The sequence below is a fragment of the Actinoplanes sp. NPDC000266 genome, assembly GCF_042899005.1.
Taxonomy (GTDB): Bacteria; Actinomycetota; Actinomycetes; order Mycobacteriales; family Micromonosporaceae; genus Actinoplanes.
In genome coordinates this window covers 55,838-169,074 of record NZ_JBIAZI010000012.1, presented here as the reverse complement: position 1 = coordinate 169,074, position 113,237 = coordinate 55,838, and the positions used below count along the sequence as shown (strand labels likewise).

Annotated in this window: 100 protein-coding genes and 1 pseudogene (1 of these 101 cut by a window edge); 36 read left to right on the top strand and 65 right to left on the bottom strand. The window is 71.5% G+C overall.

What is annotated here, in order from left to right; genetic code table 11:
* Positions 1-787: the 5' portion of a BTAD domain-containing putative transcriptional regulator gene (locus ACFY36_RS40090; RefSeq protein WP_499751134.1), read on the bottom strand. Its footprint begins 536 nt before the window's first position; 787 of the gene's 1,323 nt are visible here — the first part of the coding sequence; it begins with the start codon at positions 785-787; the stop codon falls past the left edge of the window.
* Between the two features lie 609 nt (positions 788-1,396).
* Between ACFY36_RS40090 and ACFY36_RS40085 the strand changes: the two genes are divergently transcribed.
* From ACFY36_RS40085 to ACFY36_RS40065, 5 genes are all read left to right on the top strand, one after another.
* Complete coding sequence (locus ACFY36_RS40085; RefSeq protein ID WP_499751133.1) at positions 1,397-2,008, top strand: hypothetical protein; 612 nt, start codon at positions 1,397-1,399, stop codon at positions 2,006-2,008.
* 77 nt (positions 2,009-2,085) lie between these two features.
* Positions 2,086-2,901: an SAM-dependent methyltransferase gene (locus ACFY36_RS40080; protein WP_499751132.1), complete on the top strand. Its 816-nt coding sequence runs from the start codon at positions 2,086-2,088 to the stop codon at positions 2,899-2,901.
* The gene (locus ACFY36_RS40075; RefSeq protein WP_499751131.1) at positions 2,898-4,718 is read left to right on the top strand and encodes an EAL domain-containing protein; all 1,821 of its coding nucleotides are present in this window, start codon (positions 2,898-2,900) and stop codon (positions 4,716-4,718) included. The genes ACFY36_RS40080 and ACFY36_RS40075 overlap by 4 nt, the downstream gene beginning before the upstream one ends.
* Positions 4,719-4,849: 131 nt before the next feature.
* Positions 4,850-5,314, top strand: a complete 465-nt coding sequence (locus ACFY36_RS40070; RefSeq protein WP_499751130.1) for an RICIN domain-containing protein — start codon at positions 4,850-4,852, stop codon at positions 5,312-5,314.
* A gap of 71 nt (positions 5,315-5,385) precedes the next feature.
* Positions 5,386-6,225, top strand: a complete 840-nt coding sequence (locus ACFY36_RS40065; RefSeq protein WP_499751129.1) for a hypothetical protein — start codon at positions 5,386-5,388, stop codon at positions 6,223-6,225.
* On the opposite strand, the gene ACFY36_RS40060 is transcribed toward ACFY36_RS40065, so the two are convergent.
* Positions 6,131-6,817, bottom strand: a complete 687-nt coding sequence (locus ACFY36_RS40060; protein ID WP_499751128.1) for a hypothetical protein — start codon at positions 6,815-6,817, stop codon at positions 6,131-6,133. The genes ACFY36_RS40065 and ACFY36_RS40060 overlap by 95 nt on opposite strands.
* 164 nt (positions 6,818-6,981) lie before the next feature.
* On the opposite strand from ACFY36_RS40060, the gene ACFY36_RS40055 reads away from it, so the two are divergent.
* Positions 6,982-7,524 (top strand): GNAT family N-acetyltransferase, encoded by a 543-nt coding sequence (locus tag ACFY36_RS40055; RefSeq protein WP_499751127.1) that lies wholly within the window; start codon positions 6,982-6,984, stop codon positions 7,522-7,524.
* 289 nt (positions 7,525-7,813) lie between these two features.
* On the opposite strand, the gene ACFY36_RS40050 is transcribed toward ACFY36_RS40055, so the two are convergent.
* The 5 genes from ACFY36_RS40050 to ACFY36_RS40030 form a co-directional block, all read right to left on the bottom strand.
* Positions 7,814-10,783 carry an alpha-mannosidase gene (locus ACFY36_RS40050; RefSeq protein ID WP_499751126.1) on the bottom strand — a complete coding sequence of 990 codons (2,970 nt, stop codon included), beginning with the start codon at positions 10,781-10,783 and terminating at the stop codon, positions 7,814-7,816.
* A 1-nt stretch (position 10,784) separates the two neighbouring features.
* On the bottom strand, positions 10,785-12,014 hold the full coding sequence (locus tag ACFY36_RS40045) for a glycoside hydrolase 5 family protein (RefSeq protein ID WP_499751125.1): 1,230 nt from the start codon (positions 12,012-12,014) through the stop codon (positions 10,785-10,787).
* A gap of 38 nt (positions 12,015-12,052) precedes the next feature.
* Positions 12,053-12,892: a carbohydrate ABC transporter permease gene (locus ACFY36_RS40040; RefSeq protein ID WP_499751124.1), complete on the bottom strand. Its 840-nt coding sequence runs from the start codon at positions 12,890-12,892 to the stop codon at positions 12,053-12,055.
* Entirely contained in the window at positions 12,889-13,767 is an 879-nt protein-coding gene (locus tag ACFY36_RS40035; protein WP_499751123.1) for a carbohydrate ABC transporter permease, read from the bottom strand. The genes ACFY36_RS40040 and ACFY36_RS40035 overlap by 4 nt, the downstream gene beginning before the upstream one ends.
* Positions 13,768-13,829: 62 nt before the next feature.
* The gene (locus tag ACFY36_RS40030; protein WP_499751122.1) at positions 13,830-15,092 is read right to left on the bottom strand and encodes an ABC transporter substrate-binding protein; all 1,263 of its coding nucleotides are present in this window, start codon (positions 15,090-15,092) and stop codon (positions 13,830-13,832) included.
* A gap of 160 nt (positions 15,093-15,252) precedes the next feature.
* Between ACFY36_RS40030 and ACFY36_RS40025 the strand changes: the two genes are divergently transcribed.
* The 3 genes from ACFY36_RS40025 (at position 15,253) to ACFY36_RS40015 (ending at position 18,646) form a co-directional block, all read left to right on the top strand.
* Positions 15,253-16,287 (top strand): LacI family DNA-binding transcriptional regulator, encoded by a 1,035-nt coding sequence (locus tag ACFY36_RS40025; protein ID WP_499751121.1) that lies wholly within the window; start codon positions 15,253-15,255, stop codon positions 16,285-16,287.
* Between the two features lie 123 nt (positions 16,288-16,410).
* Positions 16,411-17,568, top strand: a complete 1,158-nt coding sequence (locus ACFY36_RS40020; protein ID WP_499751120.1) for a M50 family metallopeptidase — start codon at positions 16,411-16,413, stop codon at positions 17,566-17,568.
* Between the two features lie 79 nt (positions 17,569-17,647).
* Entirely contained in the window at positions 17,648-18,646 is a 999-nt protein-coding gene (locus tag ACFY36_RS40015; RefSeq protein WP_499751119.1) for a hypothetical protein, read from the top strand.
* Between the two features lie 380 nt (positions 18,647-19,026).
* Here the strand turns inward: ACFY36_RS40015 and ACFY36_RS40010 are convergent, their stop codons facing one another.
* Together ACFY36_RS40010 and ACFY36_RS40005 are read right to left on the bottom strand one after the other, a co-directional pair.
* Positions 19,027-19,677, bottom strand: a complete 651-nt coding sequence (locus tag ACFY36_RS40010; protein WP_499751118.1) for a response regulator transcription factor — start codon at positions 19,675-19,677, stop codon at positions 19,027-19,029.
* Positions 19,674-20,789 (bottom strand): sensor histidine kinase, encoded by a 1,116-nt coding sequence (locus tag ACFY36_RS40005; protein ID WP_499751117.1) that lies wholly within the window; start codon positions 20,787-20,789, stop codon positions 19,674-19,676. The genes ACFY36_RS40010 and ACFY36_RS40005 overlap by 4 nt, the downstream gene beginning before the upstream one ends.
* A gap of 123 nt (positions 20,790-20,912) precedes the next feature.
* On the opposite strand from ACFY36_RS40005, the gene ACFY36_RS40000 reads away from it, so the two are divergent.
* Positions 20,913-21,374: a hypothetical protein gene (locus ACFY36_RS40000; protein WP_499751116.1), complete on the top strand. Its 462-nt coding sequence runs from the start codon at positions 20,913-20,915 to the stop codon at positions 21,372-21,374.
* Here the strand turns inward: ACFY36_RS40000 and ACFY36_RS39995 are convergent.
* On the bottom strand, positions 21,335-22,225 hold the full coding sequence (locus tag ACFY36_RS39995) for a phosphotransferase family protein (RefSeq protein ID WP_499751115.1): 891 nt from the start codon (positions 22,223-22,225) through the stop codon (positions 21,335-21,337). The two genes, ACFY36_RS40000 and ACFY36_RS39995, sit on opposite strands and share 40 nt — an antisense overlap.
* A gap of 17 nt (positions 22,226-22,242) precedes the next feature.
* Here ACFY36_RS39995 and ACFY36_RS39990 point away from each other — a divergent pair, with 17 nt between their 5' ends.
* Positions 22,243-22,806, top strand: coding sequence for an O-methyltransferase (locus ACFY36_RS39990; RefSeq protein WP_499751114.1), 564 nt, complete (start codon positions 22,243-22,245; stop codon positions 22,804-22,806).
* Here ACFY36_RS39990 and ACFY36_RS39985 read toward each other — a convergent pair.
* A complete protein-coding gene (locus tag ACFY36_RS39985) occupies positions 22,736-23,185 on the bottom strand; it encodes a type 1 glutamine amidotransferase (RefSeq protein ID WP_499751113.1) in 450 nt (149 codons plus the stop codon). The two genes, ACFY36_RS39990 and ACFY36_RS39985, sit on opposite strands and share 71 nt — an antisense overlap.
* Positions 23,186-23,456: 271 nt before the next feature.
* Positions 23,457-24,809 carry a glutamine synthetase family protein gene (locus ACFY36_RS39980; protein WP_499751112.1) on the bottom strand — a complete coding sequence of 451 codons (1,353 nt, stop codon included), beginning with the start codon at positions 24,807-24,809 and terminating at the stop codon, positions 23,457-23,459.
* 79 nt (positions 24,810-24,888) lie between these two features.
* Here ACFY36_RS39980 and ACFY36_RS39975 point away from each other — a divergent pair, with 79 nt between their 5' ends.
* The gene (locus tag ACFY36_RS39975; RefSeq protein ID WP_499751111.1) at positions 24,889-25,413 is read left to right on the top strand and encodes a MarR family winged helix-turn-helix transcriptional regulator; all 525 of its coding nucleotides are present in this window, start codon (positions 24,889-24,891) and stop codon (positions 25,411-25,413) included.
* Here ACFY36_RS39975 and ACFY36_RS39970 read toward each other — a convergent pair.
* Genes ACFY36_RS39970 through ACFY36_RS39935 form a run of 8 tightly spaced genes read right to left on the bottom strand, consistent with a single transcriptional unit; the run spans position 25,364 to position 33,622 of the window.
* Positions 25,364-26,032, bottom strand: a complete 669-nt coding sequence (locus tag ACFY36_RS39970) for a gamma-glutamyl-gamma-aminobutyrate hydrolase family protein (RefSeq protein WP_499751110.1) — start codon at positions 26,030-26,032, stop codon at positions 25,364-25,366. The genes ACFY36_RS39975 and ACFY36_RS39970 overlap by 50 nt on opposite strands.
* Entirely contained in the window at positions 26,025-27,437 is a 1,413-nt protein-coding gene (locus tag ACFY36_RS39965; RefSeq protein WP_499751109.1) for an aldehyde dehydrogenase family protein, read from the bottom strand. Before ACFY36_RS39965 ends, ACFY36_RS39970 begins: the two co-directional genes overlap by 8 nt.
* Positions 27,434-28,279, bottom strand: a complete 846-nt coding sequence (locus tag ACFY36_RS39960; RefSeq protein ID WP_499751108.1) for a fumarylacetoacetate hydrolase family protein — start codon at positions 28,277-28,279, stop codon at positions 27,434-27,436. The genes ACFY36_RS39965 and ACFY36_RS39960 overlap by 4 nt, the downstream gene beginning before the upstream one ends.
* Positions 28,276-29,211, bottom strand: coding sequence for a DODA-type extradiol aromatic ring-opening family dioxygenase (locus ACFY36_RS39955; protein ID WP_499751107.1), 936 nt, complete (start codon positions 29,209-29,211; stop codon positions 28,276-28,278). Before ACFY36_RS39955 ends, ACFY36_RS39960 begins: the two co-directional genes overlap by 4 nt.
* On the bottom strand, positions 29,211-30,644 hold the full coding sequence (locus tag ACFY36_RS39950; RefSeq protein WP_499751106.1) for an aldehyde dehydrogenase: 1,434 nt from the start codon (positions 30,642-30,644) through the stop codon (positions 29,211-29,213). The genes ACFY36_RS39955 and ACFY36_RS39950 overlap by 1 nt, the downstream gene beginning before the upstream one ends.
* Positions 30,641-31,435 (bottom strand): acetoacetate decarboxylase family protein, encoded by a 795-nt coding sequence (locus tag ACFY36_RS39945; protein ID WP_499751105.1) that lies wholly within the window; start codon positions 31,433-31,435, stop codon positions 30,641-30,643. Before ACFY36_RS39945 ends, ACFY36_RS39950 begins: the two co-directional genes overlap by 4 nt.
* Positions 31,436-31,444: 9 nt before the next feature.
* Positions 31,445-32,365 (bottom strand): PDR/VanB family oxidoreductase, encoded by a 921-nt coding sequence (locus ACFY36_RS39940; RefSeq protein ID WP_499751104.1) that lies wholly within the window; start codon positions 32,363-32,365, stop codon positions 31,445-31,447.
* 3 nt (positions 32,366-32,368) lie between these two features.
* Positions 32,369-33,622 carry a cytochrome P450 gene (locus ACFY36_RS39935; protein ID WP_499751103.1) on the bottom strand — a complete coding sequence of 418 codons (1,254 nt, stop codon included), beginning with the start codon at positions 33,620-33,622 and terminating at the stop codon, positions 32,369-32,371.
* A gap of 155 nt (positions 33,623-33,777) precedes the next feature.
* On the opposite strand from ACFY36_RS39935, the gene ACFY36_RS39930 reads away from it, so the two are divergent.
* Together ACFY36_RS39930 and ACFY36_RS39925 are read left to right on the top strand one after the other, a co-directional pair.
* Positions 33,778-35,238: an APC family permease gene (locus ACFY36_RS39930; RefSeq protein ID WP_499751102.1), complete on the top strand. Its 1,461-nt coding sequence runs from the start codon at positions 33,778-33,780 to the stop codon at positions 35,236-35,238.
* Between the two features lie 103 nt (positions 35,239-35,341).
* A complete protein-coding gene (locus ACFY36_RS39925) occupies positions 35,342-38,890 on the top strand; it encodes a S8 family serine peptidase (protein ID WP_499751101.1) in 3,549 nt (1,182 codons plus the stop codon).
* A 62-nt stretch (positions 38,891-38,952) separates the two neighbouring features.
* Here the strand turns inward: ACFY36_RS39925 and ACFY36_RS39920 are convergent, their stop codons facing one another.
* From ACFY36_RS39920 to ACFY36_RS39880, 9 genes are all read right to left on the bottom strand, one after another.
* Positions 38,953-39,447: a sigma-70 family RNA polymerase sigma factor gene (locus ACFY36_RS39920; RefSeq protein WP_499751100.1), complete on the bottom strand. Its 495-nt coding sequence runs from the start codon at positions 39,445-39,447 to the stop codon at positions 38,953-38,955.
* A gap of 3 nt (positions 39,448-39,450) precedes the next feature.
* Positions 39,451-40,332 (bottom strand): alpha/beta fold hydrolase, encoded by an 882-nt coding sequence (locus tag ACFY36_RS39915; protein ID WP_499751099.1) that lies wholly within the window; start codon positions 40,330-40,332, stop codon positions 39,451-39,453.
* 64 nt (positions 40,333-40,396) lie between these two features.
* Positions 40,397-41,107 carry an alpha/beta fold hydrolase gene (locus ACFY36_RS39910; RefSeq protein ID WP_499751098.1) on the bottom strand — a complete coding sequence of 237 codons (711 nt, stop codon included), beginning with the start codon at positions 41,105-41,107 and terminating at the stop codon, positions 40,397-40,399.
* A 9-nt stretch (positions 41,108-41,116) separates the two neighbouring features.
* A complete protein-coding gene (locus ACFY36_RS39905) occupies positions 41,117-42,061 on the bottom strand; it encodes an alpha/beta hydrolase (RefSeq protein ID WP_499751097.1) in 945 nt (314 codons plus the stop codon).
* A gap of 76 nt (positions 42,062-42,137) precedes the next feature.
* Positions 42,138-42,731 carry a sigma-70 family RNA polymerase sigma factor gene (locus ACFY36_RS39900; RefSeq protein ID WP_499751096.1) on the bottom strand — a complete coding sequence of 198 codons (594 nt, stop codon included), beginning with the start codon at positions 42,729-42,731 and terminating at the stop codon, positions 42,138-42,140.
* Positions 42,732-42,751: 20 nt separating this feature from the next.
* Positions 42,752-43,729 (bottom strand): DUF4331 family protein, encoded by a 978-nt coding sequence (locus ACFY36_RS39895; protein WP_499751095.1) that lies wholly within the window; start codon positions 43,727-43,729, stop codon positions 42,752-42,754.
* Positions 43,730-43,763: 34 nt separating this feature from the next.
* Positions 43,764-44,777 (bottom strand): NAD(P)-binding domain-containing protein, encoded by a 1,014-nt coding sequence (locus ACFY36_RS39890; protein WP_499751094.1) that lies wholly within the window; start codon positions 44,775-44,777, stop codon positions 43,764-43,766.
* A 44-nt stretch (positions 44,778-44,821) separates the two neighbouring features.
* Positions 44,822-47,587, bottom strand: a complete 2,766-nt coding sequence (locus ACFY36_RS39885) for an AfsR/SARP family transcriptional regulator (protein WP_499751093.1) — start codon at positions 47,585-47,587, stop codon at positions 44,822-44,824.
* 104 nt (positions 47,588-47,691) lie between these two features.
* Positions 47,692-48,447 carry an SDR family oxidoreductase gene (locus ACFY36_RS39880; RefSeq protein ID WP_499751092.1) on the bottom strand — a complete coding sequence of 252 codons (756 nt, stop codon included), beginning with the start codon at positions 48,445-48,447 and terminating at the stop codon, positions 47,692-47,694.
* Between the two features lie 153 nt (positions 48,448-48,600).
* On the opposite strand from ACFY36_RS39880, the gene ACFY36_RS39875 reads away from it, so the two are divergent.
* Together ACFY36_RS39875 and ACFY36_RS39870 are read left to right on the top strand one after the other, a co-directional pair.
* Entirely contained in the window at positions 48,601-49,068 is a 468-nt protein-coding gene (locus ACFY36_RS39875; RefSeq protein WP_499751091.1) for an alpha/beta fold hydrolase, read from the top strand.
* Between the two features lie 34 nt (positions 49,069-49,102).
* A pseudogene (locus tag ACFY36_RS39870) lies at positions 49,103-49,267 on the top strand (aldehyde reductase); the annotation flags it as partial.
* 54 nt (positions 49,268-49,321) lie between these two features.
* Here ACFY36_RS39870 and ACFY36_RS39865 read toward each other — a convergent pair.
* The 4 genes from ACFY36_RS39865 to ACFY36_RS39850 are packed head-to-tail and all read right to left on the bottom strand — an operon-like array spanning position 49,322 to position 54,514.
* Entirely contained in the window at positions 49,322-49,744 is a 423-nt protein-coding gene (locus tag ACFY36_RS39865; RefSeq protein ID WP_499751090.1) for a Uma2 family endonuclease, read from the bottom strand.
* Positions 49,741-51,138, bottom strand: coding sequence for an AfsR/SARP family transcriptional regulator (locus tag ACFY36_RS39860; RefSeq protein WP_499751089.1), 1,398 nt, complete (start codon positions 51,136-51,138; stop codon positions 49,741-49,743). The genes ACFY36_RS39865 and ACFY36_RS39860 overlap by 4 nt, the downstream gene beginning before the upstream one ends.
* Before the next feature lie 34 nt (positions 51,139-51,172).
* Positions 51,173-53,887, bottom strand: coding sequence for an ATP-binding protein (locus ACFY36_RS39855; RefSeq protein WP_499751335.1), 2,715 nt, complete (start codon positions 53,885-53,887; stop codon positions 51,173-51,175).
* Positions 53,888-53,905: 18 nt separating this feature from the next.
* The gene (locus tag ACFY36_RS39850) at positions 53,906-54,514 is read right to left on the bottom strand and encodes a TetR/AcrR family transcriptional regulator (protein WP_499751088.1); all 609 of its coding nucleotides are present in this window, start codon (positions 54,512-54,514) and stop codon (positions 53,906-53,908) included.
* 76 nt (positions 54,515-54,590) lie between these two features.
* Here ACFY36_RS39850 and ACFY36_RS39845 point away from each other — a divergent pair, with 76 nt between their 5' ends.
* Together ACFY36_RS39845 and ACFY36_RS39840 are read left to right on the top strand one after the other, a co-directional pair.
* Positions 54,591-56,045 carry an MFS transporter gene (locus ACFY36_RS39845; RefSeq protein ID WP_499751087.1) on the top strand — a complete coding sequence of 485 codons (1,455 nt, stop codon included), beginning with the start codon at positions 54,591-54,593 and terminating at the stop codon, positions 56,043-56,045.
* Between the two features lie 9 nt (positions 56,046-56,054).
* Positions 56,055-57,419 (top strand): pyridoxal phosphate-dependent decarboxylase family protein, encoded by a 1,365-nt coding sequence (locus tag ACFY36_RS39840; RefSeq protein ID WP_499751086.1) that lies wholly within the window; start codon positions 56,055-56,057, stop codon positions 57,417-57,419.
* A 26-nt stretch (positions 57,420-57,445) separates the two neighbouring features.
* On the opposite strand, the gene ACFY36_RS39835 is transcribed toward ACFY36_RS39840, so the two are convergent.
* Positions 57,446-58,591 (bottom strand): patatin-like phospholipase family protein, encoded by a 1,146-nt coding sequence (locus ACFY36_RS39835; protein ID WP_499751085.1) that lies wholly within the window; start codon positions 58,589-58,591, stop codon positions 57,446-57,448.
* A 155-nt stretch (positions 58,592-58,746) separates the two neighbouring features.
* Between ACFY36_RS39835 and ACFY36_RS39830 the strand changes: the two genes are divergently transcribed.
* On the top strand, positions 58,747-62,034 hold the full coding sequence (locus ACFY36_RS39830; RefSeq protein WP_499751084.1) for an ATP-binding protein: 3,288 nt from the start codon (positions 58,747-58,749) through the stop codon (positions 62,032-62,034).
* On the opposite strand, the gene ACFY36_RS39825 is transcribed toward ACFY36_RS39830, so the two are convergent.
* The 3 genes from ACFY36_RS39825 to ACFY36_RS39815 form a co-directional block, all read right to left on the bottom strand.
* Positions 62,015-62,659, bottom strand: a complete 645-nt coding sequence (locus ACFY36_RS39825; protein WP_499751083.1) for a hemerythrin domain-containing protein — start codon at positions 62,657-62,659, stop codon at positions 62,015-62,017. The genes ACFY36_RS39830 and ACFY36_RS39825 overlap by 20 nt on opposite strands.
* 70 nt (positions 62,660-62,729) lie before the next feature.
* Positions 62,730-63,227 carry an LURP-one-related/scramblase family protein gene (locus ACFY36_RS39820; protein ID WP_499751082.1) on the bottom strand — a complete coding sequence of 166 codons (498 nt, stop codon included), beginning with the start codon at positions 63,225-63,227 and terminating at the stop codon, positions 62,730-62,732.
* Between the two features lie 59 nt (positions 63,228-63,286).
* Positions 63,287-64,663 (bottom strand): glycosyl hydrolase family 18 protein, encoded by a 1,377-nt coding sequence (locus tag ACFY36_RS39815; RefSeq protein ID WP_499751081.1) that lies wholly within the window; start codon positions 64,661-64,663, stop codon positions 63,287-63,289.
* 181 nt (positions 64,664-64,844) lie between these two features.
* Between ACFY36_RS39815 and ACFY36_RS39810 the strand changes: the two genes are divergently transcribed.
* Entirely contained in the window at positions 64,845-65,498 is a 654-nt protein-coding gene (locus ACFY36_RS39810; RefSeq protein ID WP_499751080.1) for a GNAT family N-acetyltransferase, read from the top strand.
* Here the strand turns inward: ACFY36_RS39810 and ACFY36_RS39805 are convergent.
* The 4 genes from ACFY36_RS39805 to ACFY36_RS39790 are packed head-to-tail and all read right to left on the bottom strand — an operon-like array spanning position 65,482 to position 67,802.
* On the bottom strand, positions 65,482-66,024 hold the full coding sequence (locus ACFY36_RS39805) for a GyrI-like domain-containing protein (protein WP_499751079.1): 543 nt from the start codon (positions 66,022-66,024) through the stop codon (positions 65,482-65,484). The genes ACFY36_RS39810 and ACFY36_RS39805 overlap by 17 nt on opposite strands.
* Positions 66,025-66,028: 4 nt before the next feature.
* The gene (locus ACFY36_RS39800; RefSeq protein ID WP_499751078.1) at positions 66,029-66,382 is read right to left on the bottom strand and encodes a DoxX family protein; all 354 of its coding nucleotides are present in this window, start codon (positions 66,380-66,382) and stop codon (positions 66,029-66,031) included.
* Positions 66,379-67,092: an alpha/beta fold hydrolase gene (locus tag ACFY36_RS39795; RefSeq protein WP_499751077.1), complete on the bottom strand. Its 714-nt coding sequence runs from the start codon at positions 67,090-67,092 to the stop codon at positions 66,379-66,381. The genes ACFY36_RS39800 and ACFY36_RS39795 overlap by 4 nt, the downstream gene beginning before the upstream one ends.
* The gene (locus tag ACFY36_RS39790) at positions 67,089-67,802 is read right to left on the bottom strand and encodes an alpha/beta hydrolase (protein WP_499751076.1); all 714 of its coding nucleotides are present in this window, start codon (positions 67,800-67,802) and stop codon (positions 67,089-67,091) included. Before ACFY36_RS39790 ends, ACFY36_RS39795 begins: the two co-directional genes overlap by 4 nt.
* 76 nt (positions 67,803-67,878) lie before the next feature.
* On the opposite strand from ACFY36_RS39790, the gene ACFY36_RS39785 reads away from it, so the two are divergent.
* Genes ACFY36_RS39785 through ACFY36_RS39765 form a run of 5 tightly spaced genes read left to right on the top strand, consistent with a single transcriptional unit; the run spans position 67,879 to position 72,322 of the window.
* Positions 67,879-68,766, top strand: a complete 888-nt coding sequence (locus tag ACFY36_RS39785; RefSeq protein WP_499751075.1) for a sigma-70 family RNA polymerase sigma factor — start codon at positions 67,879-67,881, stop codon at positions 68,764-68,766.
* A 23-nt stretch (positions 68,767-68,789) separates the two neighbouring features.
* Positions 68,790-70,151, top strand: a complete 1,362-nt coding sequence (locus tag ACFY36_RS39780; RefSeq protein ID WP_499751074.1) for an NAD(P)/FAD-dependent oxidoreductase — start codon at positions 68,790-68,792, stop codon at positions 70,149-70,151.
* Positions 70,135-70,509: a sigma-70 family RNA polymerase sigma factor family protein gene (locus ACFY36_RS39775; protein ID WP_499751073.1), complete on the top strand. Its 375-nt coding sequence runs from the start codon at positions 70,135-70,137 to the stop codon at positions 70,507-70,509. The genes ACFY36_RS39780 and ACFY36_RS39775 overlap by 17 nt, the downstream gene beginning before the upstream one ends.
* A gap of 29 nt (positions 70,510-70,538) precedes the next feature.
* A complete protein-coding gene (locus ACFY36_RS39770) occupies positions 70,539-71,459 on the top strand; it encodes an SDR family oxidoreductase (RefSeq protein ID WP_499751072.1) in 921 nt (306 codons plus the stop codon).
* Between the two features lie 11 nt (positions 71,460-71,470).
* Positions 71,471-72,322: a helix-turn-helix transcriptional regulator gene (locus tag ACFY36_RS39765; protein ID WP_499751071.1), complete on the top strand. Its 852-nt coding sequence runs from the start codon at positions 71,471-71,473 to the stop codon at positions 72,320-72,322.
* Here ACFY36_RS39765 and ACFY36_RS39760 read toward each other — a convergent pair.
* From ACFY36_RS39760 to ACFY36_RS39725, 8 genes are all read right to left on the bottom strand, one after another.
* Positions 72,282-73,022, bottom strand: coding sequence for an SDR family oxidoreductase (locus tag ACFY36_RS39760; RefSeq protein WP_499751070.1), 741 nt, complete (start codon positions 73,020-73,022; stop codon positions 72,282-72,284). The two genes, ACFY36_RS39765 and ACFY36_RS39760, sit on opposite strands and share 41 nt — an antisense overlap.
* A 60-nt stretch (positions 73,023-73,082) precedes the next feature.
* On the bottom strand, positions 73,083-75,467 hold the full coding sequence (locus tag ACFY36_RS39755) for a beta-L-arabinofuranosidase domain-containing protein (RefSeq protein ID WP_499751069.1): 2,385 nt from the start codon (positions 75,465-75,467) through the stop codon (positions 73,083-73,085).
* A complete protein-coding gene (locus ACFY36_RS39750; protein WP_499751068.1) occupies positions 75,464-78,085 on the bottom strand; it encodes a glycosyl hydrolase in 2,622 nt (873 codons plus the stop codon). Before ACFY36_RS39750 ends, ACFY36_RS39755 begins: the two co-directional genes overlap by 4 nt.
* Positions 78,082-81,261, bottom strand: coding sequence for a glycosylhydrolase-like jelly roll fold domain-containing protein (locus tag ACFY36_RS39745; protein ID WP_499751067.1), 3,180 nt, complete (start codon positions 81,259-81,261; stop codon positions 78,082-78,084). Before ACFY36_RS39745 ends, ACFY36_RS39750 begins: the two co-directional genes overlap by 4 nt.
* Positions 81,254-84,358 (bottom strand): family 78 glycoside hydrolase catalytic domain, encoded by a 3,105-nt coding sequence (locus ACFY36_RS39740; protein WP_499751066.1) that lies wholly within the window; start codon positions 84,356-84,358, stop codon positions 81,254-81,256. Before ACFY36_RS39740 ends, ACFY36_RS39745 begins: the two co-directional genes overlap by 8 nt.
* 370 nt (positions 84,359-84,728) lie before the next feature.
* Positions 84,729-85,262 (bottom strand): hypothetical protein, encoded by a 534-nt coding sequence (locus ACFY36_RS39735; protein WP_499751065.1) that lies wholly within the window; start codon positions 85,260-85,262, stop codon positions 84,729-84,731.
* A gap of 203 nt (positions 85,263-85,465) precedes the next feature.
* Entirely contained in the window at positions 85,466-86,182 is a 717-nt protein-coding gene (locus ACFY36_RS39730; protein ID WP_499751064.1) for a hypothetical protein, read from the bottom strand.
* Between the two features lie 333 nt (positions 86,183-86,515).
* The gene (locus ACFY36_RS39725; protein ID WP_499751063.1) at positions 86,516-88,129 is read right to left on the bottom strand and encodes an MFS transporter; all 1,614 of its coding nucleotides are present in this window, start codon (positions 88,127-88,129) and stop codon (positions 86,516-86,518) included.
* 67 nt (positions 88,130-88,196) lie between these two features.
* Here ACFY36_RS39725 and ACFY36_RS39720 point away from each other — a divergent pair, with 67 nt between their 5' ends.
* Entirely contained in the window at positions 88,197-88,763 is a 567-nt protein-coding gene (locus ACFY36_RS39720; RefSeq protein WP_499751062.1) for a TetR/AcrR family transcriptional regulator, read from the top strand.
* Here ACFY36_RS39720 and ACFY36_RS39715 read toward each other — a convergent pair.
* Together ACFY36_RS39715 and ACFY36_RS39710 are read right to left on the bottom strand one after the other, a co-directional pair.
* Positions 88,756-90,075 carry a peroxidase family protein gene (locus ACFY36_RS39715; RefSeq protein ID WP_499751061.1) on the bottom strand — a complete coding sequence of 440 codons (1,320 nt, stop codon included), beginning with the start codon at positions 90,073-90,075 and terminating at the stop codon, positions 88,756-88,758. The genes ACFY36_RS39720 and ACFY36_RS39715 overlap by 8 nt on opposite strands.
* Complete coding sequence (locus ACFY36_RS39710) at positions 90,072-90,620, bottom strand: TetR/AcrR family transcriptional regulator (RefSeq protein WP_499751060.1); 549 nt, start codon at positions 90,618-90,620, stop codon at positions 90,072-90,074. The genes ACFY36_RS39715 and ACFY36_RS39710 overlap by 4 nt, the downstream gene beginning before the upstream one ends.
* Before the next feature lie 69 nt (positions 90,621-90,689).
* Between ACFY36_RS39710 and ACFY36_RS39705 the strand changes: the two genes are divergently transcribed.
* Genes ACFY36_RS39705 through ACFY36_RS39690 form a run of 4 tightly spaced genes read left to right on the top strand, consistent with a single transcriptional unit; the run spans position 90,690 to position 95,467 of the window.
* Positions 90,690-91,646: an alpha/beta hydrolase gene (locus tag ACFY36_RS39705; RefSeq protein WP_499751059.1), complete on the top strand. Its 957-nt coding sequence runs from the start codon at positions 90,690-90,692 to the stop codon at positions 91,644-91,646.
* Complete coding sequence (locus ACFY36_RS39700; protein ID WP_499751058.1) at positions 91,643-92,410, top strand: dienelactone hydrolase family protein; 768 nt, start codon at positions 91,643-91,645, stop codon at positions 92,408-92,410. Before ACFY36_RS39705 ends, ACFY36_RS39700 begins: the two co-directional genes overlap by 4 nt.
* Positions 92,411-92,465: 55 nt before the next feature.
* A complete protein-coding gene (locus ACFY36_RS39695; RefSeq protein ID WP_499751057.1) occupies positions 92,466-93,992 on the top strand; it encodes a MutS-related protein in 1,527 nt (508 codons plus the stop codon).
* Positions 93,989-95,467, top strand: a complete 1,479-nt coding sequence (locus ACFY36_RS39690; RefSeq protein ID WP_499751056.1) for a MutS-related protein — start codon at positions 93,989-93,991, stop codon at positions 95,465-95,467. Before ACFY36_RS39695 ends, ACFY36_RS39690 begins: the two co-directional genes overlap by 4 nt.
* 6 nt (positions 95,468-95,473) lie before the next feature.
* On the opposite strand, the gene ACFY36_RS39685 is transcribed toward ACFY36_RS39690, so the two are convergent.
* The 11 genes from ACFY36_RS39685 to ACFY36_RS39635 all read right to left on the bottom strand — a co-directional run bounded on the left by ACFY36_RS39685 (position 95,474) and on the right by ACFY36_RS39635 (position 104,921).
* Positions 95,474-95,851: a BON domain-containing protein gene (locus ACFY36_RS39685; protein WP_499751055.1), complete on the bottom strand. Its 378-nt coding sequence runs from the start codon at positions 95,849-95,851 to the stop codon at positions 95,474-95,476.
* Positions 95,848-96,198, bottom strand: coding sequence for a monovalent cation/H(+) antiporter subunit G (gene mnhG, locus ACFY36_RS39680; RefSeq protein ID WP_499751054.1), 351 nt, complete (start codon positions 96,196-96,198; stop codon positions 95,848-95,850). Before mnhG ends, ACFY36_RS39685 begins: the two co-directional genes overlap by 4 nt.
* Positions 96,195-96,512 carry an MrpF/PhaF family protein gene (locus ACFY36_RS39675; protein WP_499751053.1) on the bottom strand — a complete coding sequence of 106 codons (318 nt, stop codon included), beginning with the start codon at positions 96,510-96,512 and terminating at the stop codon, positions 96,195-96,197. Before ACFY36_RS39675 ends, mnhG begins: the two co-directional genes overlap by 4 nt.
* A complete protein-coding gene (locus ACFY36_RS39670; protein ID WP_499751052.1) occupies positions 96,509-97,042 on the bottom strand; it encodes a Na+/H+ antiporter subunit E in 534 nt (177 codons plus the stop codon). The genes ACFY36_RS39675 and ACFY36_RS39670 overlap by 4 nt, the downstream gene beginning before the upstream one ends.
* Complete coding sequence (locus tag ACFY36_RS39665; protein ID WP_499751051.1) at positions 97,039-98,538, bottom strand: Na+/H+ antiporter subunit D; 1,500 nt, start codon at positions 98,536-98,538, stop codon at positions 97,039-97,041. The genes ACFY36_RS39670 and ACFY36_RS39665 overlap by 4 nt, the downstream gene beginning before the upstream one ends.
* Positions 98,535-98,924, bottom strand: coding sequence for a Na(+)/H(+) antiporter subunit C (locus ACFY36_RS39660; RefSeq protein ID WP_499751050.1), 390 nt, complete (start codon positions 98,922-98,924; stop codon positions 98,535-98,537). Before ACFY36_RS39660 ends, ACFY36_RS39665 begins: the two co-directional genes overlap by 4 nt.
* The gene (locus ACFY36_RS39655) at positions 98,921-101,710 is read right to left on the bottom strand and encodes a Na+/H+ antiporter subunit A (protein WP_499751049.1); all 2,790 of its coding nucleotides are present in this window, start codon (positions 101,708-101,710) and stop codon (positions 98,921-98,923) included. The genes ACFY36_RS39660 and ACFY36_RS39655 overlap by 4 nt, the downstream gene beginning before the upstream one ends.
* A 1-nt stretch (position 101,711) precedes the next feature.
* Positions 101,712-102,389, bottom strand: a complete 678-nt coding sequence (locus tag ACFY36_RS39650; RefSeq protein ID WP_499751048.1) for a response regulator — start codon at positions 102,387-102,389, stop codon at positions 101,712-101,714.
* Positions 102,386-103,390: a sensor histidine kinase gene (locus tag ACFY36_RS39645; protein WP_499751047.1), complete on the bottom strand. Its 1,005-nt coding sequence runs from the start codon at positions 103,388-103,390 to the stop codon at positions 102,386-102,388. Before ACFY36_RS39645 ends, ACFY36_RS39650 begins: the two co-directional genes overlap by 4 nt.
* Positions 103,391-103,632: 242 nt before the next feature.
* Positions 103,633-104,289, bottom strand: coding sequence for a hypothetical protein (locus ACFY36_RS39640; RefSeq protein WP_499751046.1), 657 nt, complete (start codon positions 104,287-104,289; stop codon positions 103,633-103,635).
* Entirely contained in the window at positions 104,286-104,921 is a 636-nt protein-coding gene (locus ACFY36_RS39635; protein WP_499751045.1) for an FMN-dependent NADH-azoreductase, read from the bottom strand. Before ACFY36_RS39635 ends, ACFY36_RS39640 begins: the two co-directional genes overlap by 4 nt.
* Positions 104,922-105,007: 86 nt before the next feature.
* Between ACFY36_RS39635 and ACFY36_RS39630 the strand changes: the two genes are divergently transcribed.
* Positions 105,008-105,439, top strand: coding sequence for a MarR family winged helix-turn-helix transcriptional regulator (locus tag ACFY36_RS39630; RefSeq protein WP_499751044.1), 432 nt, complete (start codon positions 105,008-105,010; stop codon positions 105,437-105,439).
* A 36-nt stretch (positions 105,440-105,475) separates the two neighbouring features.
* Here ACFY36_RS39630 and ACFY36_RS39625 read toward each other — a convergent pair whose 3' ends face one another.
* Complete coding sequence (locus ACFY36_RS39625; protein WP_499751043.1) at positions 105,476-106,534, bottom strand: iron-siderophore ABC transporter substrate-binding protein; 1,059 nt, start codon at positions 106,532-106,534, stop codon at positions 105,476-105,478.
* 138 nt (positions 106,535-106,672) lie between these two features.
* Between ACFY36_RS39625 and ACFY36_RS39620 the strand changes: the two genes are divergently transcribed.
* The 4 genes from ACFY36_RS39620 (at position 106,673) to ACFY36_RS39605 (ending at position 110,265) form a co-directional block, all read left to right on the top strand.
* Positions 106,673-107,629: a FecCD family ABC transporter permease gene (locus tag ACFY36_RS39620; RefSeq protein ID WP_499751334.1), complete on the top strand. Its 957-nt coding sequence runs from the start codon at positions 106,673-106,675 to the stop codon at positions 107,627-107,629.
* A 29-nt stretch (positions 107,630-107,658) separates the two neighbouring features.
* A complete protein-coding gene (locus ACFY36_RS39615; protein ID WP_499751042.1) occupies positions 107,659-108,666 on the top strand; it encodes a FecCD family ABC transporter permease in 1,008 nt (335 codons plus the stop codon).
* A gap of 133 nt (positions 108,667-108,799) precedes the next feature.
* Positions 108,800-109,603, top strand: a complete 804-nt coding sequence (locus tag ACFY36_RS39610; RefSeq protein WP_499751041.1) for an ABC transporter ATP-binding protein — start codon at positions 108,800-108,802, stop codon at positions 109,601-109,603.
* Positions 109,604-109,698: 95 nt separating this feature from the next.
* Entirely contained in the window at positions 109,699-110,265 is a 567-nt protein-coding gene (locus tag ACFY36_RS39605; protein WP_499751040.1) for an HD domain-containing protein, read from the top strand.
* A gap of 21 nt (positions 110,266-110,286) precedes the next feature.
* Here ACFY36_RS39605 and ACFY36_RS39600 read toward each other — a convergent pair whose 3' ends face one another.
* Positions 110,287-110,919 (bottom strand): hypothetical protein, encoded by a 633-nt coding sequence (locus ACFY36_RS39600; protein ID WP_499751039.1) that lies wholly within the window; start codon positions 110,917-110,919, stop codon positions 110,287-110,289.
* Between the two features lie 147 nt (positions 110,920-111,066).
* A complete protein-coding gene (locus ACFY36_RS39595; RefSeq protein WP_499751038.1) occupies positions 111,067-111,957 on the bottom strand; it encodes a LysR family transcriptional regulator in 891 nt (296 codons plus the stop codon).
* An 84-nt stretch (positions 111,958-112,041) separates the two neighbouring features.
* Here ACFY36_RS39595 and ACFY36_RS39590 point away from each other — a divergent pair, with 84 nt between their 5' ends.
* Positions 112,042-113,235, top strand: coding sequence for an MFS transporter (locus ACFY36_RS39590; RefSeq protein ID WP_499751037.1), 1,194 nt, complete (start codon positions 112,042-112,044; stop codon positions 113,233-113,235).
* The last annotated feature ends 2 nt before the right edge of the window (positions 113,236-113,237 follow it).

Genomic DNA, 113,237 nt, shown 5'->3' with positions numbered 1-113,237 from the left:
GAAGCCATTCGTCCCGCACCCGCACGGCGTAGGCCGGCGCCGGAGGCCGCTCGAGCCGGGGATCCCGCCGGGCGATCCGGTGGCGGAGCTCGCGGAGGGCGTCCCCGGGGGCGATGTCGAGGTCGGCCCGCAAGGCCTTCGCGGTCAGGTCGTAGCGGTGCAGGGCCTCGGTCGTACGCCCCAGCCGGTGAAGCGCCGTCATGAGCAGCACGACGAGGCTCTCCTCGCCCGGGTGCCGCTCGACCAGTGGTTCCAGAGTGGACACAACGCCTTCGTGTCCGCCGATGGCCAGGAGATCCTCGGCCCGCTTCCCGGCGGCGCCGAGCCACTGTCGATGCAACGAGGCCCCGAGCCTTTCCCGCAGCGGGTCGCTCGCGACGTCCGCGAGCAGCGGCCCCCGCCACAGACCGAGCGCTTCGTCCCAGAGACGCACCCGCTCCACCGCGTCGGTGCCCTCGGCCGCGACACGGCTCCGCTCGGCGAAGTCGTCCACATCGAGCCGATACCCGGCCGGGTCGATCCGGTAGCCGTCGTGCCGGGTCTCGATGGTCAGCCCATGGTGAGCGAGCGCGCGGCGCAGCCGCCCCACATACGTCTGAACGGCACCCCGAGCCGAAGCCGGCGGCGCCCCGTCCCAGAGCAGGTCAGCGATCCGCTCGGCGCCGACGACACCCCCGCGAGCAAGCAACAGAATCCCCAGCAGGCACCGCTCCTGCCGGCGATTGCCCACCGCGACCCGACACCCGCCGTCCCAGGCTTCGAACGGCCCCAACAGCCAAAACTCCATCACATCGAACCCTATAACCACCGCCACCCAAGACCACTCGACAGCTTTCACGGCTCTCGGCGCCCAGAACCTCGCCGCCGGCCCCACCGCTGGCGACCAGGGGCGTTGCGGCCGGTCTCGCTGCTGGTTGTGCGCGGGAGACCCAGCGCCCGACCGTCGGTCGTGCCGTTGGCGACCAGGGCGTTGCGGCCGGTCTCGCTGCTGGTTGTGCCCGGGACGGCCACCGCCCGACCGTCGGTCCTGCCGTTGGCGCCCAGCGCGTGCGGCCGGCACGCCGCTGGTGCCCCGATCTTCGTCGCCGGTTCCGCCCTGAGGGCCCAACGCTTCGCCATGAAGTCTGCCTTGATGGGCTCAGCGCGCCTTGCCGGCGGTTTTGCCCCCGGCCAAGAGCTGCTGCCCGCGCCGCTGCTGCCCGCGCCGCTGCTGCCCGCGCCGCTGCTGCCCGCGCCGCTGCTGCCTGCTGGCCGCCGCAGCTCGCGCTGCCGCTGTAGGCCTGCCGCAGTGCTCCGACCAACCGCCGACATCAAGAGCCTAGCCTCCTAGGATGCGCACGGACTGTGAACGCGGCAGTGCGCATTTCTGCCCGGAGGAGCAAGTACGAACACCTGGGTGCGCGTTCTCGTCGTCTTTGCGGTGAATGCCGCTCGGACTGGTGAGCGGGTGGTGAGTGGCGCCGCTCAAGGTGGAGCGATGCGTCGAACATTGCTTGCGGCCGTGCTGGCCGTTTCTTTCCTGGCCGGGATGGCTTCGCCGGCGGCCGCCGCTCCGACCGGGCCCGCCAAGAGTGCGGGGGAGGGGCGGGTACCGGCTCCTACTCCGCCGTTCTCGCAGGTGGCGGGGCTTACCTGTGACTTCGCGATTCGGGCGGAACCGGTGGTGGACGAAGTGGTGACGAAGGTGCTGCGGCGCTATCCCGATGGGGCTGTCCAGTGGGATGCCTACAAGGGCGCGCTCGTCGTACGGGTCACCAGCAGTGGGACTGGACAGTCGTACGACGCTGATGTGAGTGGCAGTGCCGTTGTCGAGCACGCCGCCGACGGGGGTGAGACGTGGAATGTGGTTGGGCCGGTGTTGCTCGGGGTTCGCGACGGCGGCGGGAACATTCCGCGCGGGCTGTGGGTGATCGACGGGGTGTACCGGCTGGAGATCTCGGCCTCCGGTTACCGGACCGTCACCATGCTGCACGGGCGGCGGGACAACGTATGTGACCATCTGTCTTAATCGGACTTCCGGTCTGGCTTTGTAGGCATCCGCGTACTTCAATGGTCGGTGTCCCGGAGCCGAGCGTGGGAGCGAGCATGACCGAGTCGTACGGATGGGTGCCGGAAGGCGTGGACATCACGGTGCCGGATGCCTCGCGGGTCTACGACTACACGCTCGGCGGGGTGCACAACTTCGCGGTCGACCGGGAGTTCTGGGGCCGGGTGGAGAAGATGTTCCCCGAGGCCCGGCTGGTGGCGCGGGCCAACCGGGCGTTCCTCGGGCGGGCCGTGCGGTGGCTGAGCGCGCGGGGTGTGCGGCAGTTCCTCGACATCGGGTCGGGCATTCCGACGCTCGGCAACGTGCACGAGGTGGCGCAGGACGCCGACCCGGAGGGCCGCGTCATGTACGTCGATATCGACCCGATCGCCGTGCAGCAGAGCCGCAGTCTGCTCGCCGGGAATCCGTACGCCAAGGTCATCGAAGCCGATCTGCGCAAGCCGGACGGAATCCTGTACCACCCCGAGGTTCTCGACCTTTTCGACTTCTCCGAGCCGGTCGCCGTGCTCACCGTGGCCGTGCTGCACTTCGTGCCGGGCGAGGCCGATCCGGCCGGCATCCTGCGGCGGCTCGGCGAGCCGCTCGTCTCCGGAAGTTATCTGGTCGTCTCACACCTCGGGCCGGAGGTCACCCCGGAGGGCCGCGAGGCTCAGGAGCGGGCCCGCAAGCTGTACGAGAAGACGCCCACCCCGGTCGTGATCCGCACCAGGGAGGAGATCGCCGCGCTGATCGGCGACGACTTCGAGATCGTCGAGCCGGGCGTGGTCAGCGCCACCGCATGGCACGCCGACCCGGACGAGTCCGGTGACCCGCCGCAGCACACCGCGCTCGTCGCGCTCGCCCGGAAGAAATGACCACGCGGGATCCCCTGGCGGGGATCACTGACGATTGGTTGCGCGGGGTGGTCGCCGCCGGCTTCGTTCCCGGCGTACGGTCCCGGGCCCGCGCCGCCCTGAGCGACCTGCTGGAGGAGTTCGTCGCGGCCGTGCGGGCGGAACCCTTCGATCCGGGGCCGGGCGCCCGCATCGGAGCCGAGCTCGTCGACCTGCGCATGTCCGCGCCGCCCGTACTGGGAACGACCGTTAACTTGTTCGCCGGCCGGCTGCCCTCCGTGATCGCCGGCCCGGACGGCGAGGAGACCCGGGCGCGGATTCTCGCTCTGCTCGAAACTTTGACCATCGGTTTCGTCGCGGCGCAACGGGATGCCGCGCTGCGGGCCGCGGAGGAGATGAACCGGGCCGAGAAGATCCATTGGCGCGGGGTGCAGGTCGATCTTCAGCAGCGGTTGCAGCGGGCCCTGTTGCACCGGCCCGACACTGGACTGCCCAACGAACAGCACCTGCGGAAACATCTGGCCGAGGTCGTCGCGGCCCGGGGCGACGAGCGGCTGGGGCTCTGCCTGGTCAGCCTCGACCGTTACGACGAGGTGACGGACACCCTGGGCCACGAGAACGGGGTGCTGCTGCTGACCGAGGTGGCCCGCCGGCTGCGCCCGTTGGGGTTCCTCGCCCATCTGGCCGACGACCAGTTCGCGATCCTGCTCGCGGGAACGGCCGGCGTGGACGACGTCATCAAGGTCGCCGACCGCGCGTCGAGACTGTTGGCCCAGGACGTGGCGGTGACCATCGGGGTGGTGGAACGGCCAGCCGCGGGCACCGACCCGGACGGCTGGCTCCACGACGGCCGGCTCGCGCTGCGCTGGGCAGCTCAGGACGAGCAGAGCCCGGGTGTCTTCGAGGCGGGACGGGCCGAGAGCGATCGGCGGCGGCAACGGCTGGCGGCGGCTGTTCCGGCGGCGCTCGCGGCGGGGGAGTTCACGCTGCACTATCAGCCGTTGGTGCGGCTGGCCGACCGGGCGGTGATCGGGGTTGAAGCCCTGGCCCGGTGGCATCGGCTCGAGCCGCGACAGTTCATCGCGATGGCGGAACGGACGGGCGTTATCCACGAACTCGGCCGGAACCTTCTCGAGCAGGCGTGCCGGGCGGGAGCCGCGCGGGCCGATCTGCGAATGAGCGTTAACATGTCGCCGGTCCAGCTGGCCGCGCCGGGGTTGGTCGCCGGCGTCGCGGACATCCTGCACCGCACCGGGATGCCGGCCGGGCGCCTGCAATTGGAGATCACTGAGACGGCGGCGGTCATCGAGCACCGCGCGGTCCTGGAACGGCTCGCCGGTCTCGGCGTGCGGCTGGCCCTGGACGATTTCGGAACCGGCTACTCCAGCCTGGCCGAGCTCGCCACGCTGCCGTTCGCCGAAGTGAAGCTGGCCGCCGAGTTCCTCACCGCGCCGAGCGAGGCCGCCGCGCGGGCCACGCGCGGCGAGGGCGCCGATGTGCCGGCCCGGCTGGGCGCGCGTGGTGAGGGCGCCGATGTGCCGGCCCCGCCGGGCGCGCGTGGTGAAGGCGGGAAGGAAAGCGGGGGCGCCGAGACGGTGGGCCCGGTGGCCAGGCGCGGCGAGGGCGAGCGGGTGGCGGCCGAGCGGGGAGTCGGGCGGGACGTAGGGCGGGAGCGGGTGGAGGCTCTTCGGCACGTTGTCGGGCTTTGCCATTCGCTTGGGGTGACCGTCACCGCTGAGGGGATCGAGAGCGGCGCTCAGGAGCGGGCGCTCCGTGAAGCCGGCTGTGATCACGGGCAGGGCTATCTTTTCGGGCGGCCGGTGGCGGAGCTTCCCTAGGCGGCTGTCCGCCATCCGACATCGGGGGCGTTCGGCGGTTTCCGGCTGCCATCGGGAATATGTTTGGTCGGCAATCCCGGGAAGAAACAAGCCGCGGCGGAACCTGTCCTTTCTCCAGATCGGGAAACGCCATGAAAACTCATTCCATTCTGCGCCGTCTCGCCGTGGTGGTCTCGGCCGCCGTCCTCGTGATCGCGCCGACCACAGCGGCCCAGGCCGCGACCATCACCTATCGCAGCGAGCTCAACCACAAATGCCTGGAGCTCTACAACTTCAACAACGCGAACGGCGCCGACGTCGTCACCTGGGAATGCTGGGGTGGCGCGAATCAAGGCTGGTATTGGGACGGCCAATACATTCGTAACGCGATGAACAACAAATGCCTGGAGATCTACGGCTTCAACGGCGCCAACGGCGCGAAGGTCGTGCTGTGGGACTGCTGGGGTGGCGCCAACCAGAAGTGGTACCGCGACGGCAAGCAGATCCGCAGCGTGATGAACCACAAGTGCCTGGAGATCTACGCCTTCAACGCCAACAACGGCGCCAAGGTCGTGACCTGGGACTGCTGGGGCGGCGCCAACCAGCAGTGGTACTAGAACCGCGTGGCCAGGGGAACGGCCCGGCACCGTTCCCCTGGTGTTAGGTCACGATCTATACCGTGGTCCGCGTGGTGCGACGAGTGTTGGTCCTGTTGATCGTGTTGGCGGCTCTGACCGGTTGTCAGAGTGACGAGGACAAGGAGGCCGCTGTCCGGGCCGAGATCTTCGCCGCGATGAAATCGGTGCCCGGCGTGCAGCGCTCCGCGGTCGAGGCCCGGGCCGGTGACGACGGTGTCGGTGTCGATGCCGAGGTCACCGTGACCCCGGCCGCGGGGCAGGTCGCCGAGACCGTCAAGCGGGTGCGGGCCGTGCTGATGGAACCGGATGAGGTCGGCGGCGTGTCGCTGAAGCTTTTCGTCAAACGGGGGCAGAACGAGCACGACGGGCGCTGGTACGACGGGACCGCCTCCTCCGGCGAGTTCGACCGGCAGGCTGATCTGTGGGGCCGGACCATCGAGAGCGGCGACTACCGGCGGGTGGGCGTGATGGCGCAGCCGTCCACCCGGTTCCTGATCTTCGCGCAAGGCTGGGCGGGGGACGCGGCGAGGCGGCCCACCGCTTCCGCCGCGTACAGGGAAATGGTGGAACTCAGCGCAAGCGCCGGGCTCCGCCTGACCGATATCGGGGTGAGCGCCGCACCCACCGAGCAGCTGCGTGTGGAGAGCGACGGCACCGAGGCGCTGCCCGAGTCGTTGCTGGTGGCGGCCGAGAGGTTCGGCGCTGTGCCGGAGGCGTGGGTGTTGCGGCGGCGCACCGGGCCGCACCTTCAGGTCCGCCTTTACGGAGAGGTGACCGCTCAGGACCGGCAGCGGGTCATCGGCACTCTCCGTGAGGACGGGCTGCTAACAACGGATCTTGAGGTGTACGAGGGGACGGGTGCCTCGCGACGTCTCTGGCCGACCGCCTGAGTCGGGCCTCGAGAGCGGCCGTACGGCGCCGGTCGATCAGGGCGTAGAGGCCGGCGGCGTCGGCCAGCACGGCGAGGGTGACGAGCAGCGGCGCCGGGTGCGCGCCGAGGCCGTCCACGGCGGTGGCGATCGGGTTGGTGACGCCGAGGTGGCCGAGCAGCAGGCACCCGCCCAGGATGGCGGCGATCGTGGCGCCGGTGACGCGGATCGCGGACGCCATGGGCAGCCGGGACGCCACGATCAGCGTCGGCACGGCCAGACCGGCGGTCAGCAGCAGGAGCAATTCGGTGCGCGGCAGGGACGAGGGCGTCAGCGCGAGGCCGAAGACGGCGGCTACGAAGGGCTCCCGCCCGGGAAAGATCGGCCGGATCGCGTGCGCGGACCCGGCGAGGACGCCGGCCGCGATGATCGCCCCGGCCAGCCGGGCCGGCGGATGGACGGGTGAGAGGGCGCCGAAGGCCACCGCCGCCGCGAACGCGATGGTGGTCGGCCCCATCCGTTTCAGGGCCGTGCGCGCACCGGCCGGCTGACGCCAGCGCCCGCCCCCGGCGAGCATCGGCGCCGGCAGAAGGAGAACAAGGAGGAACAACATGTCCGGCAACGCAATCATGGGAAAGAAGAGTTCTCCCGGAATCATCGACAATGAGGACCGGAAAAATCAAGTGCTGTTTTTCATAGGTGGCGCACAGCGATTTCCCACGCAATTTTGAAGAAAACCGGTTGCCGGAAATAGGGCGGCCGAGGAAGCTGTCCGCCATGCTGCCACCTGAGACCATCGAGGCCGGCGATCTCGTGCTCCGGCGCTGGGCGCCCGAGTTCGCCGTCGAGGCCACCGCCGCCGTCCAAGAGTCGCTGCCCGAGCTCGCGCCGTTCATGCCGTGGGCGTCGGGCGCCTACGACCTCGACGCCTCCCACGACTTCATCAAGAGGTCGGCCGAGAAATGGGAATCGGCCACCGAGTTCAACTACGCCATCTTCACCGCGGCCGGCGAGCTCGCGGGGTCGATCGGGCTGATGACCCGGCGCGGGCCGGGCCAGTTGGAGGTCGGCTACTGGATGCGGACGCGGTTCGCCGGCCGCGGCCACATGACCACGGCGGTCCGGGCCGTCAGCGAGGCCGGGCTCGGCCTGCCCGGCGTCGAGCGGGTGGTCATCCTGCACGACGCGGCCAACGGCGCTTCCGGGGCCGTCGCCGCCAAGGCCGGCTACACCGAGATCGAGCGGGTGGCGCGCGAGCCCGAGGCCCCGGGCGAGACCGGCGTCGACGTCGTCTGGGAGCAGACGCGCAAAAAGCGTTGAGCGGCTGAGAGCGGCTCAGGCCGACGGCGCACCGGCCGACCGATGACAGCGCGCGCTGGATCGCCGACGGCGACAACATGGTCTCGCGGAGCGCACCACCGAACAGGTCGGCAAGCTCGGCGACTCCAGCGCCGAGATCGCCACCGGGGACATCTCCTCGCGGTTGCGGCAGATCCAGGCCGGCACGCCACCACCTCGGAGATGAACCGGGGTGGCGGCGGCCGCCGTCAGCGAACTGAGCGAAACGGCCCACCGGCCGCAGACGCTGGTGGGCCACTTCCGCGTGTGATTACCGGGACAGGCGAAGAGTCCGTACCTCGAAGGGGGTCAGCTTCAGGTCCAGCGAGCCCTCACCCAGGGGCTTCTCCAGGAGCGTGACCTCCTGGACCGAACGCACGGCGGTGTGTGCGTTCAGCGTGCCGGTGGCGCGACGGCCGAGCGACTCGTAGACGCGCACGATCAGGTCGCCGCTGCGGTCGTCGGCCAGCTTCACGCCCGAGATCACGATGCCCTCGCCCGACACCGAGACCAGCGGCTCGAAGCCGTGGTCGCCGGTCACCACGCGGGCGGGCAGGTTCATCGCGATGCCGGCCTCGGTGGCCTCCGCGACCCCGGCCCCGATCACCAGGCCGTACGAGCAGGTCTGCGCGCCCTGGTCGGTCTCTGGGTCGGGGAAGCGCGGCGCCCGCAGCAGCGACAGCCGCACCGTCGTGGTGACGCCGTGCTCCTCGGTCGAGTCGCGGGTCTGGTCGTAGCCGTACGTCGAATCGGTGATCAGCGCGGCGCCGAAGCCGGGCTCCTCGACGAGCACGTAGCGGTGCATGGAGGCCTCGAACTTGGCCGCCTCCCAGCTCGTGTTCGTGTGCGTGACCCGCTTCTGATAGCCGAACTGGGTCTCAGCGGCGACGTGCTCGGCCTGGATGGCGAACGGGAACGCGACCTTCAGGAACTTCTCCGTCTCCTGCCAGTCGGCCTCCTGGTCGATCCGCAGCGTCCGGCTGCCCGGCGCCAGCGTCAGCGTCTGCTTGACCTTCGACTTCGAGAACTCCCGCACGATCGTGACGTGCGCGCCGCGCGAGTCCTGGCTGAAGTCGATGGACGACACCGCGCGCAGGTCGGTGACCTTGTTGCGATAGAAGCGGTCCACGTCCCAGGCGTCCCACTGGTTCGGGAAATCCTGGTGGAGCTGAAGGAGATTGGCCTCCTGCCCGGCCGCGATGGTCTCGCGCCCGGTCGCCAGGTCCACGGCCGAGGTGATGAGTCCCTCGTCGGAGACCGTCACCGCCACGATGCCGTTGGACAGCACGTTGCCCTCGACCGACACCGCGCCGGCGGAAGAAGAGGGCGCGGCGGCAGCGAGAGCCGGGACGCCGTCGCGAGCGAACGGCGCCGGGTTCAGGACGATGGTGGAGTTGCCGTCACCGACCAGGGCGGCCTGCGAGGCGGCGATCAGTTCAAGAGCGGCAACCCGGATCCGCTCGTACGTCGCCACGGCCTCCCGGTGCACCCACGCGATCGAGGTGCCGGGCAGGATGTCGTGGAACTGGTGCAGGAGCACCTCCTGCCACAGCGCGTCGATCTGCTCGTACGGGTAGGGAGCGCCCGCCCGCACAGCGGCCGTCGCCGCCCACAGCTCGGCCTCGATGAGCAGGTGCTCGCTGCGCCGGTTGCCCTGCTTGGTCTTGTGCTGGCTGGTCAGCGTCGCCCGGTGCAGCTCCAGGTAGAGCTCGCCCACCCACACGGCCGGGTTCGGCAGCTCGGCCCGGGCCTTGTCGAAGAACTCGTTCGGGTGCTCCCACTTCACGGTGGCGCTGCCCTCGAGGGAGCGCAGCCGGCGGGCCCGGCCGGCCATCTCGCGGGTCGTGCCGCCGCCGCCGTCGCCCCAGCCGACCGGCGCCAGCGAACGCGACGCGAGCCGGCTCTCCCGGAACTGGTTGGTGGCCTTGGACAGCTCGGCCCCCGACAGCTGCGAGTTGTAAGTGTCCATCGGCGGGAAGTGAGTGAAGATTCGCGAACCGTCGATGCCCTCCCACAGGAAGGAGTGGTGCGGGAACCGGTTCACCTGGTTCCAGGAGATCTTCTGGGTGAAGAACCACTGGAAGCCGGCCCGGCGGATCAGCTGCGGCAGCGCGGGGGAGTAGCCGAAGCTGTCCGGCAGCCACACACCCTGCGACTCGACGCCGAACTCCTCGCGGAAGAACCGCTGGCCGTACGTGAACTGGCGGACCAGCGCCTCACCGGTCGGCATGACGGTGTCGCTCTCGACCCACATGCCGCCCAGCGGGATGAACCGTCCCTCCTGGACAGCTTTGACGACCCGCTCGAACACCTCGGGGCGGTGCTGCTTGAGCCACGCGTACTGCTGGGCGCTCGACATGCCGTACTTGAAATCGGGGTCGAGCCCGATCAGCTCGGTCATGCCGGCCGCGGTCCGGGCCACCTTGCGGATGGTCTCGCGGACCGGCCACAGCCAGGCCGAGTCGATGTGGGCGTGCCCGATAGCCGACAGGTGGTGCGCGCTCTGCTCGGCCGGCGCGGCGAGGACCCCCTCGAGCTGGGCGCGGGCCGCGGCCGCCGTGCCGGAGATGTCCTGCAGGTCGAGCACGTCCAGGGCGTCGTCGAGGGCCTGCAGGATGCGCATCCGGCGCGGCGCGGTGGCCGGCAGGACCGCCTGCAACTCGAGCAGGACCTCGACATCGAGGGCGAGCTCGTACGTCTGCTCGTCGAACAGGGCCAGATCCATGCGCTTGGTCGTGTAGAGCGGCCGCGGCGACGAGGTCTGGATGTCACCCTCCTGGGTCGGCAGGAAGGGGTGGTAGTCGAGCAGGACCGGGTTGGCCGCCGCCTCCAGGTAGAAGTCGACGGTCTCGTCGTCGCCGACCGGGATCCACTGGTTGCGCGGGTTGAGAGACTTCACCGGGCTGCCGTCGGGGCGGTAGACCAGCGCCTCGCACTGGAAGCCCGGCATGTTGCCGTCGAAGCCGAGGTCGACCACGACCTCGACGTGGCGGCCGCGCCACTCGGCGGGAACGGCGCCGCGCAGCCGGAACCAGGTGGTGTTCCAGGCCGGGCCCCAGGGGGTGCCGACCGTGTAGGGCTCGTACGACAGGGCGAGGCCCTCGGCGGGCGGGATGGGCTCGCCGGGCAGGGAATGGAACTCGGCCTCGAGCGGCACGCTGCCGGTGTGGACGGCGGGCCGGATGCGCTCGGCCAGGACGCGGGTCGCGCGTCCCACGGTGAGCGGGATGTCGTCGTGCATGTCAGCGCCTTTCGAGAGGACGGCGGAGTTCGGTGATGCCGCGGGCGGAGAGCAGTTCGGCGTCGCCGGCCGTGGACGCGAGGACGATCTGCGGGCCGGCGCCGTCACCCGCGAGGTCCAGCCACGAGCGGTAGAACTCGCGGGAGGGCCCGGAGGCGGCACGGTATCCGGGCACGGTGTCGTCGAGGATCAGTGCCACCGATTGTTCCACCGTGTGGGATTCTTTGCGAATCTGTGCGATCGTCTCCGCGAAACGCTCACCGGTCGGCTTGACCCGGCCGTCGCTGGTGATCAGCCCCAGGTCGTACTCGAGCTCGGGGAAGTCGAGCAGGTCACGCGACACGTCGTGCGAGCACCACCAGGTGATGCCGGACAGCTCGGGGATCCGCGCGACGTGCCGCAGGGTCGCCTCGAGGAAGTCCGGGGCGTCGGCCTCGGCCACCACGTTGGTCGGCGCGCCGACCTCCTGCAGCCACACCGGGCGGCCCGGGTCGGTGTGCCAGGCGGCGGCCAGCCGGCAGAGATATTCGGCATGCCGTACGGAGCCGGCGCCCATCCCGCCGTGGGTCTGCGCGGCGCCGTTGAACACCCACGAGTGCACGATCGTCTCGTCGCCGTGCGCGACCGCGTGGGCCGGGCCGAACGGCTGGGTATCGTCGTACCAGGCGGCGTCGTACATGGCGTGGGTGACCAGCGTGCCCGGGCGGGCCTCGTCCCGGATGGCCCCGGTCAGGCGGGCCAGCCACACGCCGGCGCCCTCCTCGGTGACCGGGTGCGGGAACGGGTGGGGCGCGGCCGCGAACTGGTTGGTCTCGTTGCCGACGGTCACGCCGAGCAGATTGGGCCGGCCGGCCAGGGCCGAGGTCAGCCGGCGCAGGTAGTGCGCGGTCGAGGTGACCACGTCGGGGTCGGTGAACATGTTGCGGCGGTGCCAGCTCGACAGCCAGGCCGGCACGAAGTCGAAGCTGGACAGGTGGCCCTGCAGGCCGTCGACGTTGACGTCCAGGCCGCAGTCGGCGGCCAGGTCGACGACCGTGACCACGTCGGCCAGCGCGCGCGGGCGGATCAGGCCCCGGTTGGGCTGCACGTGCGGCCACAGCGGCATGAGCCGGATGTGGTCGACGCCCAGCCCGGCGATCGCCTCGAGGTCGTTCTTGACCGAGGCCGGGTCGAAGTCGAGCCAGGAGTGGAACCAGCCGGCCGAAGGGGTGTAGTTGACGCCGTATCTCATGGTGCGCTTTCTCTCGGTATTTTCCATGGACGGCGGGGTCAGCCCTTCACCCCGCCCTCCTCGACGCCCTTGAAGAAGTAGCGCTGCAAGGCGCTGAACAGGATGGCGATCGGGATGAAGGCGATCATCGTGCCGGCCGCGATCAGGCGCTGGTCCTGCGTGAAGGTGCCGGACAGATACTGCAGGCCCACCGTCAGTGTGTACTTCTCGGGCGAGGTCAGCACGATCAGCGGCCACAGGAAGTCGTCCCACGCCTGGATGAAGGAGAAGATGGCCACGACCGCGAGGGTTCCTCGTACGGCCGGAAGTGAGACCCTCAGCAGTCGCTGCGCGACGGTGGCGCCGTCCATGATCGCGGCCTCGTCGATCTCCTGCGGGAGCGAGCGGAACGCGTTGAACATCAGCAGCACGTTGAGCGCGGCCACCATGCCCGGCAGCGCGACGCCGATCAGGGTGTCGGCCAGGCCCAGGTCGCGGACCGTCACGTACTGCGAGATGATCGTGACCTCGCCCGGCAGGATCAGCGTGGCCAGGAACAGGCCCAGCACGATCTTGCGGCCGCGGAACCGCAGGCGGGCGATGGCGTAACCGGCGGTGGTGGCGAACAGGATGTTGCCGCCGACGGTCAGGAAGGCCACCAGCAGCGAGTTGCCGATGTAACGCCAGACCGGGATGGCCTCGGCCACCTGGCTGTAGTTGTTCAGCGTCGGCTCGTGCGGGATGAAGCTCGGCGTCCGCGTGTAGATGTCCTCGCCGGCGCCCTTGAGCGAGGTGGACAGCTGCCACAGGAACGGGCCCACCGTGATGAGCAGGACGAACAGCAGCAGGACGTAGCGCAGGACCTTCTCGCCGGTCGAGGGCTCGCCGATCTTCTTCACGAGTCACTCCGGTTGTTGAGGCGCGCGAGGACCACCATCGGGACCACGGTGACGACGAACAGCAGCACGCTCAGCGCGGAGGCGTACCCGAGGTTGCCGTAGAAACCGCCCGCGTACTGCTGGATCAGCATGACCAGCGACTGGTCCTTGCCGCCCGGGCCGCCCTTGCCGCCGGTGAGGATGTAGAGCTCGGAGAACACGCGCAGCGCGGCGACGCTGACCAGAACGGCAACCAGAAACATGGTTCCGCGTACGCCCGGGACCGTGACCGTCAGGAAGCGGCGCACCGGGCCGGCGCCGTCGATGGCGGCCGCTTCGTGCAGGTCCTTGCGGACGTTACCGAGCGCGGCCAGATAGACGATCATGTAGTAGCCGAGCCCCTTCCACACGGTCAGGCTGATCGCGCTGATCAGCACCAGCCAGCGGTCGGTCAGAAACGGCACCGGTCCCTGAATGACGTGCAGCCATCGGGCCAGGTTGTTGATCAGGCCGCGGTCGTCGAGCAACCAGGTCCACATCAGGCCGACCACCACCGCGCTGGCGATGACGGGCACGTAGAAGGCGGTCCGGAAGAACGCGATGAACGGCAGCTTGCGCTCGACCAGCACGGCCAGCAGCAGCGGCAGGATGGTCAGCAGCGGCAGGCAGATCGCCATGTAGATCGCGCTGTTGAGCAGGGCGGTCCATACCTGGCCGTCATGCAGCAGCTCGGTGTAGTTGTCGACGCCGACGAAGTCGGAGTTCCCGCCCAGCGGCTTGGCGTCGGTGAACGACAGCCGCAGGGTGTTGATGGAGGGCCAGACGCTGAACACCAGCAGAAAGGCCAGCGCCGGGAGGGTGAGCACCCACGGCGTGAACCAACGATGTGTCTTCACAAGTTCTCCTCGGGGGGTGGCGGCCGGCCTATCGGGGGGACCTGCCGGCCGCCACCGGCTCGCTACTGCTTGCTCAGCAGCTGGTTCATCCGGCCCACGGCGTCGTCGAGCGCCTTCTTGCTCGTCTCGTCGCCCTTGACCGCCAGCGCGATCTGCTGGTCGAGCAGCGTCTGCATGTCCGAGTTGACCTCGTACGGGATGAGGTTCTTGGCGTCCTTGAGCTCGCTGAACGCGAGCGAGCGGGCCTTGCCGCCCGGCGTGCCGTCGTCCTTGCCGAAGTAGCTGTCCTCGGCCGACGCCTTGGTCGACGGGAAGACGTTCACGATGTGGCCGAACTTGTTCTGGTTGTCGGCGTTGGTGATCCACTCGGCGAACGCCTTGGCCGTCGCCGGGTGCTTGCTCTTGGCTGAGACGCTCACGCCCTGCACGTACAGCGGCGGGGTGTCCAGGGCCTTGCTGACCGCGATCTGGCCCTTGAGGCTCGGGTTGTCCTTCTCGAAGTCGGCCAGGCCGGTCGCGCCGCCGGTCGTCCAGGCCACCTTGCCCTGGGTGAACAGCTTCGAGTTGCCCTGGTAGTCGCTGTTGAGCACGCTCGGCGGCATGTAGCCCTTGGCGTACGCGTCGCGGTACTGGTCGACCAGCGCGGCCGCCTGGTCGGTGTTGAAGACGAAGCTCTTGCCGTCGTCGGCGACGATCGGGATGCCCGCGCGCACGAAGTCCGACACGTCGGGCTTACGGCTCATCAGGTAGTCGTCCGGGCACTTGGCCTTCATGGTCGCGGCCTGGGTGAACAGCTCCTGGGTGGTGGCCGGGGGCTTGTCGGCGTCGAGGCCGCACGCCTTGAACTGCTTGGCGTTCCAGTAGTCGAGGTCGGTGTTCAGATACCAGGGGTAGCCGTAGACGCCGTCCACACCCTTGAACTTGTACGCGTCGATGGCGCCCTGGACGTACGTCTGGGAAAGGTCTTCGTCCTTGCTGACGTCGACCAGGAGGTCCTGGCGGGCGAGGGGGAGCGCGAAATCCGGTGGCAGGTTGACCACGTCGGGCAGCGTGTTGGAGGAGGCCTGGGCGAGGACCTTCTCCGAATAGCCGTCGCCCGGCTGGTCGAGCAGCTTGACGCTGGTGCCCGGGTATTTCGCCTGGAAGCCGGCGATGACCTCGTTGAGGTAGTCGGTGAACTTGGGCGTCAGGGCCCAGGTCTGCAGCGTGATGCTGCCGGTGATCTCGTCGCTCTTGGCGCTGTCGCCGTCGCCGCCACCGCAGGCGGCGGTCAGACCGAGGGACAGAGCCGCCACGGTGGCGACGGCTGCTTTCGTGATTCGCATGGTTTCTCAAAGCTCCTGAGCCATAGTTCGGCGTCGACCAGGAAACGTCGGCGAAACAACATCGTGAGTAACTAAAGCGCTATAGTCAACGCCTCTAGTTCTTTTTGTTTTCTTGTACGCCTGCTGGCTAAACCGCTATAGCTGAGGTAACGTGCGCGCCGTGGGTAACAGGCCGACCATCGCGGACATCGCCAAGCGCGTGGGCGTCTCGCCGGGCGCCGTCTCGTTCGCGCTCAACGGGCGGCCGGGCGTCAGCGAGCAGACCCGCGCGCGCATCCTCGAGGTGGCCCGCGAGATGAACTGGCGGCCCCACCGGGCCGCCCGGGCACTCGGCGGCGCGCAGGCCGGCGTGGTCGGCCTGGTGCTGGCCCGCGACCCGCGCACGCTGGGCTCCGAGCAGTTCTACACCCAGATCCTCTACGGCATGCAGGACATGCTCTCGGCCCACTCGTCGGCCGTGCAGATGCAGCTGGTCCGCGACACCGGCGCCGAGATCGACCTGTACCGGCACTGGGCGTCCGAGCATCGCGTCGACGGCCTGGTCCTGGTCGACCTGCAGCTCGACGACCCGCGCATCGCGGTCGTGCGCGAGCTCGGCCTGCCCGCGGTCACCCTGGGCCTGCCCGGCGAGCCCGACCAGCTGCCCAGCGTGTGGGCCGACGACGCCGAGGCGATGATCACAATCGTCGACTACCTGGCCGCCCTCGACCACCGGCGCATCGCCCACGTGGCCGGCCCGCCGGTCTATCTGCACACGGTCCGGCGCACGGCCGCGCTGCGGGCCCAGGTCACCGAGCGCGGCCTGCACGCGGGCGAGTCGGTGCCGACCGACTTCAGCGACGCCCAGGGCGCGGCGGCCACCCGGGCCCTGCTGTCCCGGGCCGACCGCCCGACGGCGATCGTCTACGACAGCGACCTGATGGCGGCGGCCGGCCTCGGCGTGGCCCTGGAGATGGGCATCGAGGTGCCCCGCCAGCTGTCGATAGTGTCCTTCGACGACTCGGTGCTGACCCGCATCGTCCACCCGGCCCTGACCTGCCTGTCCCGCGACACGCACGCGCTGGGCGCCCAGGTCGCCACGACGCTGCTGCAGGCCATCGCCGACCCGTCGTCCCGGGAGAGCGTCCGCACGGAGACGCCGCGCCTGGTCGTGCGCGGCAGCACGGCCCGCCCGCTCTTTCCTCCGCCGGCTTAGCTATCCCCGCCGGCTCAGCTTTCCCCCACCGGCTCAGCTCCTCCCGCCGGCTTGGCTTTCCTCCCGCCGAGGCGCGCCTCGTCCCCCCGCCGGGCGCGCCTCGGCCCCGTAAGATGCCCATCCGTGACGGCTTATCTCGTCGGAGTGGTGCTGTTCCTGCTCGCGCTGACCCTCTCGGTCGCCCTGCACGAGGCGGGCCACATGGTCACGGCGCGTGCCTTCGGCATGAAGGTGCGGCGCTTCTTCGTCGGCCGGGGCCCCACGGTCTTCTCGTTCTCCCGAGGCGAGATCGAGTACGGGGTGAAGGCCCTCCCGATCGGCGGCTTCTGCGACATCGCGGGCCTGACCGCCCTGGACGAGCTGGCCCCCGGCGAAAGGTCACGGGCCATGTGGCGCTTCCCGGCGTGGAAGCGCACGGTGGTGATGGCGTCGGGCTCGGTCGTGCATGTGCTGATCGCCCTGGTCGTCCTGTACGTCATGGCGATCACCAGCGGCCTGCCCAACCTGCACCCGTCCGACGACCCGATCGTCGCGTCGACGACATGCGTGACCACCGCCGCGTCCTGCCCCGCCGCCGAGGCCGGCCTGCGCCCCGGCGACCGGATCGTGTCGGTGGCCGGCACGCCCACCCCACAGTGGGCCGACGTGCTGACCGCGGTCCGGGCCGCCACCGGCCCGACCCCGCTGACCGTGCGGAGGGGAGCCGAGACCCTGACCCTGTCGGTGGACGTGGCCCGGGTGACGACGCCGTCGGGCGAGATCGGCATGATGGGCGCAACGGCGCAGGAGCCTCCGGCCTACCTGAGCTACGACCCACTGCCGGCGACCGGAGCGACCCTGTCCTTCACCGGCGACATGGTCTCGAACACGGCCGCCCAACTGGCCGCCTTCCCCCAGCGCCTGCCCGCGGTGATCGACGCGATCACCGGAGGCGAACGCCACCCCGACACCCCGATCAGCATGGTCGGCGCGAGCCGCCTGGGAGGTGAGGCGGTCGAGCGGGGCCTGTGGGAGGTCTTCGTGTTGCTGTTGGCAAGCCTGAACCTGTTCATGGCGGTGTTCAACCTGCTGCCGTTGCTCCCACTGGACGGGGGCCACATCGCCGTCGTGTGGTACGAGCGCGCCCGCGACACGATCCGCCGCCTCCGGGGCCGGGGAGCCGCGGGCCCGGTCGACTACACGAGGCTGTTCCCGGTAACGATGGCCGCGTTGCTGGTAGGAGGCGCGGTCATGCTGCTGACGGTGACGGCCGACCTGGTGAACCCGATCCACCTGTCCTGATCACGGAACCCTCAGGTAGCCCCACCGGTCGCCGATCGGTTGCCTCGACGTAGCAGCCGAGGCCCCGTGGACGGAGACCATGACAGCCGAACCACAGACCGGCACCCCGTGGAACCCGGATGGAAGCGAGACCCCCTCCGGCCTGCCCACACACGGATACGTGCCACCGACGTCCGCCCCCACGGCCTCGTCACACGCCTACGCCCCACCACTCCCACCCCCGCAGCCGGGCGCGCCGTCCTACGGCCACGCGGAGCCGGGCGGGTCGTCGTACGGTCACGCGGAGCCGGGCGGGTCGTCGTACGGTCACGCGGAGCCGGGCGGGTCGTCGTACGGTCACGCGGAGCCGGGCGGGTCGTCGTACGGTCACGCCGAGCCGGGCGCGGCGTCGTACGGCCCGGCGCAGCCGGGTGTGCCGTCATACGGCTATCCGACGCCGGGGGCGCCCGCATACGGCCATGGCGGTCCGGGCGCGCCCGCATACGGCCACGGTGCGCCGGGCGGGGTAGAGCGCGGCTACACGCAGGCGGCGGCTCCGCCGGGTGGGTATGCGGGGCCGGCCTATCCCGGGTATGCGCCGCCCGGCTACCAGCAGACAATGCCGTACAACTCGGGCTACGGTGCGACCCGTTCGCTGATGTCGGCGGGGAAGCCGCCGGGCCTGGGCTGGGTCATCGTGGGCACTGCGGTGATCGGCGGCCTGGGCGCCTTCATCGCGTCCAACAAGGCCAAGAAGGCGGCCGCCGTCGGCGTCGCCGCGACGCGGTACTGGGTCGCGTTCGGCGTGACGCTCGGCCTGACCTGGGTGCTGAGCATCGTCTGCTACTTCACCTTCGGCGGCGTGGACGGCCGGCTGACCCGGGCCCAGCTGGAGAAGTCCCTCGTGGCCGAGGCCGCGCTCACCGACGACAACGGCTTCGCCGTCAACGCGACCGACGCCACCTGCGTCGCCGCCTCGGTGGACTCGCGTGGCGCCGGCACCTATCAGTGCCTGATCGAGTTCGAGAACGGCCTCCGCCAGTCCTACCAGGTGACCGCCGACTCCCACGGCCGCTGGGTGACCTCCAACGGCGAGTAACCGTCCGGCCGGAACACAGCGCGACCGCCAAACCGGTGATCCGGAGGCGGACGGCTCGGGGTGGCGGCCCGGGCGTGGCAGCTGGGTGCGGTGGCCCGGGCGTGGCGTCCGGGCGTGGTGGCGTGGGAGGTGGCAGCCCGGGTCCGGCGGTTCAGGCGCGGCGGCCCGAGGGCGGCGGCCGGGCGCGGCTGCCCGAAGGCGCTGGCCTGGGCGCGCGGCCTGGGGGCGGCTGCCCGAAGGCGCTGGCCTGGGCGCGTGGCCTGGGGGCGGCTGCCCGAAGGCGCTGGCCTGGGCGCGCGGGCTGGGGGCGGCGGTCCGAGTGCGGTGTCCTGGGGTGCTGGTCCGGGCGCTGTGGTGTGAGGGCGGTGGCTGGGCGGCTGTCAGACGAGGCCTGACTGGTAGGCGAAGACGACCAGTTGGGCTCGGTCTCGGGCGCCTAGTTTGATCATTGAGCGGCTTACGTGGGTGCGTGCGGTGGCTGGGCTTACGACCAGTTCCTCGGCTATCTCGTGGTTGGTCAGGCCGCGGCCCACGAGGGTGACGATCTCGCGTTCGCGGTCGGTCAGGCGGTCGAGCTGGGGGTGTGGGGCTACCGGGCGGATCGCTCGGCCGGTGAACTCGCGGATGAGAGTCTTGGTGACCGACGGGGCCAGCAGCGCGCCGCCGTCGACGACCGTGCGGACTGCGTCGAGCAGGGCGGCCGGCTTGGTGTTCTTCAGCAGGAAACCGCTGGCGCCGAAGCGCAGGGCGTCGAAGACGTACTCGTCGCGCTCGAAGGTCGTCAGCACTATCACCCGCGTGCCGGGCAGTGAAGGATCGGCGACGATGCGGCGCGTCGCCTCCAGGCCGTCGATCCCGGGCATCCGGATGTCCATGAGGATCACGTCCGGCTGGGCGCGCCGAGCCTCCTCGACCGCGGCCAGCCCGTCGGCGGCCTCTCCGGCCACGGCGAAGCCGTCCTCGCTCTCGAAGAGCACCCTCAGGCCCATGCGCACCAGGTCCTGATCGTCGGCGATCAGCACGGAGATCACGGCGCCTCCCGACGCGGATGCGGCGCCACGAGCGCCGGGGCGGACAACGGCGGGTGGGTGGTGGTGTGGGGGAGGACGGCGTGGACGGTGAAGGTGGAGCTGGGGGTGGGGGTGGCGGTCAGGGTGCCGTTCAGGTGTTCGGCTCGGCGTCGCATGCCGGTTATGCCGAAGCCGTCGTTGTGGGGGAAAGGCGGGGCCGGGTTGGTTATGCGCAGGTCGACGGATGTGGGGCCGTGATGGATCGTGACCGTGGCCTGGCGTTGCGTGGCGTGTTTGAGGACGTTGGTCAAGGACTCCTGGAGTATTCGGAAGGCGGCCGCGTCGACGGTGGCGGGCAGGGCGGCTGCGGGACCGTCCACGGTGAGCGTCACTGACACACCGGCGGCCCGCAGGCGGTCGCACAGCTCCTGCGCGCCGGACAGGCCCGGTGACGGTGGGACTCCGGCCAGGGTGGCGCGTAACTCCTCCAGGGCCTCGTACGCCGCGGCCGAGATCGCGGTCAGGGCTTCGTGGGCCTGGGCCGGGCGCGTGTCGCGCAGGTGCAGGGCTATGTCGGCCTGCATCTGGATCGCGGCCAGGCCATGGCCGACCACGTCGTGGACCTCCTGGGACAGGCGCAGGCGTTCGGCGTCGGCTATCCGCCGCTCGGTCTCCGCGCGCTCCCTCGCCTGGGCCTCCACGACCAGGCGGCGGGCGCCGCCCAGCGTGAACGGCACGATCACCCACGCCGTGCCGGGGGCCAGGCCGACCAGGCCGGGCGGGCCGGTGAACGTGTGGATCAGCACGATGGCCAGCGCCGCGACGGCCCACGGCAGGGCCTGGCGGAGTGTGCGACGGCGGCCCACCGAATAGACGCAGACGCCGAAGGACAGCAGGATCGGGCCGTACGGGAAACCGGCGATCAGGTAGGCCGAAGTGGCGGCCGCGGCGACGATCAGGGCCGGACCGGGCAGGGCCCGGCGCAGCGCGGTCGCCCCGGCGGCGACGGCCACCAGCAGCGCTGTCACCCAGGTGACCTCGGCGAAGCGGCTGAACAACGGCAGCGTGCCCAGGCCCACGACCAGCAGCGCGACCGGCACGGCCGCGACGCGGAGCTGCTGGAGTGGTGGCATGCGTCCACCTTGCCGTAGGGGGGGCCGGGAGCACATCAACCCACGGTCGTACGTTCACGGGCGTACGTCCGAAGCCGCTCTTGAACGGACGCCCGCGCCTCCCGGAGCCCGCACTGTGAAGGCATGAGACGCCGCAAGCTCTGGCTGCTGTTGCACCTCCTCTCCGCCGGCGTGTGGATCGGCGTCGACGTGATGGTCGCCGTGCTCGTCGCGGTCGGCGCGTGGGGCGAGGACCGGGTGCTGGCCTATCAGGCGCTCGGCACCTTCGTGGTCTGGCCGATGCTGACCTCCGCCCTGGTCTGCCTGATCACCGGCGTGCTGCTCGGCCTGGAGACGAGGTGGGGTCTGGTCCGCTACTGGTGGGTGGCCGTCAAGCTCGTACTCAATCTGGTCCTCTGCACTTTGATCCTGGTCCTGTTGCGGCCGATGATGCCCGAGGTGCGGGCGTACGCCGAGGGCGCCGCCACGGGTTTCGACCCGGGCGCCCTGGCCTTTCCGCCGATCGTCTCGCTCACCGCGCTGAGCCTCGCCACCGTCCTGTCGGTCTACAAGCCGTGGGGCCGGATCGCGCGGAGGAGACGCTGAAGCCGCTCCCGATAATGAAAGTCGTCCAGCACTTCGCCGATCCAGGCCGCTGGATTCAGACGTTCGTCGGCTCGCAGCCAGCTCTCGCCGGCCAGTTCCGTGATGTGACCGAGCTGCGCGATCAGCATCGAGAAGTCGCCGGGCCGGGAGAGACGAGCCGGACCGCCGGCTGAGATGTAGGACGACATCAGGGCCCGCGCGCGACCGGGGTCGGTGCGCCCGAACTCGAACAGCACGCAGGCCAGCTCCTGTGCGGGATCGGCCGGCCCGCTGTTCTCCCAGTCGATGACGCACAACCCGCCGTCCGGCGTGGGCAGCACGTTGTCGGCCCACAGATCGCGATGGCACATCCGCGGGTTCGCGGGCGGCGTGAGCCATTCCTCCAGCGCCACCAACTCGTCCCGCAGCTCCGCCAGCCGCCCGGCGAAGGGGGCCTCACGGAGTTCGTCGATCAGCTCGTCCCACCGGGCCGCGCCGACGGGCGCCGTGTGCCATTGATCGACCGGCCCCTCGGCGGGCATGAAGACCTGGTGGATCGCGGCCACCGTCGCGCCGACCAGCTCCGGGTCGACCAGCGGATCGGGCGCGCCGAGCTCGACCCACTCGTACACCCGAATGACCTGTTCGCCGGCGAGCCGGACCGCGGGCGCCCGGACCCCCGCCGCCCGCGCCTTCTCCTGGAAGGCCGCTCCGCCGGCGGCGACGGGATGGAACGGCACTTTGACCGCCCACCGCCCGTCCGAGGTGTCGAGCCGCCACACCTCGCCCTGCTTGCCGCTCGCCACCGGCCCGTCGGACAGCCCGAGGAAGCGGCCCAGCCCGAACAGCCCGGCGATCGATGCACCGTCCACACAGGTACGGTAGCGCCGTGAATCCGTTCCTGGAGAAGCTTTATCAGTCGGGCCTCGATCACGACGCGGCCGAGCCGGACCGGCGGCGGCGCCTGCGCAACCTCGAGCCGGTCACCGCCGAGCTGCTGGCCACGGTGGTGCGCATCGCCAAGGCGCGGGACATCGTCGAGATCGGCACCTCGAACGGCTGGTCGGCGCTCTGGCTGGCCGAGGCCGCCCGCGACACCGGCGGGCGCGTGACCACCGTCGACGTCGCGGAGTGGCCCGGCGCCGCGGAGAATCTGGCCGGCGCCGGCGTCGAGCGGGTCGTGGCCGACGGCGGCGACTACCTCGCCCGGCAGAACGACGGCGAGATCGACCTGCTGTTCCTCGACGCCGAGCGGACCGAGTACGCCTCCTGGTGGCCCCACCCGGCGCGGGTCCTCCGCCCCGGCGGGGTGCTGGCCGTCGACAACGTGCTCTCGCATCCGGGCGAGGTCGCCGATCTCCTGGCCCTGGCCCAGGAGCGCTTCATCGGCGGGACCGCGGCCGTCGGTAAGGGTCTCTATCTCGGATGGCTGAAGCCGCAAAGCCATCGATGAGGCGCCGGGTCCGTTCCGCGGCCCTCGGCATCTCGGCCCACGTGCGGGACAGCAGGGCCGCCGGGTCGCTGACCTGCTCGGCGCCGCCGTTGGCGAGCCAGCCGGCCAGCAGCGAGGGCGTCACCTCCGGGTGGAACTGCACGGCCAGGTTGCGCCGCAGCACGTACGCCTGCGAGGCCGCCCCGTTGCGGGCCACCTCGACCGCACCGGGCGGCAGCGTCCAACGGTCGTAGTGCCACTCGAACCACGGCCCGCCCGGCACGACGGATTCGTCGTCGCTCTCCACGGTCGCCCAGCCGATCTCGGGCGACGGTGACGCGGCCACCGATCCGCCGTGCGCGGCCGCGAGCAGCTGGCCGCCGAAGCAGATTCCCAGCACGGGTACGCCGGCGGCGCCCGCCGCAGCTGCGTGATCTCCGCGCCGACCCAGCGGCCGATCAGCGCCTCGTCGTAGGTCGACCAGGGCGCGCCCATCACGACCACCGCGTCGTACTCCGTGAAGTCGGGGAAGTTCGCCTCGACGCCCGGCGTGCGGAACCGGGACGCCGGCACCGTCAAGTACGACTCCACCGCGAAGCCGTGCCCGGCCAGCCGCGCGGCGACCGGGCCGAGCGGCGACAGATGGTCGTGCTGGACGACGAGGAGTCTCATCAGAGGTGGTAGCTGTACTCGCGGAACTCCCAGTCGGTCACCCACTGGGAGAAGCGTTCGAGCTCGTTGCGCTTGTACGCCAGGAAGGTCTCCACGAAGCGTGGTCCGAGCAGTTCCGCGAGCGCAGAATCCCCTTCCAGGCAAAGAAGGGCGCTGGAGAGGTCGCCCGGCAACCGTGGCGCCTTGGTGACGTCGTAGCCGTACCCCTCCAGCTTGGCCGGCGGCTCGAGCTTGTCGCGGATGCCGAGATAGGCGGCGGCCATCAGCGCCGCGGTGCCCAGGTACGGGTTGGCCGACGCGTCGCCGAGCCGCAGCTCCAGGCGGGCCGCCGCGCCGCGCTCGGGCGGGACGCGCACCATGGCGCTGCGGTTGTCCAGGCCCCAGTCGACCAGCCACGGCGCCAGCGTGTCGGGCCCGAAGCGCTTGTACGAGTTGATGGTCGGGTTGAGCAGCGCGGTCAGGGCGGGCGCGTGCGCGAGCACCCCGGCGATGGCCGAGCGGGCCACGTCCGACAGCCCGTCCTCGCCCCGCGGATCGTCGAACAGCGGCTCCCCGTCGAGGGAGGTGGCCGAGAAGTGCAGATGGAAGCCGGAGCCGCCCTCGTCGTTGAAGGGCTTGGCCATGAAGGTGGCGAGCTTGCCCCGCATCCGGGCCAGCTCCTGGATGGCGGTCTTGAAGCGGAAGGCGCGGTCGGCCGCGTCGAGCGCGCCCGAGTGCCAGAGGTTGATCTCGAACTGGCCGGAGCAGAACTCGTGGTTGGCCGCGACCACGTCGAGCCCGTACGCCGAGAGCCGCCGCAGCGCCGAGAGCAGCGTGTTCTCCGGGTCGCCCTTGTAGCCTGCGACGTAGACGTTGCCGGTGCCCTCGCCGTACCGCTTCCAGCCGTTGGGGACCGAGTCGTCCGGCTCCAGCACGTAGAACTCGAGCTCGGGGCCGATCGACGGCACCATGCCGAGCTCGGCGAAGCGTTCGGCCACCCGCTTGAGGACGTGGCGCGGGCTCTCCTGCGACGGGGTGCCGTCGGGGTTGAAGACGTCGGCGATGGCGTGGGCGACGCCCGGTTCCCACGGCACCGGCCGCAGCGTGCTCAGATCGGGCAGCGCGACCACGTCGGGCAGGCCGTCGGCCAGCCCGCCCTCGATCGGCACGACGTCGCCCATCGGTGAGGTGCCGTAGACGGAGCGGCAGAAGGCGACGCCGTGCCCGACGGTGCGGGCGAAGCGGTGGACCAGGATGTCGCGGCCGCGCTCGGTGCCGATGAGATCGCTGTAGCCGAGCCGCACCACGTCGACGTCCTGGTGGCGCAGCTCGGCCTCGGCGGCTTCCAGGGCGGGGACATCAACCGAGAGCATGGGAACTCCTTCGGGGGCGTGATGTGGTGAGAATCGTACGGACCCGAACGAGCCTGTCAAGGGACGTACGATCGGTGCCATGAGCGACCATCCCACCCTTGTCGAGACCGAAAGGGCCATGCGCGAGCACGTCGAGTCGCTCGCCCTGGACTTCGAGTCGGCGCACGCCGTCTCCAGCATCTACCGGGCCGCCAACGCGATGCGCGGCTACGTGTGGAACGAGGTCCTGCGCCCGTACGACCTGAGCTGGACCGGTTTCGTGGTGCTCTGGGTGGTCTGGATCTACGACGGCATGGAGACCCGGCACGCCGCCGAGGCCGCCGCCATCTCCAAGGCGACCCTGACCGGCGTGGCCAAGACCCTGGAGTCCCGGGGCTGGATCACCCGCACCGGCCGCACCGACGACAAGCGGCTCGTCGAGCTTCACCTCACCGAGTCCGGCCGCGAGCTGATGGAAGAGATCTACCCCAAGTTCAACGCCGCCGAGACCCGGGTCGCCGCCCGCCTCACCAGCAACCGCAAGAAGGAGCTCACCCGGGGGCTGCGCGACATCGTCACCACGATCGAGGACCTCGAGCGGAAGCAGCCTCCACCAAGGCGGTGAAAAGGCGGAGGTCCTTCTCGTACGTGTCCTCGGGATGCCACTGGACCCCCGCGAACCAGCCGTCGTGGCCGTCGAGGGTGACCGCCTCGATGGTGCCGTCCCGGGCGTGGGCGGCGGCGCGCAGCCCTTCTCCGAGACGGCCGATGCCTTGATGGTGATAGCAGGAGACGGTCAGCGGCGGCTTGCCGGGGAGGGTGACGTCGTGCACGCCGCGGTGGGCGGCGCCGAGATCCTGGATCAGGTCGCCGCCGCGGGCGACGTTCACGACCTGGACGCCGCGGCAGATCGCCAGCAGCGGGCGGCGGTCCTCCAGCGCCACCCGGGCCAGGGCCAGATCGAACGCGTCCTGCACCTCGTCGACGTCGTACTGGCTGGCGTGCTCCGCCTGCCCGGACCAATGCGCGGCCAGGTCGCCGCCGCCGGGCAGCAGCACGCCGCCGGCCATCCAGATCCGCTCGCGGACCGGGCCGTCGGCCGGATGGAGCACCAGCGGCTCGCCGCCGGCCTCGAACACGGCCTCCAGCAGCCGGGTGGCCGCCACCGAGGCCCGGAAGCGCAGGGCCGAGGCCGACCGCGAGAAACGGGCCGGTATCACGATGAGCGGCCGCCGGTCAGCCATGGGCGATCCAGGTCGTCTTCAGATCGGTGTACTGGTCGAGGGCATGCCGTGACTTGTCCCGGCCGTTGCCGGAGAGCTTGACCCCGCCGAACGGCACGGCCATGTCGCCTTCCTCGTAGCAGTTCACCCACACCGTGCCCGCGCGGAGCCGGTTAGAGGTTCGATGGGCCCGGCCGAGGTCCGAGGTCCAGACCGCCGCCGCGAGCCCGTACTCGGTGTCGTTGGCCAGGCGCACGGCCTCCTCCTCCGAGGAGAACTCCTGCACCGCGAGCACCGGTGCGAAGAGCTCCTCGCGGATGGTCCCGCCGGTGACGACGGCCGGTTCCATGTAGAGCCCGTCGGCCCGGGCGCGCGGAACCAGGTCCAGCACCCGCCGCACGGCGGCCCCGGAGACCATCGGCCCCATCGTCGTCTCCCACAGCAGGGGGTCACCCGGTCGCCAGTCCGCCGCCACGATCCGGTCGACGAAGGAGGCGGCGATGTCGCGGTGGACCACGAGCCGTGAGCCGGCCGTGCACATCTGGCCGGAGTTGAAGAAGGCGGCCCAGGCCGTGGTGGCGGCCGCCGCCTCCGGGTCGGGCGCGTCGGGGAAGACGATGCTCGGCGACTTGCCACCGAGTTCGAGGTGCACCCGCTTGAGGTTGCTGTCGGCCGCGTACCGCAGGAAATGCCGCCCCACCTCGGTCGACCCGGTGAAGGTGAGCACGTCGACATCGGGATGCTCGCCGAGGCGCCGGCCGACGACCGTGCCGTCGCCGGAGAGCACGTTGAGCACCCCCGGCGGCAGGCCCGCCCGTACCCCGAGCGCCGCTACCCGCTGCATGGACAGCGGCGACTGCTCGGCCGTCTTGAGCACCACCGTGCAGCCCACGGCGAGCGCCGGCGCGAGCTTCCACCCGCCGATCGTGAGCGGGAAGTTCCACGGCACCACCGCCGCCACCACCCCGGCCGGTTCGCGGGTCACCAGGGCCAGCTCGCCGTCACCGGTGGACGGGATCTCGCCCGCGGTCTTGTCGGCGAGCCCGCCGTAGAACCGCAGGCACCGGATCAGCGCCCGCAGCTCGATCTCCCACGAGTGCCGGATCGGCTTGCCCATCTCCAGCGACACCAGCACAGCCAGCTCGTCGCGGTGCTCCTCGACCAGCTCGGCGAAGCGCAGCAGGGTCTCGCCGCGTTCCCGGGCCGGCATCCGGGGCCACGGCCCGGAGTCGAAGGCCTCCCGGGCCGCCGCCACCGCCGCGTCCGCGTCTTCCGTGCCGGCCCAGGCCAGCGAGGTCAGGGTCGTGGAGTCCCTCGGTGTGACGACCGGCCGGAACCGGCCGGACAAGGGCGCGCGCTGTTCCCCGCCGATCCACAACCCTTGCGGCAGGTCGAGAGCGCGCGCCAGCGCGACGAAGTCCTTCACGGGCGCGGCTTCCGGATGCCGCGGAATTCCCAGTCGCCGCCCTTGGCCGTGGACAGGACCTCCTCGCTCTCGGTCGGCTGCGCTCCCACGTCCGTCCGGATGGCCGCCGGCCCCTCGACGATGTGGTTGCGCAGCGTGCCGAGCCCTTCGACCTCCACCTCGACCACGTCGCCCGGATAGACCGTGCGGGAGATGGCCGGGGTGCCCGACAGCAGCACGTCGCCCGGCTGGAGCGTGATGGTCCGCGCGATGTCGGCCACCAGGTAGTGCATGTCCCAGTTCATCTCGTCGGTGGTGCCGTCCTGGCGGACCTGGCCGTTCACGAGCGTCCGGATGGCCTTGCCCCGGAAGTCCCAGCCCTCGACCAGCCCGGGCCCGAGCGGGCAGAGCGTGTCGGATCCCTTGACCCGCAGCATCGATCCGGCGTCGGTGTCCCGGAAGTCGTGCAGCCCGTAGTCGTTGGCGACCGTGTAGCCGCGGATGTAGTCGCCGGCCGACGAAGGGGAGATGTTGCGGGCGGTCCGGCCGATGACGATGCCGATCTCGCCCTCGTAGTTGAGCCACTTGCATCCGGCCGGGCGGACCACGGCAGCGTCGTGTGCGTTGAGCGCGGAGACCGGCTTGTGGAAGTAGGTCGGCGCCGGCGGCAGCGTCGCCTGCATCTCGGCCACCCGCGACCGGTAGTTGAGGTGGACGCAGATGATTTTCGAGGGGACGACCGGCGGCAGGTGGACGGCGGTGCCGGCGGCGACCTCGCGGCCGTCGTGGGCGACCAGGGTGTCGCCGTGCCGTTCGACATCGGTGACGGTGCCGTCGAGCAGGATGCGGCGGAACTCTCTCATGCGAGGCCTTCCTGACGGAGGTAGCCGGCGTCCGGGGCGGTGCGGCGCGGCCGGGGGAAACCGCCGGCGGGCCGGTCGAACCAGAGGTGCACCTGGCCGGTGCCGACCGAGTTCTCGTACTGGCCGTACTGCCGGGAGGGTGCTGTGCAGTCACCCTCGCCGAGGGCGCCAATCATCATGAGGTAGTGCGCGAACCGGGCCTCGGGCTTGTGGGCCAGGAACGCGGGCATGGTTTCGAGCACCCGCGCGTGGTCCCCGTCGGCGAACCACCGCAGCCGCTCGGCGTCGGCGGCGGCCGCCTCGGGCGTAAAGATGTGCTCCACCCCGGCCGCCTCGTGGTCGCGCAACTGCCGCAGCGGCCAGAACGTGTGCGACATCGCGCCCGAGGCGATGAGCATGACCTTGCGGTCGGACGCGGCTATCGCGTCGCCGAGCGCCCGGCCGAGCCGCAGGCTGTCCTCGGTGTCGGCGGTCTGGCAGACGCCGATGGAGATCCACCGCTTGTCCGGCCGGCCCTGTCCGAGGAACTCCCACACGTTGGTGGTCGCGTAGAAGATCGGCAGGTGGTCGTCCTCGATGGGCGTGATCCAGGTGCAGTGGTCCCGGGCCTTGCCCGCGATCAGATGGGCGAGTGGAGGGTCGCCCGCGAAGTCGTACGGCCGCTGTGCCATGCCCCGGGGCAGCTCCTCGGAGGTGAACAGGCCCGCGCGGCGGGACTGGGCGGTGACGACGAACTCGACGGTGGTCGCCCAGTGTGAGTCGAGGACCACGACGGTGTCGTAGTCGGCGACGTCGAAGACCTCCTTACGGAGCTGGTGCAGCCCGGAGACGAGAGTGGAGTCCTCGCCGTGGTTCAGCTCCCGGCGGGTCTGTTCCGGCAGCACGATCGTGGGCACGTGGGCGATGAGCCCCGCCCCGACCACCTCGCCCATCAGGCCTCCTTCCAGCCGCTCGGGCTGAAGACGGTGTTCTTGACGTCGCAGTAGAAGTCGAACGACCAGGTGCCGCCCTCACGGCCGATCCCGGACCGGCCGTTGCCGCCGAAGGGCGCGCCCAGATCCCGGACGAAGAAGCAGTTGACCCAGACCGTTCCGGCGTTCAGGGCCGCGCTGACCCGCTCCGCGCGCGACGGCGAACCGGTGACGACGGTCGCGGCCAGGCCGAAGCGGGTGTCATTCGCCATGCGGACGCCCTCCTCCTCGCCGGAGAAGGTCTGCATCGTGAGGACCGGCCCGAAGACCTCTTGGGTCAGGATCTCGCTGCCCGGCTTGGCGTCGAGAAGGATCGTGGGGGAGAAGTAGAGGCCGGTGCCGGGCCCGCCGCCGAGGATCGCGGTCGCACCGTCGGCCAGGGCGCGGGAGACGAAGCCGCTGACCCGCTCGAGGTGTGGCCGGCTCACGAGCGCGCTGACGTCGGTCCTCTCGTCGCGCGGGTCGCCCAGCACGAGCGATCGGGCGCGCTCGACAACACGATCGCGGAACTCCGTGAAGATCGACTCCTGAATCAGCATGCGGAACGCGCCCAGGCACACCTGCCCGGCGTTGTCGAACTGCTCGACGGCCAGGCTCACGGCCAGGTCGAGGTCACAGTCCTCGAAGACCAGCAGCGGCGACTTGCCGCCCAGCTCGAAGGAGAGCGGCACGATGTTCGGCGCCGCCGCCGCCGCGACCGCCCCGGCCGTGGGCACCGACCCGGTGAACGACAGCCGGTTGATCCCGGGGTGCCCGGCGAGGGCGGCCCCCGCCGAAGTCCCGATCCCCTGCACCACATTGAAGACACCGGGAGGCACACCGGCGTCGCGTGTGATGTCGGCCAGGAGCGAGGCGGTCAGCGGGGCCCACTCCGGCGGCTTGAGCACGACCGTGTTGCCGGCCGCGAGGGCCGGCCCGATCCGCCACGAGGCCAGCATGAGCGGCGCGTTCCAGGGCGTGATGACGGCTGTGACCCCTGACGGGTCGTAGGTGATGCGCTCGCGGTGGCCCCTTATCTCGCGGTCGGGATGCGCGAGCTCCACCGACAGGTCCGCGAAGTAGCGGAAGTTCATCGCCACCCGCGGCATCACTCCACGGCGATGCGAGCGCAGCAGCGACCCGTTGTCCCGCGTCTCGACCGCGGCCAGATCCTCGATGCGAGCTTCGACGCCGTCGGCGACCCGCCGCAGGATCGCCGCGCGAGAAGCAGCCGGCAGGCCCGCCCACGCGGGAAACGCGTCGCGGGCGGCGGCGACTGCGGCGTCCACCTCGGGCGCACCGCCGGCCGAGATCTCAGCGAGCACTGTCTCGTCGATGGGGGAGATGTCGGTGAACGTCCGGGCCGACGCGACCCGCTTCCCGCCGATCCAATGACGGGGATCGACCTCGATCATGCCTCGCCTCCCAGACGGGCCAGGGTCGAGCCGCCGTCCCAGACGACGCCGACCTGCTGGTGGTAGCCGCCGATGATCTCGTCGACCCGCAGCCGGGCCAGTTCCTCGGTCGGCGACTCGAACAGTGCGAGGGAGACGTCGCCCGACCACACCGGCCCGCCCTCGAACGAGGCGGCCCCGGACGAGATGAGCTCGGCGAAGGCGTCGCCGCCACCGGCGATCCCGGGCAGCACGCGGTGGTGGGCCATCGGATGGGCGTTGACGAAGCCGTTGCTCCCGGCCGTGGACCGCAGGGTCAGCACCGCCTCGGCCAGCCGGCGGTCGCCGGCGGCCAGCGTCGCCCCGAACACGCCGCCGGGCCCGAGCGTGGGCGCCGCCTGCCCGAACGGATGCGGCCGGGTCTGCCAGATCGAGCCGAGCTTCTTCGGATAGCCCTGATGCAGCCCGCGCGCGATCGCGAAGTCCTTGTCGACCCAGATGTAGACGCAGCGCGAGAAGACCCGGCCCTCGAACGAGCACCGCACCACCACGAACGCCTCCCGGTACTGCGACCGCACCGGATCGAGCAGTTCGGCCCGCGAGGACGAGCAGGACTGCCAGTCGGCCCAGATCAGCGCGACCGCGCCCGGATCGTCCGGCGCCGGTGACAGCGGCGGCGGCAGCAACTCGGCGACCCGGGCCGGATCGGTGCGGTACTCGACGGTGAGCAGGTCACCGGAGTAGAACCAGGGCGGTGAGGGGATCAGCGACGACTGTCCGGTCGCCGACCGTGGATAGAAGAATCCCGGCACACGTGCTCCTCAGAGATCGAGCGTGAGGCGCGGCCCCTTGCAGCGGGACACGCAGATCATCATGACTTCGTTCGAGGCGCGCTCGTCCTCGTCGAGGACCGAGTCGCGGTGGTCGACCTCGCCGTCGACCACCTCGGTCTCGCAGGTGCCGCAGGTGCCCTCGAGGCAGGAGCCGAGCACGCTCACCCCGGCCGCGCGCACGGTTTCGAAGATGGACTTGTCGGCGGCCACCGGAATGGTCCGGCCCGAGCGTTGAAGCACCACTTCGAAGGCGGAGCCGCCGGAAGGGGAGACACCGGTGAAGCGCTCCAGTCGAAGGCTGCCGGGAGGCCAGGCCGAGCAGTGCCGTTCGACCGAGTTGAGCATGGGCTCGGGCCCACAGGCGTACACCAATGTGCCCGGTCGTGGCGTCCCCAGAATGACCGGCAGATCGAGCAGACCGGAGGGTACGAGGTGCACGCGGTCGCCGAAGCGGGCGAGCTCGCCGACGAACGCCATCGACGCGAGGGAGCGGCCGCCGTAGTGCAGCTCCCAATCGGCGCCGGCCGCCGACACCTGGTCGATCATCGGCAGCAGCGGGGTGATGCCGATGCCGCCGGCCAGGAAGAGGTAGCGCGGCGAACTCGCGACCGGGAAGTGGTTGCGGGGGCCGAGGGCCCGGACCCGGCTGCCCGCGGCGAGCCGGTGCGCGCGCTCCGATCCGCCCCGGCTGTCCGGCGCCCGGAGCACGGCGACCCGCCAGGATCTGGTGTCCTCGGTGCGGCCGCAGAGCGAGTACTGCCGGGTGAGGCCCTCGCCCAGGTCCAGGTCGATGTGCGCGCCCGGAGTCCACCGCGGCAGCTCGCCACCGTCCTCGCGGGCCAGCTCCAGCGCGACCACGCCGTCGGCCACCGGCCGGGCGTCGCGCACGACGAGATCCACTGTCGGCATGGCTCAGCGGCTCGTCACCGCGACGGGGAACCTCTTGATGCCGTTGACGAAGTTGGACCGCACCCGGGTCACCTCGCCGGCCGGCTCGATCGAGCGCAGCCGCGGCAGCAGCTCCTCCAGCATGAGCCGCACCTCCATGCGGGCCAGGCTGTTGCCCATGCACAGATGCGGGCTTCCCTTGCCGAAGGTCAGGTGATCGACGTTGGGCCGCGTGACGTCGATCCTGTACGGGTCCCCGAAGACCTCCTCGTCCCGGTTGCCCGAGGCGAACCACATGACGACCTTGTCGCCCTCGTGGATCGTTTTGCCGCCTAGTTCGACGTCGCGGGTGGCCGTACGCCGGAAGTGGTAGACCGGTGAGGCCCAGCGCAGCAACTCCTCCAGCCCCGAGGCGATCAGGCCCGGGTCGTCCTGGAGCAGCCGGAGCTGATCGGGCTGCTCCAGGAGGCCGAGCATGGCCTGGCTGATCGCGTGCCGGGTGGTCTCGTTGCCGGCGATGACCAGCAGCAGGAAGTAGTTGTCGAAGTCCCGGTCGCTCATCGGCACGCCGTCGCCCGGCATCTTGTTGGCCAGCAGGCTGATCAGGTCGGTGCCGTCGCCGCCCCGGCGGCGGTCGCGCAGCGCCCGGCCGTAGTCGAAGACGTCCTGTGTGGTCGGCGACCGGAACGGCAGGTGCTTGTACTTCTCGCTCTCCGGCGAGTCGAACTGGTGGTCGGTGTAGTCGGGGTCGGTGTTGCCGACCATCTCGTTGCCCCAGGCGATGAGCTGCCCGGTGTCGGACAGCGGCACGTCGAGCAGCCTCGCCAGCACCTGGATCGGGAAGTCGGCGCTGATCTTCTCGACGAAGTCGAACTCGGCCGACGACAGCGCCTCGTCGACGGTTTTCTTCGTGAGACCGCGCAGGAAGCTCTCGTAGTTCTTCATGAGATTGCGCGGGCTGAACTCGCGCGCGATCAGCTGGCGCAGCACCCGGTGCCGGTCACCGTCGGTCTCGAGGATGGAGCGCCGGATGTCCATCAGGTCGTCGTCGACCTCCTCGAGGTTGACGAACTTCTCGGAGGTGAACGTCTCCGGGTCGCGGCCGACCGCCCAGATGTCCTGATAGCGCGTCACGGCCCAGAACCCCTTGTTCGGGGCGGCCTCGGGGTTCCAGTGCACCGGGTCCTCCCGGCGCAGCGTGTCGAACTGGGCCCAGCCGAGGTTGCTCTGGAACCGGTCGTAGTCGGAGAGGTCGACCTCGTCGAGGGGTACGTGCATCGCGACTCCAAACTCATTCGGACCCAAACGATAACCACGGGTCGGCGACCGGGGCAAGAGTGCCGGGTATTGCGCCGCGCTGAGACGAGGTCCTATGGTCTCGCCTCACAGAATCGTTCGGACGCTAACGATCATCGGATCGAGAGGCAGGCGTCATGAGCACAGTCGACCGCCAGACCCACCACCTTCGCCGGGGCAGCCTCGGCGTCATCGGCATCTCCTTCTTCGTCATCTCGGCGGCCGCGCCGCTGACCGCCATGGCCGGCGGCGCGCCGGTCGCCATGCTGCTGGGCAACGGGCCGGGCATCCCGGCCGCCTACGTCGTGGTCAGCGTCCTGCTGCTGGTGTTCTCCGTCGGCTACACCGCGATGGCGCGCCACCACACCAGCACCGGCGCCTTCTACAGCTACGTCACCCGCGGCCTGCGCCAGCCGGCCGGCGGCGCCGCGGCCTGGATCGCCCTGCTCGGCTACAACGCCATGCAGATCGGCCTCTACGGCCTGTTCGGCTCGGCCGCGGCCGGCTTCCTCTCCGACCAGTTCGGGTGGGACGTCCCGTGGTGGGTGTTGTCGCTCATCGCGCTCGCCGTCATCGCGGTGCTCGGCTTCCGGCAGGTCGACCTGTCGGTCAAGGTGCTCGCCGTCCTCGTGCTGGCCGAGTTCCTGGTCGTGCTGATCCTCGACGTGGTCATCCTGGCCAAGGGCGGTGAGGGCGGCGGCGCCCCGCTCACCCTCGAGCCGTTCAGCTGGGGCGCGCTGACCTCGGGCTCGCTCGCCGTCGCGCTGCTGTTCAACACCGCCTCCTTCGTCGGCTTCGAGGCGACGACCATCTACAGCGAAGAAGCCAAGGACCCCAGGCGTACGGTTCCACGGGCCACCTACGTCGCGGTGCTCACCATCGGACTGTTCTACACGGTCACGACGTGGTTGATGGTGAACGCCCAAGGCCCGGACGGGCTCGTCGGCTTCCTGGGCGGCCTGCAGCCCGACCCGACGGCCTTCCTGTTCGTGCTCAGCGACACCTATCTCGGCGGGACGCTGACCACGGTCATGACGCTGCTCTTCGCCACCAGCGTCTTCGCGGCGCTGCTGGCCTTCCACAACGCGGTGTCCCGCTATCTGTACGCCCTGGGCCGCGAAGGGCTGGTCCCCGAACGACTGGGCCGTACCCACGCCGTGCACCTGAGCCCGCACGCCGGCTCGCTCAGCCAGTCCGTGCTGGCCGCGGTCGTGGTCGGCGTCTTCGCCCTGGCCGGACAGGACCCGGTGCTGGCCCTGTTCACCTGGCTGACCCAGCTCGGCACCCTGGCCGTCATGACGCTGATGGCCCTCGCCTCGTTCGCCGTCATCGCGTTCTTCCTGCGCCATCCGGATCTCGACCGCAACCGCCTGCGGACCTTCGCCGCCCCGCTGGCCGGCGGCCTCGCCCTGTCCGCCGTGGCGATCTACGCCGCCTCGCAGTTCGGCCTGCTGATCGGCGACCCGGACAGCCCGCTGAGCTGGGCCTTGCCGGCCCTGATCGTGGTGGCGGCGGTGGTCGGGGTGGCCTCGGCCCTCGTGCTGCGGGGGCGGAACCCGGGGCTCTACGCGGAGATGGGCCGGCATCGCGGCGACTGACGCACAGGCGCCATGTCGCCTTGTGGCCAGGCGATTTTTCACAACGGCGTAACCAAATATCCACATGCTTCACCGCAACCCCTCGATCCACAGGAGTTGCGCCTTGTTCCACTCAGTCCTGGCGGTCGTCACGACCGCCGCCCTGGCGACGGTGCCGGCCGGTCAACCCGCGCCGGCGCCCGCCGCCGCGCCTGAAGGTCAAGCGAGAACCGTCACCCTCATCACCGGCGACCGGATCACCGTTACCGGCACTGCCGTCGGCGTCGCCCGCGCCTCGGGTGGCGTCCGCTTCAGCACCTTCAAGGGCGACACGTACGCCTATCCCGACGCCGCGATGCCGTACGTGACCTCGGGCCTGCTCGACGAGGACCTGTTCAACGTCACCCAGCTGATCGCCGACGGCTACGACGACGCGCACACCGGCGCGACGCCCGTCATCGTCCAGTACGCCGGTGGGACCGCTCCGGCCGGCAAGCAGCCGGCCGGAGTGACACCGGTGCGGACCCTCGGCAGCATCGGCGGCGCCGCGCTGACCGTCGACCACGACGCTGCCGCCGGCTTCTTCGGCTCACTGACCGCCCGCAAGGGAACCTCGATGAAGGGCGGCATCTCGCGCGTCTGGCTGGACGGCAAGGCCCACGCCGACCTGGCCGACAGCGTCGCGAAGATCGGCGCCCCCGAGGTCTGGGCCGGCGGCGACACCGGGCAGGGCGTCGACGTCGCCGTCCTCGACACCGGCGTCGACACCGGGCACCCCGACCTGGCCGGGCGGATCGCCGGGACGGCCAGCTTCGTGCCCGGCCAGGAGGTCACCGACCGGCACGGGCACGGCACCCACGTGGCCTCCACGATCGCCGGCACCGGCGCCGCCTCCGACGGCAAGGAGCGCGGCGTCGCCCCCGGCGCCGAGCTGCACATCGGCAAGGTGCTCGACGACGCCGGCGAGGGACAGGACTCCTGGATCATCGGCGGCATGGAATGGGCCGCCCGCACCGCCAAGGCCAAGGTCATCAGCATGAGCCTGGGCGGCGGCCCGAGCGACGGCAGCGACCCGCTGAGCGTCGCGGTCGACCAGCTCAGCGCGGAGACCGGCGCCCTGTTCGTCATCGCGGCCGGCAACAGCGGCCCGGACGCGCAGACGGTCAGCGCCCCCGGCGCGGCCGACGCCGCGCTCACCGTGGGCGCGTCCGACAGCCGCGACCGGCTCGCCGTCTTCTCCAGCCGGGGCCCGCGCGTCGAGGACAACGCCCCGAAGCCGGACATCACCGCGCCGGGCGTGGACATCCTGGCCGCCCGCTCGCAGTACGCCCCGGAGGGCGAGGGCTCCTACCAGACGATGAGCGGCACCTCGATGGCCACGCCGCACGTGGCCGGCGCGGCCGCGCTGCTCGCCGCCCAGCACCCGGACTGGACCGGCACCCGGCTCAAGGACGCGCTGATGAGCACGTCCAAGGCGACGCCGTGGTCACCGGTCGAGTTCGGCGGCACCGGCCGCCTCGACGCCGCCGCGGCGGTGAAGGGCACGCTGTTCGCCACCGGCACGACGTTCCACGAGCTGAAGTTCCCGTACTCGCCCGGCCAGCGGGACACCCGGACCATCACCTACACCAACATCGGCGACGAGGCCGTCACCCTCGACCTGGCGTCGGCCAACGAGGCCTTCACCCTGCCGCGGCCGCAGGTCACCGTCCCCGCCCACGGCACCGCGACGGCCGAAGTGGTCGCTCCGCTCGACCCGATGCCCGACGACACGTACGCCATCGGCTCGGTCACGGCGACGAGCGAGGGCCAGAGCCTGCGTACGACTGTGGGCCTCAACCGCGAGGGCGAGCGCGCCGACCTGACCGTCAACACCAAGGGTCCCGACGGCAAGCCGCTGCCCGGCGTGCTCATTGTCAAGGACATCAAGCACGACACCGCACCGCGCGCCTACGAGGTGGGCGCCACCGGCTCGCTGACCCTGCGCCTGCCGGTCAGCACCTGGGCGCTGTGGCAGTACGCCGACGTGCCGGGCCTCCGCGGCCCGCACTCGCTGGGCATGGCCGTGCTGGCCGCGCCCGAGGTCGTCCTCGCCGCCGACCGTGAGGTCACGCTCGACGGCACCAAGCTGGTACCGGCCAAGGTGACCACTCCGGAACGCACCAGCATGGCCCAGCTGCGGGCCGACGTGTTCCGCTCGTACCCGGGCAAGCACCCGTTCGGCGACGACTACGTGGTGGGCCCCAGGTACGACAGCGTCTGGGCCACCCCGACCGGCAAGAAGGTCACCCAGGGCACGTTCACCTTCGGCACCCGCTGGAGCGCCGTCCAGCCTCCGCTGGCGCTGACCGTGGGCGGTCAGGTCTTCGACGATCTGCTGTGGCAGTCCGGCTCGCCCAAACTGGCCGACGGCGTCAAACGGGGCCAGGCCGTGCTGGTCAAGCCGGGCGGTTCCTTCGCGGCGGCCAAGGGCAAGGTCGCGGTCGTACGCTTCGTCGACGTCGACACGGCGATCACCCAGGCCGCGGCGGCGGCCAAGGCCGGCGCCACCCTGCTGGTCATCGTCAACTCCGGCACGGGCCGGCTGGACGCCTGGTGGGAGGTGGGCGACCCGCTCACCCCGCTGCCCGTCGCCGCCATCGCCCGCGACGAGGGCGAGCAGCTGATCGCCCGGCTCGGCCGGGGTGACGTGACCGTGGAGGCGCACCCCGCGCCCCACTACGTCTACGACCTGAGCAAATGGTTCTCCGGCACCGTGCCGTCCAGTCTGACCTGGCAGCCCCAGAAGCGTGACCTGGCCCGGGTCGAGCAGGACTTCCGCAGCCGTACCGCCGGCACCGGCCTGATGGCCCGCGGCGACCTGAACGCCGACCTCGACGCCTATCTGTTCGGCCCGGCGCTGACCGTCCCCGCCCAGGGCCGGCGCACCGACTGGGTCTCGGCCGGCTCGTGGATGGAGCAGGCCGGCGTCGCCCCGATCATCCAGGTCTCGGACGGGCACTCCTATCCGGCCGGCCGGACCAGCCACACGAGCTGGTTCGCCCCGATCGCCCGGCCCCGTCTGTTCGAGCGGGGCGGCCCGGCCCGCATCGGCGAGGTGGTCGCCTTCTTCGGGCTGGCGCCGTTCGGCGACGGCGATCCGCACCACCAGGGCAGCCTGGAGGAAGGGCTGACCCAGACCACGGCCCTCTATCAGGGCGGCACCGAGCTGGCCCGGGTCGACGGGGCCTTCTTCGACGTCGGCGTCGGCGCCGAGGCCACCCCGCTGCGGCTGGTCACCGAGACGGCGCACGCCGGCACGGTCACGCCGTACAGCACGAAGACGACGACCGACTGGACGTTCGTCGCGCCCGCCGTCGATCTGAGCCAGGACGTCACCGTCGAGCCGCTCGACCTCGTGCAGCTCGACTACACGGTGGCGACCGACCTGTCCGGCCGGGCCTCCCGGCGGGCCAGGCTCGGCGTGACCGCAAGCCGCCTCGACGGCACCGCGCTGCGGGCGGCGGTCAAGGTCGAGGTGTCGTACGACGACGGCCGCACCTGGCGGACGCTGCGCGGCAAGCTCGACGCCCCGCGGTCGGCCAAGTATGTCAGCGTGCGGGCGACCGCCGAGGACAAGGCGACGCGCTCCGCGGTCACCCAGACCGTCATCCGGGCCTTCGGGCTCTCGTAGAAGGGGCGGGCCCGGATCACGCCCGTGCCAGCGCACGAGATCCGGGCCCGCGGGGTGAAAGCTCAGGCCAGCGCCTCCCGCAGGGCCTTGCGGGCGTAGTGGGTGCGCGACTTGACCGTCCCGATCGGCACGCCGAGCCGGTCGGCGATCCGCTCGAGCGGCTCGCCGCGCAGGTAGACGTCGCTCAGCAACCTCCGGTGGGCCTCGCTGAGCTGGGCGAACGCCGAGCGCACGGCCTTGGACGCGAGCGCCGTGTCACCGGTCTCGTCGGTGCCGGTGGCCACCCAGGTCAGGTCGGCCACGCCCACCTCGACCGGCCGGTAGCGCCGCGAGCGCACCGAGTCGATGACCAGCCGGCGCGCCACCGTGAACAGCCAGCGGCGCTCCTCCTCCGAGTTGGGCGGCAGCCCGTTCACGTGCCGCCAGGCCCGCACCATCGTCTCCTGCGTGAGGTCCTCGGACGTCTGCCGCGCGCCCCGCGTGAGGTGGAGGATGAAGTAGTAGACGTCGCGCGAGTGCGCGGCGTGCAGGGCCGTCATGCGTGCGGTGGCGTCCACGACTCACCCGGCCGTGTGGAATCGGCGCAGCTTCTCCTGAACCGCGGCCGGGTTCTCCTCGGGCAGGAAATGGCCACCGGCCAGGCCTTCGCCCACCACGTCATCCGCCCAGCCGCGCCAGACCTCCATCGGGTCGTACCACGTGCCGACCGGACCGGCCGCGCTCCACAGCACCTGCACCGGGCAGGCGATCCGGCGCCCGTTCGCCTGGTCCTCGTCGTCGGCGGCGCGGTCGGTGGTCGCGCCCGCCCGGTAGTCCTCGCAGATGGCCCGGACGACATCGGGGTCGTTGACGAAATGCGAGTACTCGGCCAGCTTCCGCTCATCGATCCGTCGCAGCGATCCGCCGAACTGGACGTCGAAGAAGAACCAGTCCGGGTCGTGGACGATCAGGATCTCCGGGACCGGGTACGGCTGCGCCAGCATCGCCCAGTGCCAGTAGACCAGGGCGAAGCGGTCGTCCGCGCGCGCCCACACCTCGCCGGTCGGCACCACATCGAGGACGGTGAGGCGCCGTACGGCCGAGGGACTGTCCAGAGCGAGCCGGTAACCGACCCGCCCGCCCCGGTCGTGCCCGGCCACGTCGAACCGGTCGTAGCCGAGCTTGGCCATCAACCCCAGGACGTCGGCCGCCATGGCCCGCTTGCTGTAGGCGTGGTGCCGCGCGTCCGGCGCCGGCTTGGAGCTGCCGCCATAGCCGCGCAGATCCGGCGCCACCACGGTGAAGTCGCGGGCGAGTTCCCCGGCCACGGCCGACCAGCAGAGATGGGTCTCCGGATATCCGTGCAGCAACAGCAGCGGCGGCCCGGAACCACCCCTGCGGACCCGGAGCGTCTGGTCGCCGACCGTGATCTGCTCCAGGTCGTACCCGTCGAACCCAGGCATGGGAGTCTCCTCGCTTGGAAAAGAGCGGCGCCCGCCGGCGCCGTTGCCGGCGGGCAGCCGCGGCTCAGCTGGTGAAGGCGACCGCTTCGAGGATCGCCGCGGTGACCTCGTCGGGCCGGGAGGTCGCGATGGCGTGCGACGCGCCGGCCACCTCGCGGACGCCCTGCGGCGAGGACCGCTGCGCCTGCCAGCGGTAGACCTCGACCGGGATGTTGCGGTCGCTGTCGCCGAAGACCTCCCACGTCGGCAGGGTCTTCCAGGCCGGCTTGTCGGTGGAGAGCTCGTCGGTGAGCGCCTTCTGGGTCACCGAGCGCTGGGTGCGGCCGAGCAGGATGGCGTCCTCCAGTTCGAGGTCGGCGCCGAACTGCTCGGGGAACTTGGCCGGGTCGATCTTCAGCTCGGTGTTGCCGTCGGACAGCGGAAAGGTCACCAGCGCCTCGCCCAGCGTGCCGCCGGGGAACTTGCCGGACAGCGAGAACGCGGACTCGCCGTGGTCGGGCACGAACGCGGCCACGTAGACCAGCGCCCGCACCGGGTCGAGGCCGGTCGCCGCCTCGGTGATGACCAGGCCGCCGTACGAGTGGCCGACCAGGACGACCGGGCCGCCGACGCCGTTGACGACGTCGCGGACGTACTGGGCGTCACCGGCGAGGCTGCGCAGCGGATTGGCCACGGCGATGGCGTCGAGGCCCTGCTTGGCCAGCTCGGAGATGACCGGGTTCCAGGCGGTGGAGTCGGCGAACGCGCCGTGGACGAGAACTACGGTGGGCTTCATCGTTTCTCCTTATGCGAGACCGAATTTGATGGCCGCGATCGCCTGGGCGGTGGCGGCCCGCGAGGCGCGGGTGTCCTTGAGCGGGTTGAGCATCATGAAGTCGTGGATGGTGCCGTCGTAGCGGACGGTCGTGATCGGCACGCCGGCCGCGCGCAGCTTGGCCGCGTACGCCTCGCCCTCGTCGCGCAGCACGTCCGCCTCGTCGACGAGCAGGAAGGTCGGCGGCAGGCCCTTGAGGTCCTCCAGCGACGCCTGGTTCGGCGAGGCGGTGATCTCCGAGCGCACCGACTTGTCCGGCGCGTACTGGTCCCAGAACCACGCCATGGCCGCGGCGGTCAGGTGCGGTCCGTTGGCGAACTGCTTGTAGCTCTCGGTGTCCATCCGGGCGTCGGTCACCGGGTAGTACATCGAGACGTGCTTGAAGGCGACGTCGCCGCGCTGCTTGGCGAGCAGGCTGACGGCGGCGGTCATGTTGCCGCCGACCGAGTCGCCGGCCACGGCCAGGCGCGACGCGTCCAGGCCCTCGGCGGCGCCCTCTTTGACGATCCACTGCGCGGTGGCGTACGCCTGCTCGATGGCCACCGGGTAGTGGGCGTCCGGGGACGGAGTGTACTCGACGAAGACGAACGCGAAGCCGGTGCCGATGGTGAGCTGGCGGACCAGCCGGTCGTGGGTGCCGTTGTTGCCGAGAACCCAGCCGCCGCCGTGGATGTAGAGCACGGCCGGCAGCGGGCCGGTCGCGCCGACCGGCTTGACGATGCGGACCCGCACGTCGCCGGCGTCAGCCGGCACGGTGATCCACTTGTCGTCGACCTCGGGCAGGTCGGTCAGGCCGGCCTGAACACCGTCGAGAATCTTGCGGGCCTCGACCGGCGTGACCTGATAGACGAACGGCGGCTGGGCGGCCGCCTCGCCGAACGCCTGTGCGGCCGGCTCCAGAACGATGTCGGACACTTCTGTTCTCCGTTCCTCGGGCATGGGATGAAGCTAGGAAGTCGCAGTGGAGAACCAGTGACGTCGCGGTGACGGCCTACGCGGCCAGGCTCACCAGCGGCGCCGGGTCGCCCGTCCGGGACACCTCGGTGAAGGCGGTGAGCAGGTCGCGTTGCTCCGCCGACGACACCCGGCTGTCATTGGAGGTCGCGAGCCGGGTCCGGGCCCGGCGGGTCAGCTGGCGCGCGTGGGCCTCGGTGACGCCGAGCAGGCCGGCGATCTGGCGGTAGGGGAGCGCGAACGCCTCCCGCAGCAGGAAGGCGACGCGTTCGCGGGGGCCGAGGCGCGACAGCAGCAGCGCCATCGCGCCCCGCAGTTCGTCGGCCTCCACCACCATGGCCGCCGGGTCGTCGCCGGGGCGGGCCTGATCGGCCGGCCAGAGCCCGACCGGGCTCTGGTGCCGGGCGTACGCGGTAGTGGTCCGGGTCAGGGACAGGCGGGTCGTGGTGCGGCTCAGGAACGCGGGGGCGTCGCGGACCACCGAGCGGTCCGTGCCGTTCCAGCGCAGCCACGCGTCCTGCACGACGTCCTCGCCGTCCGGGCCCGCGATGCCCCGGGCGATGCGGAGCAGCCGATCACGTACGCCGAGAAAGTCGTGCAGGCCGTCGTCGATCGTCATGGTTCCTCGCATGGCAGGAACGCTAGGAATTCTCAGTGTTGGTCGAGTGCCGATGCAGTGACGTACGGGAACTCGCCGCTGGTGCGGACCGCGGTCAGCCCGGTGCTCACGGCCGAGTTGGTGGCCAGCGAGAACATCACCTCGGGGGCGTTGTCACTCAGGTGCCGCCCGTTGAAGTCGGTGAAGCCGAAGATCGCGGCCGTGCCGACCTGATAGGGCAGGGTGTCGGGCAGGATCCGCTGGGCGACGGCCAGGGCGTACGCCTCGGGCCGGGCCGATGTGCCCAGGCGCCGCACGGCCGCCGCGACCAGGCCGCGCACCTGACCGCCGTAGCGGGCCCAGTCCTCGCCCGGGTGGGTGCCGTTGGCCGCGCTCGCCTCGTCGCCGCCGGCGTCGCGGAAGATCGGCCAGATCATCGGCAGGCCGGCCCGGCCGGTCTGGTGCCAGCCGCCGGCGTCGGTGGCGAGCAGCGAGGCACTCCACACCCGGATCATGCGGTCCGGAAAGAGCTGCCCGTCGCGGTGCGGCACCCGCAGCACGATGCTCCATACCGAGGAGCCCTCGAACGTGTTGGTGGCCTTGCCCGGCAGATAGCCGGTGATCTCGGCGTCCTCGCCGTGGATGACCAGCCGGTCGACCGCGGCCAGCTGTGACAGGTCCAGATAGAACGGATCGAGCGCGCGGCCGGTCCAGGCCCGCAGGCCGTCCGGGCCGTCGACCGGCTGGCCGGCCGGGCCCGACGCGATCTCGGCGCCGTCGCGGGTGATCCGCACCGCGCCCTCGGTGAAGGTGAAGCCGAAGACCAGGTTCTCGGCCGGCGAATCGTCCAGGTGGATCCGGAACTCGTAGCGGCCCTCCTCGTGGAACCCGTCGGCGACGGCGTCACCGGCCAGCGAGGTCCGTACGTTCATCACGAAGACGGTCGCGTCCAGGTCGTCGAAGACGTACTGGTCGGTGATGTTCAGGCGCGGATCCTGGCGGGCCTGGGGCGAGTCCAGGTGGTGTGACATGGGGTTTCCCTCCGTTGCTCCTGCGGTGTCGCGGTCACCGTAGGAGCCGGGGGTGCGCATCGACTGACGATGCGGTGACAGGCGGCTCGGCCGCCGTCGCGAGGGCCGGCGCCGGGACACCGGCCCTGGTCGCCGCGCAGACGACCCGCCGCCACCGCGGGCACCAGTCGCGCAGCGCGAGCGTGAAGTACGGGTCGTCGAGCAGTCCCTCGTCCGGCGCCGCGGTCAGCGCCTCCCGGGCGTACGTCAGCAAGCGCCCGGCCAGCGCCGTGCCGCCGCGCCAGGCCCCGGCGACCGCGGCCAGGTCCATTCCCCAGCCGTAGGCCGCGCCGGCCGCCCGCAGCCGTTCGAAGGCCCGCGCGTACGCGACCGCGCGGGCCGCGTTCCACGCCGCGCGGATCTCGGGAACGGTGACCGTGAGGGCGCCGATCGGCGGTGGCTGATCCTTGGGCACGGCGGCCTCGGTGATCATCTCGTCGGCCTGCCAGGCGGCCAGGATCCTGCGGTCTCCGACCAGGGCGTACGCCTCGGCGGCCAGTGAGGCCTCGGCCGCGGCCAGTTCCTCGTACACCTGGCCCGCGAAGTGACCCGCGCTGCCCGCGCCGGCGTAGGCCACGCACGGGACGTTCTGAAATCGCGCCGCGGTGGCGTTCAGCAGGGGGAGAAGCCGTTGGTAGGCGCCCCGATCACCGCCGATCACATAGGAGGGCCCGTGTTCGATGGTGCGTGGCCGGCCGGCGATCCCGCATCCGGCGAACAGCACGCCGGAGCCGCGCAGCCAGGCCGCCCGCCGTCCCGTGTCGGAGAACCGCGACGCGCAGCCGTCGGCCACCACGTCACCCGGCTCGAGCACGGGCAGCAGTTCGGCCAGCAGGTCGTCCAGTTCCGAGCCGTCCAGCAGGATCAGCACGCGCGGCGCGCTCAGCGATTTCGCCATCCCGGCCGCGCCGTGCCGATCGGCGACCGCGACGCGATAGCCGTGCCCGGTCAGATTGCGCACGAAGGCCGCGCCCCGCTCGCCGTGGGTCACCACACCGATCGTCGTCATGCCCGCACCCAACGACCGGCGCGGATCTCCGTTCGAGATCTGTGTCAGCGCTCACCCAGGCGGTCGCGCAACTGGGCCGCGACCGGGCCGACCGGCTCGGCGAGGGCGTCCAGCGCCTCGCGCCAGTGCTGCCGGGCCGCTCGCGGGTCGCCCGCCTCCCGGCAGGCGTCGCCCATGGCCAGCTGCACTTCGGCCAGGGCGGCCGGGCTGCCCGCCCGCTTGTAGGCGCCGGCCGCCTCCTCCCAGCGGGCCATCGCCTCCTCGGGGCGGCCCATCTCGCGGTAGAGGTTGGCCAGCAGGTCCCAGCTGTGCCCGGCGCCGAGCTCGTCGCCGATGTCCCACGACAGCGACAGCGTCTCGCGCAGCAGGTCCTGGGCGTCGCGGGTGTGCCCGAGCCGGGCCCGGCTGCCGGCCAGCGTGCGCAGCGCCCGGGCCTCGTTGACCCGGTTGCCGGTCGACCGGAAGATCTCCAGGGCGCGCTCGCTGTGCCGCACGGCCTCCTGGTGCTCGTCGTGCTCGGCCCGCACGTAGGCCCAGTTCAGCTCGACCATGGCCAGGCCCGGCCGGTCGCCGAGCCGCTCGAACAGCGCCGCGGCGCGGGTCAGGTGCTCCGGCGCCTCGTCGTCCCGTTCGGCGTTGAACAGCGCCCCGGCCAGGCTGCGGTGCAGGTGCGCCTGCCCGGCCAGGTCGCCGTCGGCCACCGCGGCGGCCAGGCCGCGGCGCATGGTCGTCTCCCAGGCCGGCAGGCGGCCGGTGAAGTGCAGGTGGGTCTGCAGGGTCAGGGCCACGTGCCAGGCCACGCCGGGTGGCCCGTACTCGACGATCGCGTCCAGCACCCGCCGCTCCGCGTCGAACCAGGCCATCGCGTCCTCGGGCCCGGCGAAGGCGGGCACGGTCACCCCGGCCCGGGGCGCCGGCGGCCGCGGCGGTGGCAGCGCGCGGGCGAGCAGCTCCTGCGCCTCGTAGGCGCCCGACCGGTAGAAGTCGTGGATCCGGCCCAGCGCCTCCCGGCGGTCCCCGGGCCCGTCGTGGCGGGCGCTCAGGTCGGCCGCGTACTGCCGGAGCAGATCGTGCATGTGGTGGCGGCCGGCCCGGGACTGGGTCAGCAGGTGGGTGGCCAGCTCGCCCAGCAGCATCCGGGCCGCCCGGTGCTCGACCGCGGCCAGCGAGGCCGCGGCGGTGACCGTCACGTCGGGGCCCGGGTGCAGCGACAGCAGCCGGAACATCCGGGCCGCGCCCGGGCTCAGCGCCCGGTACGACCACGAGAAGACCGCGCTCAGGTCGGTGTCCTCGTCGGCGCCGAACGCGTCCAGCCCGGCGCCGGCCTCGGCCAGCTCCTCGGCGATGTCGGCCAGCGGGGTGTCGGGCAGGGCGGCCGCCCGGGCCACCACCACCGAGGCCGCCAGCGGCAGCCGGCCGGTGCGCGCGATGATCTCGTCGACCGCCTCCGGCTCGGCCTCGACCCGCCGGGCGCCGAGACGGTTGACCAGGCCCTCGCGCACCTCGTGGGGCGACGGCAGGTCCAGCGGCACCGGATGGGCGCCGCCGGTGGTGATCAGGCCGGTGATCCGCACCCGGCTGGTGACGACGGCCAGGCTGCCCGGCGCCGAGGGCAGCAGGTGCCGCACCTGCTCGAAGTCGCGGGCGTTGTCGAGGACCACCAGCACCCGGCGGCCGGCCAGGATGCTGCGGTAGAGCCCGGCCAGCGCGTGCAGCTCGGCCGGCAGCGTCTCCTGCGGCACCCCGAGCGAGCCCAGGAAGCCGCGCAGCGCCTCGTCCGGCGTCATGGCGGTGCCCTGGGCGGCGAAGCCCCGCAGGTCGGCGAAGAGCTGACCGTCCGGATAGGACTCGGCGATCCGGTGCCCGAGGTGCACCGCGAAGGTGGTCTTGCCGATGCCCGGCATCCCGTCCACGGCCAGCGTCACCGCCGCCCGCCCCTGCCGGTGCCCCTCGTCGATCAGGCCGGTGGCCCGGGCCAGCACCGATTCGCGCCCGGTGAAGAAGGGCTGGTCGGGGGGAAGCTGGGCGGGGACGAGGCCCTGCTCCTTGGGCGCCGCGACGGGCCCGCCCTTCTGGTGCAGCAGCCGGTCGTACGCCTCCGCGAGCTCCGGGCCGGGGTCGATGCCGAGCTCGTCGGCGAGCCGGTGGCGTACCTCCTGATAGGCCTCGACCGCCTCGGCCTGCCGTCCGTCGGCGGTGAGCGCGGCGATCAGCCGGGCCTGCAGCGGCTCGTCCAGCGGCGACCAGCCGACGGCCTGGCGCAGCGCCGGGATGACCGCGCGGGCCTGCCCGTGGGCCAGGGCGGTGTCGGCGGCGTCGCGCGCGGCCTGCGACCGCTCGCCGTCGATGGCCACGAAAGTCGGATGGCCGCGCTCCAGACCGGCCGCGCACGGCCCGTGCCACAGCCCGAGGGCCTCGGTCCACATCGGCACGGCCCGGCCCGGATCGGGCTCCTGGCGGGCCCGGCCGGCGAGCCGCCGGAACCGCAGCAGGTCGAGCATGTCCTCGCCGACCTTGAGCTGATATCCGGCGGCGTGCCGCACGAGGTGGTCGCCGACCGCGCGCACCGGCAGGTCCGGCTCGATGAGCCGGCGCAGCGTGCCGATGTAGCGGTGCACGACGTTGACCGCGCTGGTCGGCGGGTCCTGCTCCCACACGGCGTCGACCAGCTCGCCGAGACCGACCACCGAACCCGCCCGGGCCAGCAGCAGCGCGAGCACGAGGCGCTGCTGCCGGCCGCCCAGGTCGAGGTCGGTGTCGCCCCGCCACGCCCGGACGGGGCCGAGGATGGTGAATCGCACCGGTGCCATGACCATCGTTATAACCCTCTGCCGCGTCGGAAACCTTGGAGCGCTCCCAACTCTCGTCCGACCGGCGGGCGAAAACATCAGTCGGATGACTATCCGGCGACTGGCTACTTGCCGGCGGCGCGGGCGGCCAGCCAGTCGGCGAACCGCGTCGGGGCCGTGCGGAAGCCGGCGTCCGGGGTGAGCGAGTCGTCGTCGAGCACCGCGCCGAAGTAGGCGGTGTCCGGGTCGGCCACGACCGTACGCGGGTCGCCGTCGACCGCGAGGATCTGCCGGCCCAGCTCGTCCAGCGGGATCGCCTCGGGGCCGGCCACCTCGACCAGGCCGTTGACCGGCTCGGCCAGCGCGACCTCGGCGACCAGGGCGGCCACGTCGTCGGCGGCCATCGGCCGCAGCTTGGCCGGGGTGAGCCGGACCGTGTCGCCGTCGGCGCCGGTCTCCGCGATCGCCTTGACGAACTCGTAGAACTGGGTGGCTTTCACGATGGTGTACGGCGTGTGGCCGTCCCGGATCATCTCCTCCTGCACGACCTTGGCCCGCATGTAGCCGCTGTCGCGCAGCTTCTCGGCGCCGACGATGGAGAGCGCGACGTGGTGGCGTACGCCCGCCGCGGCCTCGGCGTCGAGCACGTTGCCGGTCGAGGTCTTGAAGAAGCTCATCACCGCGTCGTCGGCGAAGCTCGGCGAGTTGGAGACGTCGACGACCACTTGCGCGCCGTCGAGCGCGGCGGCCAGACCCTCGCCGGTGAGGGTGTTGACGCCGGTGTTGGGGGCGGCCGCGACGGCCTCGTGCCCCTGGTTGGCCAGGCGCTTGACCACGTTCGAGCCGATCAGCCCGGTGCCACCGATGACCACGATCTTCATGTCCACTCCTTCGTCGTTGTCGTCGGAACCGAAGCTAGGGAGAACGGGTGCGGGATCGGTGACTAAAGAGTGACGGTGAACCGGCGCCCCCGTTCGTCGTTGTGGGCGGTTGGCCGTTCCCCCACCGGCCGACCGATCGAAGGGCAGCAGGACATGAGAAACCACGAGCCTGTGTGCGTCGTGCATCCCGGCCGGGAGCAGCTGAGCCTGGGCGGGGTCGAGCAGCACGTACGGGTCGTCTACGTCGAGCCTTCGCGACCGCTGCCCGAGGCGGTGTCCGGCCTGCGGTGCCACCCGGTGATCCTGCTGGGCCACGCGGCGGCCGGCCCGGTCGTCCTGCGGTTCGCCCTCGAAAACCCGGCCATGGTGGCCGGGCTGGTGCTCTACTCACCGGCCGCCGACGACGAGGACCTGACCGCCCTGAGCGTGCCGACGCTGATCGTCACCGGCGCCCACGACGCCATCTGCAGCCCGTCGCGAGCGGCCCGGCTGCACGGCCGGATCAGCGGATCGGCCCTGCTGGTGCTGCCCGACAGCGGCAGCCAGGCACACCTGTCGCAGCCGGTGGCCTTCACCGGCGCGGTCTCCGAGTTCATCGAGCTGGTAATCGACGCCACATAGCGAGAACTGGTCCGACGAGGGCTGGGACGAGGCGGTGGCCGGCGCCTCGCACGTCCTGCACGTGGCCTCGCCCTTCCCGGCCGTCCAGCCCGAGGACGAGAACGACCTGATCATCCCGGCCCGGGAGGGCACGCTGCGGGTTCTGCGGGCGGCGAGCTCTTCGGGTGTACGCCGGGTGGTGCTCACGTCGTCGTTCGCCGCCGTCGGCTACGGCCACGGCTCCAGAGGCAGCCGGCCAGCATACGGGCCACCCTCAGCCCAACAGCGAGACCCCGAAGGCGAACACCTCACCGTCGCGGTAGCGCCGCGTCGCCGGGTCGATAACATGGGTATGGACCAGGGGAGCGCCGGTGGCGGCCGGCTCGACGCGCCAGTAGAACGGGATGCCGGCCCTCGCGTACTGGTCGGCCTTGACGATGCGGTCGGTCGTCTCCGACCCGGGGGAGACCACCTCGACCACCAGAAGCACGTGTGCGGGCCGGGTCGGGGTGACGTCGATGGTCTCGGCCCGATAGACCGTCACGCCGGGGCGGCATTTGTTCAGCGGTTCGTCCTGAAGCCGTACATCGAAGCCGGTGCCGGCATTCCAGTCCGGACCGGTGGCGTCGTCCAGGGCGTTGGCCAGAAGCCGGGCCAGGCGGTTGTGGCGCTTGGAGGCGACCTCCCGCGCGCTCAACCTACCGCGGCGCCGGCGAAGTGCTCCGCCGCGAGGCTGGCGGCGATGAACGACAGGGGCAGATCGGGCTCGACCGCGGCCTGGGCGGCGGCTCGGGCCAGGGACAACGGGAGACGGCCGCAGCGTTCGACGATCTCGGCAGTGGCGGCGGGCTCGGCGGTCACGCGGGCGGGGCCGAGGCGCGAGCGCAGCATGGCGGTGGCCTCGGACGGGGTGGGCAACGGGACCGGGAAGGCGCCGCCGCCCCGGCTGGTGGTGATCACGACGCTGCCCGGCGTGCCGGGTAGCAGGTGTGGGTCGAGCGGGTCGCAATTGTCGAGCAGGAGCAGGATGCGGCGGCCCGTCAGCACGGCCCGCCAGCGGTCGGTCAGTGATTCCAGGTCGTCCGGCAGGTCGCGTGCGGGCTCGCCCAGCGCCGTGAGGAAACCTCGCAGCGCCGGAACCGGCCCGACCCCGCGCAGGTCCGCGTAGAGCTGGCCGTCCGGGCACGACGCGGCCAGCCGGTGGGCCAGGTGGATGGCCAGGGTGGACTTTCCCACCCCTTCCACGCCGTCGATGGCCAGGACCGCCGGGCCGTCGGCTCGCCGGCGCTCGATCTCGGCCAGGGCCGGGCCGGCCAGGCGCGGGACCAGGAACGGGTGGTCCGACGGGAGCTGGGCCGGGCGGACGGCCGGGCGGCGGCGCAGTTTGTCGCGGGCCGCGCGCAGCTCGGCGCCCGGGTCGATGCCGAGTTCGTCGCCGAGGCGTTCGCTGACCGCGTGGAAGATGCCGAGGGCCCGGTCGCGCTGTCCGTCCGCGGCCAGGGCCAGCATCAGGCGGCTCTGCAACGGCTCGTCCAGGGGCTGGGCGCGGGCCACCTCGCGCAGCGCGGGCAGCACCCGCGCCGCCTGACCGGCGCGCAGGGCGGTGTCGGCCGCGTCGCGGGCCGCCTGGGTGCGTTCGGCGTCGACGCTGTCGAACACCGGGCTGGGGCCGAGTCCTTCCGCGCACGGGCCGCGCCACAACGCCAGCGCCCGCAGATAGTGGCCGACCGGATCGTCGGACGTGATCGCCGACGCCACCAGTTCGCGGAACGCGAGCAGGTCGAGGCTGGCCGCGCCGGCCCGCAGCAGATAGCCGTCGCCGACCCGGGACAGCAGCGAGCCGGCCGAGCGGACCGGCAGGTGGGGCTCCATGAGGCGGCGGAGCTGACCGATCGAGCGGTGCAGCACGTTCGCCGCGCTGGCCGGCGGCTCTTCGCCCCAGACCAGCTCGACCAGGTCGTTCTGGCCGAGCACCGAGCCGGCGCGGGCCAGCAGCAGGGCCAGGACCGTGCGCTGACGGCCGGCGCCCGCGTGCAGTTCCCGGTCGCCTTCGCGGAGGCTGACCGGGCCGAGGATCGCGAACCGAATCATGTCCCCAGCCTGTCGGCCGGTGACGGCGAAAACATCAGTACGATGACTGCGCCGCGGCTCCCAGGGCCGCCGCGAGGTGACGGCGGCCACTGACTCCCAGACGGGGATAGATGCGGTAGAGGTGGGCGCCGACCGTGCGGTGCGAGATGAACAGCCGCTGCCCGATCTCGCGGTTGGTCAGGCCCTCGGCGGCCAGCGTGGCGATCTGCATCTCCTGCGCCGACAGCTGGTCGCTCAAATTCTCGTGGCGGCGGCCGCTCGATTCACCGGTGGCGCGCAGCTGGTCACGGGCCAGCTCGGCCCACGGGCGGGCGCCGAGGCGGTCGAACTCGTCGCGGGCGGTGCGCAACGGCACCCGGGCGTCGACCTGGCGGCGCTGCCGGCGCAGCCAGCGGCCGTGGTTGAGGTGCAGCCGGGCCCGGACCAGCTGCACTCCGGACGGCAGCATGGCGAACGAGGCGGCGTAGCGCTCCAAGGCCTCGTCGTCCGGTGCGAGCACAGCGCTCGTGTAGGCGTACGCCGTCGTCATCATCTCCGTCGGCAGGCGGCGGGCCAGCTCGGGCAGCTCCGCCAGCAGTTCCCGGGCCTGCTCCACCGTGCCCGCGGCCAGCGCCGCGTCGGCCAGGTCGGGCGCCACCAGCCAGCGGCTCACCGAGTGGAAGTGCGGGTCGTGACGATCGAAGAGCCGGGCCAGGAGGTCGTACGCCTCCTCGACGCGCCCGCCGAGCAGAGCGAGCAACCCCTCGACCTGCAGCGTGATCGACGACGCGAACGGCATGCCCATCAGCAGGGGGTCGGCCCGCAGCGCGCGCACCATGTCCTCGGCCTCGGCCGGCTCGCCGCGGGTGACCGCGACCAGCCCCGCCACCGACTGCACGCCGAGCAGCACGATCGCCTCGCCGGTCTCCTTGGCCAGCGCCACTCCCTCGGCCGCGTCGGTGCGGGCCTGGTCGAGCTGCCCCAGGTAATAGCGGGGCCAGGCGCCGGCCAGCGAGCGCGCGAGCAGCCCGAGCCGGCCCTGCGCCCGCCAGTTCGTGGCCGCCCGGGCCAACAGCCGGCTGCTGTGGGTGAAGTCGCCGAAGCCCATGGCGCCGCTGCCCAGGTAGTGCACGGCGCGGCCGTCGTGCCGGTCCAGGTCGAGCAGGTTCAGCCGTTCCAGCACGTCCGCGCCGTAGCGGTACGGCTCGGCGTAGGCGCGGACGGCCAGGATCAGCGGATCGTCCGGCCCGGCGTCCCAGCGGTCGGCCACGGCGGCCAGCTCGGCCCGGGTGGTGGCGTCGCCGTCCTGGAAGAAGCATCGTGAGGCGGCCCGCCACAGCAGGTTGTCGGCGACGTCGCGGGCCCCGGCCGCGGCCGCCTCGGACGCCGCGCCCAGCATGTCGTGGATGCGCCGCTGGGGCTCGTCCGGCTCGAAGGCGGCGTTGTCGGACACCAGGAGCAGGCGGGCCCGCTCGACCGGTCCCATCAGGGCCGGATCGGCCCCGGCCAGCAGAGCGCGGGTCCGGCCCCGGTGGCTGAGCTGCCCGGACAGCTCAGCGGCGCGGACCAGAATGCCCGTGCGACGGCGCGGATCCCGTACGAGCGAAGCCGCCTGTTGCAGTGCCGGGACTGCCGCGGCGACCTTGCCGCGCGCCTGGGAGGCGTCGGCGAACTGTTCGAGCCGGCCGGCCAGCTCCTCGTCGGGGCCGATCGTGGCCGCCGCCTGGTGGAAGAGCCGGCGGTCGGTCTGGTCGGCCAGGACGGCGGCCAGCGCGCGGTGGCCGGCCAGCCGATGGGTGACCCGGGCCCGGTTGTAGACGGCCGAGCGCATCAGCGGATGGCGGAACTCGGGGCCGTGGGCGGTGATCGTGATCAGGCCGGCGTCGGCCGCCTCCTGGAGTGCGTCGACGGTGACGATCGACCCGGTGACCTGGGCCGCCGCCTCCAGCAACCGGTCCAGAGGAGCGTTCGGCTCGGCCGCCAGCACGAGCAGCAGCGCGCGGCTGGACGGGCTGATCGAGTCGGTGCGGGCGGCGAACGCCGTCTCGAGGCGCTGCGTCAGCGGCAGGTCGTCGGCGCCGGCCGGCGCGTCGAGGGCGGCCTTGGGCAGCTCGATCAGGGCCAGCGGGTTGCCGGCGGCCCGATCGAGGATCCGGGACCGCAGCTGCGACGGCAGGGCGGGCGCGAGGGTGTCGAGCAGCTCGGCCGAGGCGGCGTCGTCGAGCGGGGCCAGGTGCAGCTCGGGGGTGTAGCCGGCGCCGATCCGCCCGCTGCCGTCGGGCCGGCTGGCGCCGAGCACGAGCAGGGCGTGCCCGTGGGCGCGCCGGGCCACGAAGAGCATCGCGTCCCGGGTGGACGGGTCGATCCACTGGATGTCGTCGGCGGCCACCAGCACCGGATGGCGGGTGGCGGCGTCGGCCAGCAGCTCCAGCACGGCCAGCCCGACCCGGTAGACGTCGGGCTCGGTGTCGTCGGCGCCGAACGCGGAGCGCAGCACCGTCCGGTGCGCGGCCGGCAGCCGGTCGATGTCGCGGATCACGGGCTGGAGCAGCATGTTGAGCGCGGCGAACGGGAACCAGCGCTCGGTCTCGACGCCGGCCGTCCGCAGGACGGTGAAGCCCTGCTCGGCGGCCTCGTCGGCCGCGGCCCGCAGCAGGGCCGTCTTGCCGACCCCGGCCGGGCCGTGGATCAGCAGGGCAGTGCCGTTGCCCGCGATGGCGTCGGCGAGCAGTCCCCGGGTGAGGCGCAGCTCGGCCTCTCTCCCGATCATGCTCGTCACGCCGGTATTTTATGCCCGTCCGTAGATCAGCCGGTGAATCGCCTCGGTGAGATCGTCGACGGCTTCGCGCAGCTCGGCGTCGGTGGCGCCGGCGAGCTGCTCGTATCGGGCGTCGCGGATCGCCGAGATCATCTCGGCCAGCCGGTGGGCCGGGATGGTCGTGGTGGCGGTGCCGGAGGCCTGGTCACGGCGGATCTTCTCGGCCGCGCGCTCGTCGTAGCGCCGCCGGACCCGGCCGACGAAGTCGCGCAGCTCCTCCGACGTGGCCATCGCGGTCGCGGCGCAGGAGAGGATGCCGGCGTTGGCCCGCCAGAGTGTGGCCGACGTCTCCAACTGGGTGCGCAGCAGGTCGCGGGCGGGCCCGTCGGCATCGAACCAGACATGCCCGGCGGCCAGGTCCTGCCCCACGTTCGTCATCAGCGCGGTCAGCACGGCCGTCTTGGTCGGGAAGTAGAAGTAGAAGCTCGTCCGGGAGATGCCGGCGCCGCTCGCGAGGTCGTCGATGGTCACCGACTCGTACGGCCGCTCGGAGAACAGGGCCCGCGCGGCCTCGAGGATCGCCGCCTCGCGGAGATCGCCTTTCGACGGGCCGGTCCGGCGGCGCGTTACCTGACTCATATTTCCGATCATTCCCTATGTGATCATCAACGCCGTGCCGACAAAAATCGACACAGTGTCGATAGCATAGTCGAACGTGACCACACCCGAACGCGTTGCCCGCCCGCGGCTGCTCCTGCTCGCCGCCGCGGCCGCCAGCTTCCTGCTGGCGCTGATCCAGTCCATCCCGGTGCCGGTGCTGCCGCAGATCGCCGCGCAGCTCGGCGCGGACGCCACCACGGTCGGGTGGGTGTCCACGGCGACGCTGCTCGCCGCCTCCTCCTTCACCCCGCTGCTGGGCCGGCTCGGGCACGTCCTCGGCGTCAAGCCGGTCTTCGTCGCCACCCTCGCCGTCACCCTGGCCGGCAGCCTCCTCGCGGCCACGGCGCACGACATCACCTGGCTGATCGTGGCCCGGGTCCTGCAGGGCAGCAGCTTCGCCCTGTTCCCGCTCGGCATCAGCCTGCTGCGCCACGAGCTGCCGCCGGCCAAGCTCACCCACAGCATGGCCATCGTCGCCTCCACGCTCGGCGTCGGCGGCGGTGTCGCGCTGGTCGCGGCCGGACTGCTCACCCAGGGCGACGCCGACTACCGCCGGATCTTCTGGCTCACCGTGGTGATGAGCGCCGTCACCCTGGCCCTCGCGCTGACCCTGCCCAAGCGGGCCGGCGCGGGTGGCCGCGTCGACTACCTCGGCGCCGCGGTCCTCTCGGCCGGGCTGGTCAGCCTCCTGCTGCCGATCTCGCAGGGGCACACCTGGGGCTGGGGCTCGGCCCGGGTCATCATCCTGTTCGCGGCGGCCGTGATCATTCTCGTGGGCTTCTACTTCCTGCAACGCCGTACGGCCGCACCGCTCGTCTCGGTCGAGATGCTGCGCCACCGCCCGATCCTGGTGACCAACCTGGCCGCCATGGCGGTCGGCTTCGCGATGTTCGCGCTCCAGCTCGCGACCAGCTACTTCGTGCAGAGCCCGAGCGCGTACACCGGCTTCGGTTTCAGCGCGACCGTCCTCGAGACCAGCGTCATCTATCTGCTGCCGGGCGCGGCGGCCAGCGTCGTGGTCGGCCCGATCGCCGGCATGCTCGTGGGCAAGGTCGGCCCGCGGATCGTGCTGGCCCTGGCCTGCGGCATCGGCGCGGTCGGCCTGACCTCGCTGGCCTTCCTGCACGACAACAAGGTCGAGACCATCGCGGCGTTCGTCGTCGCCAGCTGCGCCATCGCCATGGCCTACGCGTCGATGCCGGCCCTGCTGGTCAGCCACGTGCAGCCGGCCGAGACGGGCATCGCCAACTCGGTGAACAGCATCATGCGCACGGTCGGCGGCACCATCGGCAGCGCCCTGGTCATCACCATCCTGGCCGGGCAGACGAAGACCGTGGGCACGGCCGCCCTGCCGACCGAGAGCGCGTTCCGGATCAGCTACGCGCTGGGCGCCATCGTCTTCCTCATCGGCGGCGCCCTGGTCCTGCTGTTCATCGACCGCTCCTCGCCGGAGCCGCCCGAGGTGTCGGACATCCGCGCGACGGCCGATCTCGAGGCGGCGCGCGCCTAGCCTGGCGGGATGGATCGTCCCGACTGGAAAGGGCCGCTGGGTGTGGCCTTCGACCACGCGACGGCATATCTGGGCGGGCTGCCGGACCGGCCGGTGCGCCCGACGGCCTCGCTGGAGCAGATGCGAGCAGCGCTCGGCGGGCCGTTGCCGGCCGGGTCGCTGCCACCGGAGAAGGTGGTGGCCGACCTGGTCGCGGCGGCCGCGCCGGGCGTGATGGCGTCGTCGAGCGGGCGGTTCTTCGGCTTCGTGATCGGCGGGGCCACGCCGGCCGCGCTGGCGGCGGACTGGCTCACCTCGACGTGGGACCAGAACGCCGGTCTGTACGTGCTGGGGCCGGCCGCGAGCGTGGTCGAGGAGACGGCGGCGGGGTGGCTGGTCGAGCTGTTCGGGCTGCCGTCGCGGGCCTCGGTCGGATACGTCACCGGTGGGCAGATGGCCAACTTCACGGCCCTGGCCATCGCGGTCCGGGAAGTGCTGCGCCGCGAGGGGTGGGACGTCGACGCGGACGGGCTGTGGGGAGCGCCAAGGGTCCGGGTGATTGTGGGGGAGGGGCGGCACGGCACGATCGACCGGGCCCTGAGACACCTCGGCATGGGTACGAACTCTCTGGTCACGGTGGCGATGGACGATCAGGGGCGTCTCGTGCCGTCGTCGCTGGCGCAAGCGCTCAGGTCCGGTGCGGGGCCGGCGATCGTCTGCGCCCAGGCGGGCAACGTGAACACGGGAGCGGTCGACCCGCTGGCCGAGATCGCCGATCTGGTGGGCGACGCGTGGCTGCACGTGGACGGGGCGTTCGGGTTGTGGGCGGCGGCCAGCCCGTCCCTCCGTCCCCTGGTGGCCGGGATCGAACGGGCCGACTCGTGGGCGACCGACGCGCACAAGTGGCTCAACGTGCCGTACGACTCGGGTCTGGTGATCTGTGCCCATCCGGAGGCGCACCGGGCGGCCATGGGAGTGCGGGCCAGCTATCTCCAGCACGCCGCGTCGGGCGAACGTGACGCCCTGGACTACAACCCGGAGCATTCGCGGCGGGCGCGGGGTTTCGCGGTGTACGCGGCGATGCGCCAGCTGGGCCGCGAGGGCATAGCCGCGCTGGTCGACCGCTCGTGTGCGCTGGCCCGGCGCTTCGCCGAGCGGCTGACGGCCGGGGGCGCGCAGGTGTTGAACGAGGTCGTTCTCAACCAGGTTCTGGTACGCCTCGGCGACGATCACACGACCCAGCAGGCTCTGCGCCGCCTCCAGGAGGAGGGCACGGCCTGGATGAGCGGCACGACCTGGAACGGGGCGGCCGCGATCCGCATCTCGGTGTCGAACTGGTCGACCGACGAGGACGACGTGGACCGCACGGTCGAGGCGATGCTCGCGGCGGCCTGAGGCGGTGGCGGGCCCCGGATCGGGGCTCAGAGGCCGGCGTCGTCCAGGGCTTTCGTGGCCAGCTGGCGCCCGAGCACGACCATGTCGCCGGCGCGGTGGAAGTCCATGACGCGGCAGGCGTTGACCGGCACGGCGATGTGCACGTCGGGCGGGAGCCCGGCCATCCGATAGCGCGCGATCATGTCCTGCATGGCGTCGAGCGAGGAGGCCAGCACATCCGCGATGCGCAGCCCGCCCGGCAGCGGCACCGGATGGGCGGCGTGCGCCCCGGAGGGCACCATCCCGCCGCCGCCCGCGCTCGGTCCGCCTGCGTTCGGCCCACCTGCGCTCGATCCGCCCGCGTTCGGTCCGCCTGCGCTGGACCCGCCCTCGCCGGACTGACCCGGGCTCGAGGCGCGCGGGACCTCGGTCAGGGCCAGCGCTTCCGACATTTCCGAAATGTCGCCCAAAGCGGAAGCGGCCAAGGTGTCGCCGGGGCCGGGGCCGGCACTACTGCCGGTGCCGGGAGCGGCGGCGCCGTTGCGGGTGTGGAAGACCTGGCGGAGGCGGTCGCGCCAGTCCTCGTACCAGTGTGGGGCCGCCGCCGCCCGCACCGGGGACGCCGGCTCGCCCTGAGGTCGCGGCGCCTGCAGGGAGACCGCCACGGTCAGGTCGGCCCCGGACGCCGCCGTCGGCTCGATCGGCACCGGGTTGAGCAGGCCGCCGTCGGCGAGCAGGCGGCCGTTGATGACGACCGGGGTGATCAGGCCGGGGATGGCGATCGAGGCCCGGATGGCCGACCGCAGCAGTCCCCGCTGGAACCACACCTCGCGGCGCGCGTTGATGTCGGTCGCCACCGCCGTGTACGGGATCGGCAGCTTCTCGATCTCGGCGTCGCCCAGGAAGTCGTTCAGGTGGTTGATCAGCCGGTCGGCCGCCATCGCGCCCGGCAGCGCCCACTTCGGGTCGATGAGGCGCAGGATGTCCCGCTGCTTGAGCTTGACCGCCCAGTCCGTGAACTCGTTGAGCCGCCCGGCCGCCATCACCCCGCCGACCAGCGCGCCCATCGACGACCCGGCCACCGAGCACACCTCGAAGCCGCGCTCCTCGAGCACCTGCACGACCCCGATGTGCGCGAAGCCCCGGGCCCCTCCGGACCCCAGCGCCAGCGCGACCCGCCGTCCCCCGGACATTCCCCGATGCTAACGGCACCCCTCGGACGCCCGGCCCGACTCCACGAACGTCCCGGCCGTCCCGCCGAGCGCCGATCCACCCGATCGGTGGGCCGCCGAGGGCCGCGCCCCGGGTAGTTTGTGCCTGGTAGGCATGGCCCCGCGGAGAGGGAGACGTGGCAGACCTGGCGCCGGCCGTAAGGCTCTTCGTGCTCGGCCCCCTGCGCGCGACCGTGAACTATGTGCCCATAAATCGGTCATCCGCCGTGGGCGGCCTCACACCACCGCCCGCCGCGGATCTCGGCGGCCCTCGGCCACGGGCCGTGCTCGCGCGGCTCGCGGTGGCCGGCGGCGAGGTCGTGTCGGCCGACCGGCTCGTCGACGACCTGTGGAGCGGCGCCGACGTGCCGGCCCGTGGCCTCGCCACCCTTCAGGTCCACATCTCCCATCTGCGCCGCGCGCTCGAACCCGGCCGCCCCCGCCGTAGCCCCGCTTCGGTCCTGGTCAGTGCCCCTCCCGGATACGCGCTGCGCCTTCCGCCGGAGGCCGTCGACGCCTGGCACTTCACCGCCCTGGTGCGCCGGGCCGCCACGGCCCCGCCGCCCGGACGGCACGCGCTCCTCACCGAGGCGCTGTCCTGTTGGCAGGGCGAGGCGTACGCCGAAGTGGCCCACGAGCCCTGGGCCGCCCCCGAGGCCGCCCGCCTCGCTGAACTGCGCCTGCTGGCCATCGAGTCCCGAGCCGGGGCCGACCTGGACCTGGGCCGCCCGGCGCTGGTGGTGGCCGAGCTGGAACGCCACGTGCGCGACCACCCCGCCCGCGAAGGCGCGGTCTCCTTGCTGGCGCTCGCCCTCTACCGCAGCGGCCGGCAGGGCGACGCCCTGTCCGTCCTGCGCCGCGCCCGGGATCACCTGGCCGGCGAGCTGGGCGTCGACCCGGGCCCGGAGCTACGGGCCTTGGAGTCCGGCATCCTGTCCCACGCCGCCACCCTCGCCGGCCCGGCTCCCCTGATCATCACACCCGCCGCGACGGAGCCCGCGCCCGCGCCGGACACGGCCCGCGCGGCACCATCGGTCGGCGGAGCGCCGGCGGCGACCGGCGTGGCAGTGGGCGGTTCTCCGGCCGCGTGGGGGAGGGAAGCGGAACTCGCGGCGATCGCCCTGGCCGCCGGGGAGGTGACGCGGGGTGGGGCGCGGGTCGTCCTGGTCGGTGGTGACGCCGGGGCGGGGAAGACGACGCTGGCCGAGGCGGCCGTGGCGGGGCTCGTCGAGGCCGGCTGGCAGGGGCGGTCGGGCCGGTGCCCGGAGGTGGACGGGGCGCCTCCGGGATGGGCGTGGTCGGAGGCGCTCGGTGTCGACCTCCTGCACGCGGACGAGCCGCCCAACCCGTTCCGTCTCGGGCGGTGGATCGCGGCGGAGCTGGCCGGGGCGCGGGCCGTGGTGCTCCTCGACGATGTGCACCGGGCCGACGACCTCACCCTTCAACTCGTACGGCAGGTGGTGGCGCAGGGTACGCAGGTCCTCGTGTTACTGACCTACCGCACGGGCGACCTCGGTGACGAGCTGGAGGCGACGATCGGGGCGCTTCTCTCCGTCACGGCGGCCCACCTCACTCTCGGTGGGCTCGACGCGGGCGCGGTGGCCGAGCTCGCGCGGCGCTACGGGCTCGAGGAAGCGGGGCCGGAGCTGTTGGCGCTGGTCGCGGAGCGTACGGAGGGAAACCCGCTCTTCGTTCGTGAGCTCGCGCGGCTGATCGCGTCCGAGGGGGCTCGGGCGGCCGAGACGGCGGTGCCCAAAGGGGTGCGGGAAGTGCTGCGGCGGCGGGTGGCGCGGCTGCCGGACACGGTGACCAGCGCGTTGCGGCAGGCGGCGGTTCTCGGGCGGGAAGCGGACGTGGACGTGCTGGCCGAGGTCGCCGGACGGGAACCGGACGAGCTGTTCGACGCGCTGGAGACGGCGATCCTGGCCGGGCTGCTCGACGAACCCGTGCCGGGGCGCGTGCGGTTCACCCACGCCCTGGTGCGGGACACCCTCTACGAGGACACCCCGCTGCTGCGGCGGGCCCGGCTGCACAGCCGGGCCCTGGAGGTGCTCGACGGGACGGCCGATGCCGCCACCTTGTCACGCCATGCCGGGGCCGCCGCCAATCCGGCTACGGCGGGTGAGGCCGTTCCGTACGCGATCAACGCGGCGACCGGCGCCGAGCGCGCCGGATCGTGGCGGGAGGCGGCTGCGCAGTGGCGTGAGGCGCTCCGGCTGTACGAGCTGGGCGGCACCCGCGCCACCATGGGGAAGCCCGCGCTGGTGGCGAGAGCGGTGACCGCCCACGCCCGCGCCGGCGACATCGTCCGCGCGCGGGCGATCTATCTGGACGGCGGGGACGACCTCGCCACCCTCATCGCGTGGGACGCCCCGCTGATCTGGACCACGCGCGACGGCCGCGAGCCGTCCGCCGCCAAGGTCGCGGCGATCCGGCGCGAGCTGGCCGGCCGGCATCCCGACGCGGTCCGGGTGCGTCTCATGCTCGCGCTCTTCCGGGAGTGGGAGGGCTACGACGACGCGGCCGCGACCGAGGTGAGCGAGGAGGCGCTGGCTCTGGCCCGCCGCGGGGCAAGGCATGCGGCGACGTCGCACGACGCGGTGGAGCGGGCGACGGCGCCGGGCGGCGCTCGGCTTCTGTGCGCGGCGTTGAACGTCCGGGCGTACGCGGCGCTCGGCCCCGATCTGCGCGACGAGCGCCGGGCCGTGGCCGGGGAGTATCTGGCGACGGCGGTCGCGGCCGGGGAGATCGACCACGAGGCGGTGGCGCACTGGCTGCTCTTCCTCGACTCGGCCGCCCGCACCGATCTCGCCGTCGCGCGGGCCGAGATGGGGCTGGCCGTCGCGCGGTCGACGACCGGGCAGCTCAGCGGGCTGCTCGCGGTCGTCGGGATCTTCGAAGCCCTGCTGGAGTTGCTGGCCGGGCGGATCGGCGCCTCGCAGGAGCGCTACGCCGAGGTCAGCCGCCGCCTCGCCGAGCACGGGGCGCTCAACGGGGCCGCCATGGCCACCGTCGGCCGGATCGGCGCCGGCATGGCGCGCGGCGATCTGGCGCCGCTGCGCGACGAGCTGACCGCGATCGAGGCCGTCTATCCGGGCCGGGTCACCGACGCGCTGGTCCTGGCCCTGCTCGACGCCGGTGACGTCGCCGCCGCCCGGCTGGTCTGGCAGGGCCGGCAGCAGATCGACCGGAACTACTACTGGCTCGGCTTCACCACCCTGCGCGGGCTGGCGGCGGCCCGCCTCGGTGACGAGGAGACCGGCCGCCGGATCGCCGCCGATCTGCTGCCGTTCGCGGGCCGCGTCGCCGGCCTCGACTCCGGCACCCTCTACGCCGGGCCGGTCGACGCCGCGCTGCACGCGCTGACCGGTGACCCGGCGTACGCGGTCTCGTCGGAGGCGCTGATCAGGTCCCTGCGGGGCTGAAGACCAGCCGTTCGCGCTTGCGGAACGTCAACGGGAAGACCTTGATCATGACAGCGACCGGCAGGCCGCCGTCCTTCCTCGCCTCGGCCAGCTCGGCCGGCGTGCTGACGGCCAGGATCCGGGGCACCTCGAACGTCATCTTGGCGCCCCGCTTCCGGATCGACGCCTCGACCCGGTTCCACTCGTCGTCCGTGACGTACTGCTTGATCAGTGGCACGATCGTCCGCTCCTCGTCGGCGATGTGCTCGTGCAGGGTGTCGCGGAGGTCCTTCATGTCGGCCGCCAACTCGGCCGGCACGATCCGTACGTCCCGCAACGCCGTCGCGCCGGTGCGAACGCGCGCTAACTTCGGGTCGAGCACCGCGTGGTCGTCGGTGAGCTCGGTGAGGTCCACATGGGCCCCGGCCGAACGTTCCAGGACCGGCCACAGCACGTCGTCCTCGGCGCTGTGATGGTGGTGGATGCTGTCGCAGAAGTCGTTCAGGTAATCGGCGATCGCCGTGGCCCGCTTGCGGTCGAGCCGGGTGCCCGAGGTGGCCAGGGAGGCGGTCAGGCCGGCGAGGCGGTCGAGGTCCTTCAGCATGGCGCGGTGGGCCAGCAGAAGCCCGGTCGGTTCGTTGTTCATGCCGGCACCGTGCCCCCGGCCGCCTTCCGCCGGCCTAACGGCCACTTAAAGAGCCGCCGCGCTGCCGTTGTCAGTCATCCGACTCGCCGGCCTTCGAGCGTTCGAGCGCCAGGTCCAGCGCGAGCACGCTGCCCAGGATCAGGAGCGGATCCACACCCTCGGAGACCTGCACCGCGTACGTGTCGCGGATGGTCAGCCAGCGCTTGGAGACGGCGGCCACCTCGCGGCCGTCCTGCTCGATGACGTACTCGTGGTCGAGCAGGTCGCCCTTCATCTCCAGGTCGTCCGGTCCGGGCACGTCGATGGTGAACTTCTCGCGGAACGGGGTGAACAGCTTCTTCCGGACCTCGGCCGCCTTCTCGCCGCCGATCCGGATCTCGTACGTGGGGCGCAGCGCGACGAGATGGCGATGGACCGACGCGACCTCGTCGCCGTTGGTGTCCTCGATGACGACCCGGTTGCGGACGCTGAGGACCTTGCCGTCGACGTGGTAGACCCGGTTGCCGTTCTCGTCCTCGACGTCGAAGTCGTCGCCGATGGAGAAGAAGCGTTCCTTGATCACATACATGTACCAAGTGTGCGGCGCGGCCCGCCGCGGCGAAAGCGGGCCGCGCCACGACTGTTCTTCTACGGCAGGACCCAGCGCTGGTTCGCGCCGGCGAAGCAGTCCCAGATCTGCAGGCGGGTGCCGTTGGCCGAGCTGTTGTTCGACGCGTCCAGGCACTTGTTGCTGCCGGCGTTGAGCAGCGTGCCGTTGGACTGGGCCGTCCAGCGCTGGGCGCCGGTGCCGTTGCAGTCGTAGATCTGCACCAGCGAGCCGTTCGCCGTGCCGGCGGCGTTCACGTCGAGGCACTTGCCCAGGCCGCGGATGGTGCCGTCGGTGCCGATGGTCCAGTTCTGCGCGGTGGTGCCGTTGCAGTCGTACAGCTGAACCGCTGTGCCGTTGGCGCTGCTGGCCGAGGCGATGTCGACGCACTTGCCGGCGATCCCGGTGATGCGGCCCGTGCGGCCCGACGGCGGCGGGGTGGTCGGGCCACCGCCACCCATGACGGTCTCGTAGATGGCGCTGACCAGCGAGTTCGAACCGGTGGCGTCCTGCGACAGCTCCCAGTTCATGATGCCGCCGGCGTTGGCCAGGGCCCACTGGGTCTTGCGCCGGATCGTGGGCAGGCCGTTGTAGCACTCACCGGAGGCGGTGCAGTCGCGGTTGGCGTTGGCCGGGTCCTGGGCGACCAGTTGGGCGTACGTCAAATAACCCGGCCGGCTGTAGAACGGCACGCCCAGCACGGTCTTGGCCTTCGGCAGGCCCCGGTTCTTCCAGAAGTTGGCGCTCGCGATCGACCAGTCGTAGTTCGCGTGCGGGCTGCCGCCGTCGTACGCCATGATGTTGAGCCAGTCGACGTAGCCGAAGACGGCCGGCTGGACGCCGTTGGCGGTGTTGCCCTCGCTGACGACCGCGGCCGTGAGCAGCTTGCCCTCGTTGTGCAGGGCCGTGCTGAGCTGCTGCATCAGCGCCGTGTAGTTGTTGCCGGAGGTGCCCGGGTCGGGGTACTCCCAGTCGATGTCGACACCGTCCAGGTTGTACTGACGGACGGTGTTCATCACGGTGTTGACGAACGTCGTCCGCGTGCCGGAGTTGGCCGCGAGCGACTCGAACGCCGAGTCGTTGCCGTCGTTCCAGCCGCCGATGGCCAGCGAGATCTTGGTGTTGTTCTGGTGCCCGAGGGTGACCAGCTGCTGGAGCTTCGAGGTGTTCTCGATCGGCTGGAGGGTGCCGTTCGCGTTCGGCAGCGCGAACGAGTAGTTGATGTGGGTGAGCTTCGAGTACTGGATGCTCGTGACGCTGCCGGCCCAGGACGGCATGTAGCCGACGCTCTTGAATCCGTTCGGCAGGACGGCGGCCTCCGAGGTGCCCTGCACGGCGAGCGCGGTGATCGTGCCGACCGCGGCGACGGTGAATGCGGCGGCCGAGGCCGCCCACCTGCTTCTTTTCCTGATGGCCATGGGGATGGCGACCCTTCGTGTCCGGCGCGGGGGATGCGCCGTGGGGATGACTACGGGCGGCCAAATCTTAGGAAGGTTAACTAATGATAGTCAATATAGGACTTCATAAAAGTCTCGTTGGTACGTCTCCGGTCCGTTCCGGGGCGGCGCCGAAGCGGCCGGACGGGATCTACTGGGAGGTGTGAGTGATCTTCGTGAGCTGGTGGTTCGGTGGCAGCGCGGCTGGGGTGTCGCCCGGGGGCTGCCCGAGGCGGCTGATCTGGGAGCGGGGCTGCGGGTGCGGTGCGGGCAGCTCGGGCGCGACGTCGAATACTTCGCCCTCGACGGGGCCGCCTCGGTGGCCGGGCTGGCCGGCCTGGTCAAGCGCGAGGACGAGGTCACCTGGCTGACCGTGCCGACCGTGGAGCCGGAGCGGGCCGCCGCGGCCGTCGAGGCGGCCGGGCTGGTCGTGCTCAAGGCCTCCGAGAAGCTCATGGTGACCGAGTTGAGCGAGCAGCCGCGGGTCCCGGTCCCGGCCGGCTATCGGACCGAGACGACGATCGAGGGCCCGGTGGTACGCGTCGAGCTGCTGGACCGCGAGGGCGAGGTGGGCGCCCGCGGAACGATGGGGATCGCCGGCGCCGACGGCATCGCCGACAAGATCCAGACGATGCCCGGCCATCGGCGCCGAGGGCTGGGCAGCGCCGTGATGAGCGCCCTGGCCGAGGTTGCGCCGGCCAAGCACGGGATCCTGGTGGCCAGCGAGGACGGTCAGGCCCTGTACGCGAAGCTCGGCTGGCGCGCGGTGGCCGGCGTGCTGATCGCGGCGCCTCCCGGCGTCAGGTACCCGGACTGACGCCGTACCGCAGAATGGTCTTGAGCCTCTCCCCGGCCGTGCGGCGCGGGTCGCTCAGATAAATTTCGTGGTGCCGCCCGGTCACCTCACGGCCGTGCTCCGCCGCGAACGCGAGCAACCGGTGGATCGCCTCGGTCTCCTCCTTGTACGGGCCCACGTGCAGCACCTGGACGGACGGCCCCTCCTCGAAGGTCTCCAGCCGCACCCCGGGCGCCTCGATCATGTCGGCCGTGGCCCCGGCCGGCTGGAGCAGGATCATGGTCCACTTCCAGCCGCTCCGGTCGCCGAGGCCGTCGCCGACGCCGGTCCACAGCCCCTCCAGCGGTGGCACCGAGTAGACCTCGCCGCGCGCCTTGAACACGGCCCGGATGCGGTAGGCCGTGCGGTAGAGGCGCTGCACCGCGTCCTCATAGCCGGGGCCGTTGGGATCGCCCGCGCCGTCGACCATCAGATAGGGCAGGGCGGGCACGTCGACGAAGGCCGGCGCGGCCTTCGCGGTGAACAACTCACGGTGGGCTCGCTTCACCGCCTCATCCTCGGCCATCGACCAGGGGGAGAGTCAATGCCGCGATGTTGAGGAGAAGAAACGCGACCGTCACGCGCAGGAACCGGTGCTCGTGGGCGCGCAGATGAAAGCTGATCGCGCCCACGAAGAACAGGACCAGGCCGGTCGCGGCGGCGGCGCCGATCAGCGGCACGCCGGCCAGGCCCAGCAGCAGGCCGAGCACGCCGGCCGCCTTGAGCCCGCCCAGGACCGGCAGCCACGACGCGGGGACGCCGACCCGGGCCGAGTTTCCGGTGGCGAAGCCCGAGCCGGTGAAGTCGGCCACGGCCGCGTAGGCGTTCGCGGCGGCGGCGACCAGGACGACGAGGACGACGATCATCCGGCGACCGCGGCCACCGCGTCGAGGATCGCGCCGGCCACCTCGGCCGGCCGGGAGACGCCGACGGAGTGCGAGGCGCCGGGGACCTCGCGGACGCCCTTGGCGCCGGCGCGGTCGGCCATGAAACGGTGCAGGGCCGGGGGAATCGTGACGTCGGCGTCGCCGAAGACGAACCAGGACGGCAGCGAGCGCCACGCCGGCGTCGGCGACGGCAGGCCCGCGGTCAGGGCCGACCGCGTGATCGGGCGCTGGGTCGCGGCCATCGCGGCGGCCGTCGCCGCGGGCAGGTCGGCGGCGATCCGGTCGTGGAACGCCTCCGGCCGGACGGTGTGCTCGGTGCCGCCGGCGGTCAGCGTGCACGAGGTCAGCGCCGGTTCCAGGGCGCGGCCGGGGAACTTGGCGGTCAGGCCGAGCGCCGACTCGCCCTGGTCCGGGGCGAAGGCCGCGACATAGACGAGCGCGGCCGCGGCGGGCAGCCGGGTGGCGGCCTCGGTGACCACCATGCCGCCGTACGACTGCGCGGCCAGCACCACCGGCGTGCCGAGGGAGGCCACCACGTCGCGGACGTAGGCGGCGTCGCCCGGCAGGCCGCGCAGCGGGTTGGCCACGGCGGCCACCGGCACGTCCCGGGCGGTCAGGAGCTCGACGACGCCGTTCCAGCTCGCCGACTCGGCGAAGGCGCCGTGCACGAGGACGACGGTCGGTGTCATGGTCCGGTCCTTTCCGGATAGGAGGCCCGGCGCAGGACGTCGATCGCCGTTCGCACGGCGGTGTCCGCCGCGGGGCTGGAGCGCAGGGCGTTGAGCATCATGAAATGGGGCGGCGCGTCGTCGAAGGTCACGGTCCGCGTCCGTACGCCCGCGGTCGTCAGCCTCTGCCCGAGGGCCGAGGCTTCGTCGTCGTGGCCGCGAGCCACGATGAACGTGTCCGGCGAGGTGCCCGGAAGGGCAAACTCGGGAAGTCCGCGCGGGTAATAAAGCGACTGGTGGCTGAACCGGAAACGGGTCGCCGACAGCACCGCGGCCAGGGCTCCGCCGGTCTCGTCGCCGGCCACGGCGAGCCGCTTGCCGTCCAGCCCCGAGAAACGGCCCCTCTCCCGGATCCATTGCGCCACCGCGTACGTCTGCTCCAGCGCCGCCCAGCACGAGCCGTCGAACTCGGCGAACGCCACCGCGACCGACGCGCCCACCGCGATCTCCCGCACGAGCCGGTCGTGCGTGCCCGAGTTGCCCACCGTGAATCCGCCGCCGTGCAGGTACAGCACGGCCGGCAGCACCCGGACGGCGCCGGGCGGCCGCACCAGGCGTACGGCGACGTCGCCCACCGTCACCCACGACTCGTCGACGTCGGGCCTGGGCACCGGCGCGGCCTGCGACTCCTCTAGCTTCCTGCGGTCCGGATCGAGGGGGACAAGCATCATGCCAGCACAGACAGGGCAGCCGTGGTTCTTGTGACAGAAACTTGGTGATTGCTCCGGCACGGATGACGATGAGCAGGTGACGACGGATCTCGACGATGCCACGGCGGTCTTCCTCGGCGTGCGCCCGCGCCTGTTCGGCATCGCCTATCGCATGCTGGGCAGCGCGAGCGAGGCCGAGGACCTGCTCCAGGAGGTATGGCTGCGCTGGCAGGCCTACGACCGCGACAAGGTCGCCAATCCGGGCGCCTTCCTGGCCACTACCACGACCCGGCTGGCCATCAACGAGCTCCAGTCGGCGCGGGCGCGCCGCGAGACGTACATCGGGCCCTGGTTGCCCGAGCCGGTCGACACGAGCGCCGACCCCTATCTGGGCGCCGAGCGCGGCGAGGCCCTCGAATACGCGACGCTGCTGCTGATGGAGAAGCTCAAACCGAACGAGCGGGCGGCGTACGTGCTCCGGGAGGCCTTCGACTATCCGTACGGCCAGATCGCCGACATCCTCGACACCACCGAGCCCGCCGTGCGCCAGCTGGTCAGCCGCGCCCGCAAGCACCTGGCCGACGAGCGGCGGGCGCCGGTGGCCGCCGCCGAACAGAAGAAGCTGCTGGCCACCTTCCTCGCCGCGTCGCGTTCCGGTGACATGACGGCGCTGGAGAAGCTTCTCGCGCCGGGCGTGCTCAGCCTCTCCGACGGCAACGGCGCCCCCAAGGTCGCCCGCCGGGTGGTCGAGGGCCCGCTGCCGGTGGCCAAGTTCTTCATGGCGCTCTCGGCCTGGATGTGGGAGGGCGCGCGCCTGGAGTGGCTGGAGATGAACGGCCAGACGGCCGTGCTGCTGTGGCTGGCCGACGGCACACCGGCCTATCTGACCGTCAGCGTCACGCCGGAGGGCATCGACGGGGTGTTCTGGCAAATGGTTCCGCAAAAGTTGTCACAAGTGCCGGGCCTGTCCGGTCTTAGGGGGTGACTGCGAGAGAAACAGAGGACCCCATGCGGACGATCCTGGTGGTGGGCGGCGGCTATGCCGGCTTCTACACGGCCTGGAAGCTGGAGAAGAAGCTCCGGCGCGGCGAGGCGAAGGTCGTCGTGGTCGACCCGCGCCCGTACATGACGTACCAGCCCTTCCTCCCGGAGGTCGTGGCCGGCTCCGTCGAGGCCCGGCACGCCGCCGTCTCGATCCGCCGTCACCTCAAGAAGACCAAGATCATTTCGGGTACGGTGGTGAAGGTCGACCACGAGCACAAGACCGCCACGATCCGGCCGGCCGAGGGGCCGGAATTCGCTTTCCCGTACGACATCATCGCCGTGACCGCCGGCGCCGTGACGCGCAAGCTCGACATCGCGGGCGTGGCCGAGCAGGCGATCGGCATGAAGCACGTCGAAGAGGCCGTGGCGATCCGCGACCGGATGCTGACCAACTTCGACCGCGCGTCGACGCTCGAGCCGGGCCCGGAGCGCCGCCGGCTGCTGACCGTCACGTTCGTCGGCGGCGGATTCTCCGGTGTCGAGGGCTTCGGCGAGCTGCTGTCGCTGGCCACCGCGCTGGCCCGGAAGTATCCGGAGCTCGACCCGGCCGAGATCTCGTTCCACCTGGTCGAGGCCCGCGACCGGATCCTGCCCGAGGTGACCGACAAGCCCGGCGAGTGGGTGGTGCGCTCGCTGGAGAAGCGGGGCGCCCACATCCACCTCAACTCGGTGCTCCAGTCGGCCGACGGCGGCCACGTGGTCCTGTCGACGGGCGAGGAGTTCGACTCCGACCTGATCGTGTGGACCGTCGGGAACGCGGTGAGCCCGCTCGTGCGCAACCACACCGACCTGCCGGTCGACGGGCGCGGCATGCTCATGGTCCGGCCCGATCTGCGCGTCGGCACCGATGAGGCGTTCGTGCCGGACGCGTGGGGCGCGGGTGACGACGCCGCCATTCCCGACCTGGCCCTGCCCGGCTCGGCCACCGTGCCGAATGCTCAGCACGCCGTGCGCCAGGGCAAGCTGCTGGCCAGGAACCTGGTGGCCTCGCTGCGCGGGCGGGCGCCGAAGGAGTACCTGCACCACAGCCTCGGTGTCGTGGCCACCCTGGGCCTGGGGCGGGGCATCTTCCAGTGGCGGGGCATCGTCATCAAGGGCTTCCCGGCCTGGGTGATGCACCGCGGCTACCACGTGCTGGCCGTGCCCAGCTGGGAGCGCAAGGTGCGGGTCCTGTTCGTCTGGATCACCGCCGCGCTGTTCGGCCGCGACATCGTCTCGCTGGCCTCGGTGCAGCATCCGCGGCAGGCCTTCGTCACCGGCGGCGAGGTGCCCGCCCTGGCGTCCCCCGAGGCGCCGGCGGCGCTCGAACATGCGCCCTCCGCATGACGACGTCGTGCGCGGGTTTCTAGCCGCCTGCCGGACGGGGGAGATCGCGGCGCTGCGAGCCGCCCTGCACGACGACGCCGTCGCGATGTGCGACGGCGGCGGGGCGGTCCTCGCGGCGCTCAACCCTGTCCGGGGCTCGGAGAACGTGGCGGGGCTCGTCTCCGTGCTCCTGTGCCGCCCCGGCGGCGTCCTGACCGTCGAGTCCGTGAACGGCCGGTCCGGCCTGGCCCTGCGCCGGGCCGGCCGGGCCGAGGCGGTGGTCGCGGCCGAATCCGACGGCGGTCTCGTGTCGGCCCTGTGGATCGTGCTCAACCCGGCGAAGCTGGCCCGGTGGCATGTCACCACAGAACATGGTTGACGATCGGTCGCCGCGTGAGCCTTGTCGTCATGAAGAAAGTTAGTCTGCGTTCGCAGGATCTCACCGGCCAGCGGGCCGTCGTCACCGGCGCCAACAGCGGCGTGGGCCTGGCCCTGGCCACCCGGCTGGCATCGAGCGGGGCCGAGGTCCTGCTCGCCGTCCGCGACACCAAGAAGGGCGCCGCCGCCCTCAGCACCATCCGCGACGAGGTGCCCGGGGCGGACGTCTCGCTGCGCACGCTCGACCTGGCCTCGCTGAAGTCGGTCGGCACCCTCGCCGGCGACCTGCTCGACGAGGGACGGCCGATCGACATCCTGGTCAACAACGCCGGTGTGATGGCCCCGGCCACCCGGCACACCACCGCCGACGGCCTCGAACTCCAGTTCGGCACCAACTTCGCCGGCCACGCCGTCCTCACTCACCGCCTGCTGCCGCTGCTGCGGGCCGGCGAGGCCCGGGTGACCACGGTGACCAGCAGCGCCGCCCGGCAGGGCCGCCTCGACTTCGACGACCTCCAGGCCTCGCGGTCGTACTCCGCCGTCAAGGCGTACAACAACTCCAAGCTGGCGGATCTGATGTTCGCCCTCGAACTCGACCGCCGCAGCACGGCCGAGGGGTGGGGCATCGTCAGCAACGCCGCCCATCCGGGCACCACACTGACGGGTCTCTACGCGGCCGGGCCCAACCTGGGCCGTGCCAAGCCGGCGCCGCACGAGGCCATCATGGCCCGCCTGGCCCGCTGGGGAATCCTGGTCCAGGACGTCGCCCACGGGGTCCTTCCGATCCAGTACGCCGCCACGAGCCCCGAGGCGAAGGGCGGCCGGCTCTACGGCCCGGACGGTTTCGGGCAGTTCAAAGGCGGGCCGGCCGAGCTCGACATCTACAAGTCCGCGCGCGACGAGGGCGCGGCAGCCCGTCTGTGGGACTACGCCCTCGGTGTGAGCGTCTGAAAGGCAGTGACATGGACCGCGCCCGACTCGCCGAATATCTGCGCACCCGCCGGGAGGCCCTGCAACCCGAGGACGTGGGGCTGCCCCGCGGTCAGCGGCGGCGCACCCGCGGCCTGCGCCGCGAGGAGGTCGCGGTGCTCAGCGACATGTCGATCGACTACTACAGCCGGTTGGAGCAGCCGCGTGGCCCGCACCCGTCCGAGCAGATGCTGGCCGCGATCGCCCGCGGCCTGCGCCTCTCGCTGGAGGAGCGCGACCATCTCTTCGAGCTGGCCGGTTACGCGACGCCGCGCCGCGCGGTCGACAGTGAGCACGTCAACCCGGGCATGATGCGCGTCTTCGACGGCCTTCAGGACTCGGCCGCGATGGTGGTCTCCCATCTGGGGGAGACGCTGCTGCAGACACGCCTGGCGGTGGCCCTGGTCGGCGACGAGAGCATCTACACCGGACTCGAGCGCAGCAAGCACTACCGGTGGTTCACCGATGCGGCCACCCGCTCGCTCCACCCCCGCGACGAGTGGGACGAGCAGAGCCGCCTCATCGTCGCCGACCTGCACGCCTCGTACACCCGCGACGGCCGTGACTCCCGGGCCGGAGCGATCGTCGACGCCCTCCTGGCCGCCAGCCCGTCGTTCGCCGGGCTGTGGCGGGGACACCCGGTGGCCGGCCCGTACTGCGGGCCGGTGCGGCTGCTGCACCCGGAGGTCGGGCCGCTGGAGCTGGACTGCCAGCGGCTCGTCGACCCGGACCGGTCGCAGCAGCTCGTCGTCTACACCGCGAACCCCGGTTCACTTTCGCAGGAACGGCTCCGGCTGCTGTCGGTCATCGGGACAGCAGCCAGTCCTGGTAGCGCGTCGTGGTGATGACGGCGTCGTCCTTGGCGATGATGGCGTCGCCGGACACCGCCGCGAACAGGCCGGCGCTCTCGTCGACGACGACGGGGCGCCGGTCGCCCTGGAAGGCCAGGGTGACGCGGCCCAGCTCGTCGAGCGAGAAGACCTCCGGACCGGCGAAGTTCCGTACCCCCATGAGGGGATCGCCCACCGCGACGCCGGCCACCGCCTTGGCCACCTCGGCCGAGGCCATCGGCTGCACGAGCGTCGAGGGCAGGCGCACCGCGTTCTCGTCCGAGGTCCACGCCATGGCCGCGCTGACGAACTCGAAGAACTGGGTCGCCCGCACGACCGAGTACGGGATCTTCTCCTGCTGCCCGAGGAGGTTCTCCTGCAACACCTTCGCCTGGTAGTAGGCGAGGTCCGGCACCTGGTCGACGCCGACGATCGACAGGATGACGATGTGCTGGGTGCCGGCGTCCTCGGCCTCGTCGAGCAGGTTCTCCATGGTCTCGCGGAAGAAGACCGCGGAGGCCTCGTCGAAGGTCGGCGAGTTCGTCAGGTTGACGACGACCTCGGCGCCCTTGATGGCCTCCGCGACCCCCTTGTTCCCGGCCAGGTCGACCCCGTTCGACAGCGAGTACGGCGCGGCCTCGTGGCCCTCGGCGTTGAGGCGCTTGACGACCTGCGAGCCGATGAGCCCGGTGCCGCCGATGACAGCGATCTTCATAGTTCGGTCCTCCGTGGTCCTGGCGACTGCGTTCGCCCCTAGGACCACGGGGGTCCCGCCTTACGTGACAGGCGCCGACAGGACGAAGTCGGCGACCGCGCCGTGCAGGAACGGGTGTTTCGGGTTCTGCGAGCGCCCCAGATAGTTGAACTGCGTCGCTCCGAGCAGCAGCGCGCCCATCCGCGGGTTCGGGTTGACGCCGCTGACCTCCCCGTCGATGAGGAAGGTGAGCGTGTCGGCGACCCGGACCTCGACATGGGTCCAGACGCCGATCGGCAGCGCCACCGCGGCGTCGACGAAGTCCTCGCCGTCCATGCCGCCCAGCTTCATGGCGAAGCGGGCCGTCCCGTTGCCGGTCCGCGGCGTCAGGAACATGTAGCTCTGGGTGTTGAAGCCGAGGTCGAACACGCGGGCCGAGTTGGTGATGCTGTCCAGCCGCACCCAGGCCGAGACACTGAGTTCGGCGAGATTCGCGGGCAGTCCGGCCGGGAGGACCACGTGGGCGCCGGTCCCGTTGAGCTCGATGCCGCGTTCGCCGGGCGTTGCCCCACCGGCCAGCACGGCGTCCGGCCACTTGCGGGTGCGTTCCTTCAAACCCTTCAGGGGGTACGCCGCCACGACTCCCGTGCGCGGGCGCGTGGGTGGCAGCGCGAAATACACGTTGTAGTGCTCGTGGTGGACGTCGAGGAACGGGCTCAGCCGCACCCTGGCGCCGCCGGCCACGACGCTGAACTCGGCCGCGCCGGCCTCCTTTCTCAGGGTGCGCGGGTCGGCGGTGGGCAGGGCCGCGGGCGGGGTGTCGCCGTAGCGGCCGGCCAGCACCAGGGGGCCGTAGGCGAGGGCGTGCACGGCCGGGTTGTCCGGCGCGGCCAGCCAGCGGGTCCGCAGCGGCAGGGTCAGCTCGACCACGTCGCCGCGCCGCCAGGCGCGCCGGATCTCGGCGAACGACCCGGGTCGCGCGTGTTGTGAAGATCCATTGACTCGGATCTCCGCGTCGCGGGCCCAGCCGGGGATGCGGACCCGCAGAGTGAACGCCTTACCGGTGCCCGTCACCGCGATACGCACCTTGCCGGCGTACGGGAAAGAGGTCGTCAGCCGGACCGACGCCCCGCGGAAGGTGACCTCGGAGGGGATGAACAGGTTGACCGAGAGCTCGTCGCCGGCGGTGTCGTAAATGGGCTCGGCGAACTTGGTGTGGGTTTCCAGGCCGGTGCCGTGGTCGCAGCTGAAGTTGCCGTAGTCGCTGCTGTACGAGCCCGGATCGGAGACGAGGCCCTCCTTTCCCTTGCGGGAGGCCGTGTTGGAGAGCCCGGTGTAGTAGGTGACGTTGCCATGGGCCGAGTCCGGGTCCTGCTCGCCGAGCATCTGGTTGAGCAGCGCCCACTCGTAGTAGTCGAGGTAGTCGGTGCGCTTCGGGTTCAGCTCGTACAGTCGCCGGGTCAGCTTGAGCATGTTGTAGGTGTTGCAGTTCTCGCACGTGTTCTCGCCGAGCTGGCTGACCACCTGGCCGGGCGGCCCGAAGAACTCGGCGTTGGAGTTGCCGCCGATGACGTAGCTGTGGTGCCGTACCACCTGGTCCCAGAAGTACGTGGCGATGGTGCGGTACTTCTCCTCCCGGGTCGCCTTGTAGGAGGCGGCCGCGCCGACGATTTTGGCGATGTCGGTGTTGGCGTGCCGGCCGGCGAGGGTGTCGCGCTTCTCGGCGAGGGGCACGTAGATCTCGTCGTGGTCGAAGGCGCGGGCCAGGTCGAGGTGCGCCGGGTCGCGGGTCACCTCGTACAGGTTGACGAAGGACTCGTTCATGCCGCCGAACTCGACGTGCAGAGCCTTTTGCATCTGCTCGCGGGTCAGCTCGGCCACCCGGGAGGCGGCCCAGCCGGCGATGTTGACCGCCGTTCGCAGTGCGGTGGCGTTGCCCAGCAGCCGGTGCTGGTCGAGCAGGCCGGCCAGGATCTTGTGGATGGTGTAGTACGGCGCCCACGGGTTCCGGCCGGCCTCGAGATCGTCGAAGACGGTCTCCGGGAACGCCGACAGATAGCCGTTCGGGGCCTGGCACGCGGCGAGCGCGTCGACAAGTGAGGCGCTCTTCGCGGCCAGTTCGGGGTCGTCGAGGTGATAGGCGGCCTGGGCCAGGCCGGAGAGCAGGTGGCCGGTGGTGTGCCCGCGCAGCTGGACGTTCGGGGCCTCCCAGCCGCCGAGGGGCTCGGCCGAGCTGGGAAGCCCGGCGGTGACCCGGAACATGTGCAGCAGCCGGTCGAGGTCCACGAACCGCAGGTAGGCCACCGTGCGGTTCATGTTGTCGAGATAGCGGCCCGGGAGCAGCCGCGGTTTGGCGTCTTTCCTAGGCGCGTCTTTCTCGAGCGCGTCTTTCTCAGGCGCGGCGAATGCCGGCCGGGGAGCGGCGGCGATGGCCACACCGGCCGCGATGACTGTGCGCCGTTTCATCGGTACCACCTCAGGGAGACCGGGCCGAGCAGGCCGTATGCCTGCCGGGCGGCGATGCCGAAAACGGCCGGGCTGGTCGTGCGCAGGCGGTTGAGCAGGGTCGTGGCCACCTCGACCTCGATGGTGTTGGCGCCCTTGCGCAGTGGCAGGTCAGCGACCGGTTCCAGGACGTCGATCGGGGGCAGCAGGCGGCCGTTGACGCGCACCCGGCATGTGTCGACCACCTTGCCCAGCGACAGCAGAGCCCGGCCGGCCCGCTCGGCGGTGATGGTCGTGCGGTAGGTGCCGATGCCGGAGACGTCGGCCAGCTCCGGGATCGACGACCACGGCAGGAGATCGGTGAGCGTGACCTGATGCCGGGTGACGCCGCTCGGCTGCCAGTCCTCGACCGACAGCTCCCACCCGGTGAGGGCGACCGCGGGCTCGACGAAGGTGCGGGCCGGAATGTCGACGCGGGTTCGCTCGAAGACGAGCAACATCGACTGGCCCGGCTGCAAGCCGGCCCGCACCCGGACCCGGTTGCCTTCGCGCGTGTGGGCGACGCCGCGCTTCTCGCCGGTCCACGCGTCGATCTCGACCGGAACGGACGAGCGGGACGTCGTGGTGAGCCACACGTCCTGGTCGATCGCCGTGATGGCCCGGTTCTCGGCGTGCCGGGCGTTGGCCAGGTAGTAGAAGTCCTTGTCGCCGTCGACCCGGTGCACGGTCATCAGCGACGACCGCTCGTACTCCACGTCCCGCTTCACCCCGGCCGCCTCCAGCGCGGCCGGCACGCCGGTCTGGTCGGCGACCACGTGCACGCCCGGCCGGGCCAGCAGTTCGGCGAAGATCGGCTGGAGCGGGGCCGGGTGCACGTCGGCCCAGTTGCCGATCACGATGATCGGCAACCCGTCCTTCGCGAGTGCCAGCAGCTGGCGCGCCGCCCGTACGGAAAGGGTGTGGTCCTTGCCCCGGAAGGCGTCGCCGTCCAGGATCAGAGCCTTGTAGCGGGGCGGCCCGAGCCGTCCGTTGCGCACCTTCGCCGCCGGCAGGGCCAGCGACGCCTCGTCGGCGAAGCCGTGCGTCCAGCCGATCGGGATGCCGTCGTTGGTGGCCCAGGGCGCGCCGATCCCGGTCGCCGTCCACCCCTTCTGCCGGAAGAAGACGAGGTCGGCCCGGGCGGTTCCGCTCTGCAGGAGCTCCTGGGTGCGGGCGAACCAGCCGGCCACGTCGCGCGCGTGCCGCCACGTCGGCTGGCGTGGTCCCCACGCCTCGGCATAGCCGATCCCGTTGCCGTTGTAGGGCGAGAACGCCGCGAAACCGGGCCAGGCCGCGCCCGGCGCGTCCTTGTAGGCGAAGCCGTGCAGCACCGCCTGGTTCACGCCGCCGGCGAAGACGCTGCCCATCGTCTGCAGCACCTTGTTCCACGTCGTGCTGTAGGCCCCGTTGGCGTACGCGGCCGACTCGCACGAGAGGATCCGTTTGCCGGCCATGTCGCGGGCCGAGGCGAGCACCCGGTAGTCGTCCAGGTTCTTGAAGCCGAGCGACTCGCTCTCGGCCACGTCGAGCAGGGTGGCGCTGCGGATGGCGTCGGTCGACAGGCCGTACGGCTGGGCCCGCAGTTGAAGGCCGAGCTTGTGAGCGAAGTCGCGGAGCGGGATCAGGTGATGTTCGTGGTAGAGGTCGGACAGCACCTGGTTGAACGCGTCCCGCACGTGGTTGGAGGTGTCGGAGTCGAACGCGTAGAGATATTTCCCCTTCGGGTTCAACAGAATCGGCAGGTAGGGGAGCAGCTCGGTGCCGGTGCGCCGGGCGAATTCGGCCGGCATCGCGGGCGTCCAGAGCGTCCAGTCGGTCTCCAGTTCGAGGGAGTCCTCGAAGAGGTCGCCGCCGGCCTGGCGCAGGAGCTGCCGGATCGGCTTGGTCAGCACGAGCTCGTTCCAGGTGTCGATGACGGCCCGGGTGCCGGCCGCGCTGAAATGGTCGACCACATAGGACGGCGGAACGGTGTGCGGCCCGCCCTCGGGTTGCTGCCCGGAGCCGCGCACCTTGTAGGTGAACAGCAGCCACGATCCGTCGGGCACGGTCACCTCGACCTGCCCGCCGGCGGGAGTCAGCGTCCGGACCGACGCCGGGTCGAGCACGCCGGCCGAGACCAGCCGGGCGATCTGCACGGCGAAGACGTCCGCCTCGACCGGCGCCGTGATGCCGCCGGTGAACGCGGTGACGGTGTGCACGAGTTCCTTGGCCGCGGCCGGGTCGTCCGGCGTGATGCCGGGCACGGCGGCCGGCCAGCTCGGGCCGACGGCCAGGTCGATGGTCAGGCCGCGCCGCTTGGCCTGGCGCAGCGCCGACTCGACGGCGTCGCGCCACGGCCGGGTGCCCCAGCCGTGGCCGGCCGCGTCGAGGTCCACGCGGACGCTGTGGTGCACGTCCTGGATCTCGGCGCCGGCGAAACCGGCGTCGGCCATCTGGTCGATCTCACGGGCGATCTCGGCCGGGTCGACCAGGCCGTGCGGCCACCACCAGCGGAACTTGGCGCCGGTGGCGGGAACCTTGGCCGGGGTGGCCTCGGCGGCGGCCGCGGGCCAGGGGAGCGCGGCGGCCGCGCCCAGGGCGATAACGGTACGGCGTTTCATCGGGTGGGCTCCAGCTTCGCGGTGACGACGGCGCTCGGCCGCAGGGTGACGGGACCGGCCAGGCCGGACGGCAGGATCTTGTTGCGGGAGTTGGCGAGCGTGTTGGTCACCCGCACGCTCACGGTGTTGGCGCCGGGCTTCAACGCCTTCGTGACATCGACCGTGTACGGGTGCCACAGCGCCGACGGCAGCGTGACGCCGTTGACGGTGACCGTCGCCAGGTCGTGCACCTCGCCGAGGTCCAAGGCCAGACTGCGGCCCTTCAGGTCGGCCGCGGTGAGGTCGAGCCTCGTGGCGTAGGTGGCGCTGCCGGAGAACGTCGGGTCGAACGCCGTCCACGAGCCCAGCGGCCGCTCCTGTGGCGCCGAGCCGTCCTTCTCCAGCTGAACGGTCCACGGCTTGTCGAGCGCGATCGGCGCGAGCGGGTCGGTGACGACCGCCGTGCCCTTGTAGGTGCGGCCGTTGGCCGTACCCGTCAGGTTGTAGGTCCCCGGCGCGGCCGCCGTGACCGTGGCGGCCCGCGTGCTCACCTTCGACGCCGGCAGCGGGCTGTCGGTCAGGTGCGGCTGTTCCTTCCCCTTCTTGAAGATGACGCCGACCGTCTCGTACGGCTTGAGGGTCAGCGGCACGGCGGAGCCGCGGTGAACCGTTGCCGGGGCGGTGATTCCGGTGCGTGGGTCGCTGATCCACGGGATGCCGGCCGCCGGGAACGTCGCGGTCGTGGTGACGGTCGCGTCGCTCTCGTTGTTGAGGACGAAGACAGTGTCCTGGCCGCGCTGCACCCGGATCACGCGGACAGCCGGGGCCTTCGGCGACAACCGCGCCGCCCGCAGCTCCACGGTTCTGGTGAACCTCATCCCGGCGAACACCTTCGCCAGTTCGGCATCGCGCCCGAAGGCTTCCTTGGTGGGCAGCGCGCCGACCACGACGAGTTTGCCGCCCGCCGCGTTGAATTCCCCGAGGCGCTTGGCGGCGGCCAGATCGAGGATCGGCGTCGGCGGGAGCACGAGCTGGTCGTACGACGCCTTGCCGACCTGGAGTCGCTGGCCTCGTACCACGCCCTGGAAGCGGGCCACCGGGTCGCCGCTCAACGACGAGTCGCTCAGCAGGTCGAAGTCGACCTGATCGCGTTCGAGGGCGTACGACGCCTCGGTGAAGGCCTCGTCGAGCGTGTGCTCGGTGTCGGTGGAACGGGTCATCTCGGCCGCCCGCTGGGGCTGGATGAGGGCGGTGCGGGCCAGGCTCGTGCCCCGGCCCAGGTCCATCACCCGGCCGATCCAGGTGTCGACCTCCGGCATGTCCTCCCAGAACGTGCTGCGCGGCCCGAACGGCGGCGGGAAGTTGACGGAAGTCTCGTCGGTCCACATCGCGTGCAGGAACGTGAGGTTGACGCCGCGGGTGGCGAGCGCGCCCACGGTGGCGCGCATGTAGTCCGGCGCGATCTGCCAGCCGCCGTTGCCGAAGGTCTCCATCACCACGCGCGGCGCGCCGCTCTGATGCGCGACCGAGGCGGCGTTGCGGCCGAGCATGGTCTGCTGGCCGGCCACGTAGTCGGTGGTGATCTCGTCGCTGCCCGGCACCTGCGCCCACTGGTTCACCTTGGTCAGGTCGCCGGTGCTGTGCATCCGGTCCTGCGGGCTCTCCTCGTCGAGCAGCGGGTTGGTGATGAGCTTCAGCCCGTGCCGGCCCATCCAGTCGGCCTGGCGCTTGTAATAGTTCGTGGCGAAGAGGTTGTTCACCGCGCGCCAGTAGAGGCCGGCCGCCGGGTCGAGCAGGTCGGACGCCGCCGTGTAGGCCACGCCGGGACTGCCGCCGGCCTCGGTGACCGCCCTGGCCAGTCCGGGCGACCAGGGGAGCTGCTTGAACGGGTGCGGCTGGGCCGAGGCGATGAACGGCTCGTCGTCCCAGAAACCCAGCACCGTCGAGCCCATCGCCCAGCGGAAGCGGCGCACGTACTCGCCCGGGACCCGCTCCAGGAACGCGTCGGTCGCGGCCGGGTCGAGCAGGTCGAGATAGTCGCGCACGTAGCCGCTGGAGTCGTCGATCAGCGTCTTGCCCGCGTAGACGTCCAGTTGCCACTGACCGGCCGGGACCTTCCAGGTCGTGCCGGTGAGCTCGATCGGCTTGTCCGTCCCGGCCGGCCTCGCGGCGGCCGCGGTCCGGCCGGTCAGGGTGACCCGGTCAGCCGGGAAGTTGACCAACCCTCGCGCGTCGGCGAAGTCATCGTTGAAGAGCGCGTTCCCGCCGGGCCCGGCGACAGTCAGGTTGTCCCATTGCGTGCGCTGGGTGCCCTCCGCGGCCACGGCGACCGAGCCTTGGCCGTACGAGCTGTCGGTCGCGGCCGGCTGCACGGTGCTGTTGATCTTCGGCGTGATCGTGCCGCCGGCAACGGTGACGTTGATGGTCTGCGCCCGGCTCGCCGAGAAGCCCGGCGTGGGAACGCCGGTGGTGAGCCGGGTCCGGACGCCGTCGTCGACCCGGTAGACGCTGGCGACGCCCTTGACATCGACGTCGACCAGATAGCCGTTCTGTTTCACCTGATCGGCCCGCACCCACAGCTGCACACCGCCTGTGGTCAGCGTGGCCTTGCCGCTGACGGTGTAGTCCGTCCAGTCTTCGCCGGGCGCGAGCGGGGCCGGCCCGGTGCTCAGGGCCGGGTCGACGACGAGCTTGCCGGCGCTGACCGACAGGCCCGAGGTGCTGTCCAGCTTCACCGTGGCCGGTCCGGTGACGACCCGGCTCGAACGCAGCACGGCCTTGAGCCGAAGGTCCGGCCGGGCCGGCCAGGTGCGGTCGCCGACCGTGCCGCCGTCGGCGACCAGGCCGCCGGCCCGGCCGCTCGGGAAGTTGTTGTCGTTGAAGAGCCAGACCTTCATATCGGTCCGTCTGGCCTCGCGCAGGACGTGCTCGACCAGGTCGAACCAGGCCTCGGTGAAGAACGCGGGCTGCTGGCTCGCGCCGCCGTACGGGAAAAGGACGAACGAGTGGACGCCCTTGGCCCGCATCTCGGCCATCTGCCGGTCGGTGATCTCCGGGGTGATGGTGTTGTTCCAGTACCAGTAGATGCTCGGCAGGCTGTCGTCCGGCGGGGTGCTCTCCCTTGCCGCCGCGGCCGGGTTCTGCAGGCCGGTGACGACCAGCGTGGCGGCGAGCAGGGCGGTCAGTGCTCTACGCATCGGCGCTCCTCGAAGTGAACGTCCATTCGCCGGTTCCGACGGTGCGGGTCAGGCCGGGCAAGCGGATCTGGGCGGTCGCGCCGGGCGGCACGGTCACCCGCAGGCGTACGGTCTCGGCGGTCCGGGTCCAGGCGGTGGCGACCTTGCCGTACGGCGTCAGATAGCTCCCCGACGCCGAGGCCGGGCCGCCGCTGACGGCCGGGGCGATGACCAGCTCGCGAAACCCGGCCGAGCCGGGCTCCTGGTCGATGCCGGTGACCCGGCGCAGCATCCAGGCGTCGAGCGCGCCCAGCATGAAGTGGTCCTGCGACTGGCCGCTGCCGCCGTCCCACGTCTCGCCGAGCGCGGTCAGGCCCGCCTGGACCTGATAGCCGAGGCTCGGGCTGGTGGTCCGGGTGGCGATCCGGTAGACGACGTCGTCGCGCCCGGCGTCGGTGAGCACCCGCAGCACCGACGGGAACGAGATCTCGCCCATGACGAGGTGGTCGCCCTTGGCCGCGATGGCGTCGATCAGATGCTGCAGCTGGCCCGCCTTCAGCTCGGCCGGCACGGCGCCGACGTCGAGCGCGAGGGCGGTCGCGCCCTGACCGCCGCCGCCGAAGAGGCCGGTGGCAGGGTCGTAGTACTTGGCCCACAACGCCTTCGCGAGGTTGTCGGCGGTGGCCCGATAGGCGGCCGCGTCGGCGTCGTGGCCGAGCACCGTGGCGATCTGGGCCAGACCGGCGGCGATCTTCCAGACGCCGGTGCTGCCGGGGATCGCCTTCGGCATCGCGGGTTTCTCGGTGGTGATCCAGTCGCCCAGGCTGTAGTCGTAGACGCCGTCGACCCAGCGTGTGGTCTGGCCCTGCAGATAAGCGAGGTACCGCCGCATCGCCGGGTAGTTGCGCTCGAGGATCTCCCGGTCCCCGTACGTCCGGTAGGTCTGCCAGGGCACGAGAACGAGCGCGCCGCCCCAGTTCGGGTCGTCGCGATAGGCGCCGGCGAGCGAGGTGTGGTCGGGCACGGTGCTCGGCACCAGCCCCGAGACCTCCTGCCCGTCCACCATGTCCTGCACGATCTTGTCCATCAGCGGGCGGACGTCGTAGCTGCGGGCGATCGCGTCGTACGCCAGATGGTCCTGCTCCAGCCAGCCCAGCTTCTCGCGGCTCGGGCAGTCGGTGAGGATGCTCTGCATGTTGTTCTCGACGGCGCGCCGGGTCAGCCGGTGGATGCCGTCGAGCACGTCGTCCGAGGTGTCGAAGCTGCCGGCCGGGTCGTAGTCGCCCATCGTGCGCAGCCCGGCGACGCTGATGCGCGCTCCCTCGGGCAGGCCGGCGACTTCGAGGTAGCGGAAGCCGTGGTAGTTGAACCGCGGGTGCCAGGTCTGGGTGCCGCCCTTGCTGGTGAACTGGTCCCAGATCGGCGTGCCCACGTTGCTGATCGACTGGTCCACGTGGTCGCCGCTCAGCGACTCGGCCGGATAGACGCGGACCGTGGTGCCGGCCGGCGCGGTGAGGGTGATCTCCGGTAGGCCGGCGATGTTGCGGCCGACGTCGAAGACCCCGGCTCGGACCTCGGTCCCCTTCAGGCGCTCGACGACCCGGACGGGTTCGCCGATCCGGGCCGTGAGCGGGCCCTTGGCCGGGGCGGCGACGGCGGCGGCCCAGGTCCTCGGGTTCTCGCGGCGGGCGTCGTAGTCCTCTCCGCCGTACCACGAGGAGACCGTGGTGGGACCGAGCGCGGTGCGCCAGCTGGTGTCGGTGGCGACGGTCTGCCGCCGCCCGTCCGCGTAGGTGATCTCGAGCTGGGCGATCACCTGCGGGTCGCTGACCTGCCGTGCGAACTTCCGGTACCGGCCCTTGGTGTCGAGCGCGTTGGCCGTGCCGTTGCCGAGGGCGACTTCCAGCTTGTTGCCGCTCTGGTTCAAACCCTTGGTCACGTCGTACGCCGCGTACGGCACCCGGTCGGCGTAGTCGGTGTCGCCCGGCTCCAGAACGGCGTCGCCGACCTTGCGCCCGTTCAGCGTGGGCTCGTAGACGCCGAGGCCGCTGATGTAGAGGCGAGCCTTGGCCACCTTGCCGCGAACGGCGAAGTCCTTCCTGAACACCGGCAGCGCGGCCGGGAGCCACGGCTGGGGCGGGGCCTGGCCGGTGACGGTGGCGGCGGTGGTCCAGTCGTCGGTTTGCGCGGTCTGGACGCTGTAGTCGACCGGGAAGTTGGCGGTCGTTCGCTCGGCGGTCAGCGTGTCGCTGCGCGGCTTGAGGACCACCTGGTCGAAGGACTTGGCCTCGCCCAGATCGAGGGTGAGCTGGATGCTCGCGTCCGGGGTGGCGTGGGCCGCGCTCTGATAGCCGAGAGCCAGGCCGTCGGCCAGCAGAGCCGGCTCCCACTCCTTGCGGACGGTCTCGGTCTCGGAGGCGGTGATGAACTTGCCGCGCCCCTCGGCCAGGTTGGTGGCGGGGGCGGCGGAGTCGCGCACTTCGAGCTCGGCCAGCTGCAGCCGGTAGGTCAGCGCCGGGAAGCGCCGCACGTCGCCGGTGGTCACCATGCGGTTCTTGCTGTCCAGGGGCTGTTCGGCCAGCGGAAGGCCCAGCTTGGTGACGTCGAGGCGTACGAAGCGAGCGTTCTGCTTCGGCAGTGCGACGACGACGGGCTGGACGGGCTTGGTGCTGAGCTGCCAGTCCTGGTTGCCGATCCACTGCGCCTTCCAGTCGCGCAGCCCGGTCTCGAACCAGGAGGGCGCGCTCCAGCCGGTGACGGCCCGGTCGCCGGCCCAGGTGCGGACACGCCAGTAGACGCGTGTTCGCTCACCGAGCGCCCGCCCGGCGTAGGCGGTGGTGACGGCGCTGCCGCGGACACGCCCCGAGTCCCAGAGATCCGGGTGGTTCAGCTTGGCGGCGGAGGTGGCGGCCTGGATCTGGTACGCGATGTGTCCCGTACGCGTGTCCCGCCAGCTCAGATCCGGCGGCGCGGCGTCGATGCCGAGGGGCTGGACCTGCCCGTTGGCCCGAAGTGCCGTCGGCGCTCCGGCAAGGACCGAGGCCTGCGCGGGAGTACCCGGCGCGCCGGAGACGAGCAGTGCAGCGGTGGTGAGTGCGGTGAGGAGAGTACGTCGCAAAGCGGCTCCTGTCGCGAAATCGTTTCAACCCACAACGATTCAGCGGTTCAACTAAAGAACCGCTAAAAGTCACGGATGAACGGTGACCAGCGACAACCGCGGGGGAGCGCGATTGTGAAACGTTTTAACACGGTGGTAACGATCACGCTAATATGCCGTCATCAATGACGTCAATAGCCCTTGATGGATACGCCAGATCCCGGCGCGCTGTCCGGACACGGAAGCCACGGCATCGAGGCGGCCCTTCAGTCGTCGCGGGCCCTCAGCCGTTCCGGGCCTTCAGCCGTTCCGGGGGCTCAGACGTCACGGCGTTCCGTCGTCCTGGGACTTGGGCGCCCAGGAAGGACTCGGGTTCCGGTCCGGCGGCGGTCTACCTTCCGCGCTTTTCGGCCGGCGATCGGCGGCGGCCGCCGTAGAGGTGGACGCGATCGTCGACGTCGTGACTGGGCGCCCCGCTCAGGAACGCGTCCTGCTCGACCCGGCCGTTGCTGACGTGCACCAGCTGACTCTCGTAGTACCAGCAGGGATTGCAGGCACAGCCGGTGATCCGGAAGTTCGCCCTGTACCGGCCCACCTGACCCGGCTGGAGGGTGAACAGCCGCGTGGCGCCACCGCGGCGCGGAAACGCGACCCAGGACCGGCCGCCTCGCACCGTGACGGCGTCTCCCTCGACCCGCACGCAGACGCCGCCTTCGGCCGCGATCTCGGTTCCGCCGCTCCGCAGCCGCTCGCACGGAGCGTAGCCGTCCACCTCGTCGAGAAGAACATCGTGGACGACCACATCGGATGCCCCACCCGACGGCGGCAACGGGAACGGCCGCTCGAGCCCGCGGCGCAGATCAGCGTGCGGCGCACCGCGCGAAGCAGCACCCCACCGCACCCGAACCCGCTGAACGACAATCACCGCCACACGATGACGCAATGGCGGACCCGCCGGCCAGCCATTTCCGCGCTCGTCCACGCATTCCGCCGGTGCTCCGCGCCGGTTCGGCGGACCTCACGCCGCCGTTTCCCGCTGCCGTCCCTGTTTGCCGCGTTCCGGCTTCCAGGCTTCACGTGTCTTCGAGCGGTGGAGCCGCGAACTGCTCTTGGCGCCGGCCGTGGAAGTCAGCCGCGGTTCGCAGGGCGGGTGCGGCGGGCGCGTGGCGGTAGCTGGATGCCCGTGAGTGTGCGGAGGGCGGGTTGGGTGCGAGGGCGCCGGCGGTCGGTTCTGGGGCGGGGGCGGATCTGCAGATCGATGGTCGACCTGGTCTCGCCCTCCGTGCCGGCGCCGGGGCGGCGGTACAGGTCGTCGACCGCATCGGGCGTGGGGGCGTCCTCGGTGGCGAAGCCGGGCATGTGGGGGATCGCCGAGGGCTCCGGCGGCAGGGAGGCGGGCTGGAAGCGTACGAAGGAAGGCTCTTTGGCGTTGAAGAGCGTGACAGCCGCGAGCAGGTTGGCGATGACGAAGACCGCCGTCACCGGGCCGAGCATCAGGGAACGCCACAGCAGCGCGGAGATGAGCACCGCGACGACGGCGGCGCCCAGGGCGGCGGCCGCGCCGGCGTGGCGGGCGAGTTGCGCGCCGCTGCGGGTCAGGCCGTACGCCGCCGCCGCGCAGGCGGCGCCGCCCACGCCGGCGAGGACCCAGCTTCCGACGTACGGCCAGAGGCGGCCCCACGTTCCGGTCTCGTCGGCGAAGACGAACATCAGGAACGGCACGCCGACGACGGCGATCGCGAGGAACAGGACGGCGTCGATCGTGACCATGACGGCGGCGCTGGTCACCTTGTCCATCCGGCGGCGCGCGCCCGCCAGCTCCGTCGTCTCGATGACGTCGACCATCGTCCATGCCCCCTAGCGTCGTTGAGCAGGAACCGTAACGCATGAACGCGAGCGGCAAAGGCTCACGACGCTGCCCGTTTCCCGCGATTGCCGTAACCGTGCGACCGGCGGCCACACCGCGTCAGCGGGCCATGACCATTAGGTGATCCAACGTTTGCCCGGCCCGAGCCGAAGCCGCGAGTGGGGACATGGGGAGGGCGGCGTCGCGACCTTGTCGCCCGGCTCGCCACTCACGAAGCCGCCCGGCGTCGCGTCACTTCTGCCGCCGAAGTGAAGCCGCCTCCGGAGGCTCATGAGAGGTGGGCTCGCGAGGGGTGAGCTGGCGCCGTGGGCTCATGAGAGGTGGGCTTGAGAGGGGTGAGCTGGCGCCGTGGGCTCATGAGAGGCGCGCTCGTGGGCGGGGAGCTCGCGAGGGGAAGGCTCGTTTGCGGCGGGCTCGTGGAACGTGGGCTCGTCATGGACGGACTCCTCGGCGGGGGCGGGGCCGGACGGGACCAGCTTCCAGGCCAGGAGGCCGGCGATGAGCAGCAGGGCGGCCGCGACGAGTGAGGTCGCCTGCATGGCGTGGGAGAAGGCGTCGCGGGCCGCGTCCAGCAGCGCGTTGCCGTTCAGGGCCTGGGTGGCCGACGCCAGCGACTCGTCGACCGCCGTCCGCACCGTGTCCGGCAGGGCCGACAGGTCGGGCAGCGACGCTCGGTACAGCACCGTGTGCAACGTGCCCAGCAGCGCGATTCCCGTGGCCACGCCCAGCTCGTACGCCATCTCGGAGACCGCCGACGCGGAACCCGCCCGCTGCGGCGGGACCGAGGCCAGGATCGCGTCCGTCGAAGCCGTGAAGGCGATGCCCACGCCGAGCCCGATGACGACCAGGCCCACCGCCAGCACACCGTAGCCGGGCGCGCCCTCTCCGGCCGTCAGCACCGCGAAACCGGCCGCCGCGACCAGCAGGGACAGGCCGAGGGAGCGGCCGACGCCGAGGCGGTTCATGACGCGGACCGCCACGACGACCACCGCGATCGACGCCAGGGTCAACGGAAGTTCGCGCAGGCCGGCCTGGAGCGGCGAGTAACCGCGGACGAGTTGCAGGTACTGCGAGAAGAAGAACAGCAGGCCGCTGAACGCGAAGATGGCGATCACGCTGGCCGCGACCGTGCCGCTGAACGCGGGACGGGCGAAGAGCGTGACGTCGATCAGCGGTGAGGTGAGCCGCTTTTGACGCCGTACGAACCACGTGCCGGCGGCCAGGCCGATCAACGCCGCCGTAAGTGAAGAGGCATTTACACCCGAGTGGGCGGCGTCCTTGACCGCCCACACCAGCGGGACGATCGCGGCGACCGACAACAGCGCGCTCAGCGGGTCGAAACGGCCCGGCGCGGGATCGCGGGACTCCGGCACCAGCATGGCCACGGCCGCCAGCACCAGCAGCATGATGGGCACGTTGATGACGAAGACCGAGCCCCACCAGAAGTGTTCCAGCAGCAGGCCGCCGACCAGCGGGCCGAGCGCCGCGCCGCCGGAGGCGCCGGCCGACCAGATCGCGATGGCGCGGGTGCGCAGCCGCGGCTCCGGGAAGATGTTGCGGACCAGCGACAGCGTGGACGGCATGAGCGTCGCCCCGGCCACGCCGAGCAGCGCCCGGGCGGCGATGAGCCACTCGGGAGTGGGGGCGAAGGCGGCGAGCAGGGAGGCCGCGCCGAAGCCGGCCACGCCGAGCAGGAGCAGGCGCTTGCGCCCGATGCGGTCGGCGAGCGTGCCCATGCTGATGAGGAGCCCGGCGAGCGCGAACGAGTAGACGTCGCCGATCCAGAGCAGTTGGTTGCTGGTCGGCGCGAGGTCCGCCGTGAGCGCGGGCACGGCCAGCGCCAGAACCGTGCCGTCCACCGCCAGCAGCGTCACCGCCAGCGTGAGGGCGGCGAGCGCGCCCCAGCGGCGTCCGTTCGAAGTCATGCTTCGACAGTAGCCGACCATCTGGTCGGTAGTACAGACCAAATGGTCGGCTACTACTGTGATCCGTATGCCTCCTCGTGAACGGGACACCGCCCGCACCCGGCGCACGGTGCTCGACGCCGCCGCGCGCACCGTGGGTAAGCAGGGCGCCGGTGTGAGCCTGGACGTCATCGCACGAGAGGCGGGAGTCTCCAAGAGCGGGCTCCTGCACCACTTCCGGAGCCGCGACCAGCTGCTCCTCGCGCTCGCGCAGGACCAGGTCGACACGTTCGCGGCCGAGGTCCGCGCGGCGGTCGACCCGGCCGATCACGCGGCGGGACGCCTCGTCCGGGCGTACGTCCGGGTGATTTTCGACAGCCTGGGCGATGAGACGGCGATCTCGGAGCACCTGCTGCTCTCGGCCGCCCTGTCGACGGTGCCGGGCGTGGCCGAGATCCTCCAGGAGGACGCGCGGCAGTGGGAATCAGCGTTCACTTCCGACGGCCTGCACCCGGACCGGGTTCTGATCATCACGAAGGCCGCCGACGGCGCCTCGCTGGCGACCCTTTACGAGGGTGGCAGCAACCCCGCGGCCCTGGAGCGGACGCGGGAGTTGCTGCTCTCGATGACCAGGGGCGAAGGATCGTTTACTTGATGAGCAGGTCGGCCAGGGTGAAGCTGTCGCCGCGGGCGGGCAGCAGCGGCGTCCAGCCGGGCTCCAGGCTCAGATAGCTCGCCGGGTCGGCGCGGAGCAGGCCGATCAGCACCTCGGCGACGATCCGGCCGCCGACCGGGCCCAGGCGGTCGCCGTCGCCCAGCAGCTCGGACTCCTTGAGGATGTAGAACCACAGCGGGACGCCGTGCGGCCAGTCCTGAAGGACGAGCGGTTCGGCCCCGATCTCGCGGGCCACGGCCTCGCCGCTGGGCAGGCCGGTCGTCTCGCCCCGCAGCAGGTCCCGCACGGCCAGGGAGTGGTAGGCATCGGCGTCGACCGCCCCGGTGACCTGCACGGGCAGGCCGATGAGGCTGGACGCGAGACGGCCGTCGAGGCGTTTGGCGCGCTGCGCCGGCGGGCGGCCGGGCACGTCGAAGACCTGTGCCAGGTCGATGTGGCGGTCGGCCTCCAGCGGGCCGAAGCCGACCAGGTCGGGGAAGAGCGGCACCTCCGGCCCGCCCTCGACGAGCCGGTAGGTGTGCCGGATCTGCCCGTGCCCGTAGCGGAAGGCGGCGTCGGCGAACTCCAACGGGATGTACGCCCGCATCGGCTCCGGAGCGAACCAGCGGCCGCCGTTGGTCAGGACGTCCTCGACGAGCGGCGCGCCGACGAGGCGCGGCAGGAAGTCGTGCACGATGATCCACTGGTAGTGCCACGTGAGCGTGATGCGCGCGCGTTCGTACACATCCGCCTCGGAAACGCCGCCGTCGCGCAGCCAATCGACGATGCGGTTGTGCGCGCTTACGAGCGCGACGTGCAGAGTGAGCGCGAACCTGTGCACGTCGTTGCGCGGATCGCCGATCAGGGCGACGCCCTGGGGATTGCGCGGGACGTCGCCGTCGACGACGAGGAACTTCGCCGGATCGTTCACGTCGAACAGGTACGGCGAGCCGATCGGGCCGTCGGAGTAGAGCATCTCCAGGTTCAGCTTGGGCGCGCGGGCGTTCTTGAGCGCCTCGGGATCGATGCCGCCGGCCAGGGGTGAGCGGTCGGCGGTGATGTCGTGTGCGATCAGCTGGCCGAAGAACGGCCAGCCGGCGGCCCCGGCCGCGTCGTCGCCGCCCGGGTTCAGCCGGTCCAGCAACGGCGCCGCGTCGCAGATGCCGCCGGTGTCGCCGGCACGCATCAGCAGCTTCGGATCGGCGCCGAGCGGTTGCAGACCGGGGAACATGCGGCCGTAGCGGGCCGCGCCGGTCGGGCGGTCCACGGCGCGGACGAGGCTGAGGCAGTGATCGCGGGTGGGAAGGGTCATGCCCCCTGAGACCGGCCAGCCCCCTGTTTCGTGACGAGCGTGATCAGCGCCTCGACGTCGTCGCCGTCCATCGGCTCCCCGGTCATGCCCATGCGATGCAGGAGCGTGCCGACCACGACGTCGATGATGAAAAGCACCTCCCGCTCGGCCAGGCCGAGCGTCTCCTCGATGGCGATCCGGTACGGGTCCTGGAGCTGGGCCGACAAGATGGCCCGCAGGGAAGGGTCGTTCACGGCGTCGGTGAAGACGCCGGCGAACGCGGCCCCGATGCCCGGCTCGCCGATCTTCCCGGCGATCCAGCGGACGGCGCCGGCCAGGATCTCCTCGCGGCTCGCGCCGGTCAGCGGCGCCGGGCCGAACGCGTCGACCAGGCAGGCGGTCAGCAGCGCGCCCTTGGTGGGCCAGCGGCGATAGATCGTCGTCTTCGCGATCCCGGCCTCGGCGGCGATCCGGTCGACGGTGGCCCGGGCGTACCCGAGCTCGTGGACCGTCTTGAGCGTCGCCGCGAAGACTTCGGCGTCGATGCCGGTACGGGGTCTGGCCACGCCGCCACTCTAGCAGTTACGCTACTTGTAGTTTCGATACCAGAGGTAGCGTTATTGGCTGGAGGAGACATGCTCGGCATTCGTGTTCTGTCCGCGCTGCGCAAGGAGCCGGACTGGCCGGCGATGACACCTGCGAACCTTCGCTCACTTAGTGAGGCCGAGAACCGGCGGCGCTCCTCGCCGCTGTCGCGGATCGTGACCGGCTTTCCGGCGCGCGGGGTCGCGATCCGCTGGCAGGACGTCACGCTGCCCGATCGCGTGGTGCGAATCCGCGTTCACCGGCCGCCCGGCGCGGCCACACCCTTGCCGCTGGTGCTTCATGTGCACGGTGGCGGCTTCGTCGGCACGGCCGTGCAGAGCGACTGGATCACCAGCCACCTCGCGGCCCGCCTGCCGGCCGTGGTCGTGTCGGTCGAGCATCGCCTCGTCTCGTTCACCACCCCGCTGGCGGCGGCCGTCGAGGACGGGTGGGATGTGCTGCGTCAGGTGCGCACCTGGGCCGAGGTCGACCCGGAGCGGGTCGCTCTCCTCGGCGAGAGCGCGGGCGGTGTCGTGGCCGCGATGACCGCTTTGCGTGCGGGCCCCACCATCCGGGCCCAGGTGCTGGTCAACCCGTGCACCGACCTCACCGACACCGCACTCGGCTATCCCTCGATGCGGGAGCACGCCGACAGCCCGACCCTCACCGTCACGCAGATGAAGTTCTTCCTGCGGCTGGCGGTCCCGGCCGGGGCCGATCCCCTCGCCGTGTCCCCGCTGTACGCCGGGGATCACAGCGGGCTCGCCCCGGCGCTCGTCGTGGTGCCGACGCTCGACCCGGTCGCCGATCAGGGCCGGGCGTACGCACACCGGCTCCGCGAAGCCGGTGTCCCCGTCGAGGTCGCCGAGCACCCTGGCGCGCCGCACGCGTTCGTCAGCACGCCCGGCCTCGTACGGCAGGCCCGGGCCGCCCGCGCCCAGATCCTCGGCTTCCTCCGGGGCCGCCTGACGTCCCCTCACCCGGAAGTACGAAGATCGGAAGCATGACCGAGCTGTCCGACCTTCACCAGAACCTCGTCGACACCGTGCCGGCCGGCGCGGGCGCCCGCATCGAGGACGAGACCGTCGCCTACGAGCACGAGGGTCAACCCCTTCAGGGGTACGCCGTGCACGACACCGCCGTCACCGACCGCAAGCCCGCGGTCATCGTCGTCCACGACTGGACGGGGCTGCGGGAGTATCCGAAGGCCCGCGCGCAGATGCTCGCCCGCCTCGGCTACTTCGCGTTCGCGGCCGACATCTACGGCGCCGGCGTCACCTTCGACAACGACGAGCAGTCAGCCGCCGAGGCCGGCAAGTACTACGGCGACCTGGCGCTGATGCGGGCGCGCGTGCGGGCCGCGTACGACGTCGTCGCCCAGGACCCGCGCGTCGACCCCGACCGCATCGTGGTCCTCGGCTACTGCTTCGGCGGCAGCGCCGCCCTGGAGTTCGCCCGCACCGGCGCCCCGCTCGCCGGCGCGGTCTCCTTCCACGGCAGCCTCGTCACGCACGAGCCCGCGGACGTCGCCGCCATCACCGGCCCGCTGCTCATCCTCACCGGCGCCGACGACCCCGTGGTTCCCGACTCGGCGGTGCAGAAGTTCGCCGACGAGCTGCGCACCCGGGGCGACCTCGACTGGCAGATCACCCTCTACTCGGGGGCCCAGCACGCGTACACGCTGCCCGGCATCCCTCCGTACCACGAGAAGGCCGACAGGCGCAGCTGGCGCGAGCTGGTCAACTTCCTGGACGAGGTCTTCGTCCGCTGAACGAAGCGGAACCGAGGGCGACGTGTCACCCCGCTCGCGTAGCATCCGGGGTGACATGTCCTCCTCTCCGTTCGGCGGCCTGTTCGCGTTGCCTCGTGAGGCGCCCGAGCCCGCCTACTTCCCGGACCTCCAGCTCGGCCAGATCGTCGACGCCGTGGTGGCCGGCCGGGAGGGACACCATCTGCGGCCGGCCTTCCACGCCCGCCTCACCGACACTCCGGCCATCCGGCGAAGGCAGGCGGTCTTCGCCGACCTCGAGGACCAGAGCTTGCGTACGGCGGCGCGCGCGTTCTGCGATGGCCTCAGCCGCTGCCGGCGGCAGTTCGAAGCGGCGGAACGGGTACGGCATCAGCACCAGGCGTATCGATGGAGGCTGAACGCCGTCGCGTCGTACACCGAAGTCGTCGAAGTCATCGCCCTTGCCCTCGACGAGGCCGCGCCGGCCTCGGCCGCCCTGCGCGAGTGGCTGACGTGGCTGCGGGAGTACCGGGCGGGCCCCGAGTTCGCCGCGATGTCGGCGGGCGCGAGGGACCTGCTGGCCGAACTCGGCGAGCTGCGCTACACCCTGTCGATCTCGGGTGACGAGATCGTCGCCAGTCCCTTCGCCGGGCAGGACGACCTGAACGCGGCCACCCTCGCGGCCTTCGAGCGGTTCCACAGCGGGGACGTGCCGTCGCCCGAGTTCGACCTGCGCGCCGGGGCCGAGATGAACCAGTTGCACGCGGCCGTCCTCGACCTCGTCGCGCAGCTCTTCCCCGAGGTGTTCGACCGGGTCGCGCGTTTCGTGGACCACCATCCCGCCGTCCGGCATCCGGTGATCGACGAGGTGGAGCGAGAGCTTCAGTTCGCACTGTCCTGGTGGGACTTCACCTCCCCGATGCGCGAGGCGGGCCTGCCGTTCTGCGTGCCGGAGACCCGGCCGGATCGTGGGCTTGAGGTCACGGAGACCTTCGATGTGCTGCTGGCCCGCACGCTCGTCGCCGCCGGGCGGCGGCCGGTCACCAACGACGTCGCGCTCGGCGAGGGCGAATCGATGCTGGTGGTGACCGGGCCCAACCAGGGCGGCAAGACGACCTTCGCCCGCACCGTCGGGCAGCTCTGTCACCTGGCCGCGCTGGGCCTGCCCGTGCCGGGCCGTTCCGCCGCGCTGCACGCCCCGGACGCGATCCTGACCCACTTCGACCGGGGTGACCGCGCCGGCGACCTGACGAGCCGGCTCGAGGACGAGGTGGAGCGCATGGCCGCCCTGCTGGCGGCGGCCGGCGAGCGCTCGGTGGTGATTCTCAACGAGATGTTCAGCTCCACCACGTGGGTCGACGCGCGGGCGATGAGCGGCGACGTGCTGCGGGCGGTCCTCGACGCGGGCGCGGTGGGCGTGTGCGTCACCTTCATCGACGAGCTCTCCCGGCTCGATCCCCGGATCGTCTCCCTGGTCACGGGAATCGACGCCCACGACGCGACCAGGCGCACCTTCGAGGTCACCCGGGGCCGCGCCGACGGCGAGGCGCACGCCCTGGCCCTCGCCGCGAAATACGGCCTCACCACCGAGCAGCTGCGGGCCCGGATCGAGGCACACACATGAGGCCGGGCCTGCTGTTCGCCGGTGCGCCGGAGGAGAAGCCGGCGCACCGCCTCGCGGAGAGCGTCGCCGAGGACCTGGGGCTGTCCACGGTGATCGACGCGATGGCCGCCGGCGACCCCGACATCGCCGGCGCCGCGCGGCGCGTCCTGCTGTCCGGGCCGATCGACCCCGCGGGCGTCGCCTATCGGCAGGACATCCTCGACGACTGCGTGCGCGAGCCGGAACTCGGCCGGGAGCTGTACGAGCTCGCCGGGCGGGCCCTGGAGGCTCAGCGCGCCGCGGCCCGCGCCGTCTTCTTCGACACACCGGAAACGCTGCTGAACCAGGCGACGGCCACCTTGTCGTCCTTCGTGGATCTGCTGCGCGAGTTGCGATCGCTGGCCGCGCGGTACGAACCGCGCGTCTCGTCGGCCGGTTTCCGGCAGTTCTTCACCATGGTGGGCGACCAGCTGAACGAGGAGTACCTGGGGTCGGCGGCCGAGTCGATCGGCCAACTCGGGCTGCGCGGGAACCTGCTCGTGTCGGCCCAGCTCGGCTCGGGCAACCAGAGCGAGCAGTTCGTGGTGCGCCGCCCGCCGCGTTCGTCCCGGTCCCTGTTCCGCCGCGGCTCCGCGCCGAAACCGCCCACCGCAGCCTACAAGGTTCCCTACGGCGACGAGGCCGGGCACCGGGCGCTGAGCTCCCTGCGTGACCAGGCCCTGGCCGGTCTCGCCGACAGCGCCGTCCGGTCCGCCCAGCACGTGCTGTCGTTCTTCGCGTCACTGCGGACGGAAATGGCGTTCTACGTCGGATGTCTGGCCCTGCGCCGGGCGCTGACCGAGCGCGGCGCGCCGGTCTGCCGGCCGGTGGTCCGCGACGTGGCGTCGCGTTCGTTCAGCGCCCGCGGCCTCTACGACCCGGGCCTGCAACTGCGTCTCGGCGAACCGGCCACGGCCAACGACTTCGACGCCGACGGCCGGTCGCTCATCATGGTCACCGGCGCCAACCGGGGCGGCAAGTCCACCTTCCTGCGCAGCGTCGGCCTGGCCCAGCTGCTCGCGGCCGCGGGCGCGTTCGTCCCGGCCACCGCCTTCACCACGACCGCCGGTACCGGTGTGTTCACCCACTTCACCACCGACGAGGACGATTCGCTCACCAGCGGCAAGTTCGACGAGGAGCTCCGGCGCATGTCGCGGGTCGCCGACGTGGTCGCGCCGCACGGTCTGCTGCTGTGCAACGAGTCGTTCCAGTCGACGAACGAGCGGGAGGGCTCCGACATCGCGCGCCGCGTCATCGACGCGATGACCGGGGCCGGCGTGACGATGGTGTTCGTCACCCATCTCAACGAGCTGGCGCAGGGCTGTTATCGCGGCCGCGAGCGCTACCCGGCGCTGTTCCTGCGGGCCGAACGCGATCGGTCCTTCCGGCTGCGGGGAGCCGAACCGGAGGCGACGAGCCACGGCGCCGACCTGTGGAACCGCGTGCGCCAGTCCTGAGGCGTGTCACCGCCGGCGGCCGCGCAGCACCAGACCGGCGATCAGAGCGAGGACCCCACGCCCCGGGCCGCGCGGCGCGGGACGAAGGGCCAGGCGCGCCGCCAGCTCACCGAAGAGCTCGGCCTCGCGGCCGGGGCCACTTCCACCGCCGCGCACGGTCAGGCCGTCGCAGAGGTCACGCGCCCCGCCTGTCTCCCGGACGTGCCGGAGCACGGCATCATGGCTGGGCGCGTCGGGCACCACCCCGGTCAGGATGACGACGCCGTTCTGCACCCCGGCGCGCACACCCTCGTGCCCGCCCAGCGCGGCGGCGATCCGGCGGGCCAGCCGGGCGTCGGCCGGTGCCGGATCCTCCGGCGGCGGTTCGGGGAAGAAGCCCGTCATGGCCGCTCGCCGGATCCGTCGGCGGAGCCGAGCTCGTCGGTGACCAACAGGTCGGCGCGGGCCATCCCGGCGCGGTAGCCGGCGCGGCCGACCATGTGGGCGGCCACCGGGGCGGTCGCCATCTGGAAGACGCCGACGAGGATGAGCGTGGTGACGTCGACGACGTCGCGCAGCCGCAGACCGCAGCCGAGCAGCACGAGCAGCAGACCGAGGACCTGAGGCTTGGTGGCGGCGTGCATCCGCGAGAGCAGGTCGGGGAAGCGCAGCAGCGCCACGCCGGCCGAGAGGCTGAGCAGCGCGCCGACCACCAGGCAGACCGCCGCCACGACGTCGAGAACGCCGCTCATCGCCGCCTCCTCGAGGCCGGCTCCGTGCCGCCCGGAGCGACGGGCTCGGCCTCGGGACGGGCCGCCGCGGAGGTGAAGCGGGCGACGCTGACGGCGCCCGTGAAGCCCAGAATGGACAGGACGACCAGGATGGGCAGGCCGGTCGCGTCGCGGGAGAACGCGGCCTCGGCGGCGATGGCCATCACGATGACCGCCAGCAGCACGTCGGTGGCCACGATGCGGTCGAGGACGGAAGGCCCGCGGACGACCCGGACCAGGGCCAGGACGGCGCCGAGCGCGAGCAGGGAAGTGACCAGCACGGCGATGACGGTCATGTCGGCGGCTCCTTGATGACGCGGCGCTCGGCCGGTGAGCCGAACGCCTGGACGATCCGGTGTTCCAGGTCGAGCACGTCGCGACGGAAACGGTCGGCGTCGGCCGCGTCCTTCACGCCGAGCACATGCACGTAGAGAACCCCGCGTTCCCGGTCCGCCTCGACGATGAGGCTTCCGGGCACCAGCGACAGGGCCTCGGCGGTCAGCGTCAGGCCGAGATCGGAGGGGACCTTCAGGGGCACGGCGATGACGGCGCTCCGCGGAACATGCCCGAACCGGAAGGCGAGCGAGGCCACCTGGGCGCTCGCCAGGACGAGGTCCTTGACGAAGCGCACGGCGAAACGCAGCACCCCGAGCGGATGCATCCGCCCGGCGTAGGTCACCGGCGGAAGCGGGAAGACGGCAAGGACCACGGCGGCCACGGCGGCCCCGCCCACCATCGTCAGTGGAGTGAACGAGCCCCACAGCAGCACCCAGATCGCGGTCAGCCCGAGCGCGGCGACGGCCCTGTCCCGCCATCGGCCCCTCATCGTGCACCCCCGAAGACGGCCTCGACGTAGCCCGACCGTTCGAGCAGACCGCCGGCGGCCTGGTCGCCGATCTCGAAGAGCGGGCCCGCCACGACCGTGAGACCCACGCCCAGCGCGACCAGCGCCATCGTCGGGCCGACCATCAGCGGCGGCAACGGGGTCCGGTCGGGCGCCGACGCGGGTGGGACCCGCCAGAAGGCCAGGTTCCAGACGCGGGCGACCGCGTAGAGCGTCAGCAGGCTCGTGGCCAGGCCGCCCGTGATGAGGAGCCAGGCCAGCACCCCACCGTCGGCCGCTCCGGCCTGGACCAGCCCGAGCTTGCCGATGAACCCGGAGAACGGCGGGATCCCGGCGAGGTTGAGCGCGGGCACCAGGAACAGGACGGCCAGCACGGGAGAAAGCTTCGCCAGCCCGCCGAGCCGGTCCAGAGCTGTGCTGCCGCCGCGTTTCTCGATGAGGCCGGTGGCCAGGAACAGCGTGGTCTGGATGGTGATGTGGTGGACCACGTAGAAGATGGCGCTGGACAGGCCCAGCTGTGTGGTCAGGCCGACCCCGAACAGCAGATAGCCGATGTGGCTGACCAGAGTGAACGACAGCAGCCGCTTGATGTCGGACTGCGCGACCGCGCCGAGGATGCCGATGACCATCGTCAGCAGAGCCAGGATCAGCAGTACGACGGCTGCGCGCCCACCGGGGAACAGCAGCGTCTCGGTGCGGATGATGGCGTACACCCCGACCTTGGTGAGAAGGCCGGCGAAGACGGCCGTGACCGGCGCGGGCGCGGTCGGATAGCTGTCCGGCAGCCACGACGACAACGGGAAGACCGCGGCCTTGATGCCGAAGGCGAGCAGCAGCATGCCCTGGAGCATCAGGCGCAGGCCGTCCGGCAGTTCGTCCAGGCGCTCGACGAGGTGGGCCATCGTGAGCGTGCCGGTGGCGGCGTAGATGAGGCCGATCGCGGTCAGGAAGATGACCGACGACAGGAGGCTGACGACGACGTACGTGATGCCGGCCCGGATCCGGTTCTCGGTGCCACCGAGCGTCAACAGGACATAGCTGGCGACCAGCAGGATCTCGAAACCGACGTACAGGTTGAAGAGGTCGCCGGCCAGGAAGGCGTTCGTCACACCGGCCGTGAGGACCAGATACGTCGGGTGATAGACCGAAAGCGGCGTCTCCTCGTGCCCGTCGGCCATGCCCTGGCCGATCGAATAGACGAGCACGCACACCGTCATGGTGGAAGAGACCACCAACATCAGTGCCGCCAGCTGGTCGGCCACGAGCACGATGCCGAGCGGCGCCGCCCAGCCGCCGACGGTCACGACCATCGAGCCGCCGGTGGTGGTGAACCAGAGCAGGGCGCCCGAGACGAGCACGGTGGCCGTGAGGACGGTGAGGCTCACGGTCCGCTGAGCGCGCGGCCGGCCGGCCATCATCAGCGTCAGCGCCGCGCCGATCAGCGGCATGACGACGGGCAGGGGCACGAGCCAGGTCATCGGTCGTCCTCGGTTCCGGAGCCCTGGTCGGTCTCGGCCAGGCGCATGATGCGGCGGTCCTCCACGTCGTCCTGCACCTCGTCGTGCCCGGCCATGGCCCAGCTCCGATAGGCCAGGGCCAGCAGGAAGGCGGTCATCCCGAGCGTGATGACGATCGCGGTCAGGATCATGATCTGGGGGAGGGGGTCGGCCATGTCCTCCTCGTTCGCGGCGCCGACGATCGGCGGCGCCCCGGCCTTGCCGCCGAGCAGGATGAGCAGGTTGACGCCGTTGCCGAGCAGGATCATCCCCATCAGCACCCGGGTGAGGCTGCGCTCCAGGAGCATCGCGACGCCGGCCGCGAAGAGGACGCCGACGATGACGACGTAGACCAGGTTCGGGGTCATACCAGCTCCTTCTCTCGTCGCTCTTCCGGCGCGTCACTGGTCTCGGAGGCCTCGGCCGAGGCGGCGTGCTGGCGGTCCAGCTCGCCGCCGAGGCTGCGCAGGATCTCCAGCACGAGCCCGACGACGACGAGGTAGACGCCGACGTCGAAACAGGCGGATGTGGCGAAGTGAACGTGTCCTATCAACGGCAGCGTCACGTCGACCAGCGCGCTCTGCAGGACCTGCCCGCCCGCGATGAGGGCCGCCGCTCCGGTGCCGACCGCGATCAGCAGGCCGGCGCCGAGCACCAGCCCCGCGTCGACCGGCGCCGCGGCGTTGAGCTCGCGGCGCCCGCCGGCCAGATAGCGGATGGTCAGGGCCAGACCCGCCACCAGGCCACCGGCGAAGCCACCGCCCGGCGCGTTGTGGCCGGAGAAGAGCAGGTAGACGGAGAACAGCACGATGGTGTGGAACAGCAGCCGTGCCACGACCTGCAAGATGATCGACTCACGGCTCTCGCCGGCGAGCAGCCAGCCGGCCTGCCGCGGCGGCACGGTCTGCTCCGCCCGGCGGCGTTGCAGGGCCGCGCTTCGCTGGTAGATGAGGCTGGCCACGCCGGTGGCGGCCACCACGAGCACCGAGATCTCGCCCATCGTGTCCCAGGCGCGGATGTCGACCAGGGCGACGTTGACAACGTTGTGGCCGCCGCCGAAGGACACCGCGGGCTCCGGGAAGTCAACGGAGATCGGCACCGCGATCCGCCCGCTGACCGCCACGTAGGCCATGGCCGAGGTGACGGCGCCGGTCGCCACCGCGACGGCCATGCGGATCCACCGCGTGGCGCGCAGCGGCCGCTCCGAGAACCGGCGCGGGAGTCGCCGCAGCACCAGCACGAACATGACGATGGTGACCGTCTCGACCAGGAACTGGGTGAGCGCGAGATCCGGCGCGCCGTGCAGCACGAAGAGGACGGCCACCCCGTACCCGCAGACCCCGACCAGGATCATCGCCGTGAGCCGCCGTCGCGCCCGCGCCGCGACCAGCGCCGCCGCCACCACAACAGCGCCGACCACCAGTTGCAGCGGCGTGTCCCAGAGCCGAACCCCTTCGGGCCGGAACCCGGACAGCAGGAGCGTCGCCGCGCCCATCACGACGAGAACCAGCAGGATCACGCCGAGCGAGAATGGCAGCGACCCGCGCTGCGTGGCCCCGGTGACCTCGACCGCGGCCCGGTCGATCGCCGCCATGAGCCGCCGATAGACGCCGTCCGCCGCCGGCAGCCGCTGCTCCGGCCACCGCAGCCCGCGTTGCTGGGCAAGGAAAATCGCCGCGCCGCCGAGCAGCACCACCACCGACAGCAGCACCGGCAATCCCAGCCCGTGCCACAGCGCGAGGTGTTCGGTGGTCCCTCTCCAGAGATTGATGTACGGGGTGAGCACGCCATCAAGCGCAGGTGCGCCCACCCCGGCCGCGATTCCAGCGACCGCGAGCAAAGCGGCCGGCGCGACGAAAGCGGGGGAGGGGCCGGAAACGGCGTTGGCGGCCAGGGGCTTGGTGGCGAATGTGACCCATAGGAAACGAAGTCCATAGGCGACAGTCAGCACCGATCCGGCGGCCAAGGCCGTGAGGACGAGCGGGTCGTGCTCGAAGGCGGCGAACAAGGCCTCCTTGCCGACGAAGCCCGCGAGCGGGGGCACGCCGGCCATGGACGCCACGGCCAGGGCGGCCACGGTGGCCAGGACCGGCATGCGGCGGCCCAGCCCGCTCAGCTCACGCAGATCGCGAGTGCCCGTTGACTTGTCGATGATGCCGACCACCATGAACAGGGTGGCTTTGAACAGGGCGTGCGCCAGCAAAAGGGCCACACCGGCCAGGGCGGCGGCCTTCGAGGCGGCGCCGAACGCCACGGTCAGCAGGCCGAGCTGACTCACGGTTCCGTACGCCAGAAGCAGTTTGAGGTCGTTCTGGCGCAGCGCGGCCCAGCCGCCGAGCACCAACGTGACCGTGCCCGCGACCACCGTGATCGGCGACCAGGCCGGCGTGGCGGCCAGAACCGGGCCGAGCAGACCGACGAGGAAGACGCCGGCCTTCACCATCGAGGCCGCGTGCAGATAGGCCGACGCGGGCGTCGGCGCGGCCATCGCGGCCGGAAGCCAGAAGCTGAACGGGAAGATGGCCGACTTGGACAGCGCCCCGGCCAGGATCAGCACCGCCGCTGTCGTGCTGGCGGCCGGCAGCGGGCCGGCGGCGATCTCGGACCAGCGGTAGGTGCCGGCGCCGTGCCCCAGGATGACGAAGCCCGCGAGCATCGCCAGGCCGCCGGCCGTGGTGACGACCAGGGCCTGCATCGCGGCGCGCCGGCCGGCCGCCTGCTCGGGCTTGTGGCCGATCAGCAGGTACGAGAAGACGGTGGTGAGCTCCCAGAAGACGTACATCAGAAGCAGGTCGTCGGAGAGCACGAGCCCGGTCATCGCGCCGGCGAAGCCGAGGAAGACGGCGGCGAACCGGCCGAGGCCGGGATCGCCGGTCGGGAAGTACGAGGCGCAGTACGCCAGGACGACCGCGCCGACGCCGCCGACGATCAGCAGCATCAGCCAGGGCAGCGGGCCCGAGCGCAGGGCGATGTCCATGTCCAGGTGCGGCACCCAGCGGTACGACGCCGCGACCGGCCCGGGGTTCAGGACGGCCCAGACGGCCGCCGAAGCCGGAACGAGCGCGAGCACGTAGAGGCCGCGGTTGCCAACAAACCTGATCAAAAGGGGCGCCAAGAGGGCGGCAAAGGCGTGGAGAAGCAGGATCGCGAGCATGTCAGGGCTCGATCAGACCGGAGCGGATCGCGTACCGGGTCAGTTCCTGCCGGTCCTTCAGGCCCAGCTTGGCCAGGATGTTGGACCGGTGACGTTCCACCGTCTTGACGCTGATGAAGAGCAGCTCGGCGATCTCGCGCGTCGAATGCCCCTCGGCGACCAGCTTGAGGACCTCCTCCTCGCGCTCGGTCACGGGCCGCGCCGGGATCTCGCCGGTGCGGGCGCGTTCGAGGTAGTCGCGCACGAGAGCGGTCTCGGCACCGGGATAGAGGAAGGACTCGTCACGCATGGCGGCGTGGCAGGCCTCGACCAGGTCGCGGTCGGCCACGGACTTGGGGACGAATCCGGCCGCCCCGACCCGGAGCGCCTCGAAGAAGTACTGCTCGTTGTCGTACATGGTCAGGATCAGGATCCGCAGCCCGGGCTGGCGGCGGGTCAGCTCGCGCGCGGCTTGGAGCCCGGTCATGCGCGGCATCGCGATGTCCAGAACGGCCAGGTCCGGCGGTTCGGCCGCGGCCAGGGCCACGGCCTCGGCGCCGTCGGCGGCCTCGGCGATCACTTTCAGGTCGGGCTCGTTGTCGAGAATCAGCCGTACGCCCCGGCGGACGAGCGCGTGGTCGTCGGCCAGAAGGATGCGGGTGGGCGCGTTCGGGCGGCTCCCGTTGGTGGGTGTGCTCATGCGGTCCCTCCCGTGAGCGTTTGCGAGCGGTACGCCGTATCGGTGCGCGCATTGATGACGGATGCGGCGGCGGGTATGTGCAGTGAGACCGCTGTGCCGCCGCCGGGGGCCGGCTCGACGGTGAGCGTGGCGCCGATCAGAAGTGCGCGTTCGCGCATGCCCCGGATGCCGGCGCCCTCGGTGGCGGCGCCCAGGCCCCGGCCGTCGTCGCGCACGCGCAGGCGTACACCGTCGGCCTGGTTCTGCAGCGACAGCTCGACGTGGTGGGCGTCGGAGTGGCGGGCCGCGTTGGTCAGGCCCTCCTGGGCCACGCGGTAGACGACCAGCTCGACATCCTTGCCGAGCGGGGGCAGATCGGACGCCACCTGGCGGCGGACGGTCATCCCGGCGGTGGTGAACTCGGTGGCCAGCGCACGGAGGGCACTGGACAGGCCCAGCTCCTCGAGCACGCCAGGACGCAGGCGGCGGGCGATCCGGCGGATCTCGTCGAGGCTGTTGCGGGTGCTCTCCTGGGCCTGCCGCAGCTGATCGCGCACGGGGCCGGGGGAGGAGTCGGCGACGCGCTTGAGGTCCAGCAGCACGGCGGTGAGTGTCTGACCGATCTCGTCGTGCAGTTCCTGAGCGATGCGGTGCCGCTCCTCCTCCTGCGCGGCGAGCGCCCGGCCGGCGCTTGATGCGCGTTCGTGCTCCAAACGCTCAAGCATGGTGTTGAAAGCGTGCATGAGCGCGCTGATCTCGCCCTGCCCCTCGGCGGCGAGGCGCGTGCCGGGCCGAAGCAGGTCGATCGTCGTCATGACGCGTGTCACCCGGGCCAGCGGCCGCAGGCCCACCCGGAGCAACGCCGCGTTGGCGATCAGCGTCGCGACCGTGCCCGCGAAGATGATCACGGCCTCGGTCAGACGCGCCGTCGCCGAGACCGTCACCGGCGCGAAGAGCAGCACCAATGCCGCCACGGTGAGCACGGCCGCGTTCAACGAGAAGATTCGCCAGAACAACGACACAGGGCCACCAATCCGATCGGGTTTCAGGTCCACGTCAAGCCTGCCGGGTCGGTGACCTGCGCGTCCATCCGTGCCGACCCCCATACGTGACCGTTACGGGCGTCACTGTTCAAGTGTGGAACGCGGCGAGCGCCCCCGCCCGCCCGAGCGGAAACCCGTGCTGCCCGGACGGCCTGCCTCCGGCGATCGGCGGCTGCCAATCGGCACCCGCCCATCGCCACCGCCGACCGGCGAGATGATGCCTACCTGGTCAGGGCCGGCCTCGTCGCAGTGGCGTCTCCGCGCAGGTTATGCGAGTTCTTTCGAGCCCCTTGTCGGGTGCTGCGGTAGGCGAGGAGGGCGGTTGCCAGGGCGAAGCCGAAGCCGGCGAACGGCTGCACCACCGGCACGGCGATCCCGGCGACGAAGAGTGTCATCAGCGCGGCGTAGGCGATGCCGTACGGCCGTAGGCCCGCGCGGCTGATCGCCACCCCCATCAGCACGGCTGCTGCGACGAGCAGGAAAGAGGCGGACAGGGCAGTGGCGAACAAAGCCGGGCCGTACGCGGTGTCGCCGTTCAATGTTGCCATGCCTGGGACGCCGGCCAGGTGTGCGCGGCCGATGCCCGGCTGTACGAAGGCGGCGCTGCCGAAAGTGGCGGCCAGGAAGACGTTGGCGATCGTGGTGAGCGCCAGCCCTGCGAACGCCGGCTTACTTGCCAGGGCGAAGGCCAGGCCGGTGGCACCGAGGATGGCGAGCGCGGCGCCGAAGATGCTGGCGCCGAGGTGGCTGATCAGGAAGGTGCCGGTGGTGACGTACTCGGCGTACGCGCCGAAATCGGAGACCGGCGGCTGGTGGGTGAGCGTGCTCAGGCCGAGCAGGGCGCCGTAGGCGGGAAGGGCCCAGAGGAAGATCTTCATTCCAGGAATCCTTTCGCCAGGTCGCGCGCCTGCTCGTGAGCGAGGCGGCGGGCGGAGGCGGCGTCGGCGGTGACCAGGTTGGGGCGGAAGTGGACCGTGCGGATGTCGTCCACGCCGGCCCAGCGCAGCCAGTCCTCGAGGTACGGCGCCTGGAAATCGGCGCCGAAGGCCGGGCCGCGGTCGGGTCCGTAGACAGCGCTCGTGTAGAGGACGGCGGCCCGCTTGCCGCGCAGCAGGCCGCGATAGCCCGCCTCGGCGTCGAAGCCGAAGACCAGGCCGGGCTGGCTGACGACGTCGATGAACTGCTTGAGGATGTACGGGATTCCGGCGTTCCACATGGGGACGCTGAACAGATAGCGGTCGGCCGCGTCGAACCGGCGGAACGTGGCGATGGCCGCGTTCCAGGCGTCCGCCTCCGCGCCGCGTGGCTCCTCACCGGCGAAGACGGCCATCTTGGCCGCGGCCGCGTCCGGGCCGAACGCCGGCAGCGTTCCGTCCCAGAGGTCGTGCTCCTCCACGTCCAGCGACGCGGCGTCCTCCGAATCGCGGATTACTTCCAGGAATGTGGCGGCGAGGGCGAGCGACTCCGAGCGGGGGCCGCGCGGCGAGGCGGACAGGTGCAGCAGCTTCATGATGATCCCCTGACTTAAGAATGCGTGCGCACGCACATTCTTACTCTGATGCGTGCGCACGCACAAGAGTTGGCTAGGCTGCGGTGATGAGCGACACCGATGTGGCCGCGTGGGCGGCCCTGTTGCGGGTGCACGCCGCCCTGGTCCCGCGGCTCGACAAGGAGCTCCAGGCGGCCTGCAATCTGCCGTTGACCTGGTACGACGTGTTGCTGGAGCTGAACTCCGCGCCGGGTCGCAAGCTCAGCATGAGCGAGCTGGGCGAGGTCGCGGTCGTCAGCCGCACCCGGGCCAGCCGGGTGGTCGACAGCCTGGTCGCCGCGGGGCTGGTCGCCCGCGAGAGCAATCCCGACGACAAGCGCTCGGCCTACGCCACCATCACCGAGGACGGGCGCCGGCGCCTGCGCGAGGCGGCTCCGGTCTACCTGGACGGCATCGCCCGGCACTTCACGTCCCGGATGAGCGCCGCCGAAGCCCGTACAGTCGCCAAGGCCTTGGAAAAGGTCCTGGCGGAGCAATGAAGGAAGGCCCCGCCGCGGCGGGGCCTTCTCGGTGGGTCAGGAGGTGGACGGAGCCGGGGCCGGGGAGGCCGTCGAGCGGACCACCGGAGTGGACGGGTTGCCGTCGACGGCGGCGGCCAGCTGGGGGACCAGGCCGTCCAGCAGGAACGGCAGGCTCAGCGGGCTGATGAACGACGTCGCGCCGCCGAGGAGCTCCTCGTCCTCGAGGAAGACGTCGCGGGCCTCGGTCTTCACTTTCAGCTTGGCGTACAGGGCGTCGGCATGGATTTTCGCCTTGTCCGTCTCGTAGTTGGGGACCAGCCACACCATGGCGTCCACGTCGAGGAGGTCGGTGCGCTCGCGGCTGATGCTGACGCCGAACTCCTTGCCGGTCAGCGCGTCCAGGTCGGCCGGCAGGGTGAAACCGAGGTCGGTCAGCAGGCGGCCGCGCGGGTCCTTCGTGCCGTAGACGTAGTAGCCCTCCCACGTCGTCGCCATCAGGGCGCTCTTGCCGGCGAACTCGGGATGCGCCGACTTGGCGGCCGCGATCTTGCCCTCGACGTCGGTGACGATCTTCTCACCCTGCGCGGTGCGGCCTACGGACTTGGCCACCGTACGCAGGGTGTCCTGCCAGCTGATGCCGTAGTCGATGCCGCCCTTGGGCTGGGCCACGACCGGCGCGATCTTCGAGAGCGTGTCGTAGTCGGACTGGGTGATGCCCGAGTAGAGCCCGATGATCAGATCGGGGCGCTGGGCCGCGATCTTCTCGAACTGGTAGCCGTCGGTGTTCGACAGGACAGCCGGCTTGGCGTTCGAGCCCAGGTCGTCCTGCGCCCACGGCCAGATGGCGCCCGGATGTTCGCCGAACCATTCGGTGGTGGCGACCGGGACGACGCCGAGTGCGAGCAGCGAGTCCTGCTCGGTCAGGCCGGCCACGACGATGCGCTTCGGCTCGGCCTTGATCTCGGTGGTGCCGTACTTGTGCTCGATGGACACCGGGAAGGTGTCGGTGGCGCCCGAAGCGGCGGCCGGCGACGGCGACTCGCCGGAGTCGCCGCTGCCGCATGCCCCGAGCATCAAGACGGCCGCAGCGAGCACGCTGACAGATCGGCGCATGGAAACCCCTCTCAAAAGACCTACGAGCGGCATAGTAGGTTAGCCTCGCCTAACTAGTCGAGAGAGGGTCGGATGGCCACAGTCCTGCGCGCGAATGTGCCTACGCGCAAGAAACGAACTGTGGTTTTAGCGTTTGCCATCGTCGTGCTTCTCGTCACCGCGGCGCTGAGCCTCGCGATCGGAACCAGGTCGGTTCCCCTGGCCGACGTGTGGCGAGTGCTCTGGCATGCCGACGGCTCGGTGGCGTCCGATGTGGTCAGAGGCCTTCGCGTTCCCCGCACCCTGCTCGGCATCGGCGTGGGCGCGTCGCTGGGCCTGGCCGGCGCGCTCATGCAGGCGCTGACCCGCAACCCGCTCGCCGAGCCCGGCCTGCTCGGCGTCAACCTCGGCGCGTCCACCGCCGTGGTCGTCGCCATCGCCTTCCTCGGCGTCGGCAACGCCGGTGGGTACGTGTGGTTCGCGTTCGCCGGCGCGGCGCTCACCGCCGCCGCCGTCTTCGCGGTCGGTGGCACCGGCCGCAATCCCACGCCGGAACGCCAAGTCCTGGCCGGCGTGTCCATCACCGCGGTGCTCGGTGCCTTCGTCTGGGCCGTACTCGTCACCCAGCCCGAGGCGTTCAACCGTTACCGCTACTGGGATGTGGGCTCGCTCGCCGACCGCGACGCGAGCACGGTCAACCAGGTCGCGCCGTTCATGCTGATCGGCATCGTGCTCGCCCTGGCCCTCGGCCGCCGCCTCAACGCGCTCGGCCTGGGCGACGAGGCCGCGGTGGCGCTCGGCGCGAACCCGAAAGTCATCCGCCTGCTCGGCATCGCCGCCATCACCCTGCTCTGCGGCGCCGCCACGGCCGCGGTCGGCCCGATCTGGTTCCTGGGCCTCGCGGTGCCGTACGTCGCCCGCCTCCTCACCGGCCCCGACCACCGCTGGGTCCTGATCTATTCGCTGGTGGTGGGCCCGACGGTGCTGCTGGCGGCCGACATCATCGGCCGCGTCGCGGTGGCCCCGTCCGAGCTTCAGGCCGGCGTCGTCACCGCGTTCGCCGGCGCCCCGATCTTCCTGGCCCTCTGCCGCCGGCGACGCCTGGGAACGCTATGACGACCCGGCTTCTCATCGACAAAGGGCCAGTGCGGCTGCGCTTGCCCGTACGCCCTCTGGTCGTCAGCGCCGTTCTGGCCGTGACGGCGCTCGCGATCGGCTTGGTGAACCTGGCCTCGGGCGACTTCCCGGTGCCGGTCGGCGAGGTCTTCAAGACGCTGATCGGCCGGGGCGACGCCGGCACCGAGTTCATCGTGCTCACCCTGCGCCTGCCGCGTGTGCTGGTCGCGCTGCTCGCGGGCGCGGCCCTCGGCGCGAGCGGCGCCATCTTCCAGAGCCTCACGCGCAACGCGCTCGGCAGCCCCGATTTCGTCGGCTTGACGGTGGGCGCGGCGACCGGCGCGCTTCTGGCCATTCTGGTCTTCCACGTACGGGGTGTGCCCGTCGCCGTGGCCTCGGTCGTCGGCTGCCTGGCCACGTCCGTCGTGATCTACCTGCTGGCCTTCAAGCGCGGCGCCCAGCCGTTCCGCCTGGTGCTCATGGGCATCGGCGTGTCGGCGCTGCTCGAGGCGTTCAACTCCTACCTGGTGCTGCGTGCTCGGCTGACCGACGCCCTGGAGGCCCAGCACTGGCAGATCGGCAGCGTCGGCGGCCGTTCGATGCTGGACGTGGCCATGGTCGGCCTTCCGCTGCTGGTGATCCTGCCTCTCGTCGTCAGCCTCGGCCGTGACATGTCGATGCTGCGCCTGGGCGACGAGACGGCCGCGCTCCAGGGCGTGCCCGTCGAACGCAGCCGGATCACCCTGGCCCTGGCCGGTGTCCTGCTCACCGCGGCCGCCGTGGCCGCGGCCGGCCCGATCGGCTTCGTGGCCCTGGCCGCGCCCCACCTCGCGGCCCGCTTGACGCGTGGCGCGGGTCCCGGAGTGCTGCCCGCGGCCGCGATGGGCGCCGTTCTGATGACCGCCGGCGACTGGCTGGCCCAGCGGGTGCTGCCGGAACAGGACCTGCCGGTCGGAGTGGTGACCGCCGCCCTGGGCGGCGCCTATCTGACCTGGCTCCTGGTGCACGAATGGCGCCGAGGACGAGCACGAGCGTGACTGTTCTTGAGCGAATGAGCGCGAATGCGCGGCCGGCGAATGCGCGGCCGGCGGCGGAGGGGCTGGCGGACGTGGGGCTGGCGGACGTGGGGCCGGTGGCTTTGTGGTGGCGGGGCGAGAAGGGCGAGGGCTGATGAGCGTTCGGTTGCGGGGCGAGGAGCTGACCCTCGCGTACGAGGAGCGGGTGGTCGCCGAAGGGCTGAACGTGGGCATCGCCGACGGGTCGTTCACGGTGATCGTGGGGCCCAACGCCTGTGGCAAATCGACGCTGCTCAAGGCGCTCGCGCGTGTGCTCAAGCCGGTGTCGGGGACTGTTCTTCTGGACGGGAACGGCATCACCTCGTACGCCTCCAAGGAAGTTGCCCGGCGGCTCGGGATGCTCCCTCAGAGTCCGGTCGTGCCCAACGGCATCGTGGTCGAGGATCTGGTGGGGCGGGGGCGGTACGCGCATCAGCGGATGCTGCGGCAGTGGTCGGCCGCGGACGAGGCGGCGGTGGCCGAGGCCATGCGGCTGACCGAGGTGAGCGAGCTGGCCGACCGGTTCGCCGAGGAGCTGTCCGGCGGGCAGCGGCAGCGGGTGTGGCTGGCGATGGTGCTCGCTCAGCAGACCGGCATCCTGCTGCTCGACGAACCTACGACCTTCCTCGATCTGGCCCATCAGTTCGACGTGCTGGACATCTGCGCCGATCTGCACGAACAGGGACGCACGATTGTGGCCGTTCTGCACGATCTCAATCACGCGTGCCGCTACGCCACCGACCTGATCGTGATGAAGGAGGGCCGGGTCGTGGCGCAGGGGCCGCCGGCCGAGGTGATGACGCCGGCCCTGGTGGAGGAGGTGTTCCGGGTGCCGTGCCGGGTGATGGACGACCCGGAGACGGGCACGCCGATGGTGGTACCGGCCGACCGCGCCCGCCGGCGGGCTGTCCACGGCTGAGGTGGTGGACACAGCTGAGCGGTGGTCGGCTGTGCACAACTAACGTATAAGTTTTGTACACCTTCTGTTCATGTTTACGGAGTTACCGTTACGGCATGATCCGCCCGCTCGTTGCCGACGCTCGTGACCTTGCCGAACGGCTGCTGGCCGATCTGCCGGAGCGATGGCAGCACTCGGTCGGAGTGGCTGAGCGGGCCACGCAGATCAGCGCGACCGTGAGCGCCGGGGAAGCCGACGTTCTCGTGGCGGCCGCCTGGCTGCATGACATCGGCTACGCGGAAGCGTTGCTGGACACCGGGTTCCATCCGCTCGACGGGGCGCGTCATCTTCAGCGGCTCGCGTGGCCGATGCGGATCGCCGGGCTGGTCGCCCACCACTCGGGTGCGATCTGTGTGGCGCACGTCAACGGGCTTGAGGGCGCGCTCGCCGAGTTCCCACAGGAGAACACGGCGGTCAGCGACGGGCTGACGTATGCCGACCAGACTGTGGGGCCCTACGGGCGGAGCATGGACTTCGAGGACCGGATGGCCGACATGCTGCGCCGGCACGGTCCCGGCTCGCCGAACGCGGCCGTGCACTCCCGCCGCGCGCCGATGTTGCGCGCCGCCGTGCAGCGCGTGGTCTCACGGCTGTCCCTCCCGGCCGGCGTGCGCGCCGCCTGAGCGGCCGGGCGGGGAGAGCGGTCAGGCTGCTGTCTGGGCCAAGGCCAGCTCTGTCTTGGTGTGCTGGAACTCGGCGGGGGCTATGCCGTCCTTGCGCAGCGCCCTGGACACCCGCGCCGACACCGCCGCGGCCTCGTCGACCGGGCACTTCGTGGAGAGCTCCAGCAAAGCCGAACCGTCGGGGTAGACCCAGCGTTCCGCCGTCAGGGCCAGGCCCCGCACCTTGACGCGGCGCTTGCGGGCCTTCACGGGGCCGAACGTCGTGAGGTCGTCGAGCGCGCACGGCGCGTACGCCGAAAGCACCCGCCGCTGACGCGCCGAGAGCAACGACGTCAGGGGTTTGCCCGCCTTCAGCGCCTGGCCCACGCTGCCCTTGGCCAGCTGCTGCTTCAGCGCGCCCGAGCAGACGTAACTGCCGGGCATCGCGTCGACCTCCACGTGGAAGCCGGGGGAGCGGCGCAACCAGCCGGGCACGTTGCGCGTGTGCATCGGGCGCAGCTTCACCACGATGTCGTCGGGGCGGCCCGCCCGCTCGCGGACCCGCACGACGATGCCGTCCTGTTTCAGGGCCAGCGACGGGGTGTCCAAGAAGTAGACCTTCCGGGCCTGGCCGCCGACGAAACCACCGTCCGGAATGAGGAGCTTCAGCTCCACCAGGTCGGCCTGACGGGAAATAACCCGCAGGTCATCGGCCTGATCCGACGGCGGTTGCCAGAATCCCCACATAGAAGGTCGCGAACTCACTCGAACAACCGTACATGACCTTCCGTTAAACGATCATCAACGGGGGGCCATTTCTCGTTAATCCTCCGTTAACCCGTACGGGGCCTCGCGCTCGACGAAGTCGCGGAACCTCGACGCCGCCGGTCCCAGCCGGCGGTCGGTTCGCCAGGTGAGGCCGACGACCCGTTCCGCTGCGGGCGCGGCCAAGGAGAGCCCGATCGTGCCCGAGGCGCCGACGAACTGCTCCGGGACCAGCGCCACGCCCAGGCCCGCGCCGACCAGGCCCTCGATCGTGGCCAGGTCGCCGATCTCGAAGGCCACCCGCGGCGTCACCCCGGCCGCCGCGAACAGGTCGTCCACCAACTGCCGGAAGCCGAAGCCGGGCGGGATCGTCACGAAATCCTGTTTCGCCACCTCGGCCAGCGGCACGGCCCTGGTCCTCGAGGCCCATCGGTGGTCCGGCGGGACGATCAAGGCCAGGCTCTGCGTCTGCAAGGCGATCCAGCCGTACGGCCCGGGTGGGCGCGGCGAGATGAGAGCGAGCTCCGAGAGGCCCGCGTCGAGGTCGCGCAGCATCTCGTGGCCGGGCTCCTGGCGCAGCTCGACCCGCATGTGCGGCGCCTGCCGGCGGACGTCGCGCAGGATGCGCGGGACGAGCGAGGTGGCCATCGAGTCGAGGAACGCCAGCCGCACCGTGCCCGACGACGGGTCGAGCAGGCCGGCCAGGTCGCGGCGCAGGCGGTCGTGGCGGTCGACGATGTCGCGGGCGGCGGCCAGGGTCAGCTCGCCGAGCGGGTTCGGGTGTACGCCGCGGGCGTCGCGCTCGAACAGGCGGGCCCCGACCTCGTCCTCGAGCCGCTTCAGGAGCCGGGACAGGGTCGGCTGGGTGGTGCCGAGCGCGGTCGCGGCCTCGGTGACGTGGCGGTGCTCACCCAGGGCGAGCAGCGCGCGGAGGTCCTCGATGAGCACGGCTCGGATCATACGCCGTACGCATCAAAGCTATTGATCTAATGCATTGGACGCATGGCGGGGTGGGGGCGAACAGTCGGCCGGGTGAGCCCCTATCGTGCCGGGACGCCCGGCTACCGCCGGATCTGCCTGGCCCTGTTCGCGGCCGGAGTGGCCACCTTCGCCCTGCTCTACAGCACGCAGGCCCTGCTGCCGGACCTGGCCGGCGCGTTCGATGTGACGCCGGCGCAGAGCTCCTGGTCGCTGTCGCTGGCCACGGTCGGCCTGGGCGTGGCGCTGCTGATCACCGGGCCGCTGTCGGAGAAGGTCGGCCGCACCCGGCTCATTCACCTGTCGCTCGCGCTCTCGGCGGTGGTCGGGCTCGCCTGCGCGGTAGCGCCGAGCTGGCACGTTCTGCTCGTCCTGCGACTTCTGCAGGGCGTCACGCTGGCCGGGCTGCCCGCCGTGGCCACTGCCTATCTCCGGGAGGAGCTGCACGCCGACACGCACGCGCGGGCGGCGGGGCTCTACATCGGCGGCACCGCGCTCGGTGGCATGGCCGGCCGTCTCGTCACCGGGTCGGTCGCCGAGGCGTACACCTGGAGGTGGGCCTTGGCCTCGGTGGCCCTGGTCGGGGTGGCCTGTGCCGTGGTGGTGGCCGTGCTGCTGCCGAAGTCGCGCAACTTCGTGCCCCGGCCGACGGCGGCCATGACCCGGCGTGCGCTCAGCGATCCGGCGCTGCTCAGCCTCTACGCGATCGGCGCCTGCGCGATGGGCGCGTTCGTCTCGGTCTACAACGCCATGGGCTTCCGGCTGACCAGCGCTCCCTTCCTGCTCGGCGCGGGTGCGGCCGGCGCGGTCTTCCTCGTCTACCCGGTGGGCACGCTCAGCTCGGCCGTCTCGGGCCGATTGGCCGATCGGTACGGGCGGCGCGCGGTCATGCCGTTCGGATGCGTCCTGACCGCGGTGGGCCTGCTTCTCACGCTGCCGGACAACCTCCCGCTGATGGTGGCCGGGCTGGCCGTGATGACCGCCGGGTTCTTCTGCGTGCACGGCGTGGCCAGCGGCTGGGTGCCGGTGCGGGCGCACGCCGGGGGAGTGCCGGCCGGGCAGGCGGCGTCGTTCTACCTGTTCGCCTACTACGCGGGCTCGTCGATCTTCGGCAGCCTGGCCGGCACGGCCTGGTCGCTCGGCGGGTGGCCGGCGGTGGTCGCGCTCGCCTCGGTCTTCGTCGGCGCCGGCGGCGTGCTCGCGATGAACCTGCGGCGGGTACCCGCTTTGAAGGCAGCCGTCCGCTGAAC

Bases quoted from the DNA above. Each gene is read 5' to 3' on its own strand.
- mnhG (WP_499751054.1), bottom strand. From the start codon at position 96,198: ATGAGCGGCGTTCTCGACGTCGTGGCGGCGGTCTGCCTGGTGGTCGGC.
- ACFY36_RS39665 (WP_499751051.1), bottom strand. From the start codon at position 98,538: ATGACCTGGCTCGTGCCCCTGCCCGTCGTCATGCCGCTGATCGGCGCG.
- ACFY36_RS39660 (WP_499751050.1), bottom strand. From the start codon at position 98,924: ATGACCCCGAACCTGGTCTACGTCGTCATCGTCGGCGTCCTCTTCGCG.
- ACFY36_RS39795 (WP_499751077.1), bottom strand. From the start codon at position 67,092: ATGACACCGACCGTCGTCCTCGTGCACGGCGCCTTCGCCGAGTCGGCG.
- ACFY36_RS40080 (WP_499751132.1), top strand. From the start codon at position 2,086: ATGACCGAGTCGTACGGATGGGTGCCGGAAGGCGTGGACATCACGGTG.
- ACFY36_RS40050 (WP_499751126.1), bottom strand. From the start codon at position 10,783: ATGCACGACGACATCCCGCTCACCGTGGGACGCGCGACCCGCGTCCTG.
- ACFY36_RS39940 (WP_499751104.1), bottom strand. From the start codon at position 32,365: ATGCCGACAGTGGATCTCGTCGTGCGCGACGCCCGGCCGGTGGCCGAC.
- ACFY36_RS39900 (WP_499751096.1), bottom strand. From the start codon at position 42,731: ATGCGAGGAACCATGACGATCGACGACGGCCTGCACGACTTTCTCGGC.
- ACFY36_RS39835 (WP_499751085.1), bottom strand. From the start codon at position 58,591: ATGTCCGGGGGACGGCGGGTCGCGCTGGCGCTGGGGTCCGGAGGGGCC.
- ACFY36_RS39815 (WP_499751081.1), bottom strand. From the start codon at position 64,663: ATGGCCATCAGGAAAAGAAGCAGGTGGGCGGCCTCGGCCGCCGCATTC.
- ACFY36_RS39610 (WP_499751041.1), top strand. From the start codon at position 108,800: ATGAGCGTTCGGTTGCGGGGCGAGGAGCTGACCCTCGCGTACGAGGAG.
- ACFY36_RS39635 (WP_499751045.1), bottom strand. From the start codon at position 104,921: ATGAAGCTGCTGCACCTGTCCGCCTCGCCGCGCGGCCCCCGCTCGGAG.
- ACFY36_RS39800 (WP_499751078.1), bottom strand. From the start codon at position 66,382: ATGATCGTCGTCCTCGTCGTCCTGGTCGCCGCCGCCGCGAACGCCTAC.
- ACFY36_RS39825 (WP_499751083.1), bottom strand. From the start codon at position 62,659: ATGAACAACGAACCGACCGGGCTTCTGCTGGCCCACCGCGCCATGCTG.
- ACFY36_RS39885 (WP_499751093.1), bottom strand. From the start codon at position 47,587: ATGGCACCGGTGCGATTCACCATCCTCGGCCCCGTCCGGGCGTGGCGG.
- ACFY36_RS39955 (WP_499751107.1), bottom strand. From the start codon at position 29,211: ATGGGCGAGGTGGTCGGGGCGGGGCTCATCGCCCACGTGCCCACGATC.
- ACFY36_RS40045 (WP_499751125.1), bottom strand. From the start codon at position 12,014: ATGAGATACGGCGTCAACTACACCCCTTCGGCCGGCTGGTTCCACTCC.
- ACFY36_RS39820 (WP_499751082.1), bottom strand. From the start codon at position 63,227: ATGTATGTGATCAAGGAACGCTTCTTCTCCATCGGCGACGACTTCGAC.
- ACFY36_RS40030 (WP_499751122.1), bottom strand. From the start codon at position 15,092: ATGCGAATCACGAAAGCAGCCGTCGCCACCGTGGCGGCTCTGTCCCTC.
- ACFY36_RS39730 (WP_499751064.1), bottom strand. From the start codon at position 86,182: ATGGTCGACGTCATCGAGACGACGGAGCTGGCGGGCGCGCGCCGCCGG.
- ACFY36_RS39935 (WP_499751103.1), bottom strand. From the start codon at position 33,622: ATGCACGTACCCCTCGACGAGGTCGACCTCTCCGACTACGACCGGTTC.
- ACFY36_RS39770 (WP_499751072.1), top strand. From the start codon at position 70,539: ATGAAGAAAGTTAGTCTGCGTTCGCAGGATCTCACCGGCCAGCGGGCC.
- ACFY36_RS39685 (WP_499751055.1), bottom strand. From the start codon at position 95,851: ATGACGGGCTTCTTCCCCGAACCGCCGCCGGAGGATCCGGCACCGGCC.
- ACFY36_RS39790 (WP_499751076.1), bottom strand. From the start codon at position 67,802: ATGATGCTTGTCCCCCTCGATCCGGACCGCAGGAAGCTAGAGGAGTCG.
- ACFY36_RS39675 (WP_499751053.1), bottom strand. From the start codon at position 96,512: ATGACCGTCATCGCCGTGCTGGTCACTTCCCTGCTCGCGCTCGGCGCC.
- ACFY36_RS39760 (WP_499751070.1), bottom strand. From the start codon at position 73,022: ATGAAGATCGCTGTCATCGGCGGCACCGGGCTCATCGGCTCGCAGGTC.
- ACFY36_RS39895 (WP_499751095.1), bottom strand. From the start codon at position 43,729: ATGTCACACCACCTGGACTCGCCCCAGGCCCGCCAGGATCCGCGCCTG.
- ACFY36_RS39715 (WP_499751061.1), bottom strand. From the start codon at position 90,075: ATGACCCTTCCCACCCGCGATCACTGCCTCAGCCTCGTCCGCGCCGTG.
- ACFY36_RS40005 (WP_499751117.1), bottom strand. From the start codon at position 20,789: ATGCCACCACTCCAGCAGCTCCGCGTCGCGGCCGTGCCGGTCGCGCTG.
- ACFY36_RS39650 (WP_499751048.1), bottom strand. From the start codon at position 102,389: ATGAGCACACCCACCAACGGGAGCCGCCCGAACGCGCCCACCCGCATC.
- ACFY36_RS39775 (WP_499751073.1), top strand. From the start codon at position 70,135: ATGCGCCCTCCGCATGACGACGTCGTGCGCGGGTTTCTAGCCGCCTGC.
- ACFY36_RS39780 (WP_499751074.1), top strand. From the start codon at position 68,790: ATGCGGACGATCCTGGTGGTGGGCGGCGGCTATGCCGGCTTCTACACG.
- ACFY36_RS40055 (WP_499751127.1), top strand. From the start codon at position 6,982: ATGCTGCCACCTGAGACCATCGAGGCCGGCGATCTCGTGCTCCGGCGC.
- ACFY36_RS40015 (WP_499751119.1), top strand. From the start codon at position 17,648: ATGACAGCCGAACCACAGACCGGCACCCCGTGGAACCCGGATGGAAGC.
- ACFY36_RS39855 (WP_499751335.1), bottom strand. From the start codon at position 53,887: ATGATCGGGAGAGAGGCCGAGCTGCGCCTCACCCGGGGACTGCTCGCC.
- ACFY36_RS39875 (WP_499751091.1), top strand. From the start codon at position 48,601: ATGAGAAACCACGAGCCTGTGTGCGTCGTGCATCCCGGCCGGGAGCAG.
- ACFY36_RS39670 (WP_499751052.1), bottom strand. From the start codon at position 97,042: ATGAGGGGCCGATGGCGGGACAGGGCCGTCGCCGCGCTCGGGCTGACC.
- ACFY36_RS39755 (WP_499751069.1), bottom strand. From the start codon at position 75,467: ATGAAACGGCGCACAGTCATCGCGGCCGGTGTGGCCATCGCCGCCGCT.
- ACFY36_RS39640 (WP_499751046.1), bottom strand. From the start codon at position 104,289: ATGAAGATCTTCCTCTGGGCCCTTCCCGCCTACGGCGCCCTGCTCGGC.
- ACFY36_RS39655 (WP_499751049.1), bottom strand. From the start codon at position 101,710: ATGCTCGCGATCCTGCTTCTCCACGCCTTTGCCGCCCTCTTGGCGCCC.
- ACFY36_RS39750 (WP_499751068.1), bottom strand. From the start codon at position 78,085: ATGAAACGCCGTACCGTTATCGCCCTGGGCGCGGCCGCCGCGCTCCCC.
- ACFY36_RS39605 (WP_499751040.1), top strand. From the start codon at position 109,699: ATGATCCGCCCGCTCGTTGCCGACGCTCGTGACCTTGCCGAACGGCTG.
- ACFY36_RS39960 (WP_499751108.1), bottom strand. From the start codon at position 28,279: ATGAGAGAGTTCCGCCGCATCCTGCTCGACGGCACCGTCACCGATGTC.
- ACFY36_RS39860 (WP_499751089.1), bottom strand. From the start codon at position 51,138: ATGATTCGGTTCGCGATCCTCGGCCCGGTCAGCCTCCGCGAAGGCGAC.
- ACFY36_RS39745 (WP_499751067.1), bottom strand. From the start codon at position 81,261: ATGCGTAGAGCACTGACCGCCCTGCTCGCCGCCACGCTGGTCGTCACC.
- ACFY36_RS39765 (WP_499751071.1), top strand. From the start codon at position 71,471: ATGGACCGCGCCCGACTCGCCGAATATCTGCGCACCCGCCGGGAGGCC.
- ACFY36_RS39910 (WP_499751098.1), bottom strand. From the start codon at position 41,107: ATGAAGCCCACCGTAGTTCTCGTCCACGGCGCGTTCGCCGACTCCACC.
- ACFY36_RS39890 (WP_499751094.1), bottom strand. From the start codon at position 44,777: ATGACGACGATCGGTGTGGTGACCCACGGCGAGCGGGGCGCGGCCTTC.
- ACFY36_RS39975 (WP_499751111.1), top strand. From the start codon at position 24,889: ATGAGCGACCATCCCACCCTTGTCGAGACCGAAAGGGCCATGCGCGAG.
- ACFY36_RS39950 (WP_499751106.1), bottom strand. From the start codon at position 30,644: ATGATCGAGGTCGATCCCCGTCATTGGATCGGCGGGAAGCGGGTCGCG.
- ACFY36_RS39630 (WP_499751044.1), top strand. From the start codon at position 105,008: ATGAGCGACACCGATGTGGCCGCGTGGGCGGCCCTGTTGCGGGTGCAC.
- ACFY36_RS40070 (WP_499751130.1), top strand. From the start codon at position 4,850: ATGAAAACTCATTCCATTCTGCGCCGTCTCGCCGTGGTGGTCTCGGCC.
- ACFY36_RS39970 (WP_499751110.1), bottom strand. From the start codon at position 26,032: ATGGCTGACCGGCGGCCGCTCATCGTGATACCGGCCCGTTTCTCGCGG.
- ACFY36_RS39880 (WP_499751092.1), bottom strand. From the start codon at position 48,447: ATGAAGATCGTGGTCATCGGTGGCACCGGGCTGATCGGCTCGAACGTG.
- ACFY36_RS39930 (WP_499751102.1), top strand. From the start codon at position 33,778: ATGAGCACAGTCGACCGCCAGACCCACCACCTTCGCCGGGGCAGCCTC.
- ACFY36_RS39700 (WP_499751058.1), top strand. From the start codon at position 91,643: ATGACCGAGCTGTCCGACCTTCACCAGAACCTCGTCGACACCGTGCCG.
- ACFY36_RS40000 (WP_499751116.1), top strand. From the start codon at position 20,913: ATGAGACGCCGCAAGCTCTGGCTGCTGTTGCACCTCCTCTCCGCCGGC.
- ACFY36_RS39840 (WP_499751086.1), top strand. From the start codon at position 56,055: ATGGATCGTCCCGACTGGAAAGGGCCGCTGGGTGTGGCCTTCGACCAC.
- ACFY36_RS39725 (WP_499751063.1), bottom strand. From the start codon at position 88,129: ATGACTTCGAACGGACGCCGCTGGGGCGCGCTCGCCGCCCTCACGCTG.
- ACFY36_RS39850 (WP_499751088.1), bottom strand. From the start codon at position 54,514: ATGAGTCAGGTAACGCGCCGCCGGACCGGCCCGTCGAAAGGCGATCTC.
- ACFY36_RS39690 (WP_499751056.1), top strand. From the start codon at position 93,989: ATGAGGCCGGGCCTGCTGTTCGCCGGTGCGCCGGAGGAGAAGCCGGCG.
- ACFY36_RS39915 (WP_499751099.1), bottom strand. From the start codon at position 40,332: ATGCCTGGGTTCGACGGGTACGACCTGGAGCAGATCACGGTCGGCGAC.
- ACFY36_RS40060 (WP_499751128.1), bottom strand. From the start codon at position 6,817: ATGTTGTTCCTCCTTGTTCTCCTTCTGCCGGCGCCGATGCTCGCCGGG.
- ACFY36_RS40075 (WP_499751131.1), top strand. From the start codon at position 2,898: ATGACCACGCGGGATCCCCTGGCGGGGATCACTGACGATTGGTTGCGC.
- ACFY36_RS39695 (WP_499751057.1), top strand. From the start codon at position 92,466: ATGTCCTCCTCTCCGTTCGGCGGCCTGTTCGCGTTGCCTCGTGAGGCG.
- ACFY36_RS39625 (WP_499751043.1), bottom strand. From the start codon at position 106,534: ATGCGCCGATCTGTCAGCGTGCTCGCTGCGGCCGTCTTGATGCTCGGG.
- ACFY36_RS39705 (WP_499751059.1), top strand. From the start codon at position 90,690: ATGCTCGGCATTCGTGTTCTGTCCGCGCTGCGCAAGGAGCCGGACTGG.
- ACFY36_RS39720 (WP_499751062.1), top strand. From the start codon at position 88,197: ATGCCTCCTCGTGAACGGGACACCGCCCGCACCCGGCGCACGGTGCTC.
- ACFY36_RS39980 (WP_499751112.1), bottom strand. From the start codon at position 24,809: ATGCTCTCGGTTGATGTCCCCGCCCTGGAAGCCGCCGAGGCCGAGCTG.